The 115,343-nt window shown below is 72.0% G+C and carries 85 protein-coding genes and 7 pseudogenes (1 of these 92 running past the window's edge); 30 read left to right on the plus strand and 62 right to left on the minus strand.

The genetic code is table 11. The features are described 5' to 3' along the window. Positions 1–447: 447 nt before the first annotated feature. Positions 448–570, minus strand: a complete 123-nt coding sequence (locus amrb99_RS52460) for a hypothetical protein (RefSeq protein WP_277819948.1) — start codon at positions 568–570, stop codon at positions 448–450. Between the two features lie 677 nt (positions 571–1,247). Between amrb99_RS52460 and amrb99_RS51160 the strand changes: the two are divergent. Beyond that, positions 1,248–1,471, plus strand: a pseudogene (locus amrb99_RS51160) (IS5/IS1182 family transposase); the annotation flags it as partial. Between the two features lie 192 nt (positions 1,472–1,663). Here amrb99_RS51160 and amrb99_RS17620 read toward each other — a convergent pair. After that, a complete protein-coding gene (locus amrb99_RS17620; protein WP_190857077.1) occupies positions 1,664–2,551 on the minus strand; it encodes a helix-turn-helix transcriptional regulator in 888 nt (295 codons plus the stop codon). Positions 2,552–2,675: 124 nt separating this feature from the next. Here amrb99_RS17620 and amrb99_RS17625 point away from each other — a divergent pair, with 124 nt between their 5' ends. Both amrb99_RS17625 and amrb99_RS17630 read left to right on the plus strand, forming a co-directional pair. After that, the gene (locus amrb99_RS17625; protein ID WP_190857078.1) at positions 2,676–4,061 is read left to right on the plus strand and encodes an MFS transporter; all 1,386 of its coding nucleotides are present in this window, start codon (positions 2,676–2,678) and stop codon (positions 4,059–4,061) included. Positions 4,062–4,289: 228 nt separating this feature from the next. Beyond that, positions 4,290–4,889, plus strand: a pseudogene (locus amrb99_RS17630) (IS5 family transposase); the annotation flags it as partial. A 125-nt stretch (positions 4,890–5,014) separates the two neighbouring features. On the opposite strand, the pseudogene amrb99_RS17635 reads toward amrb99_RS17630, so the two are convergent. Next, positions 5,015–6,003: pseudogene (locus tag amrb99_RS17635) on the minus strand (IS256 family transposase). Positions 6,004–6,137: 134 nt separating this feature from the next. Beyond that, positions 6,138–6,860 (minus strand): annotated as a pseudogene (locus tag amrb99_RS17640) (SDR family oxidoreductase); the annotation flags it as partial. A gap of 316 nt (positions 6,861–7,176) precedes the next feature. Between amrb99_RS17640 and amrb99_RS17650 the strand changes: the two are divergent. After that, positions 7,177–7,932: pseudogene (locus amrb99_RS17650) on the plus strand (transposase); the annotation flags it as partial. Positions 7,933–7,984: 52 nt separating this feature from the next. Here the strand turns inward: amrb99_RS17650 and amrb99_RS17655 are convergent. The 5 genes and pseudogenes from amrb99_RS17655 to amrb99_RS17675 form a co-directional block, all read right to left on the minus strand. Beyond that, the gene (locus amrb99_RS17655) at positions 7,985–9,307 is read right to left on the minus strand and encodes a S8 family serine peptidase (RefSeq protein ID WP_190857081.1); all 1,323 of its coding nucleotides are present in this window, start codon (positions 9,305–9,307) and stop codon (positions 7,985–7,987) included. 9 nt (positions 9,308–9,316) lie between these two features. Then, positions 9,317–12,292 carry a hypothetical protein gene (locus tag amrb99_RS17660; protein WP_190857082.1) on the minus strand — a complete coding sequence of 992 codons (2,976 nt, stop codon included), beginning with the start codon at positions 12,290–12,292 and terminating at the stop codon, positions 9,317–9,319. Continuing rightward, positions 12,283–16,713, minus strand: coding sequence for a hypothetical protein (locus tag amrb99_RS17665; protein ID WP_190857083.1), 4,431 nt, complete (start codon positions 16,711–16,713; stop codon positions 12,283–12,285). The genes amrb99_RS17660 and amrb99_RS17665 overlap by 10 nt, the downstream gene beginning before the upstream one ends. Before the next feature lie 938 nt (positions 16,714–17,651). Continuing rightward, positions 17,652–17,951 (minus strand): hypothetical protein, encoded by a 300-nt coding sequence (locus amrb99_RS17670; protein WP_206699995.1) that lies wholly within the window; start codon positions 17,949–17,951, stop codon positions 17,652–17,654. Positions 17,952–17,989: 38 nt separating this feature from the next. Further along, a pseudogene (locus tag amrb99_RS17675) lies at positions 17,990–18,082 on the minus strand (IS5/IS1182 family transposase); the annotation flags it as partial. 80 nt (positions 18,083–18,162) lie between these two features. Between amrb99_RS17675 and amrb99_RS17680 the strand changes: the two are divergent. Further along, complete coding sequence (locus tag amrb99_RS17680) at positions 18,163–18,423, plus strand: hypothetical protein (RefSeq protein WP_190857084.1); 261 nt, start codon at positions 18,163–18,165, stop codon at positions 18,421–18,423. 90 nt (positions 18,424–18,513) lie between these two features. Here amrb99_RS17680 and amrb99_RS17685 read toward each other — a convergent pair whose 3' ends face one another. Further along, positions 18,514–19,638, minus strand: coding sequence for a glycoside hydrolase family 76 protein (locus amrb99_RS17685; RefSeq protein WP_190857085.1), 1,125 nt, complete (start codon positions 19,636–19,638; stop codon positions 18,514–18,516). A 283-nt stretch (positions 19,639–19,921) separates the two neighbouring features. On the opposite strand from amrb99_RS17685, the gene amrb99_RS17690 reads away from it, so the two are divergent. Continuing rightward, positions 19,922–20,674 carry a DeoR/GlpR family DNA-binding transcription regulator gene (locus amrb99_RS17690; protein WP_190857086.1) on the plus strand — a complete coding sequence of 251 codons (753 nt, stop codon included), beginning with the start codon at positions 19,922–19,924 and terminating at the stop codon, positions 20,672–20,674. A 543-nt stretch (positions 20,675–21,217) separates the two neighbouring features. Here the strand turns inward: amrb99_RS17690 and amrb99_RS17695 are convergent. The 7 genes from amrb99_RS17695 to amrb99_RS17725 form a co-directional block, all read right to left on the minus strand. Continuing rightward, entirely contained in the window at positions 21,218–22,000 is a 783-nt protein-coding gene (locus amrb99_RS17695; RefSeq protein ID WP_190857087.1) for a TIGR03943 family protein, read from the minus strand. Next, positions 21,997–23,034, minus strand: coding sequence for a permease (locus amrb99_RS17700; protein ID WP_190857088.1), 1,038 nt, complete (start codon positions 23,032–23,034; stop codon positions 21,997–21,999). Before amrb99_RS17700 ends, amrb99_RS17695 begins: the two co-directional genes overlap by 4 nt. 236 nt (positions 23,035–23,270) lie before the next feature. Continuing rightward, positions 23,271–24,197 (minus strand): hypothetical protein, encoded by a 927-nt coding sequence (locus amrb99_RS17705; protein WP_206699982.1) that lies wholly within the window; start codon positions 24,195–24,197, stop codon positions 23,271–23,273. Then, positions 24,197–24,889, minus strand: a complete 693-nt coding sequence (locus tag amrb99_RS17710) for a GntR family transcriptional regulator (protein ID WP_190857089.1) — start codon at positions 24,887–24,889, stop codon at positions 24,197–24,199. Before amrb99_RS17710 ends, amrb99_RS17705 begins: the two co-directional genes overlap by 1 nt. A 236-nt stretch (positions 24,890–25,125) precedes the next feature. Further along, positions 25,126–25,635 carry a RidA family protein gene (locus amrb99_RS17715; RefSeq protein WP_190857090.1) on the minus strand — a complete coding sequence of 170 codons (510 nt, stop codon included), beginning with the start codon at positions 25,633–25,635 and terminating at the stop codon, positions 25,126–25,128. 267 nt (positions 25,636–25,902) lie between these two features. Further along, positions 25,903–27,225, minus strand: coding sequence for a hypothetical protein (locus amrb99_RS17720; RefSeq protein WP_190857091.1), 1,323 nt, complete (start codon positions 27,223–27,225; stop codon positions 25,903–25,905). Beyond that, complete coding sequence (locus amrb99_RS17725) at positions 27,215–27,733, minus strand: SigE family RNA polymerase sigma factor (RefSeq protein ID WP_190857092.1); 519 nt, start codon at positions 27,731–27,733, stop codon at positions 27,215–27,217. The genes amrb99_RS17720 and amrb99_RS17725 overlap by 11 nt, the downstream gene beginning before the upstream one ends. A 143-nt stretch (positions 27,734–27,876) precedes the next feature. Here amrb99_RS17725 and amrb99_RS17730 point away from each other — a divergent pair, with 143 nt between their 5' ends. From amrb99_RS17730 to amrb99_RS17765, 8 genes are all read left to right on the plus strand, one after another. Next, the gene (locus amrb99_RS17730) at positions 27,877–28,035 is read left to right on the plus strand and encodes a hypothetical protein (protein WP_190857262.1); all 159 of its coding nucleotides are present in this window, start codon (positions 27,877–27,879) and stop codon (positions 28,033–28,035) included. A 379-nt stretch (positions 28,036–28,414) separates the two neighbouring features. Then, positions 28,415–29,866 carry an aminobutyraldehyde dehydrogenase gene (locus amrb99_RS17735; RefSeq protein WP_190857093.1) on the plus strand — a complete coding sequence of 484 codons (1,452 nt, stop codon included), beginning with the start codon at positions 28,415–28,417 and terminating at the stop codon, positions 29,864–29,866. A gap of 37 nt (positions 29,867–29,903) precedes the next feature. Next, positions 29,904–30,866, plus strand: a complete 963-nt coding sequence (gene speB, locus amrb99_RS17740; protein WP_190857094.1) for an agmatinase — start codon at positions 29,904–29,906, stop codon at positions 30,864–30,866. Positions 30,867–30,882: 16 nt separating this feature from the next. Next, positions 30,883–32,496: a N,N-dimethylformamidase beta subunit family domain-containing protein gene (locus tag amrb99_RS17745; protein WP_206699983.1), complete on the plus strand. Its 1,614-nt coding sequence runs from the start codon at positions 30,883–30,885 to the stop codon at positions 32,494–32,496. Between the two features lie 13 nt (positions 32,497–32,509). Then, positions 32,510–32,869, plus strand: a complete 360-nt coding sequence (locus amrb99_RS17750) for a cupin domain-containing protein (RefSeq protein ID WP_190857096.1) — start codon at positions 32,510–32,512, stop codon at positions 32,867–32,869. Positions 32,870–32,916: 47 nt separating this feature from the next. Continuing rightward, complete coding sequence (locus amrb99_RS17755) at positions 32,917–34,386, plus strand: PucR family transcriptional regulator (RefSeq protein WP_190857097.1); 1,470 nt, start codon at positions 32,917–32,919, stop codon at positions 34,384–34,386. Between the two features lie 124 nt (positions 34,387–34,510). Beyond that, positions 34,511–35,989 (plus strand): APC family permease, encoded by a 1,479-nt coding sequence (locus amrb99_RS17760; protein WP_190857098.1) that lies wholly within the window; start codon positions 34,511–34,513, stop codon positions 35,987–35,989. Beyond that, the gene (locus tag amrb99_RS17765; protein WP_190857099.1) at positions 35,986–38,550 is read left to right on the plus strand and encodes a CehA/McbA family metallohydrolase; all 2,565 of its coding nucleotides are present in this window, start codon (positions 35,986–35,988) and stop codon (positions 38,548–38,550) included. The genes amrb99_RS17760 and amrb99_RS17765 overlap by 4 nt, the downstream gene beginning before the upstream one ends. Before the next feature lie 221 nt (positions 38,551–38,771). Here amrb99_RS17765 and amrb99_RS17770 read toward each other — a convergent pair whose 3' ends face one another. Together amrb99_RS17770 and amrb99_RS17775 are read right to left on the minus strand one after the other, a co-directional pair. Next, positions 38,772–40,019, minus strand: a complete 1,248-nt coding sequence (locus amrb99_RS17770) for an FAD-dependent oxidoreductase (protein WP_190857100.1) — start codon at positions 40,017–40,019, stop codon at positions 38,772–38,774. A gap of 531 nt (positions 40,020–40,550) precedes the next feature. After that, entirely contained in the window at positions 40,551–41,504 is a 954-nt protein-coding gene (locus amrb99_RS17775; RefSeq protein ID WP_241755655.1) for a formyltransferase family protein, read from the minus strand. Positions 41,505–41,538: 34 nt separating this feature from the next. Between amrb99_RS17775 and amrb99_RS17780 the strand changes: the two genes are divergently transcribed. Then, entirely contained in the window at positions 41,539–42,186 is a 648-nt protein-coding gene (locus amrb99_RS17780) for a hypothetical protein (protein WP_190857102.1), read from the plus strand. Here the strand turns inward: amrb99_RS17780 and amrb99_RS17785 are convergent. Then, positions 42,183–42,965: a hypothetical protein gene (locus amrb99_RS17785; protein ID WP_206699984.1), complete on the minus strand. Its 783-nt coding sequence runs from the start codon at positions 42,963–42,965 to the stop codon at positions 42,183–42,185. The genes amrb99_RS17780 and amrb99_RS17785 overlap by 4 nt on opposite strands. Before the next feature lie 67 nt (positions 42,966–43,032). Here amrb99_RS17785 and amrb99_RS17790 point away from each other — a divergent pair, with 67 nt between their 5' ends. From amrb99_RS17790 to amrb99_RS17820, 7 genes are all read left to right on the plus strand, one after another. Then, on the plus strand, positions 43,033–44,817 hold the full coding sequence (locus amrb99_RS17790) for a non-ribosomal peptide synthetase (RefSeq protein WP_190857103.1): 1,785 nt from the start codon (positions 43,033–43,035) through the stop codon (positions 44,815–44,817). After that, positions 44,814–48,599 carry a non-ribosomal peptide synthetase gene (locus amrb99_RS17795; RefSeq protein ID WP_190857104.1) on the plus strand — a complete coding sequence of 1,262 codons (3,786 nt, stop codon included), beginning with the start codon at positions 44,814–44,816 and terminating at the stop codon, positions 48,597–48,599. Before amrb99_RS17790 ends, amrb99_RS17795 begins: the two co-directional genes overlap by 4 nt. Before the next feature lie 4 nt (positions 48,600–48,603). After that, the gene (locus tag amrb99_RS17800) at positions 48,604–48,957 is read left to right on the plus strand and encodes a CU044_2847 family protein (protein ID WP_190857105.1); all 354 of its coding nucleotides are present in this window, start codon (positions 48,604–48,606) and stop codon (positions 48,955–48,957) included. Beyond that, complete coding sequence (locus tag amrb99_RS17805; protein ID WP_190857106.1) at positions 48,954–52,976, plus strand: trypsin-like peptidase domain-containing protein; 4,023 nt, start codon at positions 48,954–48,956, stop codon at positions 52,974–52,976. Before amrb99_RS17800 ends, amrb99_RS17805 begins: the two co-directional genes overlap by 4 nt. A gap of 111 nt (positions 52,977–53,087) precedes the next feature. Then, positions 53,088–53,576 carry a thiamine pyrophosphate-binding protein gene (locus amrb99_RS17810; protein WP_190857107.1) on the plus strand — a complete coding sequence of 163 codons (489 nt, stop codon included), beginning with the start codon at positions 53,088–53,090 and terminating at the stop codon, positions 53,574–53,576. Positions 53,577–53,578: 2 nt separating this feature from the next. Then, positions 53,579–54,130 carry a thiamine pyrophosphate-dependent enzyme gene (locus amrb99_RS17815; protein ID WP_206699985.1) on the plus strand — a complete coding sequence of 184 codons (552 nt, stop codon included), beginning with the start codon at positions 53,579–53,581 and terminating at the stop codon, positions 54,128–54,130. Continuing rightward, on the plus strand, positions 54,127–55,116 hold the full coding sequence (locus amrb99_RS17820; protein WP_190857265.1) for an isocitrate lyase/phosphoenolpyruvate mutase family protein: 990 nt from the start codon (positions 54,127–54,129) through the stop codon (positions 55,114–55,116). The genes amrb99_RS17815 and amrb99_RS17820 overlap by 4 nt, the downstream gene beginning before the upstream one ends. Here amrb99_RS17820 and amrb99_RS17825 read toward each other — a convergent pair. From amrb99_RS17825 to amrb99_RS53190, 12 genes are all read right to left on the minus strand, one after another. Further along, entirely contained in the window at positions 55,031–56,386 is a 1,356-nt protein-coding gene (locus amrb99_RS17825; protein WP_194736937.1) for an XRE family transcriptional regulator, read from the minus strand. The two genes, amrb99_RS17820 and amrb99_RS17825, sit on opposite strands and share 86 nt — an antisense overlap. Continuing rightward, positions 56,383–57,486, minus strand: coding sequence for a phosphonoacetaldehyde reductase (locus tag amrb99_RS17830; RefSeq protein WP_190857108.1), 1,104 nt, complete (start codon positions 57,484–57,486; stop codon positions 56,383–56,385). Before amrb99_RS17830 ends, amrb99_RS17825 begins: the two co-directional genes overlap by 4 nt. Beyond that, positions 57,483–58,598 (minus strand): glycerate kinase, encoded by a 1,116-nt coding sequence (locus amrb99_RS17835; RefSeq protein ID WP_347256724.1) that lies wholly within the window; start codon positions 58,596–58,598, stop codon positions 57,483–57,485. The genes amrb99_RS17830 and amrb99_RS17835 overlap by 4 nt, the downstream gene beginning before the upstream one ends. Then, complete coding sequence (locus tag amrb99_RS17840; protein ID WP_190857110.1) at positions 58,520–59,059, minus strand: NUDIX domain-containing protein; 540 nt, start codon at positions 59,057–59,059, stop codon at positions 58,520–58,522. The genes amrb99_RS17835 and amrb99_RS17840 overlap by 79 nt, the downstream gene beginning before the upstream one ends. Continuing rightward, positions 59,052–60,026 (minus strand): acetylxylan esterase, encoded by a 975-nt coding sequence (locus amrb99_RS17845; protein WP_190857111.1) that lies wholly within the window; start codon positions 60,024–60,026, stop codon positions 59,052–59,054. Before amrb99_RS17845 ends, amrb99_RS17840 begins: the two co-directional genes overlap by 8 nt. 12 nt (positions 60,027–60,038) lie before the next feature. Beyond that, entirely contained in the window at positions 60,039–61,337 is a 1,299-nt protein-coding gene (locus amrb99_RS17850) for an FAD-dependent oxidoreductase (protein WP_190857112.1), read from the minus strand. A gap of 177 nt (positions 61,338–61,514) precedes the next feature. Next, complete coding sequence (locus amrb99_RS17855; protein ID WP_190857113.1) at positions 61,515–63,332, minus strand: hypothetical protein; 1,818 nt, start codon at positions 63,330–63,332, stop codon at positions 61,515–61,517. Continuing rightward, on the minus strand, positions 63,329–68,566 hold the full coding sequence (locus amrb99_RS17860; RefSeq protein WP_190857114.1) for a hypothetical protein: 5,238 nt from the start codon (positions 68,564–68,566) through the stop codon (positions 63,329–63,331). The genes amrb99_RS17855 and amrb99_RS17860 overlap by 4 nt, the downstream gene beginning before the upstream one ends. Continuing rightward, entirely contained in the window at positions 68,563–71,700 is a 3,138-nt protein-coding gene (locus tag amrb99_RS17865; RefSeq protein WP_190857115.1) for a hypothetical protein, read from the minus strand. Before amrb99_RS17865 ends, amrb99_RS17860 begins: the two co-directional genes overlap by 4 nt. Continuing rightward, the gene (locus amrb99_RS17870; RefSeq protein ID WP_190857116.1) at positions 71,697–72,878 is read right to left on the minus strand and encodes a kelch repeat-containing protein; all 1,182 of its coding nucleotides are present in this window, start codon (positions 72,876–72,878) and stop codon (positions 71,697–71,699) included. Before amrb99_RS17870 ends, amrb99_RS17865 begins: the two co-directional genes overlap by 4 nt. 15 nt (positions 72,879–72,893) lie before the next feature. Then, on the minus strand, positions 72,894–77,603 hold the full coding sequence (locus tag amrb99_RS17875) for a DUF6603 domain-containing protein (protein ID WP_190857117.1): 4,710 nt from the start codon (positions 77,601–77,603) through the stop codon (positions 72,894–72,896). After that, positions 77,596–80,142, minus strand: coding sequence for a M64 family metallopeptidase (locus tag amrb99_RS53190; RefSeq protein ID WP_190857118.1), 2,547 nt, complete (start codon positions 80,140–80,142; stop codon positions 77,596–77,598). The genes amrb99_RS17875 and amrb99_RS53190 overlap by 8 nt, the downstream gene beginning before the upstream one ends. A 793-nt stretch (positions 80,143–80,935) precedes the next feature. Between amrb99_RS53190 and amrb99_RS17885 the strand changes: the two genes are divergently transcribed. Continuing rightward, positions 80,936–81,721, plus strand: a complete 786-nt coding sequence (locus amrb99_RS17885; RefSeq protein ID WP_190857120.1) for an IclR family transcriptional regulator — start codon at positions 80,936–80,938, stop codon at positions 81,719–81,721. A gap of 7 nt (positions 81,722–81,728) precedes the next feature. On the opposite strand, the gene amrb99_RS17890 is transcribed toward amrb99_RS17885, so the two are convergent. The 10 genes and pseudogenes from amrb99_RS17890 to amrb99_RS17930 all read right to left on the minus strand — a co-directional run bounded on the left by amrb99_RS17890 (position 81,729) and on the right by amrb99_RS17930 (position 88,719). Next, entirely contained in the window at positions 81,729–82,487 is a 759-nt protein-coding gene (locus amrb99_RS17890) for an SDR family oxidoreductase (RefSeq protein WP_347256725.1), read from the minus strand. Further along, entirely contained in the window at positions 82,474–82,959 is a 486-nt protein-coding gene (locus amrb99_RS51170) for a dihydroxy-acid dehydratase (protein WP_241755649.1), read from the minus strand. The genes amrb99_RS17890 and amrb99_RS51170 overlap by 14 nt, the downstream gene beginning before the upstream one ends. Before the next feature lie 74 nt (positions 82,960–83,033). Beyond that, positions 83,034–84,206: pseudogene (locus tag amrb99_RS17895) on the minus strand (dihydroxy-acid dehydratase); the annotation flags it as partial. Continuing rightward, a complete protein-coding gene (locus tag amrb99_RS17900) occupies positions 84,196–85,125 on the minus strand; it encodes a 3-keto-5-aminohexanoate cleavage protein (RefSeq protein WP_190857126.1) in 930 nt (309 codons plus the stop codon). The gene amrb99_RS17900 and the pseudogene amrb99_RS17895, both read right to left, overlap by 11 nt. Beyond that, positions 85,122–85,763 carry a dihydroxyacetone kinase subunit DhaL gene (gene dhaL, locus amrb99_RS17905; RefSeq protein ID WP_190857128.1) on the minus strand — a complete coding sequence of 214 codons (642 nt, stop codon included), beginning with the start codon at positions 85,761–85,763 and terminating at the stop codon, positions 85,122–85,124. The genes amrb99_RS17900 and dhaL overlap by 4 nt, the downstream gene beginning before the upstream one ends. A gap of 16 nt (positions 85,764–85,779) precedes the next feature. Then, positions 85,780–86,775: a dihydroxyacetone kinase subunit DhaK gene (locus amrb99_RS17910; protein ID WP_190857130.1), complete on the minus strand. Its 996-nt coding sequence runs from the start codon at positions 86,773–86,775 to the stop codon at positions 85,780–85,782. Further along, positions 86,772–87,188: a hypothetical protein gene (locus amrb99_RS17915; protein ID WP_190857132.1), complete on the minus strand. Its 417-nt coding sequence runs from the start codon at positions 87,186–87,188 to the stop codon at positions 86,772–86,774. The genes amrb99_RS17910 and amrb99_RS17915 overlap by 4 nt, the downstream gene beginning before the upstream one ends. A 2-nt stretch (positions 87,189–87,190) precedes the next feature. Then, a complete protein-coding gene (locus amrb99_RS17920; RefSeq protein WP_206699987.1) occupies positions 87,191–87,619 on the minus strand; it encodes a hypothetical protein in 429 nt (142 codons plus the stop codon). Beyond that, complete coding sequence (locus tag amrb99_RS17925; RefSeq protein ID WP_347256732.1) at positions 87,606–88,220, minus strand: 3-keto-5-aminohexanoate cleavage protein; 615 nt, start codon at positions 88,218–88,220, stop codon at positions 87,606–87,608. Before amrb99_RS17925 ends, amrb99_RS17920 begins: the two co-directional genes overlap by 14 nt. Before the next feature lie 265 nt (positions 88,221–88,485). Continuing rightward, positions 88,486–88,719: a hypothetical protein gene (locus tag amrb99_RS17930; RefSeq protein WP_190857141.1), complete on the minus strand. Its 234-nt coding sequence runs from the start codon at positions 88,717–88,719 to the stop codon at positions 88,486–88,488. A 173-nt stretch (positions 88,720–88,892) separates the two neighbouring features. Between amrb99_RS17930 and amrb99_RS17935 the strand changes: the two genes are divergently transcribed. The 3 genes from amrb99_RS17935 to amrb99_RS17945 all read left to right on the plus strand — a co-directional run bounded on the left by amrb99_RS17935 (position 88,893) and on the right by amrb99_RS17945 (position 91,690). Next, positions 88,893–89,207, plus strand: coding sequence for a hypothetical protein (locus tag amrb99_RS17935; RefSeq protein ID WP_190857143.1), 315 nt, complete (start codon positions 88,893–88,895; stop codon positions 89,205–89,207). After that, positions 89,204–90,769 carry an amidase gene (locus tag amrb99_RS17940; protein ID WP_190857145.1) on the plus strand — a complete coding sequence of 522 codons (1,566 nt, stop codon included), beginning with the start codon at positions 89,204–89,206 and terminating at the stop codon, positions 90,767–90,769. Before amrb99_RS17935 ends, amrb99_RS17940 begins: the two co-directional genes overlap by 4 nt. 207 nt (positions 90,770–90,976) lie before the next feature. After that, positions 90,977–91,690: a class I SAM-dependent methyltransferase gene (locus tag amrb99_RS17945; RefSeq protein WP_206699988.1), complete on the plus strand. Its 714-nt coding sequence runs from the start codon at positions 90,977–90,979 to the stop codon at positions 91,688–91,690. A 247-nt stretch (positions 91,691–91,937) separates the two neighbouring features. Here the strand turns inward: amrb99_RS17945 and amrb99_RS50105 are convergent, their stop codons facing one another. The 4 genes from amrb99_RS50105 to amrb99_RS17965 form a co-directional block, all read right to left on the minus strand. Continuing rightward, the gene (locus amrb99_RS50105) at positions 91,938–92,183 is read right to left on the minus strand and encodes a hypothetical protein (RefSeq protein ID WP_206699989.1); all 246 of its coding nucleotides are present in this window, start codon (positions 92,181–92,183) and stop codon (positions 91,938–91,940) included. Positions 92,184–92,226: 43 nt separating this feature from the next. Then, entirely contained in the window at positions 92,227–92,640 is a 414-nt protein-coding gene (locus amrb99_RS17955; RefSeq protein ID WP_190857149.1) for a hypothetical protein, read from the minus strand. Between the two features lie 681 nt (positions 92,641–93,321). Next, complete coding sequence (locus amrb99_RS17960; protein ID WP_190857151.1) at positions 93,322–94,164, minus strand: ABC transporter permease; 843 nt, start codon at positions 94,162–94,164, stop codon at positions 93,322–93,324. Then, entirely contained in the window at positions 94,161–95,165 is a 1,005-nt protein-coding gene (locus amrb99_RS17965) for an ATP-binding cassette domain-containing protein (protein ID WP_190857154.1), read from the minus strand. Before amrb99_RS17965 ends, amrb99_RS17960 begins: the two co-directional genes overlap by 4 nt. A 223-nt stretch (positions 95,166–95,388) precedes the next feature. On the opposite strand from amrb99_RS17965, the gene amrb99_RS17970 reads away from it, so the two are divergent. Beyond that, a complete protein-coding gene (locus tag amrb99_RS17970; RefSeq protein ID WP_190857156.1) occupies positions 95,389–96,405 on the plus strand; it encodes an alpha/beta hydrolase in 1,017 nt (338 codons plus the stop codon). A 147-nt stretch (positions 96,406–96,552) separates the two neighbouring features. Here amrb99_RS17970 and amrb99_RS17975 read toward each other — a convergent pair whose 3' ends face one another. Beyond that, positions 96,553–96,912 carry a hypothetical protein gene (locus tag amrb99_RS17975; protein WP_190857158.1) on the minus strand — a complete coding sequence of 120 codons (360 nt, stop codon included), beginning with the start codon at positions 96,910–96,912 and terminating at the stop codon, positions 96,553–96,555. A 317-nt stretch (positions 96,913–97,229) separates the two neighbouring features. Here amrb99_RS17975 and amrb99_RS17980 point away from each other — a divergent pair, with 317 nt between their 5' ends. Beyond that, positions 97,230–98,105 (plus strand): oxygenase MpaB family protein, encoded by an 876-nt coding sequence (locus tag amrb99_RS17980; RefSeq protein ID WP_347256727.1) that lies wholly within the window; start codon positions 97,230–97,232, stop codon positions 98,103–98,105. A gap of 17 nt (positions 98,106–98,122) precedes the next feature. Beyond that, complete coding sequence (locus amrb99_RS17985; RefSeq protein WP_190857160.1) at positions 98,123–99,031, plus strand: hypothetical protein; 909 nt, start codon at positions 98,123–98,125, stop codon at positions 99,029–99,031. 44 nt (positions 99,032–99,075) lie between these two features. On the opposite strand, the gene amrb99_RS17990 is transcribed toward amrb99_RS17985, so the two are convergent. The 6 genes from amrb99_RS17990 to amrb99_RS18015 all read right to left on the minus strand — a co-directional run bounded on the left by amrb99_RS17990 (position 99,076) and on the right by amrb99_RS18015 (position 105,570). Then, entirely contained in the window at positions 99,076–101,841 is a 2,766-nt protein-coding gene (locus amrb99_RS17990; protein ID WP_190857162.1) for a DEAD/DEAH box helicase, read from the minus strand. A gap of 108 nt (positions 101,842–101,949) precedes the next feature. Then, a complete protein-coding gene (tatC, locus tag amrb99_RS17995) occupies positions 101,950–102,762 on the minus strand; it encodes a twin-arginine translocase subunit TatC (RefSeq protein ID WP_347256728.1) in 813 nt (270 codons plus the stop codon). Positions 102,763–102,859: 97 nt separating this feature from the next. Beyond that, positions 102,860–103,216, minus strand: coding sequence for a Sec-independent protein translocase subunit TatA (tatA, locus tag amrb99_RS18000; protein ID WP_190857166.1), 357 nt, complete (start codon positions 103,214–103,216; stop codon positions 102,860–102,862). Positions 103,217–103,240: 24 nt separating this feature from the next. Further along, on the minus strand, positions 103,241–103,462 hold the full coding sequence (locus amrb99_RS18005) for a hypothetical protein (protein ID WP_347256729.1): 222 nt from the start codon (positions 103,460–103,462) through the stop codon (positions 103,241–103,243). A gap of 105 nt (positions 103,463–103,567) precedes the next feature. Beyond that, a complete protein-coding gene (locus amrb99_RS18010) occupies positions 103,568–104,602 on the minus strand; it encodes a WYL domain-containing protein (RefSeq protein ID WP_190857170.1) in 1,035 nt (344 codons plus the stop codon). 8 nt (positions 104,603–104,610) lie between these two features. Next, complete coding sequence (locus tag amrb99_RS18015) at positions 104,611–105,570, minus strand: WYL domain-containing protein (protein WP_190857172.1); 960 nt, start codon at positions 105,568–105,570, stop codon at positions 104,611–104,613. A gap of 128 nt (positions 105,571–105,698) precedes the next feature. Here amrb99_RS18015 and amrb99_RS18020 point away from each other — a divergent pair, with 128 nt between their 5' ends. Continuing rightward, on the plus strand, positions 105,699–106,781 hold the full coding sequence (locus tag amrb99_RS18020; RefSeq protein ID WP_190857174.1) for a DUF3866 family protein: 1,083 nt from the start codon (positions 105,699–105,701) through the stop codon (positions 106,779–106,781). 24 nt (positions 106,782–106,805) lie between these two features. On the opposite strand, the gene amrb99_RS18025 is transcribed toward amrb99_RS18020, so the two are convergent. The 9 genes from amrb99_RS18025 to dop form a co-directional block, all read right to left on the minus strand. After that, positions 106,806–107,354 carry a DUF3291 domain-containing protein gene (locus tag amrb99_RS18025; protein WP_190857176.1) on the minus strand — a complete coding sequence of 183 codons (549 nt, stop codon included), beginning with the start codon at positions 107,352–107,354 and terminating at the stop codon, positions 106,806–106,808. A 32-nt stretch (positions 107,355–107,386) separates the two neighbouring features. Further along, the gene (locus amrb99_RS18030) at positions 107,387–108,091 is read right to left on the minus strand and encodes a transcriptional regulator (protein ID WP_190857178.1); all 705 of its coding nucleotides are present in this window, start codon (positions 108,089–108,091) and stop codon (positions 107,387–107,389) included. 98 nt (positions 108,092–108,189) lie between these two features. Then, positions 108,190–109,080 (minus strand): FKBP-type peptidyl-prolyl cis-trans isomerase, encoded by an 891-nt coding sequence (locus tag amrb99_RS18035; RefSeq protein WP_347256730.1) that lies wholly within the window; start codon positions 109,078–109,080, stop codon positions 108,190–108,192. Between the two features lie 194 nt (positions 109,081–109,274). Continuing rightward, positions 109,275–110,633: a Pup--protein ligase gene (gene pafA / locus amrb99_RS18040; RefSeq protein ID WP_151592999.1), complete on the minus strand. Its 1,359-nt coding sequence runs from the start codon at positions 110,631–110,633 to the stop codon at positions 109,275–109,277. Between the two features lie 160 nt (positions 110,634–110,793). Then, positions 110,794–111,579 (minus strand): proteasome subunit alpha, encoded by a 786-nt coding sequence (gene prcA, locus amrb99_RS18045; protein WP_241755663.1) that lies wholly within the window; start codon positions 111,577–111,579, stop codon positions 110,794–110,796. Between the two features lie 20 nt (positions 111,580–111,599). Continuing rightward, a complete protein-coding gene (gene prcB, locus amrb99_RS18050; protein ID WP_190857182.1) occupies positions 111,600–112,445 on the minus strand; it encodes a proteasome subunit beta in 846 nt (281 codons plus the stop codon). Positions 112,446–112,672: 227 nt separating this feature from the next. Beyond that, positions 112,673–113,818, minus strand: a complete 1,146-nt coding sequence (locus tag amrb99_RS18055) for an endonuclease domain-containing protein (protein WP_190857184.1) — start codon at positions 113,816–113,818, stop codon at positions 112,673–112,675. 105 nt (positions 113,819–113,923) lie between these two features. Beyond that, positions 113,924–114,133 (minus strand): ubiquitin-like protein Pup, encoded by a 210-nt coding sequence (locus tag amrb99_RS18060; protein WP_067638008.1) that lies wholly within the window; start codon positions 114,131–114,133, stop codon positions 113,924–113,926. 280 nt (positions 114,134–114,413) lie between these two features. Beyond that, positions 114,414–115,343 carry the 3' portion of a depupylase/deamidase Dop gene (gene dop, locus amrb99_RS18065; RefSeq protein ID WP_190857186.1) on the minus strand. The gene runs 588 nt beyond the window's last position, so only the last 930 of its 1,518 coding nucleotides appear in the window; its start codon lies beyond the right edge, outside the window — the gene reads right to left on this strand; its stop codon occupies positions 114,414–114,416.

Here is a 115,343-nt window from a genome sequence, read left to right on the forward strand (position 1 = left end):
GCTGCGCGCCGACTCCAGCCGACGCAGCTCGGCCACATCTCCATCACGTAATGCCAGAGGGGCAGCGGTTCGCATACTCCAGTCTCTCAAACAGAAAGAAACTTTTCGAGCGAAACACTAGTGGCTTCCGCGTCACCCGGACCGCATCCTCCCGCGTTTCAAGGACTGACCCGTCATCACGGGCTTCGAGCAGCCCCTCTGGAGCCGAATGCGCCGGGCGTGCTCGATCAGGCCCTGCGAATCGCTTGCGCGAGGAGCCGCTGACCTTTGGTCGTGGGGTGGATGGTGCAGTCGCTGCTGGAGAGGGGGATGGTGAGCCCGGCGGCACATGTGCCGCCGCCGGCGCTCATCGCCGTCCGCCGGAACGCCTCGAACCCGTCCGCGATCGAGCCCGGTATTTCTGGGCCACTGCTACGACAGCCGCGCTCAGTTGCCGTGTCGCCGTCACTACCCCTCGTCGCCGTAATCGGTCGTGTAGTTCGTCAGCAGGACGATCTTGTACGCATACCGCCCTTCGCCGCGGAGTCTCCCGATAATCTCCGCGACGTTCACGGCGGCGCGTTCGGTCATGCGTTCCAGTTCCGTACGGCCGCGCTACCCGTCACCAGCCGCATGTGCGGATGCGCCCTCAGATAGTGCACCGCGAATGCCAACTGACTGCCCCCGTACTTCACATGGGCCGGTAAGAACGTGCGATATCCCACGGGCACGCCCGCGATGTTCTGGCATCCGTTGCTCTCCGCGCGAGCTGGATGAGGCTTCCGGCCGTCTCTCCGGGGCGTGTTGACCGGATGCCCGAGCAGTTCGGGATATCCCGCGGGCCGCGACGGATCCAGGTAATCCTGGACGGGCGTGATCTGAGGAGGCCGATATCCGGACGCCACGGAATCTCCCAGGGCCAGGTAACCCGTCGCGCTCTGACCCGCGTCCGATCCTGACGCCCATCCCGCGCGCAACAGGCCGCGATGGCGAGAGCGACGGCCGCGTACGGACGCCATGACTTCTTCGACGTGACGCTCATCGCGTGAGTGAACCGTTCAGGTGTCTCTGACGGCTTGTGCGCCCGGCCGGGTCCGTGGCGGATGGTTGGGCCCGGGCTCGACCTGCGGCGGCTGCCCGCCCCTTCCGAGCCATGATGCAGGTCGCACCCGAACACGCTGACCAGAAGGCCCGACGCATCCGTCGCGGCTCGCACGACGGGCGAGGGGCTCGCGCGGGGGGCGGTGGGCGCAGGATAGGCGGAGCCCGCGAACGCGGTCGGCATTCTGGCGCTGGTCGCCGGACACGACGTCGAACCGGCCGACGGTTCCGACGGCCGCGACGGACGCCGGCGCATCACCGACGGCACCGCCCCGGACCGGATGATCTCAGTCGTCGCCCCCAGGCCAGACACGTCCACAAGACCCGAAGCCACCGCCAGGACGGCTTCAAGGCCCACCTGGCCGTCGAGCCCGAGACCGGCCTTCTCACCGTCGTGACCCCGCGGCCGGGCGCCGGGGCCGCCCATCACGAGCCCGTCGTCGGCCTGGACCTGCTCGCCGCCGAGCAGGAATCGGTACAGGTCTTCGGCGACACCGCCTAACGTCCGCCACGCCTTCACCACCGCCGGGCACACCGCCCTTTATCAGACTCTGGCCGGTGGTTCTCCGGCTGCCCAGTCCTGCTAGCTGTTCTGTCTCCGAGAGGGTGAGACGGGCACCGTCTCGCCGGATCCGACGGACGGGCCGGAGGCGAGGTCGAGGAGCGTCATCTTGTCGTGGTCCGGGCTGCCCGGCGGCGCCATGTAGATGACGAGGCGCTGCCCTTGTGCGCGGTTGAGGGACAGCCCTTCGTGCGAGAGCGTCATCGTGCCGACCTCCGGGTGTCGGAGCGTCTTCTCGCCGTCGCCGATCGTGTGCACCTCGTACCGCTCCCAGAGCCGGTTGAAGTCGGGACTCTTGACGATGAGCTCACCTACGAGTGCGGCGAGATCCGGGGCATCCGGATCGCTGCCAGCGATCGCCCGCAACTGGGCGACGCACCCCTTGGCCTTCTGTTCCCAGTCCGCCCACAGCTCGCGGGCAGCTGGGTGCAGGAAGATGTACCGCACGGTGTTCCGCTGCCGCTCCGGCCAGTCGGCGATGCCATGGAGCAGCCGCAGCCCACCGGGATTGGCCGCCAGCAGGTCGTTGGTGCGGCTCACGACGTACGCCGGATTGGGCCGGAGCGTCTCCAGAAGCTGCGTGACGGTCGGACGGACCCGCCGTGACGGCAGGGGACGGGGCTCAGGCGCGCGCCGCGCCGCGCGCGCCGCCAACTCGTGCAGGAAGCCGCTCTCCTCCTGGTTGAGGCGGAGCGCTTCGGCCAGCGCCTCGACCACGGAGGGGCTCGGATGGGTCTCCTTGCCGCGTTCCAAACGTATGTAGTAGTCGATACTCACACCGGCCAGCGCCGCCACCTCCTCCCGACGCAGACCTGGCGTACGGCGCGTGCCGGTTCCGGCGGGCAGCCCGACGTCAGCCGGGCGTACGTCGCCACGGCGAGCCCGCAGGAACTTCCCGAACTCGGTCATGTCGTCATTCTGCCAGCGTGTGGTCAGTGTCCAGCCCGGAGCCTGGCCCTGCTGCACCCACCTCTGGCGCACCCCGGCAGATCACGGTCTGCCTCGCCCTCGCGAACTTCACCAGCCTGGACGGATGACCACTCTTGAACCAGCCCGCGCCTCACAGGATGCCCGGCAACGCACGGCCGCACCGAAGCTGATCCTGGCGACCACGTTCATGGGCATCTTCATGCTCAACCTCAACACCATGGCCATGAACGTGGCGCTGCCTGGGATCGGGCGGGACTTCGGCGGCAGCACGGCGGGACTGCAATGGATCGTGGACGCCTACACGCTGATGTTCGCCGCACTGCTGCTTTCCGCGGGCGCGCTCTCCGACCGCATAGGGGCGAGCCGCACGTTCGGCGCCGGCGTCGCGGTCTTCACGGTCGCCTCGGCGGCTTGCGGACTGGCGCCGGGGCTGGGCGAGCTGATCACCGCCCGCTTGATCCAGGGGAGCGCGGCGGCGATCATGCTGCCCTCCTCGCTGGCCCTCGTCCGACAGGCCTTCCCGGACGCGGCCGAACGGGCACGGGCCATCGCGCTGTGGACCGTTGGCGGAGCCGTCGCGGTTGCCGCCGGCCCGGTGGCCGGCGGGATGCTGTCCAGCATTCTGAGCTGGCGGGCGATCTTCATCGTCAACCTGCCCGTCGGCATCGCCACCCTCGCGGTACTGACCCGCACGGAGCGCTCGCCGCGCCGTACCACGCCGCTCGATCCGTACGGCCAGCTCACGGTGATCGTCGCGCTCGCGGCGCTCACCTTCGCGGTGATCGACGGAGGGGAGAACGGCTTCGGCGAGCCCGCGGTGCTGGGCTGCCTGGGGCTCGCCGCAGCGGCTACGGCCGCGTTCATCATGATCGAGGCACGTACCGCCGCGCCGTTGGTCCCGCTCGACCTCTTCCGCTCGCGCACGGTGACGGTTTCGGTCGCGATCGGCTTCGTCGTCAATGCCGCGTTCTACGGGCTGGTGTTCGTGCTGAGCCTGTTCTTTCAGGACGTTCTGAACCTGTCCGCCATGGCCGCAGGGTTGATGTTCCTACCGATGATGGCCGTGATCGCCGGAGCCAACCTGGCCTCGGCCAGGGCTGCGGGACGCTTTGGGCCGCGGATGCCGATCGCCATGGGACAAGCCATCCTCGCGCTGGCGATGTTCGGCCTGCTCTGGATCGACGAGGACACCAGCAGACCAGTGATCGCGGCGATGCTCATCCCGGTCGGCCTCGGTCTAGGCTTCTTCGTACCTTCCCTGACCGCCATCCTGCTGAACGACATCGCCGCAGATCGGGCCGGAATGGCCGCCGGGATCCTGAACTCCTTCCGCCAGACGGGCGGCGCGCTCTCCGTGGCCGTCTTCGGAGCCTTGGCCGCGGACCGGGGTGAGTTCATTGTGGGTCTGCGGGTCGCCTTGTGCGTCGCGGCTGTGATGCTGATAGCCACCACGGCCGCTGCACTCATGCTGCCGCGCGGCCGTAGTTGACGGGACGTGACGAGGATGTCTGGCGCGAGGCCTGGTGATGAACTCAACCCGAGGGAGCCGGGCGGCCCGAGGCTGGGCGGTCAGTTGCGGGCGACGGGGCGTGTGAGCAGCTTCAGGTAGCGATCTACGGCGGGAGTGTTAGAGCCTGTTAGCGGACGGTTTGGGTGGGTCGCGTTGCGGGTCTGGAGACCGAATAGGGCTTCTGGTAGTCGAGGGCGTGTCTAGCCCACCCAAGCGCGGGTGTGGGCCAAGCTGCGCCGCATCATCCTGGACGAACTGGGCGCGGCCGGCGAGTTGGGCTGGTCGCGGTGCGTCATCGACTCGGTCAGTGTCCGGGCTGCCAAAAGGGGGGAGCTGACGGGCCCGAATCCTGTCGACCGCGGCAAGGACGGGTCGAAGATCCACGTGCTGGTCGACCGTGCCGGTCTGCCGGTCTGTGTCGGGATCTCAGCGGCCAACACTCACGACGAACTCGGGCTCGAGCCGTTGGTGCGCAGCATTCCGTTGGTGCGCAGCATTCCGCCGGTCCGCACCCGGCGCGGGCGACGGCCTCGCTGTCCCACAAAGCTGCACGCCGACAACGGCTACGACTATGGCGACCTGCGCAGATTCCTGCGCGACCGCGGCATCGTCGGGCGGATCGCCCGGCGCGGTGTCGAACGCTCGGACCGACTCGGCCGACACCGCTGGTGGTCGAGGGCACGATGTCGTGGCTGAACGGCTTCCGCCGCCTGCACCGCCGCTACGAACGCAAACCCGAACACTTCCTGGCCTTCGCCAGCATCGCCGCCGCCGCCCCCCACCTGCCACCGCCGCCTCACCAAATGAGACGACGTCTTAGAGGACTGGAGCCGGGGATCGGAGTTGGAGAACAGGCCGAGGGAGCGGAAGCGATGGTCACGTCCAGCGGAGTGGTGTAAGAGTTGATCTCCGCGTGATCCTGTTTCTGCAGGTTAAGCGGTGGGTTCCTGCTGGTCGGTCGCGGGGTCGGGTGTGGTGCCGTCGATGACGCGCAGGCGGGCTTTGGCGAGGAATTCAAGGCCCATGTAGCGGCGGGCCTCGGTCCACTCATCAGTCTGTTCCATCAGGACGGCGCCGACGAGGCGGACGATCGCGGCCCGGTCGGGGAAGATCCCGACCACATCGGTCCGCCGCCGGATCTCCTTGTTCAGTCGCTCTTGTGGATTGTTCGACCAGATCTGCCGCAACAGTTGGCGCGGGAACGCGGCGAAGGCCAGCAGATCCGGCTTAGCCTCGTCCAGATGCAGTGCCGCATCCGGGTGCTTGGCCTGCAGGCTGTCGACAACGCGGGCGTGCTGGGCGTGGACCTCCTCGGCGGCGGGCTGGTCGAAGATGGTACGCACCAGCGTCGTCACCCACGGCTGCGCCGACTTGGGCACGCGGGTCAGCAGGTTGCGCAGGTAGTGGGTGCGGCACCGCTGCCACGCGGCCCCGGGCAGTGTCGATCCGATCGCCTCGACCAGCCCACGATGGGCGTCGGAGATGACCAGCTGGACGCCGGACAGACCGCAGGCGACCAGCCCGCGCAGGAATGCCATCCAGCCGGCGCCGTCCTCGGCCGAACTCACCTCGATCCCGAGGATCTCGCGGTGCCCGTCGGCGTACACACACGCTGACCAGGGCCCGCTCGGCCCGCGCCGCTCCAGCAGCCACTCGGGGAAGTAGGACCCGCTGCGCAGTTCGGTATCGCCAGCTCGACGGTGCCGGCACGGGTGTCCCAGTCCCTGGACCGGTAGCCGTTGCGGCGATTGACCCGCTCGTCCGAACGGGTCCCGTAGTCGGCCCCGCAGACCGCGTCGGCCTCGGCCGACATGAGCGCCTCGGCCATCGTCTTGACCATCGACCGCAACACATCGGACTCACACGCCCGGATCTGCTCGGCCAGCCAGCCCGCAGGGTCCACACTGTTGTCCACGGCCATCGCGTTTCTTCTCCTTCGGTTCTTGGTCGATTTCGAAGGATCACGCGATGGCCGTCTCACGTCACGATGCCACGCCCTCTGACGAGGTCAAACTCATACACCACCTCCGCGGACGCAACCGAGGCGATCGATGGCTAATCGATGGTGTGGCCGCCGTTGACGGTGATGCGTTCTCCGGTAATGAAGGCGGCGGCGTCGGAGGCGAGGAAACAGACCGTGGCAGCGACGTCGTCGGGCGTGCCCATTCGGCCGAGGGGAACACCGGCCCGGTAGGCCGTCAAGTCTTCGGCGCGGGCGTCGGCATGCCGCTCGACCGGGATCCAGCCGGGGGCGACGAGGTTCACCGTGATGCCCAAAGGACCTAGCTCCCGCGCCCACGAGCGGGTCAGGCCGATCTGGGCGCCCTTGGCCGCAACATAGGCGGACATGCCAGGCAGGGCGCGTTCGAAGATATCAGAGCCGATCTGGATGACGCGACCGCCTCCACCGGCCTTCATCCCAGGTAGGACGGCCTGCAACAGCAACGTTGGGCTCTTGACGAAGAATCGTAGCTGGTCCAGATGAGCCTCCCAGGTCAGATCCTCCACCGCGACAGTCGGCTGCGGACCGGTCGCATTGACCACAAGGACGGTGACCGCGCCGAGCCGGTCCGTCACCTGTGCGACCAGATCGGTCACGGCGGCCTCCTCGGTGACATCGGCGGCGAACGCCTCGGCACGGCCGCCCGCGGCGCGGATATCCTCGGCCACCCGGCGGGCTTGATCGGCCCCAGAGCGGAACCCGATGGCCACAGCCCAGCCATCGGCGGCCAAACGCCGCGCAATGACAGCACCCAACCCTCGGGATGCCCCGGTGACAAGCGCAACTCCCTCTTCCGTGGCTACGAACCCCCGCCGCTAGTTGTACTGATCACGAACGTCGATGACGCCGGTGGATGTCTGGTGAGCGAGGAAGGCCTCCGATGTGGTGGAGGTGTCTAGGGCCCCCACCGCGGCGGAGGTCTTCGTGCCCCACCGTAATGCCCGGCTGACCATGCATGGCAGGCTCCTGCTGATCCAACGGGTGCAGGCCGGACATACCATCACCCGCGTCAACAACCCTACTGGATACAACACCTAAAGGCTGTCCCGTAACGTCAGGCGATCAAGATCGTTGATCTTGGCGTGGGAGCGGGTGATCAGGGCCGATCGGGACGAGTGGGTACCGGTGTTCACCGGCCTGTCGGTGCGGCAGTTCCGGCGTCTGGTGCGGATCGTTGCAGGTCGGGGCGGTGAGCAGACCGGGACCGGGCGGCGGTGGAGCCTGCCGCTGGCCGACCGGGTGCTGTTGATCGCGGTGTACTACCGCACCAACCTCACGCTGCGGCAGGTTGCAATGCTGTTCGGGGTGTCCAAGTCCGCCGCGCACCGCGTCGTGGACCACCTGGCGCCGCTGCTCGCACTGGCCCCGGTCACCCGCCGGCACAGCCCGGACACGGTACTGATCGTGGACGGCACACTCGTCCCCGTCCACGACCGGACGGTCACCGCCTCGTCCAAGAACTACCAGTACTCGGTGAACATGCAGGTCGTCATCGACGCCAACACCCGGCTTGTGGTCGCGGTCGGACGTCCGGTCCCGGGCAATCACAACGACTGCACCGCCTTCCGCGACTCCGGCGCGGACCGGGCATGCAGGGGTGCGCACGTGATGGCCGACGGTGGCTACCAGGGAAACCGGCAGGTCATCATGCCCTACCGGCGGCCCCGCGACGGCGGCGAACTGCCCGCCTGGCAGCACGCACTCAACACCGTCCACAAACGGGTGCGCGCCCGCGTCGAGCACGCCTTCGCGCACATGAAGTGGTGGAACATCCTGCGCAACTGCCGCCGCAAACGCGACGGCGTCCACCACGCCACCCACGGCATCGCCCTCATGCGCAACCTGGCGCGGAGCTTCCGGGCTGTGGTTCCTGGACGATGTGGGCGTGTCTGCGGAGAGTCTAAGGTGGGGGCAAGGGGCCGTCGAGCACGCGGTCGACGGCGCGTCTGGCGTCGACGACGCCGTGGCCATAGACGGGATTCGGCCATTGCCAGCCGGGGTCCGGCACATTGTGGCTTGCCGTTTCCTCGATGATCTGCTTTACCTGGCGGGGCGTCAGGTTGATGTTGCAGGAGTAGAGCAGGGCGGCGACGCCGCTGACGAAGGCGGCGGCAGGTGAGGTTCCGTCGACTTCGGCATACTGCGGTGAGCCGAAAGTCGCGTACAGGTTCAGCGTCTTTATGTGCGATCCCGGCGCACTGACGCTCATGTGATTTCCCGTGTTCTGCTTGAACCATTGATAGCCCGGCTGGGTCATCGCGCCGACGGCGATGACGCCGTCATAGGCGGCGGGATAACGCGGCGCGTTGGTCGCGTCATTTCCCATTGCGGCCACGACGGTGGTTTTTGCCTGCAGGGCGTAGTTCACCGCGTCCCTGAGATGCTTCAGGTCACCGATAAGGCTGTTCAGGCTCACATTCGCCACATGGGACCACTCGCCGGCCCACTGGATCGCCTTCGCCATCTCGTCGGTGTTGCATCCGGCTCCGGGCTGGCCGCCGGGAGTGTTCGTTCGGCACACGCACCGGGCCGTGAGGATCTTCCCGGCCCAGGTCACCCCAGCGATGCCGACACCGTTGTCGGTCACCGCGCCGATGATCCCCGCCATCATCGTCCCGTGCCCGTTCTCGTCCTGAGGGTCGTCGTCGGGTGAGGTGAAATCCCCGGTGCGCACCTCACCGGGCTTCACGGTCGGGTTCTCGCAGAAGTCCCATCCCTTGCCCAGCCGGGGCGCGAGATCGGGGTGGTTCTTGTCGGTGCCGCTGTCGACGACCGTGATCTTCACGGTGTCGGAGCCCTTCTGACGGTCCCAGGCGAGTGGAGCGTTGATGCGATCCAGTCCCCACTGGTCGCCGAACTGGGGATCGTTCGGGTTGACTTCCGGTTGGCCAAGGCCGACCGGCTCCACATTGGAGACGCCCGGGATCGCACCGAGCGCGGTCATCACCGCGTCCAGGTCGGTGTCTTCGGTGAGCCGGATCACGTAGGTCGCGTGCATGGCGTCCAGGAGCTCGGGGTCCACGTCATACGGCTCGATCTCTCCGTAGAGCCTGGTGATCGCCTGCACTGGCAGGAAGGCCAGGACGGCATCGATGATCTCGACGCCGAAACCGGTGAACGTTCCTCCCGCGACGGTGTCCGAAATCAGGGGCGAGACATAGGCATTCAGGTCTTGTGTCAACTCCACCACGATTTTGCCGGGGGCGTAGCCTTCAGCGGGCATGGTCCTCTCCTAAGGATCGGATGGGTGCGCGGGGTTCGACAGAGGAATGGCACCATCTCCGGTGATCATGGGCAGGATGGTGCCGTCGGGTGGCACGACGGCGAGCAGCCAGTGCGCGGCGGGCACCCGCGCGTCGAGGCCGTCCAGCCGCAGTTCCGGTCCCGGGCCGGTCACGGTCGCGAGGGGCCGGCCGGGCGCGGTCGCGGTCAGCGTCCAAGGCCTGGCGCGCGGGTGCACGGTGGGAACCGGCACGATGAGGGCGGCCGTGCCGTCGCCGTTGTCGGTGAAGCCGGGCCTGATCACCACGGTGGGCCGTGGCGCGATCACGGTGAGCGTCGCCGACGGCGCGCTCCATGCGCTCGGTTGCGCGACCGCCGCCGGGGACCAGGTGGGACGCACGACGCCGAAGTCCGGTGTCGCGGACGGGTTCCACGCCGGCTCGTCGGGCCAGGCCACCTCGCACACGTACGACAACGGGGTCCATGCCGGTGTCGCCTCGGACAACGCGTCGTCGAAGACGGCGGTCCACCGCCAGCCCGCGGCGCGATCGGCCGGGTGGTCAGGGCGAAGGCCGATGGTCGTGAGGACCGGCCATGCCGACGGGTCGGCCCCCGCGGCGGATCTGCGGATGCGGGCGCGTACCTCGGTGTCCTTGGTGCCGCTCCGGCGGATGATCGGCGCGGGTGGTGCGTCGCCGACCGGGCGGGTTCCGGGGTAGCTGACGGATACGGTCAGCGACACGGTGGCGTCGTCGTCGGAATGGCGCGTGAGCGTCGGTGCGGGGGGCGTGTCACCGAGCGGGACGGCGACCACGAAAGCCCCACACGCCTTCGACGGCGCTTCGAGGCCGGTGGCGGTCGTCGCCACCAGCTGCATCGCTTGCACAGACTCAAGGCGACCGGGCAGCCGGCATCGCACCCGGAGGTCACCTCCCTGGGCTGTCACGGACGCGCCCGCCAGCTGTGCCATATGCGCCCGCGTCGCCGCGGCGTCGACGATGGTGCGCAGCCAGGCCGCCCGCGACCAGCGAGGCTCGTCGCGGGCGGGCGGCGGGGAGAGCAGTTGCTCGTCGGTGACGTAGAGCCGCCAGGTCACACCGGCCGGCGCGCCAGGTGGCAGCGGTGTCGTCAGGTCGAGTTCGGCGAAGCCATCGGGGCGGCGCTCTCCGCTGAACAGGACCACACCGGCGTGCGCCCGTGAGACGAACGGGCGCGGGTCGTGGGCCACGAACGACGCCGTCCCCGTCGTCGTACGGCCGATCGCGTCGGCTGCGGTGACGGTGCACGTCACGGTGACCGAGCCCCCCGGCGTCGTCGGTGCGGCCGCCGTCTCGCCCGTCCACAGACCTGCGGCGTGAGGGGTGAGGACGACCGGCGACGCCGCACCGGTGAGCTCCGCCTCGACAGCGGTGATCGGCGGTACCGCGGCGGGCGGCTCGGGGAGAGCGACCCGGATCGACAGGGTGCCCGGGACGGCCGGTGCGTCGCCGCCGGGCAAGGGATCGGCGGCGATGAGCTCAAGCGCGACCGCGGGTGCCCGCATGTCCGGCGGGTCGGGCGCATCGCTGGACGTGACGCCGAATTCCGACCATTGCCCCCACATGTCGGCGGCGGCGATCCGCCAGGTGGCGGGTTCTGGCGGGCAGCCGCCGTCGGTGACCGCGACCGCGTCGCGGGCGGTGCGCGGCGCGATGATCGGCTGGCGCCATGCTTCATCCGTGTTGACGAGTTCGTTCAGCGGTACGTCAGGATCGCGTCGCGCGGCGAGGGGTCCCGCTCCGGCGCCGAACACGTTCAGTGTCGCCGTCCACGTCGTGTCGTCGTTGGACGTCCTGCGGTCGCCGGGCACGTCGGCCCAGGGGGCGTCGGGCGGGTCGGGCGGCGGTGCGGCGACGGCGATCGTCCACAGACAGACCACTTCGCGGCCGGCCCGCATCAGCTCGGCGGCTCTCGACTTGAGGTCCTGACGTTCGTGGACGCGATAGAGCGACTCGGTCAGCGCCGGGGCCATCGGGTCGCTCTGCGCGTTGGCGGCGATCTTGAGGTGGCGTTCGTTCCGATCGCCGGGGTGGAGCGCGAACAGCGCCGCGACGGCGAAGCACTCGACGTACTCCGCGCCGGCCGAGGCTTCGACGGGCAGAGTCGTCGCGAAGCCCCACCAGCGTGCGCACGCCGGGTCGGCCGAGGCCGCCCAGAGCCCGACCGTCAGGTCGGCCTCGGCGGTCGCGCCCTGGTTGCCGGGCAGGGGACGGGTGAACCTCGCGGCCACCGGCGGTGTGCCCGTCGCAGGCGCGCTCCACGCGCGCGCGACGTCGGGCTCGAGAGCGGCTGCAGCCGCCTTCGCTCGTCCATAGGCATCGGCCGGCTGCAGCGCGTCGTAGGGCATCGGGGTGTCGGGCACGCCCGCGCCCACACGGTAGGCGGGGTCGGCCGAGGCGAACCGGCCGTCGATCCCGGACCACCATGCACCCTCTGGCAGTTGCGCCCCGATCGCGTCGAGCGGCTCGCTGTCGAGCCATCCGGGATAGAAGACCTCACCGGTGTGGTCGTCGACGCGCAACCCGCTCACGTAGGCCGCGGGTACGAGGTCGGCCGATCCGCCGTAGCGGAGCCCTGGAAGCGGTACCCGGGCGACGAACGCCCTGGGCCTGGTGCAGCGCTCGCTGGTCCGGCCGTCCGCGTCCAGGACGCTCAGTGGCCCGCCGGGTCCCCAGCCGCCGACGAACAGTGCGCGGTCGCCGGTACCCGTCGACCAGAAGTCACCGGCGCCGTTCAGTACCGGCCGCGTCCAGTTCGCCGTACCGGCACGCCATACCGTGAACGGACACACCGGGTATCCGATGAGCGGGGATGGGAATACCCGCAGATGCGTGCCGCGCCGCAGCCACGGGCTCGCGGCCTCGTCGGCCTCGTCGGCGACCAGGCACGACGCCCTGAGCAGCCCCGGGTTGACCCACGTCGGACGCGGTCCGGCGGTCACGGCCACACCTCCCAGGCAAGCGCGGGCACCGCGGTGGACGAGGGCACCGCGAGTGTCGCGGTGCGGCTCGCCGACCAGGTCTTCTTGGACGCGTTGTAGTGCTCGCGCCAGGTAAGGGTGAGCGGCCCGCCTCTTGTCGTCGAGGCCGCGACGAACAGCAGCGATGTCGCGGCGCTCTCCGCTCGGGTCTTGAAGCCCGTGAGCGTGATCTCACCAAGGCGGTCGCCGCGCACAAGGGGCTCCATGGCCTCCAGGAGAACCGCGGCGACAACGTGGCCTCCCGCACCGTCCGGCGCCCACAGCACCGTCGTGCGGGCGGGCACGTCGAGCGGACCGAGTTCGGCGCCGGCCTCGCGCAGTGCCTGCCGTATGGCGCCGTCGCTGTCCTCGCCGGGGTCGGCCACCAACGTGCGCACGCCGACATGGCGGACGTCCGGCGCGGCTTGGTCGAAGCCGAGCACGCGGAACATCTCCTTGGGATCTCTCCAGCGACTCGTACGGAACGAGACCGGCGGCAGCATGCACTCGACGCGGTGCGGCAGCTTCGGCCGGCCGAGGGCGTCCTTGTCGCGGGGATCGATGAGCACCCCTACCTCATAGGCGGCTTCGGGCAGCAGAACCGCGTGGACCTGCGCGTCGGCGGCGTCGCGGGGCCAGGTGCAGCCGGGCTCCAGGCGTGCGACGCCGAGCCGGTCGACGGCCTCGAGGTGATCGAACTGCACCGACGGCACAAGATCGGGCGCGAAGGGCTGCCTGAGAAGCGCGTTGCCGTCCTCCGCCCAGCCTGGAGGAGGGTCGGTCCGGTCGACGACGATCTTCACTTCGTAACCGTAGACACCGGCCACCGACGTGATCGTGCGCGAGGAGAACGTGGCGATGATCGGGTCGTCGAGGAACCACGGGACATCGCCGTGCACCGTGTAGCCGGCAAGGTAGCGCCCGAGCATCGCCGGATGGAACGTCGTGATCGACTGGTACAGCACGTCGTCGGGCGGCCTGTCCGGCGCGTGCTCGGCGATCTTGAAGTGCCGCGCCGTGGTCCCGCCGACCGCCGGTCGCGGGTCGCCGTCCAGTGAGCCGCTCCAGCCGACGTCCAGGCGGTACGTCGTGCCTTCGGTGAACGGGCTCGGTGGCGGCTGCGTCGTGGCGCTCGCATGGGCGTCGGCATCGGCCGCCGCACCGGCGGAGTTGGCGTCCGCCGCGGCCCCGGCGGCGACGCTCGTCACGCCGCCGATGGCGACGATGCCGAGCGCAGGCTGCGTGATCTCCTTGCGGGGGGTCAAGTGGGCGTGCCGGATCCTCACGACGTCGACTGCCTCGTCCTCCCGCCACTCCAGGACGGCCACCGATCCGCCGACGCTCGCCCGCTGCTCGTGGGCGAGCGACCACGGCACCGGGCCGCTCGGCGTATCACTCCAGACTTCGACGCCGGTGAACCCGCGCTCCGACCAGAGCACCAGCCTCGGGGGCGGCCCGACGCGGACGGCCGGCTCCAGCGGCGGTTCGATGACTACCGTCGTGACCGCTCGCCAGCCGAGTTCTCCGGTGAGGACGGCGACGATGTCGGCGAGCGGCAGCACCCCGGGGAAGTCGGGCAGCCCGTCGACGCGGACCGGGTCGACGGACGGTGGCCCGCCGATGACGAGCGCCGACGCGGGTGGCAGCAGCCCCGCGAAGGCACGCACGGCGGGTACCTCGTCCAGCGGTTCGATCGCGGGAACGGACGTCGTCACCCTCGCGTGGACCGTGGAGGCGGTGGCCGGTGCGGGCCGGGCGTCCAATGGCGGCAGACTCCAGCTCTGGCCGCTCGCCGTGGCGCGGCCGCCGACCGCCCAGCCGCCTGCCGGTGCCCAGGCGCGACGGCACCCTCGCTCGTGCGCGTCGACAGGGTTCGCCGGGTCTCCCGCCCCGCCGTCGAGGAGGCTGAGCGACCACAGCGCGGCGTTCTTGGTGAACAGGGCGAGCACGCGGCTGCTCGCCGGTGTCGTCGGCGCCAGCGTGGGGGGCAGCTGCCAGCGAGCGGGCAGTGGACCTGCGAGCGGCGTCGGGCCGCCGCCGCTGACGCGGTGGAGCCCGAGCCCGGTAAGTGACCAGCGTGCAGGGTAGCTCGGGGAGCCGATCGTCCCGTCCGCGGCGGCCACGGTGCCGGGGCCCTTGGTCGCCGAACTCTGGTCGAGGGCGGCATGGAACGGGTCGGACGCGGGACCGAGATACTTCGGGCCCGGCGCGAAGCCGAGCAGCACGGTGCCGTCCGGCCACATCACGGGCGCGCTCGCGGCGTCGGCGGTGAGCGCGCCCGATCCGGCGCCCGCGACGCCGCTTCGGTCGGCCACCGTCGCCGACACGAGCGGGTCCGCGGGCATGTCGAGCTCGCGCCGCTGCTCGGCACCGAAGCCGATGTGCACACAGCCGCTGATCTCGAAGAACCACAGGTCGATGGAGCCGCACGCCTCAAGCTCGGCGTATCTGGTGCCGCCCGGGCCCAACTGCAGTTTCAGGACGGCGTCCAGGCCGAGGCTGAACGGCCCAAGGTGCAGCGCCCCGCGCGCGGTCGCCCGGCCGGCGACGAACAGCGGCCGGGTGCCGACGGCGACGACCGCGCCGACGGAGATACCGGCCCACACAGGCGGGAAACCGTACTTGGCGGAGAACGAGAAGCCGGCCGCGGCGGCGAAGCCGCTCGCCGGCGACTGCGGCACGTCGAGTGGCGGGTCGAACCCGTCGCCGTGGAGCATGAGGAACGCTTCGGCGCCGACTCCGAACACCTCGGGCAGGACCGTGGCCCGGATGGGCCCGCCCCCGCCCCGCCTGCCGTCGGTTCCGATATGGACGAACCAGCCGGCCGGATTCGGAACCGGGTAGCGAGCCTCAGCGGGGACCTGTATCTCCAGCAGCGACCAGTCCGCTCCCGGCGGGAACCGGTACTCGCCCGTAACGCCCGCGTACAGCTCACGAGCCGGGTCGACGACGAGCAGTCCGAGCAGGCTCACCCCCGCCTCGGTGTCCGGTGTCTCCATCACGCCGGCACGCCCGCCCAGCAGCCGCGCGGCGAGCGCCACGTTGATCGCGACGTCGGGAACCCGTACGACGACCCGGCCGAGTGCCGAGAACGCGAACCCGAGATCGGGCAACGTCCCGATCGCCACCGCCGCCCCGAACATCTGGGAGCCGGGAGCCGCCGACGTGTTCGCCCGGTCCGGACGCCACGCGAGCCGCTTCCTGAGGTCGCCTTCGACCCGGGCGTTCCGGTTGAGACCGAGGATCGCCTGGATTCCGAACAGCCCGAGACCGCTGTTGGCCAGCGGCAACGGGGCCGGGAGATCGACCGCGAGGTCGGCGAGCATCGACCGGAACTCGTGCCTGCCGTCGTTCGCCTTCTCGACGGTCAGTCCCGCACTCGCCGCGAGGTTGAGCGGCGTGATGCCGACGCGCAACGCGGCGGCGAACCCGCCGGACGCGTCGAAAGCGAGCCGGCCCTCGCCCGATACCAGGCCCGGCACGTCGACGCGGAGGGAGAACCCCTGCAGCGACACCCTGACACCGTGATCGAGGGTGACGCGCAGCACCGCGCCCGCGGCCTTGACCGGGCCGGCTTCGAACGCGACTCGCAGGTCCAGCTCGAAGAACGACGAGCCGTGGCCCGAGCGCACACCCGCGACCTGCAGCACCCCGGCCGGCCGCGTCACCTCCCACCGCCCGGTGTCCGACACGTCGATGGACGAGCCCGCGAAGCTCAGTGTCGGCATCGCCGAGCCGTACTCCAGCGTGGCGTTGCGGACGGCGACACGCATCGGTGACGCCGTGGCGGCCTTCAGGATCCCGGCGTCGATCGCGCATGACAGGTCCGCCTCATAATCGACCTGGGCCCGATGTGGAGTGGCGAGGTCGAAGCGGACGGCGGTGACCCGGGCACTGCCGGTGCCACCGAGCGCCGTTCCGAGCAGTGCCGCGGTCGCCATGAGCGGCGCAAGCTCGGCCGCGTCCGGCGGATAGGGCGCCGCCGCCGTGTCGCCCGCTGTCGCGGTGGCGAGCACCGCGAGCGCGGCGATCCGCTCGTCGTGACTCGACAGGACGCCATCGTCACCCGACTCGATCGCGATCGTCGCGCCGTACCCGCCCGGGCCGCGCACCAGCCTTGTCCGGACCATCGAGGCGCCGGCGTCGACAACGGCACCCGAGATCCCGCTCGCATCCGGCGGCGAGAACGGGACCGCGATGTCGATCGACGTGGGGAACGGGTCGTGTGCCTGGGACCAGCCGAGCGCGAAGGCGGCCGGCCCGGCCTGCCCGCGCGCGCTGCCGCCGAAGCCCTCGTGATCGGCGTACGCGGTGAACGGGATGTCCAAAGTGCCCGACGAAGGGATGCCGTCCACCTGCAGTGTCCCCCTCACCTCGAGCGAGAGGGCGTCGTCACTGACGTTGATCATCACTGCGGCGATCGTCAGAGCGACCGATACCGGCCCTGGAAGCGCCAGATGTGCCGGGCTCGCCTGGAATTCGATAGGCCCGGGCGCCGACCAGCGGATGCCGGCGGTACTGATGTCAAGGGTGAGGGTGGGACCGTTCACTGCGGTGAGCGTGACCGCGTTACCGGCGAGCGCCGCCGATGACTCGGCACCCTGAAGCGGTATGGCAAGGCGTGCGTTCATCGCGCCGCCCGTGACGGTCACCCCGTGGACCCGGCCCGACACCGGCCCCACCGCCACGTCAACGTCGAACGGCGCGGGCGGCGCGATGCCGGCCGCAGTCGACAACGCCCCGAGGATCCCGGCATCGCCGACCGGCAGGCCCACCAGCAGACCAGCCGCCCGCAGCGCGTCGACCAGCGGCCTCATCGCTCGGCCGCGATCTGACGTGATTCCCCGCCACACTCTGGCCGCCGACGGAACTCAACGGCCATTTCCCGGACGTCCAGTACGGATACGAGCGACTCGAGCGATACAACACCCATGGCTCCGGCCCTTCCGGCGTCCCCAACGCCGCGGTCAAAGCCTACGGACGACATGTACCCTCAGCTCAGATCCGACCACCTTCGGTCACTGCCGACCTCAGGCTTGCAGAAATCGCATCCGTGTGGACTCTGCCGGCAGATACGGGAAGCGCGATCTTCGAATATTCGGCAACCGCCCTGGGCGCGATTCCCTCTCGATCTTGGACCTTTGACAGGGAAATGCCCCCGGCATGAGCCAGGGGCGCCGCATCCTCTCGGGCCAGTTCGCGCCTTTGAGGTAGGTCGCCAGAAGAAGGACCCAGGCACCTCATGGTCGAAGTGCCGCCTCCGAGCCGATAATCGCCGATGATCGGAATATGGGTGGCTGGCGCTCGGGTCGGGTAACGGTCTGATCTTTGGGGCGGGCGCGTGAATCTATGGCTGGAATGTCGAGGCGCGGCGCTGGAGCGCAAGTACGGCCGGCCAGGCGTCGAAGACGGCCTCGGAGCGGGCACGGTTTTCGTGCAGGTCCCAGTACACGGGGGCGATCTGCTCGGGCGTGGCGGTCGGGCTGCCTTCCGGGGCGGCCACGACGCCCTCGCCGATCCAGACGTTGATCGCCACGTGCCCGGCGTACACACCGGTGCCGGCCAGTTCCTTGTTCAGGTTGATCACCCAGTTGCGCAGAGCTGCTTGGGCCGCGTTGGCGTTGCCGAGCATCGGCAGCGGGTCCACCGACCCACCGCCGGTGGTCGCTCCAGAGCGAGCTTCCGCCGATGCAGCCGCTCCCACACGCCCGCCCGGTGCCACTCGGCCAGCCGCCGCCAGCACGTCATCCCCGAACCGCACCCCAACTCCTGGGGCAGGAACTCCCGCACCCTGACGTGCGCGTCATGCTGCCGGACGGCGTCCCGGATGTGCCCGAGCATCCGCAAGCACGGCGCCCGTGGCGCCCGTCGTGGGCGCCGCCTGCCCGGTCGCCATGACCGGCGACGTGTTCCCGACAGGGGCAGGTATCCCCGAACCGCGCGGGTGGACTTCGGCGACGACGACGCAAACCGGACGATCGCGCAGTTACTGGTTGTGGAACTGGACGATGTCCAGGTGCGTCCCCGCCGCAGGCAAATCCCTGGCGATGACCCCGCTGTCGCTCGCGCGCGGGTTCGTCGCAATCATCGACGGGCTGCTGGCCAGCGCGGGCGCCTGAACGCCATCGCCACATCCGCCGGCCGGGGTTCACCTGGCGTGGCGGATGTGGCGACGTCGTCGGCGGCGGGCGAGTCCGTTCGCTGAGTGGTTACAGGACGGCGGTGAGCAGGCTTACGGCGGACTCCTGGCGGGCGATGTCGGCCTGGTCGAACGGGCCCGTCCAGCGCAGGCCGTACTGGTCTGCATTGTTCCGGTCGTAGGTGAAGGCGGAGCGGGCCTGGGTCGTCAGGTAGTTCCGGTACGGGTGGCCGGGGAGCGCGCGGTCGAGTTCGGCGAGGTTCCGCGCGAAGATGCCCTTGAACGCCGCCTGGTCGGAGTTGCACGTGGCGGCGGCCTCGCAGGGTTCGGTGAGGATGCCGCGCGGTGACAGGCCCGGGTCGGTGGTCACGGCGTCGGCGATCCGCCGGGCGGTGGCGAGCAGGGACGGGTCGCCGGTGGCGCGGTGCAGCTCCGTCAGGCCGCCCAGGATCACGCCCTGGTTGTACGTCCAGGTGGTGCCGCCGTTGTTGCCGCAGTTTCCGCTCTGCGTCGCCAGGCCGTCGTTGACCAGGTGGGATCCGTTGATCATCCCGCTGCGGGCGAACCAGCGCCAGGTCTGGCGCGCGTGGGCGAGGTACTTGGTGTCGCCCGGGATCCGGTTGTGCAGGGAGGCGGCCAGTTTGAGGTAGAGCTCGTTGCTGATGGCGTTCTTGTAGGTCTTCCCGGGCAGGTCCCACCAGATGCCGCCGCCGCAGGTGTCGTCCCAGTACTGGCGCATGTACGCCTCGTCGGTCTCGGCGATCTTCAGGTACTTGGTGTCGCGGGTGAGGTCGTACATGCGGACCATCGCCAGCGCCCACCAGCCGGTGTCGTCGGTGGAGTCCGCGCGGAACTCGCCGCCGCCTTGGGGCCACCAGGGCAGCGGCTTGCGCTGGAGCTCGATGGTGTTCTTCACCTGGGGCAGGTAGCGGGTCGAGCGGGTCCGCGCCATGTAGTCGAGGAGCGCCTGGAGCGCGTTGCCCGACTGCCACCAGGGGCTCTCGGGCTGCCAGCGTCCGCTCGCCTGGTCGTAGAGCCCCATCATCGCGTCGACGGCCGATGTGGCACGGGCCCGCGCGGTCCTGTCCTCGCCCGCGTCCGCGCTTGCGGCGGACGTGCCCACGGCGATCGCCAGCACGGCGCCCGCTACGAGGGAGACCAGACCCTTTCCCGTACGTCGCTTCAGTCCGGTCATCGCGCACCCTCCATGGCAACGAGGCGTCCCAGCCCATGGCCTCCGCCTGGGCTGGCAGTGCGCTGAATTGTGCCCCGAGTGGGACGAGACGCGCAAGAGTCGGCAGAATCGTTCACATGTGTGAGCGGTCTTGCTTGAAATTGTCGGCGACGTCGGTTGGATTCGCCGCGACGGCGGGCAGGTGGGGAGCGCGCATCGGCTCGTGCGCCCGCGAGAGCCGACGCGCAGGAGCGTGATGGAGAATGTCTGGTGGTGATCGGTCTTGCGCGAGTACGGTCGACGCATGCTCCGGGACCGACGCCACGAGCTGATCCTCCGCGTCCTGCGCTCCGAAGGACCGGTGACGGTGGAGACGCTGGCCGAGCGCTTGGCGGCGAGCCTCGCCACCATACGCCGCGATCTGCAAAAGCTCGACGAGGAGGGCCTGCTCAAACGGGTGCACGGCGGTGCGATGCCGGTCGAGGGCCATGACGACCCCTTCACGGACGTCGCCGAGGTCCGGCCCGCCGAGAAGGACGCCGTCGCGCTGCGCTGCGCCGAGCTGATCCAGGACGGCGAGACCGTGCTGCTCGACATCGGCACGACCGCGCACATGGTGGCCCGGCACCTGCGGGGCCGGGCGCTGACGGTCGTCACCAGCAGCCTCCCAGTGGTCGAGACGCTGGCCGACGACCAGCACGTCCAACTCGTCGTTCTCGGCGGCATGCTGCGCCGTGACTACCGGTCGCTGGTGGGCTACCTGACGGAGGACAACCTGCGGCAGATCCACGCGGACCGGCTCGTCCTCGGCACCAGCGGGATACGGCCGACCGGAACCGTCATGGACACGACGGTGGTCGAGGTGCCGGTCAAACGAGCCATGATCGCGGCCAGCGGGCAGGTGGTCCTCGTCGCCGACGCCGGCAAGTTCCCGGGCACCGGCATGGCGAAGGTCTGCGATGCCGCCGACCTGGACGTGGTCATCACGAACGCTCCGGTCGACCCGGACACGGGGGCGGCCCTCGCGGACGCCGGAGTGCAGGTGCTGGAGGTGTGAGGTGCTCGGCGTCCGCTGAACCGCTGCGGCTGTTCGACGGTGAGGGACTGTTGTGCCGCGGTCGCCGCGATGAGGGCGTGGAGCGCGTCTTGGCCCGAGCAGGGGCTGGGGCCGTTGCACTGTACGGCGCGCAGGAAGCCGTGGATCTCCGCTCGGTAGGCAGGGGCGAAGCGTTCCACGAACGTCGGCCAGGGGGCCAGGAGGGAGGTGCCCCCGGTTCGGCCGAGGTGAGCGGGACGCGGTCGTCCAGCCCGACGGCCAGGATCGCTCGGGTGCCGGCCAGTTCCAGTCGAAGGCCGACGCCGCCGCAGTGGCCGATCCCAAGGGGTACCTGATCAAGGTCACGCCCCGGGCGGCCATCGATCGGCTCCCGCGCGTGCGGGCGCGGCGCGAGGCGGGTGTGCGTGCGGGCGTGGCGCGCCGATCCCCTATCTCGCCGTCACCCGCGCCGTCCCCCGTCCCCTTCCCGGAAGACCCTTACGAGAACTGACGGCAGCGAGCCGTAGCCGGCGGTGGTCGCGGCGTCCCCGCCCGGTCACTCGATCACTCGTAGGGGTTGTGGGGTTTCTTGATCTTCCGCAGCGACCGGCCGCGCAGTTCCTGGACGACCGTGGTGGCGCGTCCGGCCGCCGGCGGCTTCCACACGCCCTCGACCTGGACCCAGGTGTCGGCCGGTGGCCGGGGCAGACCGCGGACGGTCACGGGGAACGGGATGGCGTCGCCCGCGCAGCAGGCGATCTTGAGGCGGACGATCCGCCAGCCGCCCTCTCCCTTGAGGGCGGGGGCGACGAACCCGGTCAGCCGCACGGGGACGCCCTGGAAGGTCGCGGGGTCGCCGGTCTGCGCCTGGAATCCGCGGCCGATGAACTCGCCCATGCTCATCGGGACCGGCGCGCCGGTCCGGGGCAAGGGGCGGAATCCCCCGGACGGCTCGGCCGGTGGCGGGACCGCGCGTCCGGCGTCCCGCGAGGCGGTGAACGAGCCGAGTGCCGGAGGCGCGATCAGGAAGAGCGCCAGGACCGGCAGGCACAGCAGCCACGCCACCCGCGGCCCGCGCGAATGGTCGTGGCCGTGGCCGGCACCGTGGTCCGCGCCGGCGTCCGCGCCGTGCGGGTGCACGGTGTCGGCGTGCCGGTCCGCGGGGGCGTCGTGCCACTCGCGACGGAGACCGGCGGCGCCCAAAGCCAGCAATGCGACGGCGGCGGGCGCCAGCAGGTACCGGAAGCCGGGCCGGACATAGTTGACGTACTCGCCGCTGCCCAGCGTCATCCACAGCACCGCGGCGCCGATGAGCACCAGCAACAGGTTCTGCGCGGCCCTGCTCACAGCATGCCTCCCAGCAGAGCGCTGACCGCGACCGCGAGCACGAACGTCAGCGGGATGAACCGGGCGGCGAACCGGCGGCCGAAGAATCCGGACTGCAGGGCGATCAGTTTCAGGTCGACCATCGGACCCACGACCAGGAACGCCAGCCGCGCCGTGGTGGAGAACTGCGGCAGGCTGGCGGCGACGAAGGCGTCGGCCTCGGAACAGATGGACATCAGCACCGCCAGCAGCGCCAGCAGCAGCACCGATGCCACGGGGATCCCGGCGACCGCGGTGACCCGGTCGGCGGGCACCACCACGTTGATGGTGGCGGCGGCAGCGGCACCGATCACCAGGAAGCCGCCGGCGTGCATGATGTCGTGCCGCATGGCCTGGCGGAACTGCTCCACCCGCCCGGCCGCCCCCGCGGCCTGGGGGCGGGACGGGATCCTGAGCCACTCCCCTTTGCCCACCAGCAGCCACGTCCATCCGGCCAGCACCGCCACCAGCAGCGACGCGGCGAACCGTCCGACGACCATCTCCGGGTTCGCCGGGAACGCGACGGCGGTGGCGACCAGCACGACCGGGTTGATCGCCGGCGCCGCGAGGAGGAAGGTCAGCGCGGCGGCGGGCGCCACACCGCGAGACATCAGCCCGCCTGCGACCGGCACCGACGCGCATTCGCATCCCGGCAGCACCGCGCCCATCGCGCCCGCGACCGGCACCGCGGCCCCGGCGTTGCGCGGCAGCACGCGCCGCCACACCGCCGGCGGGACGAACGCCGTGATCGCCGCCGAGAGAGCGACTCCGAACACCAGGAACGGGAACGCCTGGACGCACACCGCGACGAAGATGGTCGTCCACGCGTCCACAGCGGCCGCGCCGACGCGCGGTGCCACCCAGATCCGGCCGGCGACCAGGGCGACCGCCAGCAGGCCGAAGGCCCAGGCGGCCCGGGTCCCCGATGAGGCCGGCCCGCGGCGCCCCCACTCGGCGGGCGGCAGCAGGTCGTCCTCGGCCTCCCGGAGGCCGACACCCTCGATCATGCCGGACATCGTGCCAGAGGCCGCACGCCGCGGACCGCGGTACACGAGGCCATCCGGTGACCACCGCTTCGGGCAGCGGTCACCGCACCGCAGGATCAGGTTCCGAGCCGCCTGGGTCACCCATCGCCGAGGCCGCCGGAGTGAACAAGGAACGGATGCCGGTGACCAGAGCGCGCCGGGCGGTCGCCCGGCCCCGCCGTGGCACGGTGCGGCACCGGCCCGGCGGGGCGTCGGGCCAGGGACGATCAGCCCTTACCGAAGACCGCGGCGGGGAAGGCGCCCGCCGCCCGGAGGGAAGCGGTGAAGGCGCCGGCCAGCTCGGTGAGGCGGGCGGTGGCGGCCGGGCCGAGGTGGTCGTACGGGGCGGCGTCGAGGCGGTCGGTGAGCGCCTCGACCTCGCCGCGCAGGGCCGCGCCCGACCCGGTGAGGTCTCCCGCCTCGTCCAGGAGGCCGCGCTCGCGCAACCGGCCGCCGGCGGCGGCCCACTGCTCCGCGGACCAGCCGCGGGTCTGCATGAACACCGCCGAGGTCGGCGCCCTGCCGGTGGCGTTGTGCAGGACCAGCGCCTCGAGTCCGGGCAGGTCGGCGACCATCAGGGCGGCGAGGTGGCCGTCGCCGCGGTGCTCGCGCAGCAGCGTCGCTGCGTGCCACAGGGCCAGGTGCGGTTCGTCGGGCACGGGGAGGTCGGCGTTCGCCGAGTACAGCGGCCGCGCCTCCCGGCGGCCGGCCTTGGCGGCGCGCAGCGCCAGCTCGGCCGCCTCGGCCATCTCCTTCGAGGCCAGCACCTCGGCCCCGAGAAGGCGCCGCAGCGTTCGATCCGCGACGCGCAGCCGGGCCTCCAGCACCGCCTCGGGCGTGGCGATGCGCCACACGGCCGGGATGTACCGCCGCACATGCTCGTGGTCGAAGTTGTAGAACGTGGCCGTGACGGTTCCCGCGTCGACCATCCCGAGGGGGGCCGCGCGGCCCGCGTAGTAGACCATGGGGCCGCGCTCCAGCCCGAGCGCCGCGAGCTCGTCCTGCTGCTCCAGAGCGAAGTAGACGCAGGAGTGCAGGGGGGCGACAGCGTCATGGCAGCGGCGTCCTGCGGTCGGCTCGAGCGAGTGCGCGCGGCCGGACCCTCCAGTGCCCGTGGACATGGGCACTGGACGGGCCGAATCGGTGAAGAGCATCAGGCTTCCTTCTCTGAGCAGCCGGTCAGCCCGGCCGCGGTGAGGGTGAGGTGCCGGGTCAGGACCTCGGCGGCGGTGTCGGCGTCGCGGGCCAGCGCCGTCTCCTCCAGGCGGCGGTGCTCGGCGACGGCGTCACGGTCGGGGGCGCGGAGCGCCGAGAGGCGGCGGGCCAGCTCGCTCGCGGTCCACAGCCGGTCGAACGTCTCCAGCAGGACGGGGTTGCCGCACCCCTCCAGCAGGGCGCGGTGGAAGACCCGATGGGCCTCGGCCCAAGCGTCGCTGTAGTACTCACCCTCCTGCGGGACGTGCGTGGGGGTGCGGGTGAGACGGTGGTGGGCGGCTCGCACGCGGGCCTCCCAGTCGACGTCCCCGCGCTCGATGGACATGCGCAGCATGACCGGCTCGATCGTCCGGCGGGCCTCCGCGATCTCCTGCCAGCGGCGGTCGGAGACCGCCGGGACGGCGAAGCCCCGGTTGGGCAGCCGCTCGGCGAGGCCCTCACCGACCAGCCGCACCAGCGCCTCGCGCACGACGGCCAGGCTCACACCCTGCCGTTTGGCCAGGTCCTGCGGTTTGAGGGCGGTGCCGGCGGCGTGCTCCCCGTGCATGATCGCGTCCCGCAGCCGGGCGTGGACCTGCTCGGAGAGCATCTGTTTCCCCGACGAGGCCGAGGAGTGGATCGTCTGACTCATGACGCCATCATAGATGATCCGCGAGATAATCGATTATTGCGACGCCGCCTCGACCAGCGCCGTTCCCGGGGTTGCCCTGGGGGTCGCACAGGCGAGGTGACAGGCGATCCGATGATCCAGGGGCGCCCGCCCCTCAGGTCCGATCGCCGTGGCGGATGCCCCCGGCGCGGTTGGGATGGCCGTCCGCGCCAGTTGCCCGCACGCGATCACGAGGGCGGCATGAGCCGAAGCCCTCCTCAGTCACCGAGATAGAGGGTCAGCTCGCAGGCAACGGGCGCCTCGCGCGGCAGGTCGTTCTGGTAGAGCGAGATCCGGGCGTGGCCTCCGCGGTCGGGCCCGAACACCTCGACCAGCAGGTCGGAGGCTCCGTTCACCACGGCGGGGGCTTCGGCGAATCCGGGGACGCAGTTGACGTAGCCGGCCAGCCGGACGACCTGGGTGACACGGTCCAGAGTGCCGAGTTCGGCGCGCGCCATGGCGAGCAGGTTCACCGCGACCAGCCGAGCAGAGCGGTACCCGTCGGCGACGCTCAGGTCGCGGCCGAGCTTTCCGCTGATGGGAAGGAAGTCCTCGCCGTCCTCGTTCTTGGCGGTGCCGTAGGTCCCGGACACGTAGAACAGGTCACCGGCCCGGACCCCGTAGCGGAAGTTGCCGATGGGGGTCGGCGGCCGGACACCGGCGAGACCGAGCCGTGCGAACTCCTGCTCCGGTGAGCCGTCCGATTTCTGTTTCTGGCCTTCGTCCATCTGTCCCGCCCTGATCGCGCCGGTCGGCCCTGCCCCTGCGGCGGCCTCCGTCGAGGATGACATGGCCGCCGCCGCGCCGGCCCACGCGCCCACCGACGCCTGTGCCTGTCGAAAACCACGTCCGTGCAGGTGAGCGTGCAGGAGGTGGGCTCCGACACGGTCCTTGATCAGTCACAAGGACAGGCCACCGTGAGGCGGTTGCCGCGGGACGATGGGTGGCCGTGCTGTTGCGATTGGCCCGCCGTGTTGGAGCGCCGGCGGGCCGGTTCACTCGACGGCCGCGAGGTCGATGATCTGGATCGCCCCCTTGACCGGCCTGACGAGGTACCGGTCGAGAGCCACGGTGGAGCCGTCACGCCGGGCGCTCGGTATGCTCACCGGCCAGTTGTCCTCGTAGGTGGGCCCGAGATCCATCATCCTGCCCGTCGCCAGGTCGTAGAGGGTGTCGTGCTTGTCGCCGTTGGCCAGGGAGAGGAACCGGTCGTACATCAACGATCCCTCCGGCGGTTCGCTGACAGGCAGCTCGTCCGCGGGCACGGCGCGCCCGGTGCCCGCGGCCAGTGGCAGGACGCGGGTGTCGGGGACCCGGTCAAGGGTGACGCCGAGTGGAGGACCGCCCACGCACCAGCTGATCCAGCAGGTCCAGGTATTGGGTGACTTGGGGAGACGCACGGTGCGGGTCTGGCCCGTCGCCAGGTTCCAGAGCCGCTTGAAGTCCGCGTCCCCGGCGCGGCCGCTGCTGGTGCCCGGGGTGCCGATCCACGGCCAGGACAAGATGCGGTAGCCGTCGGTTCCGGGGACCATCCGCACGGGCCCTCCGGCGAGCGGTACCTCGTACACGGCGGTCGCGCCCGACGCGCTCCCGTGCGCGTCGTCGGCGGTGCCGGTGGCTCCGCCGTTCGCTGCGCGGCTCCAGCTGATCGTGCCGCCTCCCACGACCAGTCGCCCGATCCCCGCCTCCTTCGAGCCGGCGTCCAGCGAGACGACCCGGCGGGCGTTTCCGCCGGTCAGCGGGGCTGCCCAGATCTCGGTCACGGCCCGTCCCGCGACCGTGCCCTCCTGCGACCATACGGCCTGGCCGTCGCCGGCGGCGAGGTTCCCCGCGTACCGCGTCGACGTGCCCGGCTCAACGACGTCGGTGACCTTGGTGGCCTGGTGGTCCTGGAGGTCGTACACCCATAGCTGGTCGGTCACGTCAGGACGCGACTCCGTCGAGACCAGCAGAGACGTGCCGTCCAGCGCCACTTCCGGGTTGTACCGCCGCCCGTTCGGCAGCGTGTCCGGCTCGGTCCGGACCGCCGCCTTCGGGACCGGCACCGGCGAGGGGACGGTCTCGGTCGGCAGGCCGCCGGCCTTCTTGCCGGAGAGGGCGCCGGACCCGGGCGCGTTTCCGGCGCGCAGGGCGGCCGACGTCCCGGCGGTCACCAGCAGCGCCGTCGTGACCGCGGCCACCGCCATCGTCGCCCGGTTGCGCCGCCGCGCCCGGGCCCGGCCCGCCAGCTGGTCGAGCAGGTCCGGCGCCGCTTGCGGCGCGTCCAGCGACGCGGCCTTGAGCGTGGTCTTCAGTGCCCGCTGAAGGTCATCGGTCATGGTGGGCCCCCACTGCCTGGGTCATGGACGGACGCCAGTCCGCCCGGAGCTTGTCGAGAGCGCGGGCGGCCTGGCTACGGACCGTCCCTCGGGAGATGTCGAGCAGCTTGGCGATCTCCTCGTCCGGCAGGTCCTCGTAGTAGCGGAGGACCAGCACGGCCCGCTGGCGCCGCGGCAACGCCGCCAGCGCCCGCCACAACCGGGGATCGCGCTCGGTCTGCTCGAGGCCTCGGTCCACGTAGCCGCCCTCGGGCACCTCGCGGACGAGTCGCTCACGTCTGCGCCGCCGCCATGCGCTGATGTGCAACCGCGCCATGATCGCCCGCGTGTACCCCTCCGGATCGTCCTTCCTGACCACGCGAGGCCACGCGGTGCGCAATCGGAGCAGCCCTTCCTGCACGAGATCGGCGGCATCGTGCGCATTGCCGGTCAGTACATAGCCGTAGCGCAGGAGTGTCTCGGCTCGGTCGGTAACGAATCGCTCGTACGTCAAGCCGTCATCGTCCACAGGCCATCCCTTCTCAGTCACATCCCAGGACGCCGCGGCACCTTGATCTGTTGCATCCGAGGCCGTCGTCGTCCCCCGGCTGCCCGGCTGGCCATGCCGCTGCTGTGCGGGCCTTGCGCGGGACCAGGCAACTGAGGGACCAGATGGCGGCCAGCGGGACGGCCGCCCCACATGGCGGCGAAAGCCTGCAACCCGCCCACGTCCAGCACATCGCCATGGCACGCAACCTCCTGCAGGAGGACCGTGTCGCAGTCTCGTCGGCGTTCCAGCAGCACTACGACGAACTCACCCACTACCGCTGACGCCACCCGCCCCGGAAACTGCGTCGTTCGAGCTCATGACAGTCGGTGGGCGCGATGCTGCGCCGGCCGGTGGAGGGGAGTGCCTAATTTTCGGCACCTCTCTGTGTCACGCGGGGGCGAGCAGAGAGGTATCCGTTCTCTGGTCATGGTCCGGTAGACGACGTCGCAGAGCCGTCGTTTCAGGGCTTCTTCGTGGCTCTTGCCCTCGACGCGCTTGCACGGACGGCGACGTGGGGGTGTTGTTCGACCTGCACTCACGCACCCGGCTTGTGGGTCGATCTGCACGGGGCGGACGGTGGAGCCCAGTTCCTAGCATGACCGCGGAGCGGGCCTGGTGGGCGGCGCTCCGGTCAGTGTTCCGCCGATTGCAGGAGGTGCGATGAGCGGCATCGAGCTGCGGAACTTCATCGACGGTGAGTTCGCTGCGGCGGCGGGCCACGGCACGATGGAGATCGTCGACCCGTCGGACGGCGCGGTGTACGCGACGGCGCCGAGGTCAGAGGCCGCAGACGTCGACCGGGCCTGCCGGGCGGCCGAGAGGGCCTTCGCCGGTTGGCGGCGGGCGACTCCCGGCGAGCGGATGGCCGTCCTGCTGCGCATGGCGGACGCCGTCGAGCGCCACGCGGACGAACTCGTCGAGATCGAGTGCCGGGACACCGGCAAGCCACCGGAGCCGACGATGCGGGAGGAGGTCGTCCCGATCATCGACCAGCTCCGATTCTTCGCGGGCGCGGCGCGGATGCTCGAAGGGAAGGCGACGGCGGAGTACGTGCGCGGCCACTCCTCCTCCGTGCGCCGGGAACCGGTCGGCGTCGTCGGGGCGATCGCGCCGTGGAACTACCCGGCGATGATGGCGGTCTGGAAGTTCGGCCCCGCCCTGGCGGCGGGGAACACGATCGTGCTCAAGCCGTCCGACACGACGCCCGCGAGCGCCGTGTTCCTGGCCGGGCTCTTCGCCGACCTGCTCCCGCCCGGCGTCTTCAACGTGGTGTGCGGCGACCGGCGAACGGGTGCGGCGCTGGCCGGACACCCGGTTCCGGCGACGGTGTCGATCACCGGGAGCACCGCGGCGGGCCGCGCCGTCGCGCGGTCGGCGGCGGACACGGTCAAGCGCGCCCATCTGGAGCTCGGCGGCAACGCGCCCGTGCTGGTCTTCGGCGACGCCGACCTGGAGGCCGCGGCCGACGGGATCGCGTTCGCCGGCTACTTCAACGCCGGGCAGGACTGCACCGCGGCCACCCGGGTGATCGTCGCAGAGGAGGCGCACGACGCGTTCGTCGGCGCGCTGGTCGAGCGGGTCCGAGGGATCGGGCTGTCGCGGGACGAGCCCGCCGCGGACCGCGTCCTGGACATTCCGCCGCTGAACAACCCGGACCAGTTCGCGCACGTCGCGGGCCTCGTCGCGCGGGTCCCCTCGCACGCGAAGGTGCTCGTCGGCGGCCGGGAGGCCGGCGGCCCCGGCTACTTCTACCTGCCGACGGTGGTCGGCGGGGTGACCGCGGCGGACGAACTCAGCCGCACCGAGATCTTCGGTCCGGTGGTCACCGTGCAGACGTTCCGCGGCGAGGCCGATGCGGTCCGGCAGGCCAACGACTCGCCGTACGGCCTGGCCTCCAGCGTGTGGACACGCGACCATGCCCGGGCGCTGCGCGTCTCCGCCGCCGTCGACGCCGGCCACGTCGGTGTGAACTGCCACCTCCCGCCGGTGCACGAGATGCCGCACGGCGGCGTGAAGCAGTCCGGCTACGGCAAGGACCTCTCGCTGTACTCCGTCGAGGAGTACACGCGGGTCAAGCATGTCCTGTCGGCACTCGGCGAGGACGCCGAGTGACCCGCCCCCCGACCCCGCGCTTGGAGGCTGCGAGACCATGACCGACGCACCGAGGACCGGCCCGGTGGACGCGAAGAGGATCCCCCGGTACGCCGATCCGGGCACCTTCGCCCGGCTGCCGCGGGCCGACCAGGTCGACCGGGTCGACGTGGCGATCGTGGGGGTGCCGTTCGACACCGGCGTGTCCTACCGTCCGGGGGCACGTTTCGGGCCGGGCCACGTCCGGGCGTCGTCGAAGCTGCTCAGGCCGTACCATCCGCCCCTCGACGTCGAGCCTTTCCACGCCCAGCAGGTCGCCGACGCCGGCGACATGGGGGTGAACCCGTTCGACATCGAGGAGGCGATCGCCACCATCGAGCGCCGGTCGGACGAGCTGCGCGCGGACGGGGCGAAGCTGCTGACGATCGGCGGCGACCACACCATCGCGCTGCCGCTGCTGCGGTCGCTGCACCGCGACCACGGCCCGATCGCGGTGCTGCACTTCGACGCGCACCTCGACACCTGGGACACCTACTTCGGCGCCCCCTACACCCACGGCACCCCGTTCCGCCGGGCCGGCGAGGAGGGCCTGCTGGACCCCGAGCACTGCATGCACATCGGGATCCGCGGCCCGCTGTACTCGCGGGAGGACCTGGCGGACGACGACGCGCTCGGGTTCCAGATCGTCCGCGCCGACGACTACGAGACCGGCGGGACGGCCGCCGCGGTGGAGCGGATGCGGGCCCGGCTGGGCGACCGGCCGGTGTACGTGTCGGTCGACATCGACGTGCTGGACCCGGCCCACGCCCCCGGCACCGGCACCCCGGAGGCGGGCGGGCTGACCAGCAGGGAGCTGCTGGCCACGCTGCGGGGGCTGGCCGGGCTGAACCTCGTCGGCGCCGACATCGTGGAGGTCGCGCCGGCCTACGACCACGCCGAGATCACCGGGATCGCCGCGGCGCACGTGGGGTACGAGCTGCTCGGCGTGCTCGCGTTGGACCGTTCCGGCGAATCCCGATGAACAAGGAGTGATGCACGTGCACACCACGAAGCCGGCCTTCGCGTGGTCGCCGAGGTCCTGGCCGTCGGAGCGGGCGTACGCCGTCCCGGACGCCGAGGAGGTCTGGTGCTACACCGATCGGTTCTCCTACTTCCCCGGCGAGACCGTCGCGTTCCACCTGAGCGCGAGCGTCCCGTCGTTCACCGTCGAGATCGTCCGCGACGGCGCCCGCCCAGAGACGGTCTGGCGGCGCGACGGCGTCACCGCCGGGCGGCACGAGGCGCCCGCCGACGCCCACGCGCAGGGCTGCGGCTGGCCGGCCGGGCTGACGCTGGAGATCCCGGACGATTGGCGGCCCGGCTTCTACATCGTCACCGTGCGGGCGGTGCTGAGCGACGGCGAGCTCTGGGAGCGCGAGCACTTCTTCGCGGTGAAGGCCCCGGCGGGGCGGCGCCCGAAGGCGGCGATCGTCCTCACCACGGGGACCATGCTGGCCTACAACGACTGGGGCGGCGCCAACCACTACCGCGGCCTCGGCGACGACCCGCGCGACGACGCGGGTTGCCCGCTCGCCTCGACGCAGCGCCCGATCGCGCGCGGCATGATCCGCAAGCCGGAGGGCGCGCCGCGGGAGGCGAACCACCTCACGCTGCCGATGAACGGCGCGCCCCGGTACGCCTCCTATGAGTGGGCCCGCCTGAACGGCTACAGCCGCCATCACGGCGACGCGTTCTGGGCGTCCTACGAGCGGCTGTTCGTGCGGTGGGCCGAGGAGCGCGGCTACGAGCTGGACTACCTCACCCAGCACGACCTGCACGTCGACGAGACCGTACTCGACGGATACCGCTGCGTGATCGTGGTGGGCCACGACGAGTACTGGAGCTGGGAGATGCGCGACGCCGTCGACCGGTTCGTGGACGGCGGCGGGGGCCTGGCCCGGTTCGGCGGGAACTACCAGTGGCAGGTCAGGCTTAGCGACGACCTGACCACGCAGTACTGCTACCGCCTCCCCTCGCTCGACCCCGACACCGAGCGGTCGCCGCGGACCGCCACGACGATGTGGGAGGCCAAGTCGGTCGGACGGCCCGGGGCGACCACGGTGGGCCTCAACGGGCTCGGCGGTGTCTACACGCGCTACGGGGTCGCGACCCCGCGGTCGTCGGGCGGGTTCATCGTCTACCGGCCCCATCACTGGGCCTTCGAGGGCACCGACCTCTACTACGGCGACCAGCTGGGCGCGGCCCCGACCTTCCTGGCCGCGTTCGAGGTGGATTCGGTCGAGTACACCTTCCGCCGGGGCCTGCCGTACCCGACGTTCGAGGACGGCGCGCCGGAGACGCTGGAGATCCTCGCGCTGACCCCGGCGGTCCGCGGCGAGGAGGACCGCTTCGGCGGCCTGCTGCCCATGGGCGGGCCCGAGGAGGAGGTCTACGCCTACAACCGCGAGCTCGGCGACGACCTGCCCGACTACGTGAACGAGGGCGGGATGCGCGGCGCCGGGATGATCGCGGCGTTCACCCGCGGGCGCGGCGAGGTCTTCAACGGCGGCTCGACGGAGTGGCCCTACGCGCTCCACGTCGGCGACCCCTACGTCGACCGCATCGTCCGCAACGTGCTCGACCGGTTCCTGACCCGCGACCTGGAAGGCTGAGGCGAGGCTGATCATGGACATCACCGACGTCGTCCGGCTCTCCCCGCAGACCGGAACGCCCAACGTCCCGCCCATCGAGGGTTACGAGGTGCTCTCCGCGCGATGGCGCGAGACCGAGTACCTCGCCTACGGCGGCCCCGCGAAGGAGTACACGGGCGGGTTCTGGACCGGGGAGCCCGGCGCGGTGCGGATCGCCCCGTGGCCCTACGACGAGATCTGCGTGATCCTCAGCGGCCGGGTCGCCGTCGCGGACCTCGACGGCGGCCGGGCCGAGTTCGGCGCCGGCGAGGCCTTCTTCATCCCGCAGGGCTTCGCGGGCGACTGGGTGACGATCGAGCCCACGAGCAAGGTTTTCGTCGCCGTCACACGCTGAATGCTCCGTTTGCGTAGTCATGGCCGTACTGCGGCTAGCTTGGCGTCGTGCTTCCTCTCCGGCTCTTCCTGACCCGGCTCGCGCTGCGGCCGCTCGGCACCGCCGACCCGTCCGAGCGGTGGGTCCGGTGGGTCCACGTCAGCGAACTGCCCGACCCCTCCCCGTTCCTGCGGGGAGGGGAGCTGCTGCTGCTCGCCGGGACCGGGTTCCGCCCCGCCGACAGCCGCGACTACGTGCGGCGGCTGGCCGAGACCGGCGTCGTCGCGATCGGGTTCGGGGTCACGCCCGTCTTCGACGCCGTGCCGCCCGAACTCGTCGCCGCGTGCGACGAGTTCGGCATGGTGGTCCTGGAGGTCCCGGCCCGGGTGCCGTTCGCCTCGGTGGTCGAGCTCCACCACGCCGAACTGGTCCGCGCCGAGACCCGCGGCCTGAAGCGCCTCTCGGAGGGGCAGGCGGTGCTGATCAAGGCCGCGGCGGGCCCGGGCCCGCTGCGGGCCGTGGTGGAGCGGACCGCCGACCTGCTCGACGGGTGGGTCCGGGTCGTGGACCGCAACCGGGACAGGACCTGGACGGCCGGGCCGGTCCGGGACGCCCCCGAGGTGAGCGCGGCGCTCGACCAGGCCTGCCGGAGCCGGTCGCCGATGAGCGCGGCGCTCACCACCGCCGAGGAGAACGTCGAGGTCCAGCGGCTTCTCGGCCCCGCCCCCACGGGCTACGCGATGGCCGTCGCGCGGCGCGCCCCGTTCACCGTCGCCGACCGGGGCCTCGTCGGCGTCACCGCCTCGGCCCTCTCCCTGCTCTTCACCGCCCCCTCGGAGGCGAGCTCGCCGGAGGCGCTCGGCACCGCCGTCGTGGCCGGGCTGCTGCGGCTGCCCGCCCTCGCCCGCGACCTCGCCGCACCCCTCGACCGGGCGGAGGACGTCCGGTGGCGGATCGTCCGCGGGCCCCTCGACGCACCGCCCGGCTCCCGGGAGACGATCGTCCAGCGGCTGTCGGCGCTGCTCGGAACCCCCTTCGTCGCGCAGGACGGCTCCTCCTTCGTCGCGCTCGTCCCCGAGGACACCGTGGACGGGCTGCCGCACGCGCTGGACGAGGCGGGCCTGCCCGCGGGGATCAGCCGCCCTCACCCCGCCGCGGACCTCGACCCCGCGTGGGGCGAGGCGGGCGCCGCGCTCGACGCGGCCCGCGTCGGCGGCGCGACCGTGGTCGCGGGGGCCGGCCTCCACGGCGTCATGGCGCTGCTGGACTCCCCCCAGGCGTCCCGGTACGCCGACCGGCTCCTCGCGGGCCTCGACGCGGCCCCGTCCCCGGACCCCGCCCTGCTGGCCGGCACGCTGCGCAGCTGGCTGGCGCACCACGGCAACTGGGACCGCACCGCCTCCGACCTCGGCGTGCACCGCAACACCGTGCGGCACCGCATCCGCCGGATCGGCGGGCTGCTGGACCTGGACCTCAACGACCCGGACGTGCGCATGGAACTGTGGTTCGCGCTGCGATGGCGGAGCCAGATCCATTGAACCGGCCGGGACGATACGCACAACCCGCACCTCCGGATGGGGCTGAACGTCCACTTCTGCCGCGCGAGAGGGCTTCCTAGCGTTGGCGCAGCGAGCTCCCGCGGACTCCCGGAGGCGGATGACCATGTCGACACACCCAGGTACCGAACACCCGGGCAGCAACGGCCTTGCGGCGAACGCGATGGGGACGAAGGACCTCGTCTTCACGGTCCTGGCGGCGCTGGCGCCGCTGACCCTGATCGTCGCGGTGGCGCCCCTGCACTTCCTGAAGGGCGGCGCGGCCGTCCCGGGCGCCTACCTGGTGGCGGGCCTCGTGATGGCGCTGTTCGCGGTCGGTTTCATGACCATGAGCCGGTACGTCCGCAACGCCGGGGCGTTCTACGCCGTGATCACCCGGGGACTCGGCCGGCCGGCCGGGTCGGGTGCGGCGACGCTGGCCCTGCTCGCCTACAACACGCTGCAGATCAGCACCTACGGGGCCCTCGGGCTCTACGCCGCGGACACCTTCGACAAGTACACCGGCGTGTCGCTGCCCTGGTGGGTCTTCGCGCTGGTCGCGGTCGTGCTGGTGGCATGGCTCGGCTACCGCGGCATCCACACCAGCGCCCGGATCCTCGGGATCCTGCTCGTCCTCGAGATCGCGGTGCTCGTGGTGATGGCGGTATGCGTGCTCGCCAAGGGCGGCGCCGGCGAGACGTCCTTCACGTCCTTCTCCCCCGCGACGGTGTTCACGCCGTCCAACGCGGCGATGTTCGCGCTGGTGTTCGGCGCGTTCATGGGGTTCGAGTCCACCGCGATCTTCAGTGAGGAGGCGCGCGGCGGGATCCGGACGGTGCGCCGCGCGACCTACATCGCGGTCGGCTTCATCGCCGTCTTCTACGCGCTGATCACCTGGACGATCGTGCAGGCCGTCGGCGCGGACGGGATCGCGGCGGCCGCCGGCCAGGACACCGCCGGGCTGGTCATCGGGGTATTCGACCGGTACACCCCGGACGGGGTCTCGGCCGTCATGCAGGTCCTGCTGCTCACCAGCGCCTTCGCCGCGCTGCTGGCACTGCACAACGCGGCGAACCGGTACCTGTTCGCGCTGGGCCGCGAGGGGCTCATGCCGAAGGCGTTCGGACGCACGCACCCGCGCACGCGGGCCCCGCTGGCGGCCGGCGCGGCGCAGACGGCGGCGGCGGGCGTCGTCGTGGTGCTGTGGGCCGCGTTCGACCTCGACCCCTACCTCCAACTGCTGCTGTGGGGCAGCGCGATCGGCTTCCTCGGGATCATCGTCCTGTGGGCCCTGTGCTGCCTCGCCGTGGTCTCCTACCTGCGGCGCAACGCCCCCGAGGCGGGCCTCTGGCGCACCCTGATCGCCCCCGGCCTCAGCTTCCTCGCCCTCTGCGTGATCCTCGTCCTCGCGCTCGCCAACATCTCACTGCTGACCGGTGCGGGCACGGGGACCAACGCGGTGCTGCTCGGCCTCGGCGTGCTCGCCTTCGCGGGCGGGATCGCCTCGGCGCTGTCGCTGCGCTCGCGGGCCCCGGAACGGTACGCCGTCCTCGCCGAGACCAGCGTCGACGAGCCCGCCGAGACGGTCGCCGCGGAGCCCGCGTGACCTGGCAGCGCGGTTACCGGGCCCTCGACCTGGCGGCGTCCTGGAACGCCCCCCTGACCCTGCTCGACGACGTGGACGCCTCCTTCGCCGGGGAGCGGACGCTCTACGGCCTGCCCTTCCGCTTCGGCACCGACCTCGACGGGGCGTCCCTCCTCCGGGTGACGCGGGACGCCCCCGCCGTGATCCCCGTGGACGAGGACTGCCACTGGATCCTCTTCGCCCACGCCATCGAGGAGCCCAGCCTCTTCGAGGGCGCCCCGGTCGGCGAGACCGTCGCCCGCTACACCCTCCGGTACGCCGACGGCGGCGCGGAGAGCGTCCCCGTTCGGCAGCGGTTCGAGGTCGGCCCCACCCCGCGGCTGTGGAAGGGCCGCCCCCTCCCGCTGGACTGGGGCCAGACCCCCTTCCTCGCGCTGCCCGACGCGCAGCACCGGCTCATGCACCGCACCTGCGGGCGCTACGACGCCGCCGGGGCCAGGTACGTCGACATCGACGACCCGCAGGCGCGCACCCCTTACGTCCTGCCCTACCGCTTCTACTTGTGGCCGTGGCGCAACCCTCACCCGGAGCGCCGGGCGGCCGCCATCGAGATCGAGTCCGCCGGCCCGGCCGTCCTGATCGGCGCGATCACGCTGAGCCGGCTCGCCGAGGAGCCGTTCGGCCGGACGGTCTCCCGCGAGCTGATCTTCTCGCTCGCCGGCGGATCGGTGGACGAGGACGTCACGGTGACCGTCGACCGCGGCACCGCCACCTACGCCTACCGGACGGTCGACGACGCCGGCCTGTCGACCCCGCCGGCATGGGGAGGCGCGACCAGCGAGCGCACCGGGTACGTCCGGGTCGCCGCGACGCCGTCCGCGACCGTCGCCCTCGACGTCGCCGGAACCGTCGAAGCCCGCTTCACCTGGGGCGACCTCCTCGAACAGGGCCAGATCACCACCGGCGACGGCACCGAATGGCGGCTGACCGAGCCGGGCCGCGCCTGGATCAGGGGGACGGTCGTCGACGCCGCCACCGGCGAGCCGCTGACCTGCCGCCTGCACTTCCACACCCCCGACGGCGTCCCGCTCGCGCCCTACGGGCACCACGCGCACATCAACTCCGACGGCAACACCTGGAACCTGGACATCGGCGGCGACGTCCGCCTCGGCCAGCGGACGTACGCCTACGTCGACGGCGAGTTCGAGGGGTGGCTCCCCCACGGGCGGGTCGTCGTCGAGGCCGCGCACGGCTTCGACTACGTCCCGCTGCGCGAGGAGCTGACGATCCGGCCGGGGCAGCGGACGCTCGAACTGCGCCTCGAACGCTTCCACGACCCGGAGGCGGACGGCTACGTCGCCGGGGACACCCACGTCCACTTCGTCTCGACGCACGGCGCCGAGCTCGAGGCGCGCGGCGAGGGGGTGCGGGTCACCAACCTCCTGCTGAGCCAGTGGGGCCACCTGCACACCAACGTCGAGGACTTCACCGGGCACCCGCATACCTCCGCGGACGGCGCGACCCACGTCCACACCGGCCAGGAGAACCGGACCGCGATGCTGGGCCACATCAACCTGCTCGGCCTGCGCGCGCCGATCCGCCCCTGGTGCACCGGCGGCGCCGAGGAGTCCGACCTCGGCGGCGGCCTGGAGACCACCCTCGCCCACTGGGCCGACGAGTGCCACGCCCAGGGCGGGACCGTCCTGCTCGCGCACTTCCCCGTCCCCAACGGCGAGGCCGCCGCCCTGATCGCCACCGGACGGCTCGACGGCGTCGAGATGATCGCCTACGACGACTACAACATCACCCAGTACTACCGCTATCTCAACGCCGGATACCGCCTCACCCTCGTCGGCGGCACCGACAAGATGAGCAGCGAGGTGCCGATCGGCCTCGTCCGCACCTACGCTCGCGTCCCGGACCCGGCGACGATGGACTACTGGGACTGGTGCGAGGCCGTCCGCTCGGGCGACACCGTCGTCACCAGCGGTCCCCACCTGCGGCTGTCGGTCGACGAGGCCCCGCCCGGTTCGGTGCTCACCGGCACCGGCGGCAGGACCGTGCACGGCGCGGCGGAGTTCCACTCGATCTTCCCCATCGGCCGCCTGGAGATCGTGGTCAACGGCACGGTCGTCGAATCGCGGCGCTGGGACGAGCCCGTCCTGACCGGCGCGCTCGACTTCGACCTGCGGGTCGAGGAGTCCTCGTGGGTCGCGGCCCGGTGCTACGGGCCGGGCGAGGGCATCGCCCGCCACCGGGACGTCTGGGAGCGGCCCATCATGGCCCACACCTCCCCCGTCTACCTCGCCGCCGCCGACGCGTACCGGCGCACCGACGAGGGCGTCCTCGCCGAGATGCTGCACCTCATCGACGGCGTGGAGGAGCACATCCGCCACCGCGCCAGGACCGCGTGGCCGGGCCCCGTCGACCACCGCCACGGGACGTCCGACCACACCCGGTACCTGCTCGCACCGCTGGCCGAGGCGAGACGGGCGATCCGAGCATCCTCGGCGACCGGCCCTGCCGAACCCGCCTCCGTCCGCCGAACCAACCGCGCCGGTGACGAAGCAGACGCGATCTAGGAGCTCCTAACAGAATGACCGGGTCGGGATGGGTGCTGTCATGGCGCGGCAGGCCCGTACCGACCCGGTCGACCGGTCAGAGCCGACCACGGGCGGGTGCCGAGCTAGAAGTGCCACCACTCCTCCCCAAGCACCACAAAGCTGGGCACTGATGGCGCTTGCCGTAGGGGCGCGGTCGGCGCTCGGACTTCGGTCCAGGTCGCTGTCAGGAAGTGCCGCGGTCAGTGGCCGCTGCGGAGGGGGTCGAGCCAGGCCAGCAGGGCGGGTGTGGCGCCGGTCGCGATGTGCTCGGCCAGCAGCCGTCCGGTCAGCGGCCCCAGCGTCACTCCCCACATGCCGTGCCCACCCGCGATGTAGACACCTTCAGTGGCCGACGGCCCGACCAAGGGGATCCCGTCAGCGGTCAGAGGCCGGGCACCGACCCAAGGATCGGTGACGGAGCGCCACTCGGCCCCTTCCAGCAGCGGACGCACCGCACGAAGGGTCGCCGCGAGCGCACGCCGGTCAGGTGGGGCGTCCGGACGCTGGAACTCCATGATGCTGGTCACCCGTGCCGCGCTCGTGCCCCGCGGCGCAAGCGCGGCACGGGCGGCCGGGAAGTACAACGGCCCCTGCAACGGACGATGCAGCGGCACGGTGAAGCTGTAACCGCGTCCGCCATACTGCGGGACCCGCACGCCGTGGTCGCCGGCCAACTCCGGCAGCCACGCGCCGGAGGCGAGGACCACCGCGTCCGCGTCCCGATGCCCGTCTGCGCACCGGATACGAACCCGGCCCGCATGCCGGTCGACGCCCGTCACCGTCACGTGTTCGATGATCTTCCCGTCCCGGGCCCGGACCTGGTCGGCCAGCGCCGCGGTGTAGGCGCCCGGATCGAGATACCGCTGCCCGTCGATCCGGACGGCCAGCGCGATCTCCCGGGATAGGTTCGGCTCGACGGCGCGTGCCTGCGCTCCGGTCAGCAGCCCGACCTCGACCTGCTGCCCGGCCGACGCGACGCCCTCGAGTTCGTGCAGCAGTCCCGTCGCCTGCCCGGCCTCGATGAAGGCGGCCAGCACAGCGGCCTCGTGCACGGGAGCATCGACGCCGGCTCGGCGCTGCGCGTCGAACGCGTCGAAGATCTGGGCGTTGAGCATGCGGTACCCGTCCATCGCCCGGCTCCAGCGGCGGCCCGTGCAATGCCGCACCAGGCGCACCAGAAAACGGACGAGCTCGATGTCGGCCCGAACCGGGAGTCGCACCGGCGACGCCGGATCGAGCACCGCGCGCAGACCGTACCGCAGCATCGAGGGCTCGGGCAGCGGCACCGTCAGCGAAGGCGCCACATAACCGGCATTCCCCCACGAGGCTCCTCGCCCGACCCGTCCCCTATCGAGCACCTCGACCTCGACGCCGTAATCCTGCAGCGACCAGGCGCACGACAGGCCGACCATTCCCGCGCCGACGACCACGACCCGCCGCAGCGTCATACGGCCGCCCTCACCCGCACCGGCCAGCCGCAACCGGGTCGGTCGACGACTCGCATAGTCGAGGCACTCTTCATGGTCTCCCTCTTACCCCTTGGGCTGCGTGGTGTGCGGTGATGCGGAATCGTTGTCATGACGCCTTTCTACTTCCGGCAGCTGCCCAGAGGAATCGGTGAGCTCGGCGGTGGGAGGTCGCAAGCACTCACCACGATCGCCTTGAATTGGGAGGCCTCCCGGCGGCCTTGATCAGCCTGCGGACGGCGAACTTCGCGGCCGTGTACGCGGGGTTCGGCACACCGATCTGGTGCACGAGCCCGGCGACGGACTAGATGTAGACGACGGAACCGCCTCCGGACCTCTTCGGCGGGACTTGGATGCACGAAGAGGCATGCTCTCGGTGAGAGCATGCCTCCGAGCCCACTCTCGAATGATGCCCGAAAAGCAGGAGCATCCAGCAAACTGAAAAATGTAGCCCTTCCCGGTAAACCCGGAACATCACGGAGTCCAGCAAGGCGTGAGCCCTTATGGCGCCCGTCAGGTGGACCTATCTCGGCGGCGTCGGCGAGATCCGGGGGATGGGTCGTCGGGCTCTGATGGTGCCGAGTGAAATCCGTTCTCCGGACGCTCGATCCGCCACTCGGCATACGGCGTCAGCCGGTGCCGGCGAAGCCGGCGCCAGGCGCAGACGAGGTCGGTACGCAGACCCCGGTCCCGGTTTCGGATGGCGTGTCCGCCCGGCGGCTGCGCTTGGTAGGGGACGGTGCCGCCGCGTTCCAGCGTCCCGAGCAGATCGACGAGTTCGTCGATGGCGCCTTTGAGCGCGCGGCACCAGACCATCTCCTCGGTGTCGTCTGGAGCGACCGGCGCGTGCAGGACGGCGAGGAGGGGGCCCGCGTCCACCCGCCGCCTGACCAGGTGCAGGCTGGCCCCCGCATTCCCCTCGTCCCCCCGGTAGAGCGCCATGAAGATCCCTTGGTTGCCGCGGTAGCGCGGCAGGCACCCGGCGTGCACGTTGATCGCCGTTCCGGCCGCCTTCAGGGTCGCGTCACCCAGGATCGAGACGGCGAACACGATGGTGATGTCCGGATCCCAGTCGAGGAGCGCCCTCGCTGCCTCAGGAGCGTTCACCGAGGGGACGCGGACGACCGTCTCCGGAGGCGTGTGCGGTCCCAGCTCAGCGAAGAAGGCCTCACGGTACCGTCGGTAGCCGTGCAGCTTCTGCCGGTACTCGTGGACGAGCCGGTAGAACCAGTCCCTGTAACGTCGCCGCCGCAGCAACCGCTTATGCCAGCGATCGCCTTGTTCCACGATGACGCCCGTGAGATCGAACCTGCCCGCTAGGACGGAGTAGAGGTACAGATGGTGCGGACCTTCCGATCCGATCGCCGCGACGCGCAGCGGCCGCTCTCCCGAGCGTTCGACAGACAGAACTCCTGAGCCGGATTCCATTCCTCGACCTCCCGGGACACCCGTGGCCTTCATCGACATCTTCACTCCGCGAACCTCTTCTGTCAGGCCCGCCATGTTCGCCGGCGAGTACGCCTTCGCCCACGACGGCTGGCCTGGCGTCCTGACCCTGCGGGTCTCCAGCGGGCGCAACCTGCGGGGGTCCTACCGCGATCACCGGCTCGACCAGACCTTCGCCGTGACGGGTCAGGTCGACGTGGCCGTCCGGCACCGGGTCGAGCTGCTGATCCACGACTTCAACTGGCTGCCCGAGCAGCGCTTCACCGGATATCTGTCGACTCGTGACGGAATGTTGCTCGCCGGAACCACGCTTTGGGAGAACGACCCGTTCGGCTTCGTCGCGCTGCGCGCCCGCGAACTGCCCCCGCCGGTGCCCGGCCAGGCCACCAACGATGTGGCGCCCGCCGACTTCGCGGGCAGGTACACCCTCCTGCACGAGGGCGCGGAGGCCTCGGTCGATCTGGAGCACGTCGATGGCGGCGTCCTCGCCGGAACCTGCCGCGGCGACGGATGGGAGCTCGGTGTCCACGGCGAGATCGACGCGACGACCGCGCACGGCCTCACCCTCCGTTTCACCGGAGACGAGTCGGTCGCGGATGTCCGGGCGCATGGTCATCTGTTCACGCGACAGAAGAACGCGATCAGCGGCGAGATCCGCAACGGCGACACGGTCACCGGGTTCGGGCTGTTCCGAGAGGGCTAGGGCGCGGTGATCGTCAGGGTCCATCCGACGGTCCCGGACTCCGGGACCGTCACCGCGTCGCCCGGACCGCACGCGCCGAGGTCGCCCGTCCGGCCGAGCAGCGGCTCGACACCGATGGACCGGTACGGCGCGTGCTCCGGCCAGCCGCACAGATTCCGCCAGTAGGCCACGCCGGTGGGGAGGCCGGCGGAGGTAACGGTCATCGTCAGCCGGTCGGTGCCGTCGATGACCGTGACCGTGGCGACGTCCGGGACGACCACCATCAGTGTGGTGCCGTCGTCGGGACCCAGCGCGCCCAGGTCGACCCCGTCCAGCTCCGGCCAGGAGAACGACTTCAGCCCGCCTTCGACCCCGACCGTCGCGGGCAGGCCGTGGGGAAGTTCCAGGCGGGCGTTGGGCGAGACGTCCAGCAGCGCGTGGGCCGCCCAGATGAAACGGCGGCCCGGATCGGCGGAGACCTCGTAGGTGACGGTGAGGGTGTCGCCCTCGATCTCCATCCGGCGGCGCAGCCGGAATCCGCCGCCCTCGGCCTCGTGACCGTTTCCGGTCTCCCGCCATGGCCTGGACCACAGGTCCCCGTGGTCGGGCGGGCCGCCCAGCGTCGGCAGGCACTCCTCCAGGCCGCCGGCGTCGACGAAAGCGTCACCAGGAGCAACCCGCGCACGCAGCGGCTCCTGTCTGGACCAGAGCCATTCGCGGCCCGACGCCGATCGGAGCGAAGTCCACCTCCCCCCGAGCTCAGGATCCACGGTCACGGTCATCGTGCGGGCTCCGCCCACGTCGGGCTCCTCTGGTCGGGAGAAGGCCGTCATCGTACTCTGAGCGGAGCCCGCTGAAGGGGGGCCGATGGCTCTGCTGCACAGGCTCATCGAAGACCAGGTGGACCGGGATCCCGACGGCGTCGCGGTCCTGACCGACACCGAGGCGCTCACCTACCGCGAACTCGACGACCGGGCCAATCGCGTGGCCCGGTTCCTCCTCGACAGAGGCGTCCGCCCCGACGGGGTCGTGGGGGTCGGCATGGACCGGTCCGCCGCACTGGTCGCGGTCCTGCTCGGAGTGCTCAAGGCGGGCGCCGCCTACCTGCCGCTCGACCTCGACGCTCCCACCGCCCGCAACGCGGACCTGCTGCAACGCGCGGGAAGTGCGGTGTGCCTGTGCGACGGGCCGTCGGACCTGCCGGGCGCCCTGCCCCTCCCCGACCTGTCCGGCCTGGCCCCGGCCCGGCCGGATGTGCGGATCCGGGAGGACGGGCTGGTCTCGGTCTACCACACCTCGGGTTCGACCGGCCCGCCCAAGGCGGTGGCCAGCGTCCACCGGGGCTGGGTCGGCCGGATGCGCTGGATGCAGGACGCACACGACCTGCGGCCGGGTGAGCGGGTGCTACAGAAGACCACGCTGACCTTTGACGACGCGGCCGTCGAGGTGTTCTGGCCGCTGATCGCGGGCGGCACCGTCGTGATGCTCCCGCCGGGTCTGCACCGCGATCCGGCGGCGATCCGCGCGGCGACCGCCCGGCACCGCGTCGCCGTGCTCCAGTTCGTCCCGAGCTGGCTCGCCGAGTTCCTCGACCTGCCGCATGGTCCCGGCTTGGAATCGGTCCGCCTGGTCGTGTCCGCGGGCGAACCGCTCCAGCCGGAGCTGGTGCGGCGGTTCCGGCGGGCGTTCGGGCCGGACTGCGTGCTGCGGAACCTGTGGGGGCTGACCGAGACCTCGATCGATTCGACCGCGCACACCTGTGGCCCCGAGGACGAGGAGGGGCCGGTTCCGATCGGCACGGTCATCGACGGTGCCGAGGTGCACGTCCTGGACGATCTGCTCCGCCCGTGCCCTCCGGGCCGGCCCGGCGAGCTGTACATCGGCGGTTCGGGCCTGGCCCGCTGCTACCTCGGCGACCCCGTCCGGACGGCCGAGCGTTTCGTGGCGAGCCCCTTCGGCACGGGCGAGCGTCTCTACCGGACGGGCGACCGCGGCCTGCGGCGCGACGACGGGGCGCTGATGTTCCTCGGCCGCCATGACCGCCAGGTCAAACTACGGGGCATCCGCGTCGAGCTGAGCGAGATCGAGAACGCCCTGGTCCGCCACCCTTCCGTGGTCAACGCGGCGGTCGTCCTGGCCAGGGACCCGCTCGGTGAGCCCTGCCTCGTCGCCTACGTCGCGGGGCCGGCGCCCGCGCCGCGCGAGGAGTTCGTCGCCTTCCTGTCGCGCGAGCTGCCGCCCTACACGATCCCCTCGCTGTTCGTCCCGGTCGCGGAGATGCCCAAGACCTCCAGCGGCAAGACCGACCGGAAGTCGCTGCCCCCGCCCGACTGGTCGGCGCGCTCCGCGGCGGCCGCCTACCGACCGCCCTCCACTCCCCTGGAGCAGGCACTGGCCGAGCTGTGGGCCGAATCGCTCGGAGTCTCCCGCGTCGGCGTCGACGACGACTTCTTCCTCATCGGCGGCGCCTCGGTTCACGCGACCCGGCTGATGGCGCATGTCCGGTCGGCGTTCACCGTGGACATCCCCTTGCAGGAGCTGTTCGACCATCCGACGATCGCCCGGTTCGCACCGGTCGTCGAGGCCGCGGTCCATGCCGCGGTGGCCGCGATGAGCGACGCCGACGTCGCCTCTCGCATCGCGGAACCATGACGTCCGGCGAGTTCTCGTCGGCCGCCCGGCGGGAGCTGGTGGAACGGCTGTTACGCGGAGCCGGAGACCCGGCGATCGGGCCCCGCGCCCCCGGCGCGCCCGTTCCGCTGCTGCCCGCCCAGAGGAGGGTGTGGCTGGCCGACCGGTTGCTCGGCCGCGGCCCCGGCTACCACGTGTACATCGCGGCCGAACTGGTCGGCGACCTCGACGTCGAGGCGCTGCGCAGGGCCCTGGCCGACCTCGCAGGCCGCCATCAGGCGCTGCGCACGTCGTTCGCGGTCGAGGACGGCGAGGTCCGGCAGATCGTCGCCGCACGCGGTGCCGTGCCGCTGGAGGTCTCCGCGGCCTCCGACCTCGGCGCGCAACTCCGGGAGGCCGCACGCCGGACATTCCCCGACGAGGTCCCGCCCATCCGCGCGGAACTGTTCACGGGTGGCCGGACGCACCTGATCCTGGTCGCCCACCACCTCCTCGCGGACGGATGGTCGCTGCGGCTGCTCGTCGCCGACCTCTCCGCCCTCTACCGGGCCCATCGGCTCGGCCTGGCTCCCCCGCCCGTCCGGGCCGCCATCGGGGCGGCGGACGCGGCGTGCGCGCTCGCCCGGCCGCCCGGCCCGTCGCCGGAGGGGCTGCGGTTCTGGACGGAACGGCTCGCCCTTCCGCTGCCGGTCCTCGACCTGCCCGCCGACCGGTCGCGGCCGCCCGTCGCGACGGGGAACGGTGCGCTGCTGCGCCTGACCCTCGACCGGGGGCTCTGCGCGGCACTGCGGCGGCTCGGGGAAGGGACCGCCTTCTCGGCCCTGCTAGCGGGGTTCGCCGCAGCGCTCCAGCGCTGGACCGAACAGGACGACCTGGTGATCGGGGTCCCGGTCAGCGGCCGCGACAGGGCAGAACTCCAGTCCGTCGTCGGGCTCTTCGCCCAGACGCTGCCACTGCGGATCGGCCTTGCCGGCCACGAGGGACTTCGCGCCCTCGCCGCGCGGGTCCGCCGGCAGTTCCTGACCGCGCACCGGTATTCCGACGTGCCGTTCGATGCCATCGTGCGGGCGCTCGCCCTTCCCCGCGACGCCGCGCGCAACCCCGTCTACCAGGCGTCGTTCGTGATGGAGGACGAGCCGGTGGAGCTGGACCGGCTCGACGGCCTCCGGACGGTCCCGGCTCCGCTTCACAACGGCACCGCCAAGTTCGACGTCACCCTCTACGCGACCGAGCGCGGCGGCCCGATCGAGCTGTCCCTGGAGTACGCGACCGACGTCTTCGGCGAGGAGACCGCCCGGCGTCTCCTGGGGACCTGCCGGGACCTGCTGACCGCCGCGGCCGCCGCCCCGGACGTGCCGCTGCCCAGAGTGCCGCTGCCCCCGGGACCGCCCCTCGCGGGTCCCGTCCGAGCCCGCCCCGACCATGGAGCCCACCGCCTCGTCGCCGCCACCGGCGGCACCGCCCTGCTCGGTACGGGCCGGCCGATCGGCTACGGCGAACTGGACCAGCGCTCGTCGCGGCTCGCGATGCGGTTGCGCCACCGCGGAGTCGGCCGCGGCACGGTCGTCGCGATCCGTCTCGACCGCGGACCCGAGCTGGTGGTCGCCGCGCTCGCGGTGTGGCGGGCGGGCGGGGCGTTCCTCGGCGTCGATCCGGACCACCCGCCCGAGCGGACCCGCCGAATGCTCGAGCATGCGGGCGTCCGGCTCGTCATCACGCCCGGCGTCCTCGCCGATCTGGAGCGGGAGGGCCCGGCCACGGGCGGCCCGGACGCCGATGTCCGCGGCGCGGATCTGGCGTACGTCGTGCGGACGTCGGGTTCGAGCGGGCCCCCGAAAGGCGTCATGGCCACGCACGCCGGAGTGGTGAACTACCTGTCCTACGTCGTGGAGCAGTACGGCCTCGGCGCGGACGACGTCGTTCTGCAACTGCCGTCGTTCGCGTTCGACTCCGCGATCCGCGACACCTTCGCGCCGCTCGCCGCCGGCGCCACCCTCGTGCTCACCGATTCCCGGACGTCCGCCGACCCCGCGTCGATCCTCGACGCCCTGGCCCGGCACCGCGTCACCTGCCTGCTGAGCGTGGTGCCGACTCTGCTCACCGAGCTCGCGCGCGCGGCCGGGGGGCACTGGGCACGCGACCACTCCGCGCTGCGGCTGGTCCTCGTCAGCGGTGAACCTCTACGCTGGGCCGACCTGCGCCGCGCCCGGAGCGCGCTCGGCCCCGGCGCGGTCTTCGTCAACCAGTACGGGCCGACCGAGACGACGATGACCGCGACCTTCCGTCCCGTCGCCCCAGGCGAGGACGGGACCGGCGACGTGCCCGCAGGACGCCTCATCCCGAACCTCGACGGCGTCATCCTGGACCGGTTCCTGCGGCCGGTCGCCCCGGGAGTGCCCGGCGAACTGTACCTCGGGGGCACCGGCGTGGCCCGCGGCTATCTGGGCGACTCCGCCACGTCGGCGTCGCGGTTCGTGGCCGGGCCGGACGGCGCGCTCCGCTACCGCACCGGCGACCGCGTTCGCGTCCTGCCGGACGGCGAGATCGCCTTCCTCCGCCGCACCGACGCCTTGCTGAAGCGCCACGGCGTCCGGGTGGATCCCGGCGAGGTCGAGGAGGCGCTGCGGTCGGTCCCCGGCGTCCACGACGCGGCGGTGACAGCCGACGGCGCCGAACTGGCCGCCTACCTCACCGGTGCGGGCGCCCTGGACGCCGCCGCGCTCCGGGCCCACCTGCGGGCCCTGCTGCCCGGCCCCATGATTCCCAGCTCGTACCACCAGCTCCCGGCCCTGCCTCGGACCCCCAACGGCAAGGTCGACCGGGCGGCGCTCACCCCCTCCCCGGACTCCGCGCTGAGCCGGCCGCCGGGACGCCCGCCCGCGACCGCGCTCGAACGGAGCATCGCCGGGCTGTGGGCCGAAGCGCTCGGCTCCGCCGCTCCCGTCCCCGCCGACGTCGACTTCTTCGCCCTCGGCGGCGATTCCCTGGCGGCGATCGTGCTGGCGGAACGGCTCACGGAACATCTCGGCGCGCGGGTGGCCCCGGCCGACCTCCTGGCCTCGGCGACCGTCGCCGCGCTCGCCGAAGGCCGCGGCCTCGCGGACGGTGCCCGGCACGCCGTCCCTCTCCGGGACGGCGAGGGGGCGCCACTGGTACTCATCCATCCCCTGTCGGGCGATCTGCTCTGCTACCGGCACCTGCTGGCCGGGCTGCCACCGAGCCGTACGGTCCTCGGATTCCAGTCGCACGGGGCACCGCCCGGCACGGTGGCCGAGCTCGCCGGCCGGTACGCGCGGGAGGCCCGGCGGCGTCATCCGCGGGGCCCGCTCGACCTGGCAGGCTGGTCGTTCGGCGGGCTGATCGCCGTCGAGATGGCCCGGCTGCTCGGCGGCGCGCGTGGCGGCGTCCGGACCCTCGCCCTGCTCGACACCTCGCCGCGCGACGAGACCGAGGACCTGACCGAGGCCGAAGCACGCGCGATCCTCGCCGCGACCTCGCCGGGCCCCGTCCCCGAGTCGCTGGTCGAGTCGCTGCTCGCCAATGCCCGCGCCCGCCGCGGATACCGGTTCCGCGGCCCCCGCCTGGACATCGACCTCGTGCTGGTGCAGGCCACCCAGGACTATCCCGTCCTGCCTGCGCGCCGGATGGACGAACCCGAGCTGTGGCGTGCGCGCACCACGGGCTCGGTCCGTGTCCTGTCCCTGCCCACCAGTCACTACGGCCTTCTCGACACCGACCATGTGTCCGCGATCGCCAGGATCCTGGAACCTGTTGCGGACCGCGGCGCCCGAAAGGCAGGCTGACCCCGTGACCGACTACGTCGAGGTTCCCTTGCAGGACGGGGTCTCGCTCATCGTCCAGCGCGCCCCCGAGGACGAGGGCGACATCGTCCGCGCGGGCCGTATCCGTGACGTGGCCGCGCTCGCCGGGGAGTCGTTCGAATCGGCGCTCCAGCGGCTGAAGACCGCCGCCGAGCAGGTCGGGGCCACGATGCGGAACTCCGTGTCGCCGCCCTCGGAGATCACCGTCGAGTTCGCGATCAAGGTCGGGACGTCGGCGGGTGTCGTCATCGCCAACACCAACGCCGAGGCCAACCTCAAGGTCGCGCTGCGCTGGACGGACGCCCCCGCGGCCGGGCCTCCGGCGGACTCCTCGGAGTGAGCGGGACCCTCCACGGGAGCGTCGCACGGATCTGGTCCCCGGCGGGAACGATCGTCGGCGCGGGACTCCTCGTCCGCGAGCGGCACGTGCTCACCTGCGCGCATGTCGTCGCGGGCGCGCTCGGCATCGAGGACACCGGAGCGCCCCTCCCCGAGGGCGTCGTCGAACTCGATTTCCCCCTGGCGAGCCACGGGCCCCGGCTGACCGCGCGCATCGTCCACTGGGTGCCGGTCGGGCCGGACGGCGAAGGGGACATCGCGGGCCTGCTCCTCGACGCCGACCCGCCCGCGGGCACCGAGCCCGCCCTGCTGGTCTCCACCGCGCAGCCCTATGGACTGGCGTTCCGGACCTTCGGGTTCCCCGGCGGGCGTCCGGGCGGCGACTGGGCCGACGGGGTCTTCGCCGGCGTCCAGGCCACCTCCTGGCTGCAACTGGAGCACGAGCGCCAGACCGGACGCAGGGTGCAGCGCGGTTACAGCGGAGCTCCCGTCTGGGTGGACGAACTCCAGGGTGTGGCAGGCATGGTCGTCGCGGCGGACCGACAGGACACCGACCGCGTCGCCTACGCGCTGACCACCGAGACCCTCGTGGCGTCCTGGCCCGAGGTCCTGGAAGAAAGGACCATCGCCCCCACCCCCTACAAGGGCCTCGCGGCGTTCCGGCGGAGCGACGCCGAAGTGTTCTTCGGCCGGAACGAGGACGTCGCGCGGTTGAAGAGCGCGGTCGCGGCGAAACCGCTGACAGCGGTCATCGGGCCGTCCGGGGGAGGCAAGTCGTCGGTCGTCCAGGCCGGGCTCATCCCCGCTCTCGAGGAGGAGGGATCCTGGTCGTTCGCGGTGTTCCGGCCGCGTAAGCAGCCCTATGAGGAATTGGCCAGAGAACTGCTGCGGCTGCTGCAGCCCGACTCGTCGGAGTTCGACCTGTTGCTGGAGACCCCGCGGATGACCGAGCTGCTGGAGCGCGGCGGGCTCGGCATGGTCGCCAGGCGCGTCACCGGCGAGGGCGGCCGGCTGCTGATCGTCGGGGACCAGTTCGAGGAGCTGTACACCCACCACCGCGACCCCGACAAGCCCCGCCGGTTCGTCACCGACCTCCTCGGCCTCGCCGACGAACCGGACGTGCGGCTGGTGCTGACGATGCGTGCCGACTTCCTCAACCAGGCCCTGGGCGACCGGGCGTTCGCCGAGGCGCTCACCGGCGCGATCGAGCCGGTCGGCCCGCTGTCGGCCGCCGGGCTGCGCGAGGCGGTCGAGCGGCCCGCGGCGCTGCGCCGGGCCGTGTTCGAACCGGGTCTCGTCCACCGGATCCTCGAGGACGTCGGCGGGCGGCCGGGACGGCTGCCGCTGCTGGAGTTCACGCTGTCCCTGCTGTGGGAGCGGCAGCACCGCCTGACCATCGGCCACGACGCCTACGAGGCGATCGGCGGGGTCGAGGGTGCGCTGACCCACCACGCCGAGCAGGTCCTGGGCCACTACCCCGAGGCCGAGCGGCTCCAGGTGAGGCAGGTGCTGCTCCAGCTGGTCACTCCCGGAGAAGGCACACCCGACACCCGCCGGCTCGCGAGCAGGACCGAGCTGAGGCCCGGCGACTGGCCGATCGCCCGCCGGCTCGCCGACGACCGGCTGGTGGTGACCGGCGCCGACCCGTCCGGCGAGCAGACCGTCGAACTGGTTCACGAGGCCCTCATCACCGGCTGGCCCCGGCTCCGCGAGTGGGTCGCCCTGGACCGCACCTTCCGGATCTGGCAGGAACGGGTCCGCGAGCAGATCCGCGTGTGGCGGGCGTTCGGCGAGGACCAAAGCGTCCTGCTGCGCGGTCCGCTGCTCGCGGAGGCCGAGACCTGGCTGGCGGAGCGCGACGCCGAGATCACCGTCGAGGAGCACGAGTTCGTCCGGCTCAGCAGGGAGCGTCAGGAACAGGAGGACGCACGCTACCGCAGGCTCTACGCCGAGGCCCTCTCGCGGCAGCTCGTCGCCCACTCCGAACTGGTCCGCGGCGAACGGCCCAACGCGCTGCCGCTCAGCGTGTTGCTGGCCGCCGAGGCGCTACGGCGGTCGCCGTCGTTCGAGGCCGATCTCGCACTGCGGCGCGGGCTGGCGCTGCTGCCCACGAAAGCGGTCCGGCTCCCGCATGAGGCCGACGTCCAGGTCGCCCGGTTCTCCCCCGACGGCTCCCTGCTCGTGACGGCGGGCGATGACGCGGCGGCCCGCGTCTGGGACGTGCGGACCGGCGAGGAGCTCCACCGCCTGCGGCACCGCAGCGGCGGCTGGCTGCGCGCCGTCGCGTTCAGCCCCGACGGAACCCGCCTGGTCACCGGAAGCGAGAACGGCGGGGCGCGGCTGTGGTCCCTCGACGACGGGAGCCTGCTCGGCGAGCTCGTGCACGGCGGCTGGGTCGCCGCGCTCGCCTACCACCCCGGCGGCGCGCTGCTGGCGAGCGGCAGCGACGACGGTCTGGTGCGCGTCTGGGACGGCCGTGACACCCCGCTCGTCAGCATTCCGCTGGACGGATGGGTGCGCAGCGTCGCGTTCAACGGCGACGGCTCCCTCATGGTGACCGGCGGAGCCGACCGCATCGCCCGGATCTGGAACACGGCCGACTGGACCGAACTCGCCCGCCACGCGCACGGAGAGCCCGTCCGCGACGCGGTGTTCGGGCCCGGCGGGCTGGCCGCGAGCGCGAGCGACGACGGCACGGCGGTGCTCTGGAACGTCGACGGGATCCGTCATGTCCTGCGGCACGACGGCCCGGTGACGGCCGTCGCGTTCTCCGCCGACGTACGGCTCGCGGCCACCGCCTGCGACGACGGCCACGCCCGGATTTGGGACACGGCGACCGGCGCGGAACTCGTCCGGCTGCGGCACGGCGGCGCGGTGCGCGCCGTGGTCTTCGATCCGGTGTCCCCCCGGCTGTTCACCGGTTCCGACGACGGCACCGCACGGGTGTGGAGCACCGGAGGCGCCGAACTCCTGCGGATGTGCCACCAGAAGGCCGTCCGGGCCGTGGCGGTCAGCCCCGGCGGCGAATGGGGCGCGTCGGCCAGCCAGGACGACGAGGGCGCCCTCTGGTCGACGACCGCGCATGCCGAGCAGCGCCACCAGAGCGCGGGCGGACCGGTCGCGGCGCTGGCGATGGGGGGCGAACGGCTCGCGGCCTCCACCGAGGGGGCGATCCGACTGTGGAGCGCGGACGGGCGCACCGGTACCGCGGCGCTCGCCACCGGGACGTCTCCCCGCGTCCTGGCCGTCTCCCCCGACGGCCTGACTCTCGCGGGCGCCGGCGAAGGCGGCGAGGTCCGGCGCTGGGCCCTGCCTGCCGGAGATCCCGCACCGGTCCTGCCGACCGGTGCGGAAGAGGTACGCGCGCTGGCGTTCGCTCCGGACGGCCGGACCCTCGCCGCCGTCGGCGACATCCCGGCCGTCCTCCTGCTGCCCTCGGCCGGCGGCGCCCCTGCGCGGGCGGAACTGGGCGACGGCGCGGGCGCCGTGGCCTTCTCCGCCGACGGTGCGCGCGTCGCCGCCCTCGACGACTCCGGCGTCCTCACTCTCGCCGCCCGCGACGGCACCGTACTGGAGCACCGTTCCTTCGCCCGGGACGACTGGTGGGGCGGGGGCGCGCTGCACGGGTTCACGTCGCTGGCCGCGATCGGCCGCGCGGGGCGCACCCGCGTCTTCGACGCCGAGACCGGCGAGGTCCGCGCCGAGGTCGATCCCGAGAGCTGGGTGAGCCGCGCCGTCTTCAGTCCGGACGGTCGGCTGTTCGCCACCGTCGGGGATGACGCGGTCGTCCGCGTCTGGGATGCGGACACCGGGAACGAGCGATGCCGTCTCCCCCACCCCGCCGAGGTCACCGGTGTCGTCTTCGCCCCCGACGGGACCGTGGTCACCGGGGCGTCCGACGGTTGGGTCCGCTGGTGGCCTCTCCGTCCCGAAGACCTCCTCGCCCAAGCCGCCGAGCGGGTGTCCAGGGAACTGACGCCAGAAGAGCGTTCGCGTTACCTCGGTGTCGAAGCGACATGACCTGAACGCCGGTTCCGCTGACCGGTAGCGGACACCAGAGCGACGAAATGCCGGTCCAATGGTGTCTAGCATGGTGAGGCAGCGCTGTTCCGGCGCCGGGAAGGAGAACGAATGCCGGCGGCGGAGGAATTGATACGGGAACTCACAGATCGCGGGTACGCCGATTTCACGGGGGTTCCCCGTTCGATGCTCAAAGGGATATTCAAGATCGTTGAAAACCCTGGGCCGAGCGGACGAATTCGGCATTTTCCGGCGCCGCGTGAGGACACCGCGCTGGGGGTCGCATCGGGATTGGCGGTCGCCGGCCGCAAAGCCGTGGTGCTGATGCAGAATTCCGGACTGGCGAATGGGCTGAACGTGCTCACCTCGTTCAATCTCGTCTACGAGGTGCGGCTTCCGCTGGTGGTCAGCTGGCGCGGGTCCGACCCGGACGACGCCGTCGAGCACCGGGTGATCGGCCGGGAGCTCCCCCGGCTTCTGGACCTCTTCGGCCTCGCCTGGAACGTCCTCGACGTGTCCGATGTCCGCCGGTCGGTCGACACGTGGCTCGCACGCCTGGTGGAGACGACCTCGGTGCTCGTCGTGCGCGAGGGGATCTGACCGTGCTCGGGACGCGCGAGGCGATCGGCCTGGTCCTCGACCGGTTCCCGGCCGCGCTGTACGTCTCCACCTGCGGCTTCATCTCGCGCGACCTGTTCGGCCTCGGAGACCGTCCGGCCAACTTCTACATGGTGGGCTCCATGGGCATCGCCGCCCCCTTCGCCCTGGGTGTGGCGCTGGCCGAACCTGGGCGGACGGTCGTGGTCCTCGACGGCGACGGCTCGCTGGCCATGAACCTCGGCTGCCTGCCGATGACGGGCGGGCTGGCCCCGGACCTCGTGCACGTCGTCCTCGACAACTCCTGCCACGAGAGCACCGGCGGCCAGCGGACGGTCCTGCCGGACGACCTCGCGGCCGTCGCCCTCGGATGCGGCTACGCGGGCGCGGCCGCAGCCGACTCTCCCGAGTCCTTCGGCGAGGTGAAAGTGCACGCCACACCTTTCCTTCTCCATCTCCGGTGCCGGCCCCGGAGCGGTGGGCCCGGCGGCCGGGTGTCCCGGTCACCGCAGGAGATCGTGGCCGCTTTCAGGTCGGAGATCGGGGTCCTGCCGTGACGGTGGGTCTGCGGGCGGCCCTGGAGAGCGGCCGGCTCCTGCGGGCCACCGGGGCGCACAGCGCGCTCAGTGCCCGTCTCGTGGAGGAGGCCGGGTTCGACGTCGTCTGGTCGAGCGGACTGGAGATCTCGGCCGTCGCGGGAGTGCCCGACGCCGACATCCTCACCATGCCGCGGTTCCTGGAGGCCGCCGCGGAGATGGCGGAGGCGGTCGCGATCCCGGTTCTCGCGGACTGCAACTCGGGATACGGCAACCCGAGCAACGTCGCCTACATGGTGCGAGCGTTCGAGGCGCGCGGCGTGGCGGGCGTCTGCATCGAGGACAAGCTGTTCCCCAAACTGAACAGTTTCGTGGCGGGCGACCACGCGCTTGCCTCGGCCGCGGACTTCGCCGCCAAGATCCGGGCGGCGGTCGAGTCGCGCCGGAGCCGCGACCTCATGGTCGTGGCCAGGATCGAGGCGCTGATCTCGGGCCGCGGCTTGGACGAGGCCCTCCGCCGAGCCGGAGTCTATGAGCGGGCGGGGGCCGACGCCCTGCTCATCCACTCCAAGGAGCCGGAGCCCGACGAGGTGTTCGCGTTCCGGGAGCGGTACCGCGGGGACCTCCCCGTCATCGTGATACCTACCACCTACCACCAGGTCATCGCCGCCGAGCTGGCCGAGCGCGGCTTCGGCATGGTCATCTACGCCAACCACGGACTGCGCTGCTCCATCTCGGCGATGCGGCGCACCTTCGCACGGATCATCGAGGACGGCACCACCGGCAATGTCGAGCAGACCATGGCCTCGCTCCAGGACGTCTTCGACCTCCAGCACGTCCGGGAGATGACGGAGCGTCAGCGCAGGTTCGAGACACAGGGCCGCGAGCTGGCCGCGCCCGGCGACACACCGCCGGCGGCCCCTAGTACCAACGGCCGGTCTCCCGGAGGAAGCGGGGCAGGCCCCCCGGCGCCATCGATCCCAACGCGGTCCGGCTCTCCGGAGTGACCCGGCCGCCGATGCGCAGGCTGAGCAGGCGGCATCCGGCGGAGGAGGCGGCGGCGAAGGCGACACTCGCGAAGGGCTTGAAGTAGGCCGAGTCGCCCGGTTCCAGACGATCTTCGAAGGACCTGCCGTCGAAGCTCCAGCGAAGGTCCGCGGGAGCGGCTCCCACGTTGTAGACGTACTGGTGCTGGTAGGTGCGGAGCGCCACGTCGGCGGAACCGGTCACCGGGAGGATCTCCAGTGCCCGGGTGTGGGGGTGGAGGCTGCTTCCGGCGAGCTCTCTGATCCGGTAGGCGGCGGGTCCCGGCGAAGGGTAGGACCACTGCCTCGCCTCACCCGCCCGGCAGTGACGGATCGAACCGGCCATGTCGCTGACGACCGGCAGCAGGTCGCGGGGACTGACGCGCAGCGCCTTCGCCATTCGCGCCAGCTCCTCCGCCGTGGGCGGCACGTCTCCGGTGAGCAGGTCGGCGACCCGGTCCTCCGGAATCCCCGCGAGACCTGCGAACCGGTCGGCGGGCAGGGCGCAGCCGTCCAGGAAGTCCCGGAGGATCGCCGCGGAGGCGGGCTCCTCGGGCCGGCGCACGAAGCTCGCGGCGGTCCCGGAGCCGAGTGCCGCCAGCTCCCGCTGGGCGTCGCCGACCAGTTCGGCGCCGTAGGTGAGCGCCAGGATATGCGCGTCGGCGCCCTCCTCCCGGCAGGTGAACGTGTGCGGCGAGAACGGGACTCCCCAGACCGAGTCGCCGGTGTTCATGCGCAGCACCCGGTCGCCTTCCGGCTCGCGCACGTAGTAGTTGACCGGCCCGACGAAATAGGTGAACTGGTAGAGGAGGTGCCCTCTGTTCCACCGGACTCCCGGGTGCGCGGGATCGTCGTCGTCGACGACCGAGAGCATCCTGATCCACTCCGGCCGGAACGAGGCCACCCGTGACATCGCGGTGTCCCGGTACTCGTAGTAGGCGATGCCGCCGCGCCGCAGCACCCTCGCCGAGGCGATGGCGTCCGTCAGCCGGTGGACGACCGCGCCGTCCGGGCAGTCGTCGCGCCAGGGCATCAGGTCGCTTTCGTTGACCGGCCAGACGGCTGCGGCACGGCGCAGCACCTCCGCCGGGATCTCCGCTCCGCCCCCGGCATAGGAGGCGAACTCGGCCGCTGTGATGCCGAGGTCGGCGGCCGCTGCTTCGTCGTCTCGCTTCAGGTCATTGGCCGCGCTCCGCAGGAGCGCCGCCGCCCGGAGCCGGTAGCCCCGCTCGTCCACCGAGCTGTCGTTCACAGGACGGCCTCCAATGCCTCCTGGACGGAGCCGGCTTCGAGGTCGACGGGGTTGTTCCCGGCGCGGTCCCCCACCTCCATCCCGGCCCGCACCAGACCGGCCAGGTCCTTCGCGGCGACCCCGTAGCCGCCGAGCTCCGCGGGCCAGGCATGTCGCCGCAACCGCTCGGCGATCAGGTCGCCCGTCCTCCCCGTGACGGATCCGAGCAGGAGCACGGAGTCCTCGACGGTGACACGAGCGGGGCCCTTCGAGCGCGCCAGGTTGTAGTCGGCGAGCCAGCGCAGGTTGAGCATGCAGGCCACTCCATGAGGGATTCCGTAACGGATGGTCAGGGCGTAGGCGAACGCGTGGGCGGCGGTGGTCCGCGTCATCGCGATGGCCCGCCCGGCGGCCAGGGCCCCGGCAGCGAGGCGTTCGCGGACTTCCAGCGGCGGGTCCTGCACGCGAGCGCCGAGATGCGGGACCAGGAGCGTCAGGGCCTCCCTCGCCAGGCGACGGGACGCGTCGGTGGCCCGCCTGCTCCAGTGGGACTCCACGCCGTGGCACACCGCGTCGAACAGTCCGCTGCTGACCACTTCGGGTGGGCACGACGCCGTCAGGCACGGGTCGACGATCGCGACGTCCGCGCGGACCCGGGAGTGATCCAGGGAATACTTGCGTCCCGCGTGGAAGATCGTGGCGAATCCGGTCACCTCACTGCCACTGCCCGCAGTGGTGGCGACCAGGAACAAGGGCAGCCCGTCGGCGGCGAACCGGTCGTCCGCCCCCGTCAGCGCGGCCAAGGCGAGCGAGGGGTCCGCGGGAAGCAGCCGGACGGCCTTGGCGACGTCCATCGCACTCCCGCCGCCGACCCCGACGATCGCGTCGGGCCGCCAGGCGTCCCGGACCCGGCATCCCTCGACGACATGGTCGAGCAGCGGGTTCGGGGTGAAGGCCGAGAATGCGCGCCACTCCAGGCCCTCCAGGGCGCGGTCGGCATGGATCGACCGCAGGGCGCGGTCCGTCGCGATCAGCAGCGGCCGTCGCACCCGGTGGCGGGCAAGGATCGCACCGACGGCGTCCGACTCGCCCGGCCCGACGAAGAGTTCCGGTTCGGTCATCGCCGGCCACCGGGCTTGAGGAGGGCGTTCGCGAGGTCCGCGGCGGCCGTTTCCAGAATCGCCTCCGCATCGCGGATCGCTTCGGAGGCGGTCGCCCGGTAATCGGTGAACGGGACGACGACCGTGCCGGGGCCCAGGACTCCGCCTATCGCCGGATCCACGGAACCCGCGATCAGGCCGCTCCGGGCCGTCCCCCCGACGGCGGTCAGCAGCCGGTAGGTCCCCTTGCCGAGCAGGCTGGTCCGGTCGAAACGGCCCTCGCCCGTGATGACGAGGTCGGCGCGGGCCAGCGGGCCCGCCAGGTCCAGGAGCTCGTTCATGACCGTGAAGCCAGGCGCGCACCGCGCCCCGAGGGCGGCGAGTGCCCCGGCCAGACCGCCTCCGGAACCACCGCACCGCACCGTCTGAACGTCCCGGCCGGTCCGCTCCCTGTAGCGTTCGCGGAGCCGTCGCATCCGTGCCTCCAGCCGGGGGACGTCCGCTTCGGTCGCCCCCTTCTGCCGGGCGAAGTACCGCGTGGCATCGGCGAAGCCGATCTCCACGTCGCCCGCGACCCGCAGGTCCGCTCGGACAGCCGTCCAGGACAGCGCCTCCACCGCACCGAGCCCGCCGTCCAGGGTCACCGTGTCGCCGATCGTCACGATGATCCGCTCATGGCCCGCGGCCACTGCCAGGGCGACGAGTTCGCCCACCCCCCGTGTGGTCGACCTCATCGGGTCCGGCCGGGCGCCCGCACGTGCCCACCCGCACGCCTCGGCGGCCTCGACGACCGCGGTGCCGTCGGGCAGTTCCGCCCAGGCCGCCTCCACCGTGCCGCCGTAGGGGCCGGTGACCCGCGCCCGACGGAGGCGCGCGTTCCGGTGCGCGGCCAGGACGTCCAGCGTCCCCTGGCCGCCATCGCTCAGCGGCATCGCCAGGATGTCGAGGGACGGATCAAGCCGGACCAGTGCGCGGGTCACCGCGGACGCCACGGTTCCAGCGGTCAACGTGCCGCGGAACTTGTCGGGGAGGACGACCACCCGCCGGCAGCCCGTCACGACGGCTGGGCCGAACGGACGGCCAGGAGGAGCGCGGCGACGGTCCGCGCCTCGCGGATCACTCCGTCGCCGCACAGGCGGACGGCGTCGTCAAGGAGCAGCGTCGCGGGTTTCAGGCTGTGCTCCTCATCGCCGTCCAACGGATCGGGCGTCAGCCCGGTCGCCAGGAAGACATGGGTCCGCTGCGACAGGTAGCCGGGGCTCAGGCTGAGCGTGCAGAGCGGGGTGAGGTCGCCGCGCAGCCCGAGTTCCTCGCGCAACTCCCGGCCGGCGGCCTCCAGTGGGCTCTCACCTGGATCGATCCGTCCCTTGGGCAGGCAGAGCTCGCGCCCGTCGATCGCCCCGAAGTACTCCTCGACGAGATGGACCCGGCCCTCCTCGTCGAGGGCGACGACCGCGACGCTGTCGTCCTTCTTCAGGACCTCCCAGGTGACGACACGGTCCGGGGCCACCCTGATGTCCCGCTCGACCACCGTCAGCCTGCGGCCGCGGAAGACCTCCCGCTCCGCGAGGACCTCCTCCTCTTGATCAGCCAATGCCCGCCTCCCGCGTCAGCCAGCGGTGCTGGTTCTCCAGGTGGTGGGCCTCGCCGCTCTCGTGGCCGTTCCAGGCGTACACCGTGATCTCCTTCGGCCCTCCGTAGACGTTGAAACAGCCGTACACCCCCTGCGGCGGGCACGTCTCGTCCATGAGCGCCACACCGAAGTGAGCGGGGCACTGCGCGGCGGGCACGAGGCAGGCCACGTCGAAGTAGGCCAGCGTGGCGAACGCCCGGTCGGCGAGGCTCCGGTGAGTCCTGCACCACTTGACGAGCTCCGGGTACGGGCCCGTCACCGCGGCCCGGCAGGAGGCGCGGATGTCGCAGAGGAACGGGACGTTAGGCATCGCCGCCGCGACCCCGGGATGAAGGGAAGCCGCGACCAGCGACAGTGCTCCCCCTTGGCTGGTGCCGGTGGTGACCAGCCGCGCGGGATCTGCGGACGGCAGCTCCCTGGCAGCGTCGACGGCCCGTACGGCGTCGGTGAACAGCCGCCGGTAGTAGTAGTCCTCCCGGGCGGTGAGCCCGTCGGTGAGGAAGCCCGGCACCTGGGGCCCTCCGGACGACCCCGGATCAGGGGTGTCGCCGACCCGCCAGGAGCTGCCCTGCCCGCGGGTGTCCATGATCAGGTGCGGGTATCCGGCGGCGGACCAGAAGAGCAGCTCGTGGTGGAGCCCCCGCCCGCCCCCGTAGCCGATGAACTCGATGATCGTCGCGGCGTCCCTGCGGGGCTCGCGCGGCAGCAGGTACCACGCCCTGATCGGATGGCCGCCGAAGCCCGCGAAACCGACGTCGTACACTTCGGCGCCTCGAAGAGGCGTCTCGGTGACGCGCTCCACCGTGACGTCCAAGGGGAAACGGGCGGTCTCGTCGAGGGTCTCGCGCCAGAAGTCGCTCAGGTCCGCCGGCACGGGCGTCGCCGGACGGTAGGAGAGGAGTTCGTGCGCCGTGGTGTCGTAGAACATCCGTTCCCCGTCTCAGCTGCTCTCGGCTACCAGGTCGGCGACGGAGAATCCGTCGAGAATGGCGTCTCCCATCGACCCGTAGGTCCATCTCCCATACCGTCCGCACGAGTGGATTCCCGCTTCGGCGAGCCAAGGGAGGATCGTCTCGACCGCTCGCTCCCTGGCCTTGTCGAAGACCACATAGGCATGGTCGACCTTGTGATGCTCCATGAACAGCAGGTCGGCGGCCGACCTGACAGCGCCGATCCTCACCAGGGCATCGAGGATGTCCGAGTCGTCGACCGGTCCCGCCTGATCCGCGATCTCCACCCAGAGGCTCGCGCCGCCGGGCGGGGCCATCGCCGCGGCCGCGTTGGTGTAGACGCCCATCCGGTAGAACGGGATTCCCGGTTCCGGCGTGTAGACCCAGTGCTCGACCATCGGCGAGGGAGCTCGCAGCGCGATGTTCGCATAGCGCATCGCGCTGGACCGCAGTGCCCCGCGCGCCTCGGCGATGTGCGGCGGGAGGCCGGGGATCCGGTCGAGCAGTTCGGGTAGCGCGATCGTGGAGACGATCACCCGCCAGTCGAACCATTCCGGCGACCCGCTCAACCGCAGGCGCTTCCCGGCGAGGTCGACCTCCTGCAGCGAGGTCCCGAGCCGAAGGGAGAAGCCGTCACGGTTCCGGCAGGCCGCGAGCATCGCCGCGGGCAGGACACCGATGCCCCCCTCGGCCGGGTAGAGGAAACGGGCGTTGTAGCCGACGCGGTCCTGGCGGACGCCGAGGGCGCCGCCCAGCACCTGCGCGGTCGTCGGCATCGGGAAGTAGTCCTTCAACCATTCGGTGCGCAGGTCGTCCAGGGAGATTCCCCGGAACTTCTTGGAGTAGTAGGGCAGGAAGAAATGCCGGGCCATACCCCGCCCGAACCGTCCGACGACGAAGTCCTCGAAGCGCATCTCCGAGGGGCTCTCCCTCCGCTTCCGAAGGCGCGCCAGAGCGAAGTCGGCCAGGCAGCGCAACCGGGCCGGCCAGGGCAGTCCGTGGATGTTCGCCTGGAACGGGTAGTTGATGGTCCTTCCATAGAGCCGCACCGTCGAACGACGTTCCAACCAGACCAGGTTCTCCCCGCCGAGAAGCCCGAACACCAGCTCCCTGAGCCGTTCGTCCCGCAGGTGAAGCCAGTGCCCGGTGACGTCGAAGGTGTACCCGTCCCGGTTTCTGCTCCGCGCCTTCCCGCCGACCGCCTCGTCCCGCTCCACCAGCACGACCGGCTCCCGCTCCAGCCGCATCGCCGCGGACAGACCAGCCAGCCCGGCTCCCACAACGACCACAGGCGCCAAGGTCACCGTCCTCATCGCGCACCGCCGATTCCAGCAACCTATGACGGTGCCCCGCTCTGGCCAAGGCCCGCATCCGGTCACCGGCCAACGCACGGCACACTCCGCAAGACACGGGCGGGAAGAGCGGACGATTCGGAGCCGGGGTTGCGGCGGTGGGCGTAGGTGGCCTCAGGTGAGGGGTTTGGTGTCGGCGGGGAGGTCGAAGGTGAGGCCGCTGGAGCCTTCGCCGCGGCCGGTGCCGCGGCGGGCGCTGAGCCAGACGGCGACGCGGCCGTTGCCCCAGCGGGTGCGGTTGTAGGCGACGGTGACCTTGGTGCCGGTCTGCGGGACCTCTTCTTCGTTGAGGAAGTACGACCGTTGCGGGGCGGCGTCCAAGCCCTCGCGGAGGATCGTGGTGCGGGGGCGGACGGGCTTGGTGTCGATCTCGCTGGGCATGGCGGCGCGCTGGAGCCGGATCTTGCGGCTGTCGCCGGGGACGTGCACGGGGATGAACGGAATCCAGTGGCCGGGGACCGAGGTCATGGCCAGGTAGGCGATGGAGGCCAGCGGGGCGGTGGGGGGCGTGCGCGGGAACAGACGGCGGCGCTGGGCGAGGATCTCGGCGGCGACCTCGCCGCCGCGGCGGCCCGGGCCGGTGGGCAGCCGTACGGTCTGCTCGATGCCCCACACCATGTTGGCGTTCTCGTCGCGGATGAGGTCGACCTCTTCCAGGACGGGTCCGTCGGCGACCTTGGGGACGGTGGGGGCGAGGAACAGGCCCGTGTCGGCGGGGACGGCGTCTGAGCCGATGGTGTCCAGGGTGAACATGGACCAGCGCTGCCAGTCCTTGTCGGCCCCTGCACCGGCGGGCGTGACCCACAGGCGCTGGCCGAAGACGTCGGTGACGGCCAGGCCGCGTAGTGAGGCCAGCGTTCCGGTGGGCAGGTCGCACGGCAGGTAGAACCAGTCGTTGCTGTAGACGAGGGCGAACTCCAGGACGACCAGCCGGGCCATGTCGGTGCGGTCCGGGCGGACGGCGGCGAAGTTGGTCTTGCCGTCCTCCACCGCCCACCAGCGCGGCAGCGGCATGCCGGAGTAGCGCACCGGAGCCGGGAAGACCGTGCGGTTGATCGGGGCGGGCGGTGCGGCGGCCCCGCCCACCCGGGTGTCGGGGTCGATGGAGAAGGCATGCCAGTCGAGCTCGCCGCCCGGATACTCCTGTGCGGTCAGCACCTTCTCCGCGCCCCCCGGCAGCCCCGCGGCGACCGAGAACCGATGCTCCAGGCGGCGCGGATCCCAGGTGGCGTCGCCGGCGGGCTGATCGATCAGGCCGTCGAACCAGCCGGCCAGCCGGACGCCCAGCTCGTTGATCAGCGTGCGGTGCGGTGGCGCGACATGGTCGATGCCGTCGGCGGCCTCATGTCCCGCCTTGATGCGAAGGTACAGCTCGTACCCGTCCATCCGCCGGCCGGCGACGGCCTGCAGCGTGGACCAGACCTCGGGATGGGCCACCCGCGGGGTGTCGGCGTCGCTGGCCGGGGACGGCAGTGCGATGGGATACAGCTCGACGAAGTCCTGCCGATGATGGTGGATGGGCGGGTGCAGGCTCATCAGCTTGAGCCAGCGGCGGCCGATGGCAAGGCGCAGATCATACGAGATCCGCTCCGGCCCGAAGGCGAACGGCAGCGCCCGGCGTTCGGCGACGTCCTCCAACGGACGGTCAGCGGGCAGATTCTCAGCCGAGCCGCCCGACGCGGACCGGAACCGGCTCGGAACCGCCATCCCCACCGAGTACATGGCGGTGACCGGCGTCCCGGCGTCGGAGCCGCGGAACTCGCCGAGCTGCCATTGCCGGGTGAGCAGCCACAGCGCGTCCCGCACCTCCACGCGCAAGGCCCGCTCGAAGTCCGCCGTGCGGGGACGTCCCTCCAGCCGGTTCCACAGGCCGACGGTCGGGTACTCCCGCTCCGCCAAGGCCTTCGGCAGGTTCTCGATGCGCTCCGTCATGGGTTCTTCCCGCGCAGATTGTTGGTCGCGAAGTCGGTGCTGATGCTGATCGGCTTGCCGGCGGCCGACACCAGCGTGGCGGGCAGCAGGTGGGCGTAGGCGGTCTCGTCCAGGTGCGCGGGCTCGACGGCGCGGGCCTTCACCAGGTCGTACGTCTCGTGCAGCGCCGCCACCAGGTCGTCGGCGCTCCACGTCCCGGTACGGGTGGGCGGGGTGACCAGCAGCATGGCCTGCGGCGGCTCGGAGTCGGGCTTGTCATAGTGCAGCGCGATCCCGGTCGTCTCCTTCTGCGCCGGGATGACCTCGGTCCACTCGTCCAGCAGCAGGCCGCAGAAGTCGTCGGTCGGCGGTGCGGGCTTGGCGGCGTAGTGCGCGGTGAACAGCAGCCGGTCCTCATCCAGCGTCGGTCCCGGCGCGAACTCCATGGCCAGCCAGTGGTCGCCGGTCCGGTACGGCAGCTGGATCGGCACCAGCTGCGGCTCCTCGAAGCCGGGCAGATGGCCGAGCAGTCCCCCGTCACCGCGCAGCGCGTCGCTGAGGATCGCCACCTGCTCCCACAGCCGCGGCTTCTCCCTGACCCGGGCGATGCCGTGCAGCCAGTCGTCCACCGGGAAGTCGCGCCCCGCGTCCTCCAGGTGCTCGATCAGGTCGCCGCTGTCGTCGCGGGCCTTCTTCCAGTCCGAAGCGAGCGCGGCCGACGGGGTGTACTGCGGTACGGCCAGAACATCCTCGCCGAGCAGTGCCTTGAGGGTGTCGAGCGCGGCCTCCACCCGGTCGGGCCCGGTCAGCGCGGCGTCGTGCTCGGTCAGCGCCGCGTCGGCGGCCGTCAGCCGCTCGGCGATCTCGGCTTGCAGGGCCCGTGCCCGGTCCAGCAGTTCCTTCCCGTACGCGACGACCAGGTCCTCGTACGGGGTCAGCGTCAGCCCGGCCGGGTCCAAGCCGGTCAGCGGCAGCAGCGCGGCGACCTCGGCCAGCAGCCCGCTCAGCGTCTTCTGGCCCGTGCCGGCGACCTCGCGCAGATCCCGCAGCTTGTTCTGGAACGCCTGCCGGCGGTTGTTGATGATCGAGCGCAGCTGCTGCGGCGTGTTCGGGCGCGGCGTGGTCGGCGTGGTGGTCAGCAGCCGCTCGATCCGCTCCAGCAGCCGGAACCGCTCCGGGGCGACGGTGGCGGCAGGGAGCGCGTCGAAAGCGGCGATGAGCGCGTTGGCGTCGGCCAGCACCTTGGCCATCCGGTCGGCGACCTCGTCGACGGCCGCGAGCACCTCGGTGTAGCGGTCCCGCCGCCACCCGGCGGCCTCGCCCCAGCCGCTGCGCACCATGCCGAACCCGCCCGCCGTCGCGATCAGGTCCCCGTACCGGCGCAGGAACGTGTCGATGCCGCTGATCACTTCGCTGCGCCGGACCTGCGCGGGCGGCTCGGGGAACAGCGGCCCGAGGTCGTTCAGGTAGCCGTTGACGGCCGTGCGCAGCGCCACCAGCGCGTCCCGCACCGCCACCGGCCGTTCGCGGGGCAGCGTCACGGCCGCGTCGGCGGAGCGGTCGATCGGGGCGTCTCCGGCGGCCGGGACCAGGTCGGTGGGCCGCACCGGCCGGGACGTGGTCAGCAGCGACCGCAGAGCGGCGATCAGCGGCGACAGCTCGAAGAACGTGACCTTGCCGGTGATGCGCGTGGTGTGCTCGATGACCAGCCGCGCGTCCGGACGTGGCTGGTCGCGGGTGGCGACCACGCCGATGATCCGGTCGTCCAGATCGGTCATCGACGCCTCGCTCGCGGGCCGTACCGCCCACAGCAGGTCGATCGGCCGCAGCCGCAGGTCCCGCTGGGTGACCACGCTGCTGCGGGCCACCCCGTTCACCGGGTCGGTCCAGGTGACCAGCGCGGCCACGTCCCGCTGGTCGGGCAGCAGCGTGGGCAGCCAGTCGTCCACGGCGGGCTCGGCCTTGGCGCGCGGGCCTTCGCCTTGCACGGACGGTGCACTGTGGCCCGGCCGGATGCCCGGCGTCAGCTGCAGAGCCATCCGGTGGGTCAAGGTGGTGCCGCTGCGCGGTGTCCTGACCACCTCGGGTTCGGGTGCGACGCCTTCCTTCGCGTAGGCGTCGAGGGTGGTCGTCGCCCGCTCGGGATTGCCCGCGAGCACCTGGTGCGTGCTCTCGGCGACCGCGAGGTCGGCCAGCGCGTCGTGGATGTCGAGGAGCCGGTGCACCTCCTCGTTGATGGCCTTGCGCTGGTCGGCGTCGGGGTCCGGGAGCCCTTGGGCGCCGAACGGGTAGACGTCCGCGCCGGGCACCTGGGTCACCCGCCGCACGAGTTCGAGGCCGTCGATGACGTTGCGGGCCTCGACCAGCTCGACGGCGGTGCCCGGGGCCGGCCTGGTCTCCTCGATCCGCCCGGCCCGCAGCGGGAAGGCCCCGCGCAGCGCGGTGATGAACGAGTCCAGCTCGGCATCCGGATACCGGTCGTGCAGGGCCCGTTCGAGCCGGTAACCGAGCAGGGCGCCCTGCGACTGCCCCTGCCGCAGCCCGTCCAGCAGGGTCAGCGCCACCCGGACCCGTTCGGAACTCAGGTTGACGGCGAACGTGTGCCGGTCGGAGGGACTGGCGTTGGCGATGTATCCGGCGCGGAGGACCGCGGCGGTGGTGGCCTGCGCGGGCGAGGGAGCGTGGATGTAACCGCCGTTGGCCTTGTCGTGCATCAACGGCTGCGTGCCCGGCGGGTTGAACAGCTGCCCGAGGTCGCCGGTCAGCTCGACCTGCGTCATGCCGGGGCGCGGCTTGGGCCGTACCTCGTCCAGCCAGCCGTACGCACCGAGGTGGATGCCGCGCCGGGCCGGTCCCGTGCCGGACGACCCGTACCGCAGCTCCGCGAGCCGCTCGTTGACCAGCCCCAAGCGCCAGGCGTCGAGCCGGTACGTCGCGCAGTCCAGGTGCTCGGTCAGCACCCGTTCCAGCCGGGCGGTCGGCAGCCCGGCCAGGTGCTTCAGCGCGTCGATCTGTTCGGCGAGCTGCACGGTGGCCGGGCTCCGCCTGATGACCTCGGGGATGAAGTTCGCCACCAGCCGGTCCGGGCTGCCGGTGATGGCCCGGTCCGGCGAGTACAGCTGGCGGAACCGGCTCTCGCTCTCCACCGGGGGCGCGCCGGGCCGGTTGGGCCGTACGTGGACGAACAGCGGATCGCGCGCGGGTGGCACCGTGCTCCCGGCCGCGGCGGCCAGGCGGCGGGCGGCGTCCTCCCAGCCGAGAAGGACCGCGTGCCGCGCCAGCAGATACAGCAGCGCCGCTGGCGGCTTGTCGCCGTTGAAGCCCAGTTCGAGCCGGATGGTCTCCAGGTCCTGCTCGGCGTGCTGGGCGAGCCAGTGGAGGTAGTTGCCGCCGTCGGGTAGGTACGCGCGGATGTGGTCGGTCTCCGACAGCGGGCGGTCATCGACCAGCGGTCCGAGCAGCGGATACTGGTCGCCCACGAACAGCCGCCGGATCACGTCCGGGTCGGCTCCGGGCGGGATGGCGTAGCCCAGGCGGTCGAGCAGGGCACGGATCGGCTGCGGCATGTCGAGCTGGTCAAGCGCGGGGATGACGCGCGGGCCGCCGCTGTTGAGGTTCTCCCGGTTGAAGACGTCCTCGACGCTCTGCGCGTACCGCTGGTAGAACTCCGCCGACGTCGGATGCAGCGCCAGGATGTCCAGCAGCAGCTGGTGCGGGTCACCGCCCTTGCCCAGGTAGCCGACCTTCGCGAGGGCCTTCTGCCAGTCCCCCGCCGCCACGCCGAGCAGCTTGTGCAGCACGCGGCGGTGCGTCGCGCCTTCCGGGAAGGTCATCTTGGAGAAGGCGGTGGTGGGCAGGATGCCGTACGGCTGCCGCCCGATCTTGACCGCCGGGACCGGGCCGCGCCCCGACACGTACCGCACGAAGAACTCGCGCGTCTGGTCGACCGCCTGCTCGGACAGGATCGGATGCATCATGCCGCGCAGGTACGCGCCCCAGGTCGCCGGCCACAGGGCGACGTTGGCCGCGCGGGCGTCACGCTGGTCGGTGCCGTCGGCGTTGGGCATGCCGGTCAGCACGGCCGGATCGATGCCGAGCAGGTCGGCCAGCCACTGCCCGTCGGTCCGGGTCCGCCAGTCGTCAGGCGCGTCCGCCGCCGCGAACCCGAACGCGGTGCGCAGCGCGGCCTCGGCTTCGGCGCGGCGGTCCTGCCCGGCGGGGGCGGCCTCGCTGTTGTTGGTCGGGGTGCCCTGCGGCAGCAGCCCGTACCCGGACGGGCTGCGCAGCTGCCGGGTGATGAGGTCGGCCAGTTGGACGGCCGTCTGCTCGGGGCCGGACCGCTCCCGCAGCCCGAACACCAGTAGCCGGTCCAGGCCGTTGCGGATCTGCGGGGTGAGCGGGATGCGCAGGCCCATGCCGAGCGTCACCGCCCGGCCGAAGTCGGTCAGCCACCGGAGCTCGTCGGGCACCCGCAGCGCGCCGGTCCGCTCATCCACCTTGAGCTGTTCGTCGGTGTCGGCCTCGGGGTCGGGGCTGACCGCGAGCGCGTCGGGCACCGCCTCGCCGGTCGCTGTCAGTACCCGCTCGCCGCCCACGTATCCGAGCACGGTGAAGCGGTCCGGCAGGAGCCTGGCCTTCGCCGCCTGGGTCCACGACTGCTCGGCCAGGCTTCCCGCGGCCGGTGGCGGCAGCACGAGGAACGTGACCATCACCGCGTCGTCGACAGCGGTGGGCGCGGCGTCGATGCCCGCCGGGCGCCGGGACCGGATCGTGTCCGCACGGCCGGCGCCGACGTCGGCGCGCAGCGCGATGTCGGCGGCGCGCAGCTTGGCCCGGTCGCCGTGCGCGCGCCACACCGCCGTCCAGTATGTGACGGTCGGTTGCCGGTCGGCGGCCGGTACGGCCTGGCCGGTCACGACCACCAGCACGGTCGCGCCCTCCGGCACCGTCGCGGGCCGATCGGCGGGGTTGACGGGGGTACGGGTCTGCAGCAGCCAGCCGGCCCGGCCGGCGGGCATCCGGGCGACCAGCTCCTGCCAGGCCGCCTGCTCGGCCACCGCGTTCCCGCCGGTCCGCCAGTGCGCCGTCCAGTACGCGTCCACCGCGGTGATCTCGGCGCCGGTCGGCTTGGGCTCGAACTTGTCGGTGCACCACTCATCCGGGAAGATCCGTACCAGCAGCTCGGTGGCGGTGAACCGGGTCTCCACCCGGACTGGGCCGAGCAGTACCGGGAAGTCGTCGCTGAGCGCGGTCACAGCAGCATCTCCTGAGCGTGGACGGCCATCAGCACCGGCGCCTGGAACAGCATGTAGGCCACGTCGGCGGAGCTCAGCCCGCCGTGCCAGACGGGCAGGAACGCGTCCTCCAGGTGCTGGTCGTTCTTCTCGGCGTCGGCGGCCGGGTCATCGAAGTCCTTGAGCGGGACCTGCACGGTGCTCGCGTCGAGCCGGATGAACCCGGTCCCACCCGGATCCACGTCGGCCCACGTCAGGTCGTTCCACACCTCGACCGGGGTGGGCGGGCCCTCGTCCGCGCCGAACCGGGGGTCGCCGGGGCGCTCCTGGATCACGAAGAACCAGCCCGCCGCGCCGGCGGCGAAGTCGCCTTTGGCCTCGGCCGCCGTCAGATCGAAGCCGAGCAGGGTCAGGTCGGGGTCCACCTTGGCCTCGTACAGCGGGAGCCGGATCTCCTCCAGCGTCGGGTGCGCCGGGTCGATGAGTTCAACCGGGACCCGTTCCTGGGCCGGGTCCGGCGGCCCCGACTCGGGCTGCCAGCGGGCGCGGTGCGCGTATATGGCGGCGTTCGGGTACTTCTTCAGCAGGTCGCCACGGATGACCAGCACGAGATCGTCGGCCTGCCGGCCGGTCTCCCGCGCGTCGTTCTCACCGAGCTCGGCGGCCTTGGGCCAGGTGTGCAGGGGCTGGATGTCGTACTGCTTCACGCCCCCGCGCGTGTCCCAGAACTGCCGGAACGGCGAGCCGCGCTGGTCGGTGGGGTACTCGCGCCAGAGCAGCTCGCGGGCCATCTCGTGGTTGAGTCCGACGAGGTAGGACTCGATGAACTCCTGGTTGGTCTCCAGCAGCGTCACCGTGTTCCGCGGGACCAGCCCGAGGTTGGGGGCGAAGTAGTCCACCGACAGGTCCAGCAGCGCCTTGTACATCGGCAGGTCGATGACGGGATAGGCCATCGCCTCATTGAACCGCTCGGCGAACGGCCGCAGCCGTTCGGGCAGGCTGACCGACGTCAGCAGGCTGGTGGGCACGGTCTTCTCGGCGCGCAGGCCGGTCATCATCGCGTCGGTGGTGGCGCGGACGTTCAGCGGGTCGTCTCCGCCCTCGGTCCGGCCACCGACGCCCGCCGCGTGCCGGCCCCGGTAGATGTCGCGTAGCCCGTCCTTGAACCGCTTGGCCTCCTCGCTGTCGTCGCCGCCTTCGGAGGGGACGAACGTGTCGCCCGGCAAGGTGATCCGGAAGTCGGCGCTGTGCGGAAGCCGGTCGACCGGATCGGCCGGGTCGGCCTCGGTGGCGGCCGTGAGCCCGATCGGCGGTGGTGCCGGGTGCAGGACATCGTTCAGCCGCTCGGTCGTCACCACCGCGTCGGGAGTCTCCTTGGCGGCGGCCGCCGTCACGGGGTCGTCCGGGTCGTCCATCCGCGGGATCAGCGCGTCGGGCGGCTTGGTCTCGCTGAACGGCAGGTCGCGGATCAGCCGCCCCGGCCGCAGCATCCGCCGCATCGGCGGGGACAGCGGCGCGGCCGTCACGCGGCTGCGCGCCACGTGGAACCCGACCGCGACCCGCTCGCCCTCGACCGCCACCGCCCCGCGCAGAGCCCGATCACGCGTGGTCACCCGTGAGTTGGCGGGAGCGGTGAGCACCAGGGCCTTGCCGGACGGCACCGGCGCGTCGGCCGCCATGATCGGTGCCGCGGCGGGCTCCACATGCTTGGCCTGCAGTACGGTCCCGACCTCGCGGGCGAGCTGGGCGGCGCGGACCTTGGCGTTGACCGCCAGCACGTCGCCGACCTGCGCCCAGGCGGCGACCATGAACTCCTCCTGCCGCTCCTGGACGACGCGGGTGCCCAGGTGCGCGGCGACGCGGAAGCGCGGGTCGAGGTTGAGCCGGTGCACCCAGTTGCGGTCGGGCGTGATCGGGCTGCCGTCGCGCTCGGTCAGCAGCCGGTTCGCGGGGGCGTGCCAGCGCCCGTACAGCGGCGGGGTGATGATCGGATCGACCTCGCCCGCCACGTCCTGCGCCCCGTGGGCGGCGTGCGCGGCGGCCGGGGTCTGGTCGAGGTAGGCGTCGGCCAGGTTGATCAGTCCGGCGAGGGCCTTCTGGAACAGGTGGGGGTACGGCTCGTCCCACTTGTCGTAGACGTCACCCTTGGGACGGTTGGGCGACTGGAGTGCGCCGCCCAGCTTGAGCACGCCGTGCAGCTCCGCCGGGCTGGTGATGGGCAGCAGCCCGGGCCCGGCCGGGTCGTGCACGTCGAGGTCGCGGCGCCCGATCGCCGGGTCGGCGGGCCGGGGCTCCAGCAGCCGGACCAGGCACTCGAAGTCGCCCGCGCTGCCGGTGCCGAAGAACCAGCGGTGGTAGTACGGCAACGTCGCGGGCTCGGGGCGGCCCGGGTAGTCGGGGCCCCAGCTGGAGTGCAGCGCGCCGGGCGCGGTGGCCGGGTCCAGGCCGAGCCCGGCCAGGCGGCCCGTCTCGAACGCGGGGACCAGGAACGCGTGGTAGCCGGTGTCGGGCTTGAGCCGCCGCGGGCACATCAGCCGCGAGCACGCCAGGTCGGCGTTGGTGCTCAGCACCCGGCGCAGGGCGGTGAGCGCACCGGCGGGATCGTCGTTGGCGACCAGGCCGTCCAGCTCGCCGTTGACGTGCACGTGCGCCCAGGCGCCGAGCTGGCCCGGCGGCGGCAGCGTCCCGGCCGGGTCCTTGACCTGGATCGACGGCAGCGGCCGCCCGGCGACCGCGCCCTCGGTGAACTCCGCACCCGGGTCGCCCGCGGGCTCGGCCGCTCCGGCGAGGACGACGAGCGCCAGCCAGGGCAGCAGCCGCTTGTTGGCCCCGTCGGGCGGGGCCGGGCTATAACTCCACGGCAGGCCCTCGTCGTAGAACTCGATGTGCGCCAGGTAGTTGGGCTCCACGTTGGTGATCCAGGGACGCGGCTCTACCCGCGAGATCACCCGCGGATCGACCCCCACCACGTCGCCCGGCCCGTACAGTTGCACGGCCTTCTCGACGTCGCGGGTGATCGTGCCGCCGGACACGCCGTCCCCGGTCAGCCGCAGCTTGACCGGGATGACCGCCCGGTCGGCGGTGCCCGGATCGGTCGTGATCCGGGTGCTGAGGCCGGTCCGCAGCCACGGCAGGAAGGAGTACGCGTTGCTCACGGTGTCACCGGGCCGGTGCCGAAGATCTCGCTGGTGGCGGTGACCTCGGTGGCGCCGGAGTCGGCGGCCGCAAGGCCCGCGCGGGCGATGCCGCCGGTGACCAGTACCGTGCCGCCGGTCAGCGGGACGGCGGCGAACCCCCACCGGCCCGTCGCCAGACCGCCCGCCGGGGTCCAGTTCCGGGTGGCCGCGTCGAAGATCAGCGCACTGGCGTAGCCGACGCCGTTGTCCGGGGTGTCGGTGCCGCCGGCCACCAGCACCTTGCCTCCGCCCAGTGAGACCGACCGATGCAGGCCGCGGCCGGCGGGCATATCCTGCACCGCGCTCCACGCGCCCGCGACGGGGTTGAACGTCTCGGCGGTGGCCCTGCTAAACGGGTCGAGGGTGCCGTTGCCCGGTGCGCCCGGAGGGCTGCCGCCGCTGGCCAGGACGGTGCCGTCCGGGAGCAGCGTGGCCTGGTGCCCGCTGCGCGCCACCAGCAGGCTCCCGGTCGGCGTCCAGGTGCCGCCGGTGCCCGAGGCCGGATCGTACAGCTCGCAGAAGGCCAGTGCCGCGTCGGTCTCGCGGGACACGGGTGCGCTGCCGCCGGCCACCAGCACCTTGCCGGTGTTGAGCACGAGCGCCGGGTGGCCGCAGCGCGCGTCGGTCATCGCGGTGACCTCCGTCCATGCGCCGGTGTCCGGGTCGTAGACCTCGGCCGAGCGCAGCGCCTTGACCGACTGCCCGGACCGGATGGTGCAGCCGCCCGCGACGAGCACCTTGCTGTCGGGCAGCAGCACCGCGCTGTGCCCCCACCGGCCGGTCTTCAGGCTGCCGGTCGCGGTCCAGGTGCCCTGCGCGGGGTCGAACACCTCAGCGGAGGCCAGTCCGGCGGACGGGAACGTCGCCGCCCCGGTGATGCCACCGGTGACCAGCACCTTGCCGCTGCCCAGCAGGGTGACGGTGTGCAGCCGCCTGGCGGTGTGCAGCGCGGCGGCGGCCGTCCACGTCCTGGCGGTCGGGTCGTACAGCGACACCTGCCCCAGCGCGGCTCCGGCGGCGTCGGCTCCTCCGGCGACCAGGACCTTCCCGCCGGCGAGTACGACCGGGCCGTCGTGCTGGCCGGACCACACGCGCGCGGAGGGAAGGGCCCCGGTGCTCGTCCACTGTCCGGTAGCCGCCACGGTGGGACTGGTCATGGGGTGCCTCCGTCGTCAGGGCGTGAAGATCTCGGCGGTCGGGGTGAGGATGTCGGTGCCGGGGTGCGGGGCGGCGGCGACCGAGCGGGTCCGGCCACCGGCCACGAGCACCCGGCCGTCGGGCAGGTCGATCACGGCGAACGCCCACCGGCCGGTGGCCAGGCCGCTCGCGGGGGTCCAGGTGCCGGCGGCCGGGTCGTACAGCAGCGCGCTGCGGAAGCCGCCGTCGAAGGCGGGGGCGCGGGTGCCGCCCGCCACGAGCACCAGGCCGGAGCGCAATGGCAGGGAGCGGTGCCGGGTGCGCCCCCCGGGCATGTCGCGGACCGCCGTCCATGTGCCGGATTCGACGGTGAAGCGTTCGGCACTGGCGAGGGCGGCGGAGTCGTACGGACCGCGCACCGGACCGATCGTCGCATCGCCGCCGGTCACCAGGACGGTGCCGTCGGCGAGCAGCGTCGCCTGGTGACCCGCGCGAGGTGTGGCGAGCGAGCCGGTCGGGGTCCAAATGCCGGTCGCCGGGTCGTAGATCTCGCAATAGCCGAGCGCGGCGTCGGTCCGGCCGGTCTTGAGGACGCCGCCGGCCACCAGGACCCGGCCGTCCGCGAGCAGTACGGCCTGGTGGTCGGAGCGAGGGTCGGTCATCGCCGTCTCGGTCCACTGCCGTTTGGCCGGGTCGTACACCTCGGCGGACGCGAGCGAGTCGCCGCGGGCGCCGGTGCCGCCGGTGACCAGGATCTTGCCGTCGCGCAGCACGGTGGCACCATGGCCGAACCTGGCGGTGCGCATCGGCGGAACGTCGCTGCTCCAGGTCGCGGTGAGCGGGTCGAAGATCTCGGTGGTCGCCAGGGGCGCGGTCTGGGTCACGCCGCCGGCGGCGAGGACCCGGCCGTCCGGCAGGAGGCAGAGGGTGTGCCCGTCGCGGGCGACCGGAAGCGGCGCGGTGGCGGCCCAGTTCCCGGCGATGGGATCGAAGAGCGCGGCGTCGGCGAGCGGCTTGCCCGCGGCGTCCCGACCGCCGGCGACGAGGATCTTGCCGCTGCTCAGCCGTACCGCCGCCGGGGCGATGGCCGGGGTGGGCAGGGAGCCGGTGGAGGTCCACGACTGCGGGGCGACCGGCAGGGCCGCCGCCTCGGATTCGGGGATGACGTGCAGCAGGCCGATGAGCGCGGGGTCCGCGGTGACCCACTCGGCGAGGGCCTCCTCGGCCGCCGCCTGGCTGCGGAAACTCGCCGTGGCCGAGCCGAGCGAGGCCGGCGGGAAGGCCTGGGCGTTGTTGCGCAAGTAGGCGACCACGAAGCGTTGGCCCGTGACCTGCACGGTCTCGTCAGGGGCGTACGGCTGGCGCTGGTCGGCTTCGCGCTGTGACAGGGGTGAACGGCTGGTGCTGCTGCCCTCCAGAAGCCGGGTGAACACGGCCGGGCTGACGCTGGCCAGCGTCCTGGTGGGCGCGGCGGTGGGGGCGACCTGGCGGACGAGTCCGTCGGCCTGCACGATCGTGCGGGTCGCCGGTCGTACGGTGCCCGGCGGGCGGCGCAGCCTGCTGTCGATGACGATCTGCTCGTAGCGGGCGCTGCGCTTGACGACCCGGGCGGAGGCGATCGCGCCCTGCGCCGCCACCAGCTCCAGCCCCGCGTCCTGGTCCTGGTACGCCGGTCGCGACAGTTTGGTCGCGTCGTCCATGTCCTGGAACTGGGCCATCGCGAACTTGTCGGCGGTGATGGAGGCGCGCACGAGGCCGCTGCCGGGCAGGGGCTCGACGGTGAACCGTTTGCCGTCGCGCGGCCGCTGCGCGCCGATGCGATCCAGCCGCACGGCGAGCGGGATCGCGCGCTGGCGGACGAACAGCGAGCCGAGGGGGTGCAGCACCAGGTCCTCGGTCGGCGGCAACGTGCGCAGCGTGACCAGCGGGTTGCCGCCGCCGGTCGGCAGCCGGGTCTGCCAGCCCTCGGGCTTGGCGACCTCGCCCGCCAGGAGCGGGAGCACGTCGATCGGGGGCAGCGTGGTGTCGCGGTCCTCGCCCCAGGTGATGTCGAAGTCGGCGGAGATCTCGAAGAACAGCAGCGAGACCGAGCCCCGGCCGTGCGCCCGGAACGGGGCCGGCCCTTCGAGCTGGAAGTCCAGGTCGATGCCGAACAGGCCGACGCCGAACGCCTTGAGCGAGACCCCCGCGGAGATGGCGATGGCGAACCGGAACGGCGAGAACTGGAAGAGCGCGTCGAAGCTGAGATGGCCGGAGACGCCGAAGTCGTCGAAGCCCAGCACCATCTCGGCGCGCGCACCGAACTGCACCGTGTTGCTCGTGATCGCGAAGTAGCCGGAGACGGTGATCCGGGCGCCCGGCCGGTTGAGGATGTCCACCCGGATGCGGGGCGGCACCGGGAACGGCAGCGGCGGCGGCCTGTACGAGGGGTGGAAGCCGCCGACGGAGATGACCAGGTCGGGGTCGTCGCCCCAGCCGACCAGCAGGCCCATTCCGCCCTCGAGGGTCATGAACAGCACGCGCGACTCGAAGAGCTGGGCGAAGAACCACAGGCGCTGCTTGTCGAACTCGATCGCGCCGACGAACTGCACCTGCAGGACCAGCAGCGGCAGGTCGGTGGTGGGCAGCACGCAGCGCAGCACACCGAGGATGGCGATGTCGCCGGGGATCTCGATGATCACCGCGAGCGAGACCGAGACCAGCGTGGGGGTGCCCCAGCCGATCTCGGCCATCGGCCCGACCAGGAACGTGCCCTGCTCAGGCGGGAAGAACGCGCGCAGGTCCGACAGGATGCGCGGCGCGTTGGCCACCACGTCGCGCGGGAACATCACCGACTCGATCGAGCCGCTCCGTACCCCCTCCACCAGAGCCTGCAGGTTCATCCGGCGGTTCAGCCCGACGATCCCGCCCACCGCCAGCAGGGTGAAGCCGAAGCCGAGCTGGATGCCGGTGCCGAACTCGGCGGTGATGATCAGCAGCAGCGAGAAGCCCGCGGAGCCGTCCGGCATCCGGGTGGTGATCAGCCCGATCGCCTTGACGTCGAACAGCCCGGCGAACTCCAGCTCCAGCGCCCCGCCGTACTCCCCCTTGGCCGGGTCGAAGAACAGGTAGCCGCCGCCGCTGACCACCCCGGCGTCCACCGAGAGGCCCGCGCCCTTGGGCGGCTTGAACCCGAGCGAGACGTCCAGTGGGCCGAGGTTCCCGTCGTTGCCGGACGTGAAGCCGAAGGTCGCCGCCAGACCGAGCTCCTCGACGACCGCCTTGATCGGGCCGAGCTCGGCCTTGAACGTCGCGCCGAGGTTGATCGGCAGGCCGTCCGCGCCGGGGGCGGCCGAGACGGTCAGCGACTGGATGTCGATGGGGCCCAGGTTGAGGTGGACGGGCAGCTGGATCTCCAGGCTGGAGGTGCCGCGGAAGTAGAAGCCGGTGCGCTGGGAGACGCCGAGCGTCAGGTCGGCCCCGAAGGAGAAGCCGCCGTCCGGCACGATCTTGGCGATGAAGCCGTCGGCTTCGCCGGGGTCGAAGACGAACTCCAGACCGGCCAGCTCGAACTCGGCGAACACGTCCGCCGCGCCGTCGGACAGCCGGATGCCGCCGGTGCCGCCCACCTTGCGGAACTGCAGCCGGGTCGCTCCGGGTGAGCCGAGCAACACGATCGGGGTGGCGTCGGCGTTGCCGCGCTCCGCCTTGACCACCAGCGAGCCGCCGGCGTGGGACGGCGAGCCGCCGCCGGCGAAGCCGACGATGATCTCGATCGGGCGGTCCGGCCGCACCTGCAGCCCGATCCCGCCTTGCAGATCCAGGTCGGTACGGATGGTGAGGGCGATGTCGTCGCCCAACTGGAACTTGAAGTCCAGCGCGCCGTTGAAGGCGGGGATCAGCGCCAGGCCGGGCGGGCTCCCGGCCGCCGCCGGAACCGGCAACAGCCTCATCTCGGCGGCCATGCGCCCCGAGGCCTGCGCCCGTTCGAAGAAGACCGCCCGAATGCCGCGCACCGGCGGGTCGGTCAGCTTGGGAGCGGTGCCCTGCAGGGCGGCCGCACTCGCCGTCGGGATCTCGGCGGTGGCGATGTCCACGCCGAGGGCCATCATCAGGTTGTCGACCTGCACGGCCAGCGCCTCGAAGTCGAAGTCCGCCTCGCCCCAGCCGAAGGCGTTCTTGAGCACCAGCGAGGGTTCGCTCAGCGTCCTGGGCAGGTCCGTCAGGTCGAGCCGGACGTTCATGTACGGCGGCCGATTGCCCTCAGCCGGCGCGTAGCCCGTCTTGACCACGCCCAGCGCGCGCAGCCCGAACCCGATCGACGGGTGGTACCGCTGCAGGTAGGTGATGACCAGGTAGTCGATGAGCTGGCCGGGGAACTTCTCCTTGAAGCCGTCCGCGCGCAGCGGCGCGGGGATGGCCGAGTCGGGCGCGTTCGCGATCGCCTTGATCGCGTTGACCACATCCTGGAAGGCCCGCAGCACCCGGCCCACGTCGTCGGGCGAGATCTGCACCGATGCCTCGCCGTCGCCCACGGAGCCGCCGACGTTGAGGCCGCCCGCGCCGAGCAGCCTGGTGAGACCGTCGTAGAGGGTCTCCACCCCGCTGCCGAGATCGCGCAGCGGCTGCGGGATGTCCTCGGCGCGCCAGCCCAGCTTCTGCAGGAACGCGGTGAAGGCCTCCGGGGAGGCGAGCGCCTCGCGCAGCGGCAGCAGCGCCTGCCCCAGCTCGGCCACCAGCTTGTCGAACGTGCCGGGCTCAGCCATTCTTCTTCGCCTTCGGGTAGAACATCGCGTCGAGGATGCCGTGGTAACCCGGATCGACCCGGTTGACGATCAGCCACTTGCAGACGAAGCAGAACTCGCCGTCGTTGTCCTCGTCGTCGGAGCGGCGCATCTTGCACGCGCCGGTCGGCCGGTAGTAGCCGCCCGCGAAGTCGAGCGCGCCCTCGTAGACGCCGATCAGCTTCGAGGACTTGCAGGGCGCTTTGAAGTCCGGGATGGACCTGGGGTTATCGACCTCGTGCTTGGGACGCAGGATGTCGGTGTCGACGTTCAGCGGCGTCCTGTTGGCGGGTGTGGGAGTGGTCAGGTGTTTGCGCACCGCCGGCTCGACCACGGTGCGGACCTGACCGGCGGCGTCCTTCAGCGGCACGTACACGGCCGAGCCCGCGGCGAACGTCGGGAACGGCGCGGGCGGCAGGCCCGGGCCGTCGAGCGTCATGGTGCCCAGCTCGGGCTCGATGTGGGCGATCTTCAGGTTGGTCAGGATCTGGGCGGGGCCGGTGGCCAGCGGCAGCTGGATGCCCTGCGGGCTGACGTGGAAGTTGCGCAGGTGCACCTCGGCCGGCGGGTTCTGCGCCGCGATCTTCTGCCACGGCGCGATGTACCGCTTGTCGATCATGATCTCGATGCCGCCGAGACCCGGCGCGGAGTCGATGACCAGCCGTGCGGACTGCCGCATCCGGGGCAGCGCGAACCACTTGACCTTGGTGGCGTCGATCTGCCGGTCGGGCGCGGGGTTGATCCGCAGGAACCCCAGCATGCTCACGTTGTCGCCCAGGATGTCGTCCGGTGAGGTCGCGGGTGCGGTCGGGTCGTCTCCCCCGGAGTTCTCGTACTCGTCCTTCAGGCCGAAGCTGTGGCCGAACTCGTGCGCGACCGTGTCGACGGTGTCGGTGAAGTCGACGTCGGGCTCCGACGACGGTTTGCGCCGCATCACCCGCTTGTCGCCCGCGGCGTACTCGAACTCCACCCCGTCGCCCTTGTTGGTCGTCAGGGCCGTCAGGGTGTTGTTGTTGACGTTGCTGCCGCCGTTCACCTCGTCATAGGTGATGAGGGCGACCAGTCCGCGACTGGGCTTGAAGTGGGCGTCGTCGGGCTCCCAGACCGGTCCGATGTGAGGGAACGGGGCGAACACGTACTCCAGGCCCGCGAGGTACTGCAGGATCAGGTTGCCCGGATTGGTGCTGCCGCGACCGGCGAACCGCTCGGGAGGATGCCTGCGGGGGTCGGGCGTCAACGCCCTGGTCGCTTGCGCGGGCTTGTAGAACTCATAGAGCCGGGCGATGAACTCGCGCAGCCCGGGCGTGCCCGGCTGGTCGCTTCCGGGCGGGGTCACCGCCGCCTTGCGCCCGGAGAAGCGGTCGCCCCACCGGCAGCCCAGATGCATTCCGAACAGGGTGTCGCGTGCGTGCAGGATCCCGGTCCCCTGGTGCTTCTTCCACGCCCCCAGCACCGTGTCGTCCACCTTGTTGGGATCGAAGCCGGTCAGCTCCTGCCCTGCCCAGATGGTCTTGAGGTTCGCCCTGCTCTCGTTGCGCATCGGCAGCCCGACCTTGGCGACCAGGTCCCGCAGCGTGTAGACGTTCTCGTCGTCGCTGATTCTGCGGATGAACGGGATGGGCACGCCGGTCCCCGTCGTCTGGCCCGCGTCGGCGACCCGGTAGGCGACGGTGGCGCAATGCTCCTGCGAGGCGCCGAAGGCCTTGAAGATGTTGAAGCTGCCCTCCAGCATCGGGTAGGGCTGATGCCGGGGCTGGTCGAACATCTGGTCCACGACGCGGGTGACGATCTTGTCGAAGGTCTCTTCGTCGGACTTACGGAACCCTTCCGCGAGGAAGACGATGTTGTGCTGCTCGGCCGCGTGCGCCACGTTGGGCGTCTGGACCGGCTTCAGGTCGCGGCGGTGCTTGGCGTAGTTCACCACCCGCACGGGCAGCCGCTGGGTCTGGTTGAGGAACGTGCCCGTCAGGTCCACGGTCCCGGGGGTGCCGGTCGTCTCGCGCAGCCCGCGCAGCCGCCCCTGCGGGTTGACCACGAAGGTGTTGGTGTCGGCCGACGTCAGCGTCACGTACCCGTGCCCGGTGATGTCGCCGATCAGGTCCGTACCGGTCGGATCGTCGCTGAACTTGGCGTAGATCGACGGCTGGGCGTGCGCCACGTCGTCCACGGCGGTGGTGATGGAGTCGTTGCCGAACCACCACGCCACGATCGAGGTGTGCACCTGTAGCCGGCCGACGATGTAGTCGCTGCCGCGCCGGACCTGGAACAGGTACACCCCCGGCTGGGTGGCGGTGACCTGCCCGTTGGCGCTGTTGTACGCCGGCAGCGGCGGGAGCAGCCGCTGTCCGACCGGGCGATGCGGCGCGAAGAAGTCCACGGCGATCGCCCCCGGGGCGATCGGCGTCAGCGTGTACCCACCGGCCGTCACCGCCCGGTCCAACACCTGCAGCGTCAACGGCGGCGTACCGGACAGGACCAGGTGGAGATCGCAGTGCGGGAACAGAACGATGTCCGGTGCCACGAGCGCCCCCATCCACGTGGGACTTCGGACGGCTCAACGGAACGCAACCGATCATCGCCGTCAGTGATGTCTGGAATACTCACCGTGCCATCAGGGATGTCCGGACGTCTCGTCACTGGCCAACTCCGGCCGCAACTATCACTACCGCGACCTCAACTCAGGGTCAAAATCCGCATTAACTCCGAACCGAAAGTGGGGCCTCGCAAGTCAGACGGTGCGGCAGAACTGCGCCACACTTGCACAGAGCACCTCGACGGGACCGTGACCTGCGGTAACGCCTCTGCGGGGACTTGTGACCTCTTCGGCGGGGGCTGGATGTGCGAAAAGGCATGCTCTCGGTGAGAGCATGCCGCACGCCCACATGGAGAGATATTGGCCTCTAATCCCATAAGAGCAACAATTGAGCCGTCGCGCTCTTGTTCGCAGGATGAAGAGCCGCTTTCTTTACATTGTAGATTTCGAACGGCGGCCCTTGATCGGATCTCCATTCCACCCGACCTTCGGGATGATGATCCCGCTCGCGCTCAACCGTCCGGGCCGCCGCAATGCCTACGGACGCCCGGGTAGAGCCGCTCCAGGTCGTGATCAGCGACTCCAGCGTGGAGCCGGTGGTGCTGTGGCCACTGCGGCACTAGGCAGCACAGGGAGGATTCCCGTTCAATGGGACTCTGGGCTCCCTGCGAACACGGTGGAGCGCGCAAGCTCGGTCTGAGCCGAGGCGACGAGGGAGTGGCGTGCACGCGAAGCGGATCTGGGCTTTGACCTTGGCGATCGCGCCTAGGAGGAGGCGGCCATGAGTCCCGCTCATCGGAGCACCGGCGAGATCACCGCAGTCGGCCGCGCCGCTGAGATTCTCAGGCAGTTCGCGCACAGCAGCGGCGTGCTGAGCGCCTCGGCGCTCACGCAGCGGACGGGCCTGCCCAAGACCACGGTGTACCGGATGGTGGCCGAACTCGTCCGGGTCGGGCTTCTTGAGCGGGACGGCCAGGACTACCGTCCGGGGCTGCTGCTGTTCGAGATCGGCGAGCCGCTGCCGCAGCAGCGGGACCTGCGCGAGGCGTCGAAAAGGCATCTGCTGACCTTGCACGAGGCGACCCGGCAGAACGTCGGGCTCGCCCTGCTGGACGGGTTCGACGTCGTGCACCTGGAGGTCTTCCGCAGCGCGGAGGGCCCGCGGCTGCCGCAGCATTCCGGGGGACGGTGGCCGGCGCATGCCAGCGCGTCCGGGAAGGCGATCCTGGCGTTCATGCCCGCGGAACAGGTAGTGATCCCGCATGTCCTGCAGCGCTTCACGTCGCACACGATCGTGGAGATCGGGGCACTGCGGGCCGAGCTGCGGCGGGTCCGGAGGCGCGGTGTGGCGTTCGACCGGCAGGAGGCGCTGAACGGCATCGTCGGGATCGCCGCCCCGGTCATCGGCCCGGACGAGGAGGTGCTGGCGGCGGTGTCGATGTCCGGGGTCGTCGGCCGGATCGACACCGCCCGGATGGACGCCGCCGTCCGGACGACGGCCATGACGATCTCGCGCGACCTGGAGCGGGCGTGCTCGATCGTCCGGCCGGTCCTGCAGCGGCGCTGACGGTGCGTCAGCCGCGCCCCGCGTAGGGCATCGCCCGCGCCATCACGGTGAGGGACGGGACGTTCACCTCCAGCGGCAGCGACACGACGTGCGCGACCGAGCGTGCGACGTGCAGCGGGTCGATCGTCGGTTCGGATTGGCGGGTGCCGTCCGGCTGGAGCGCCCGCACCCCGATGCCGGAGGTCATCGCCGTCGCGGCGTTGCCGACGTCGAGCTGGGTGCAGGCGATGCCGTGGTCGCGCAGGTCGAGGTTCATGGACGCCGTGAGCCCGCTGATCGCGTGCTTGCTCACGGTGTAGGCGACGCTGCGCGGCCGCGGCACGTGCGCGGACAGCGACCCGTTGTTGATGATCCGGCCGCCCTGGGGCCGCTGGTCCTTCATGATGCGCGCCGCCTCGCGGGCGCACAGGAACGAGCCGGTCACGTTGGCGGCGAGCACGTCGTGCCAGGGCCCGTCCTCGACCTCGTCGACGGCTCCCTGCGGTCCGAGGATCCCGGCGTTGTTGATCAGGACGTCGATGCGGCCATGCAGGGCTCGCGCCGACGCGAACAGGTTCCGGACCGACGGGGCGGAGGTCACGTCGGTCACGACCACGTGGGCGCGAGGATGGCCTGCGGCCGTGTCCTCCAGGGATGCCCGCGTCCGGCCCGCCAGGACGACCACGTGGCCGTCGTCGAGCAGCGCGCGGGCGATGGCCCTGCCGAGGCCGCTCCCCGCGCCGGTCACGACGGCCACCGAGGGCCGCGGCGGGTCAGTGATTGTCACCGTGCACCGCCGCTCCTCGCCGCCCGACCAGGAAGTCGAAGTCGGCGCCCCGGTCGGCCTGCAGGACGTGCTCGACGTAGAGGCTCGCGTAGCCGGTCGACGGCGGGGACGGCGGTGCCGCCGCGGCCAGCCGCCGCTGGATCTCCCCCGCGTCGACCAGCAGGTCCAGCGTGCCGGCCGGGACATCGAGGGCGACCAGGTCCCCGTCGCGCACGGCCGCCAGCGGACCGCCCGCGGCGGCCTCGGGCGCGACGTGCAGCACGACCGTGCCGAACGCCGTCCCGCTCATGCGGGCGTCGGAGATCCGGACCATGTCCGTGACGCCCCGCTCCAGCAGCTTCTTCGGGAGCGGCAGGTTGCCGACCTCGGGCATGCCCGGGAACACGCGCGGGCCGGCGTGGCGCAGCACCAGGACGGTGTTCTCGTCCACCGGCAGATCCGGGTCGTCGATGCGGGCCCGGAAGTCGTCCATGCCGTCAAACACCAGCGCGGGCCCGTGTGGCGCAGCAGGTGCGGCGAGGCGGCCGCCGGCTTGACGACGGCTCCCGACGGCGCCAGGTTCCCGCGCAGCACGGTGATCCGGGCATCGGGCAGCAGCGGGTCGTCGGCGGCGCGGATGACCTCGCGGTCCCAGGCGACGGCGCCGTCCGCGTTCTCGCCGAGCGTCCGGCCGTTCACCGTCGGCGCTCTGGTGTTCAGGAGGTCGCCCAGTTCCTTCAGCACGACGGGCAGGCCGCCCGCCGCGTGGAAGTCCTCCATCAGGAAACGTCCGGCGGGCATCAGGTCGACCAGCAGCGGCACGCCCTCGGCCACGCGGTCGAAGTCGTCCAGTTCCAGCTCGATCTCCAGCCGCCCGGCCAGCGCCAGCAGGTGCACCACGGCGTTCGTCGACCCGCCGATCGCCGCGTTGACCCTGATGGCGTTCTCGAAGGACGCGCGGGTGACGATCCACGACATCCGCAGGTCCTCGCGGACCATCTCGACCGCCCGGAAGCCCGACTCCCGGGCCAGAAGGCGCCGCCGCGCGTCGACGGCGGGGACCGCGGCGTTGCCGGGGAGCGCGAGGCCGAGCGCCTCCACCATGCAGGCCATGGTCGAGGCCGTGCCCATGGTGTTGCAGTGGCCGGCCGACCGCGCCATCGCGCCCTCGGCGGCGCGGAACTCGCACTCGGTGACGCGGCCTGCCCGCACCTCCTCGCTCATCTCGAACAGGGAAGTGCCGCTCCCCACCGTCCTGCCCTTCCACCGGCCGTTCAGCATCGGCCCGCCGGACACCACGATGGTCGGCAGGTCGCAGCTCGCGGCGCCCATGAGAAGGGACGGCGTCGTCTTGTCGCAGCCGCACAGCAGTACGACCCCGTCGACCGGGTTGGCGCGGATCGACTCCTCGACCTCCATCGAGACCAGGTTGCGGTAGAGCATGGTGGTCGGCCGCACGATGGTCTCGCCGAGCGACATCACCGGGAACTCGACCGGGAACCCGCCGGCTTCGAGCACGCCGTGCCTGACGTGTTCGGCGAGCTCGCGAAAGTGCGCGTTGCACGGGGTCAGGTCGGAGAAGGTGTTGCAGATCCCGATGACCGGGCGGCCGTCGAACATCCGGTCGGGGACGCCTTTGTTCTTCATCCACGAGCGGTGGATGAACCCGTTGATGCCGGAGCCGCCGAACCACTCCTGCGAGCGCAGCGGCGCGCGGTCCCGGTCCTGTTCAGACGGCATGGGGGAGGTCCTCTCGTGCGGGGAGTCCGAGGATCCGGCGGGCCTCGTCGGGGGTGGCGGGTTCGAGGCCGACGCTCTGGACGAGGGCGACGGCGCGCTCGACGAAGCGGACGTTCTCGGCCGGTTCCCCGGGGACGAGGCAGGGGTTGTCCTCGATCCCGACCCGGATGTGCCCGCCGAGCGCCAGCGCGTGCGCGAGGCCCCGGAACTGCTGCGGACCGTTGACGGTCACCGTGAACACCGAGCCGTCCGGCAGCGCGTCCGCCATGTTCTGCAGGTTGGCCGGCGTATAGGGGACGGCGTTCTGGAACGTGCCGTCCAGGCCGAGTACCAAGTTCACGCAGTACGGCTCGGCGTCGAAGCCCAGGGCCGTGAGCCGGACGAGCTCGCGGGCCAGGTGGGACGGGCCGAACGCCTCCCATTCCGGTTTGATCCCCCGCTCGAACATCGCCGCCGCGAGCTCGATGGCCCGTTCCATCGGGGTGTCCATGAGCACCTCGTGCCCATCGGGCCCGCTGATGTAGGCGGTGACGGCGTCCAGCGTGCAGGTGTCCGCGCCGCCGTCGACGCCCGCCATGCGGGCGGCCCAGTCGATCACCCGGGAGCCGTCCGGGCGCACCCGCAGCAGGTCGCCGTTGATCCCGCCGCCGGTCGAGTTGTTGATCACCACGTCGCAGGCCGCGCGGACCCGCGCGTTGATGTCGCGGTAGACCGCCGCGTCGCAGGTGGCCTGGCCGTCCGGGCGCCGTGCGTGCAGCGCCGCGACGCTCGCGCCCGCGTCCGCGCAGCGCGCCACGTCGGCGGCGATCTCGTCCGGCCGGGTCGGGACGTGGGGGTGGTCGGCGCGGGTGAGGAACCCGCCGGTGGGCGCGACCGTGATGATCACCTTGCCGGTGTGGCCGGCGTCCGCGGCCCTCATGCCGCCGCCCGCGCGTGCGCCGCGGCCTCGAAGAACCAGGCGACGGCGAGCGCCCCGGGGTCGACCACTCCGCGCGCGTGCTCTCCGACGTAGCTCGCCCGCCCGCGGCGCGCCAGCATGTCCCGAGTCGACTCGGCGCCCTCGGCGGCGGCGCGGGCCGCGCGGGCGACCGCGCCGTGCCAGGTCGGGTCCTCCGCGGCGGCCTCCAGCGCCTGGGCGGCGGGGATCATGGCGTCCACCATCGTCTTCTGGCCGGGGTCGGCGCCGCCGAGCCGGCGGACGGCGTCCACGGCGTCCCGGAACGCCCGCGCGAGCTCCCGCCCGGACCACGGGGCGTCGGGCCCCTGCGCGAGCCGCCCGAACCAGAGCCCGAACAGCGGCCCGCTCGTGCCGCCGGCCCCGAGGTGGGCGTCCGAGGCGGCCTTGAAGACGGCCGGCGGGTTCGCCGTGCCGTGCGGGTCGAGCAGCGCCGTCCGCGCGCGGCCGAGCGCGGCGGCGATGTTCCAGCCGAAGTCGCCGTCGCCGGCCCTGCGGTCCAGGTCGGTCAGCTCGTCGGAGTCGCGCAGGACGCGGTCCGCGTACGCCAGGAGCCAGGCGCGTGTGTCCGCGCCGGTCAATCGCGCGTCGTCGCCGGTCATCTCGTTTCTTCCTTTCTCACCAGGTCAGGGCCGGTGTGCGGACCGGCGCGTCCCACAGGTCGGTCAGGTCCGGGGTCAGCGCCGTGAGGGTGACCGAGAACCCGCGCATGTCCAGCGAGGTCACGTACGAGCCGGTGAGGGAGCGCGCCAGGGCGATGCCGTCCCCGGCCAGCACCCGGCGCACCTCGCGCAGCGCGACCCCGAGCTCCATCGCGTGGGTGGCGCCGAGCCCGTTCACGATCGCCGAGACCGCGTCGCCGCGCCGCAGGCCGAGGTGCTCGACCAGCGGGCGGACGAGCGACTCGACCAGTTCGGCGGCGGTCCCGGCGGCGCGGGTGCCGATGCCCCGCTCGCCGTGGATGCCCACGCCGAACTCGATCTCGTCCGGGGCGAGGTCGAAGGAGCGCATCCCGGTCATCGGGTTGGTGCAGGCCTCCAGGGCGAGTCCCAGCGTCGCCGACCGGGCCACCACCTCGCGGCCGAGGTCGCGCACCCGGTCCGCCGGGGCGCCCGCCTCGGCCGCGGCGCCGCAGATCTTCTCGACCGCCAGGACGGCGGCGGTCCCACGCCGGCCCGGGCCGCCGTCGTCCGCCGACGCCGTCGCGAGGTCGTCGTCGACGACCACCACCTCCACCCGGTGCCGGTCGCCGAGCAGGTCCGCCGCGATCCTGAAGTTCAGGACGTCGCCGGTGTAGTTCTTGACGATCAGGACGACGCCCTCGCCGGTGTCGACGGCCCGCGCCGCGTCGCGCACCTGCAGTGCCGTGGGGCTGGTGAAGACCGCGCCGGGCACGGCGGCGTCGAGCATCCCGGTGCCGACCAGGCCGGTATGCAGCGGCTCGTGTCCCGAACCGCCGCCCGACACCAGCGCCACCTTGCCGCGCGCGGGCGTCCGCCGGGTCACGAACAGCGGGTCGTCGTGGACCCGGACGAGTCCGGGGTGGGCCGCCTCCAGCCCCTCCACCGCCTGCCGGACGAAGGTGTCGCGCTCGTTCAGCACGTATCCGCTCATGTGCCCGCCTCCACGATCCGGGCCTGCGCGAAGGCGATCAGGGCCGGCCTCGCCTGGGCTCCGGGCGCGACGCCGGCCGCCTGTGCGGCGGCGTTGACGTGCGAGATGACGCCGTGCTCCCACATGTCGGCGCCGTTGGAGATCTCGGCGGTGTCGTGGCCCACGGTCGCCGCGGGGATGCCGGCCGCGTCGAGGACGGCGAGCCCGGCGATGCCGGCCTCGTCCTTGCCGACTCCGGCGTCGTTGAGCAGGACGAACCCGCAGCGCGCCGCGGCGCCGAAGCGCCCGGACTCCTGGCCGCCGTTGGACGCGGCGACGACGATCGCGCCCGCGTCGCCGTCCTCGACCTGGGACATGCTGTCCATGACGACGACGCGCATCCCGTCCCGCGACCAGACAGTCGCTTGGTACACGGTCAGATCCCTCCTCGGTCGACGAGTGCCACGATCTGGCTCTTGAGCGGGCGGCCGGGGCGGATGCCGAGCAAGCGGGCGCGCTCGTTCACGAAGCTGACGACACCGTTGTCCCAGGTGTCGTGGCCGTCGCCGATCCGCGCGGAGTCGTGCGCGATGCCGACGGCGGCGACGCCCGCCCTGTCCAGGGCCCGCAGCCCGGCGATGCCCGCGGCGTTCTTGCCTTGGCCGGCGTCGTTGCAGGCGACCATGGCGATGCCGTACGACGCGGCGTACTCCCCCGCGCTGATCCCGCCGTGGGAGCCGGTGACGATGACGTCGCCCCGCAATGCGGGCGACCCGAAGGCGATGGAGTCCATCACCCAGACCGTGCGTCCCGCGGACCGGTGGACGGCCGCGGGCGCCGTCGCGTGGCCGTCAACGATGCGCATGCTCGGGCACCCCCAGGATCCGTCGTGCCTCGCCGGCGGTGGCGGGGCGGCGGCCGTGTCGGCGGCCGAGATCGGCGACGCGCGCGACCAGGTCGGCGGTCGTCGGATGGCCGAGGGCGGTGTGCGGGTGGTCGCCGATCCCGACGACCAGGTGCCCGCCCGCGGCGATGACCTCGTCGGCGACGTCCAGGACGTCGCCGCGGTGGCTGGAGACCAGCCATTCGAGCTCCAGGCCGGCGGGCAGGGCGTCCAGGTGGGCGCGCACCCCCGCCGCGGTGGTGGGGTGGGCGGCGACGAACTCCTCGCCGCCCAGCACGAAGGCGACGATGAGCGGCCGGCCGAGCCGTCCGGCGCGCTCGTGCGCGACGATCGCGCGGGTCCAGCTGAGGTTGAACGACGCCAGGTAGGGGCGCAGGCCCAGCCTCGGTGCCCGCTCCAGGAACGCCCGCTGGGTGCGGACGTCGTTGACGAAGACCCGGTCGTCGGAGGCGTAGTCGCCCGCCTCCGGATCGAACAGGTCCATGTTGGCGCAGCCCATGTCCACCGGAAGCAGGTCCGCCGCGGTCTCGGGGTCGGCCTGGTTGGGGGCGATGTTGGACAGGGCCGATCAACGGCATGAACCGCGCCGTCACCTTGCGGACGGCGCGGTGCCCCACGTCCGTCCGCTCCGGGACATCACGCATCCCTTCCACCTCGATTCGCCACCGGGGCACCGACGGGTCGGCGAGCGCCCGGCCCTGCCTGCGTCCCCGTCGGAACGCAGGTCACGCGGAGACGGCGCCACCCGGGGCACCTCTTGGACGGGCACGCGAGGCGGCTGCTCGGCCGCGCGTACGCGACGGTGCGTAACGGCCGGGGTCAGGGCCTTACAGCCGCGGGTCGTCCACCAGCCGGTAGCCGCGGAACCCCTCGCCGTCCGGGACGGCGGTGAACCTCCGGCCGGGCAGCTCGTTGGCGGGCAGCCCGGCGTCACGCGCTATGTCGGCGGCCGGCACCCGCACCGGGTCCCGGTAGTCGTGGTCCGGGGTGACCAGCTCGGCGATGTCGCCGATGTTCAGCAGGACCCGGACGGTGACTCGCTCGGGGGTGGTATCGGCCATGGTGCGTCCTTCTGGTCGCGGTCGTAGGTCTGCGCGGGCGCCCTGGGCTGCCGAGGCCGCCCGCTAAGCCTGGCGTCGTCCCAGGCGTTACGTGGTTACGACACGGGCGAAATATGCCGGAAACGGTCATCCGATTTCCTCACCGCTCATGATCTACAAGCGGAGGAGGGCCGATGGGCCTACCGTCGGATGACGATCTCGATGCCTTCATCACGGCGCGGCTGGCGCTGGCGGGGGTCGATCTGAACCAGCTTCCCGAGTCGCCCGATGCCACGACCGGCGCGCCGTCGCGCGCGCAGGCCATGGAGTACCTGCGGACATTCCTCGCCGGCGCGAAGAGCGGCGGCGCGCGGCCCGGCGGACGGCCCGCCGCGATCGGCGGCTGGCGGCCGCCGGCGGAGGGCCCGGACTCCGCCGCGCTTTCGCAGCAGGCCGATCCGCCGTTGGAGTACCCCTCGATCACCACGGCCTGGACGGCGACCCGATGAGCCGCTCGGTCTCCCGCCGGCTGTTCCTGGCGCGCTCGGGCGCGGTGACCGCCGCCGCGGCTCTGGCGACCGCGCCCGGCGCGGCACCGGCCCTGGCCACCACCCGCCGGCTGACGATCCCCGACGTCCCGGTACGTCCGGAGGCGGCGGCCGATCCCACCGAGGCGACGCTGGCGGAGGCGGCCACGCTGCTCCGCCACCGCAAGATCAGCGCGGTGCGGCTCGTCCAAGCGCACCTGGACCGCATCGCCGCCCACGACGGCACCTACCAGGCGTTCGTCACCGTGACCGGGGAGCAGGCGCTCGCCGCTGCGAAGAGAGCCGATCGGCAGCGCGGCGGCCCGCTTTCCGGCATCCCCCTGTGCATCAAGGACAACTACTTCACCGCCGGGGTCCGGACGACCGCGAACTCGTTCATCTTCGACCAGTTCGTTCCCGGCTATGACGCGACGGGCGTCGCCCGGCTGAAGAACGCCGGCGGGATCGTCATCGGCAAGGGGCAGATGGGGCCGTTGGCCACCACCCGGGCGACGACCCCCGACGGCCGGATCACGACCGTCAACGCCTGGACGCCCACCGACCCGACGGTCGATCCCGGCGGCTCCTCGACCGGCCCCGCCTGCGCCGTGGCCGCGCGGATGGCCACCTCGTCGATCGGCACGCAGACCGGCGGCAGCATCGTGCTGCCATCGAACCAGCAGAACCTGACCGGGCTCAAGCCGACCATGGGCCGCACCTCGATCTACGGCGTCATCCCCCTGTCGTTCACCCGCGACCACAGCGGACCACTCGCCCGCGACGCCCTGGACGCCGCGATCATGATGACGGTGCTCGCCGGGCCCGACCCCCATGACGTGCGAACCCTCGGCCTGCCCGCGGTGCCCGACCTCGTCCGCGCGGCCACGCCCGTGCGCGCCAACGGCAAGGTCCGACTGCGACGCACCACGCGCATCGGCGTCCCCCCGGACTACCTGACCGGAGTGAGCGCACCGGTGCTCGCGCTGCGCAAGAAGTTCCTCGCCACCCTGGAGGCGATCCCGGGCGCCCGGACCGTCCAGGTCTCCTACCCCGACGACTGGTCCCTGCTGACGGGGGCGTTCAACGACGTGCGCCTGTCCGAGCGGACCGAACCGTTCCGGCCCTGGCTGCAGAAGGACCTCAAACTGTTCGGAGTCTCGGTCCTGAGCTGGCTCGGCGGACTGATGCTGTCCGGCGACGAATGGATCACCGGGCAGCGCGCCAAGACCCACCTGCTCCACCAGGTCCTCGACGGGCTGCTGAACGACTGCGATGTCCTCCTGCAGACCGGTCCGGTCCCCTTCGACATCCTCGGGCTTCCCGAGATCGGCTTCCCGATCGGATTCGATTCCGGGGTGCCCGTCGGCACGATCCTCGGTGGCGGCCCGTACGAGGAGGACCGGCTGCTGGAAGTGGTGGCGGCCTACCAGGCCGTCACGGACTGGCACTGGCGCCGGCCCGCCGACCCGCCCCAGTCCAAGCTGAGGACCCTGGCCGCACGACCGCGGATCGACGCCGTCAGCGCCGCCCGGCAGAGCGCCTGAAACAAGCGCCTCCGTAGGACGAGGCCCGGGACCGGCCACGGTTCCGGGCCTGCGCGCAGCGGACCGCCACCACGGTTCCGGACGCCGCTGTCACCGGCCCCACCCACTCACCCACCTCACACCGGCGAGCTGGTCGGCGGCGGATTAGCCGGCCCCCGAGCGGCCGGTTCGTGGCAGAGTTACGGGATGCCTGCCGCGCGGTATGGGATGGATGCGCCCTATGGGTTCGGCTTCGTGGGCCTGGTCGTGCTGGGGTTCTGGGTCACCGGGCTGGTGATGGCGGTCACCGCCGATCTGGCCGCCGCGCTGCCCGCGCTGGTCTCCGGCACCCTGCTGGCGGGATGCCTGACCCTGAGCCTGCACGCCACCCTGCGGGGCAAGTTCCTGGTCTGGCGGGACGTGCTGGACGAGTTGGACCTGCGTGGCGACGAACGGCTGCTCGACCTCGGCTGCGGACGCGGCGCCGTCCTGTTGGCCGCCGCCCGGCGCCTCCCGCAGGGCCGGGCGGTCGGCGTGGACCTGTGGCGCGGACGGGACCAGTCCGGCAACACCCCGGCGGCGACACTGCGCAACGCCCGCGCCGAAGGCGTCGCCGACCGCGTCCGCGTGCAAGGGGGTGACCTGCGCAGACTGCCGTACGCGGAGTCGAGCTTCGACCTGGTCGTGTCCAGCCTGACGGTGCACACCATCTTCGGCGCGGACGCGCGCGCCCGAGCGATCGCCGAGGCGTACCGGGTGCTGCGGCCGGGCGGCCGCCTGCTGATCGCCGACCTGGCGCGGACGCCCCGCGAGTACGCCGCGGTGCTGGGCCGGCTGAACGCCCAGGACATCCGCGTGCGCGGCCTCGGTTGGCGCGCGTGGTGGGGCAGTCCGTGGGTCCCGACCCGCTTGCTCACCGCCCGCAAACCGGCCACCCCCTGAACACACCTACCGGCACGATCCAGGCCCCATGGTCGCCTGGCACCCACGGCTTCGGGGAGGTCGTCCTCCGTCGCGGGCACTCCGAGGTCGTCGTGCGGCCACCTGGGGGCCGACCGCGCGGGGGCGTTCAGGGGATGTAGTAGGCGAACTGCTTGAGCAGCGGCTCGTCGACGCGGTACTCACCGCGCCAGCGGGCGGCGATGGTGAACGCGTCGCCGGGCCCGAAGGTCCAGGTGGTGCCGTCGTCCTAGGTCAGGGTGACGCGGCCTTCGATGATGCGGGTGTACTCGTCGCCGGGGTAGGCCTCGATGTACTCGGCGTACGGCTCGGCGCGCCAGGTGCCGACGGAGAACTTCTCGTCGGCGGAGGCCAGGTGGGTCGGGGCGGTCTCGGCCGGTGCCGCGGTGCGGAGGTTCGCGGGGTTGATGTGGTCGGACGGCTTGAGCAGCGAGTCAACGTCCGGGGTGGTCGGGATCAGGGGAACAGAGGTCACGGCGGTTTCTGTCGTGGGGCGTGTTGGCGCCGAGGGCAGGCTGTCAGCGGGAGGCGAGAATTTCGCGGGCGACGCTGCGGCCAGTGCGCACGGCGCCTTCCATGTGACCGGACAGCCACTGGTCGGACCCGCACACGTAGAACGGCGGCTCGCTCTTGCCGTGCAGAGGTCCTACTCCCATGACGTCGCCGGGGCGCCCACGCGGTGACGTATCCCTGGGTCCACGGGTCGGTGCCCCAACTGCGGGTGTAGGTCTTCGCGGGTGCGGCGGCGTCACCGAACGCGTCGACGACTTCGTCGACGAGTGTCCGGCCAAGGTGCCGGTGCTCTGCGCCCAGACGCCGCCGAGGATGCTGTGCTCCATGTGGGCGACGCCGTTGAGGCCCGCGTCCTCCCAGAAGGAGTGGTCGTAGACGGCGACGAACTTCGCGGCCAGCGCGGACCTCTGGCGTTGCAAAGAGGCGAGCTTGGTGAGCCACCCGGCGCATACGCGACCGCTCGGCAGTCTGAGGAGAACTCAATGATCTTGAGGTCAGGTCCGTTGGCGAGAGATGAGGAGCCGCTCGTAGGAGACGGTGCGACCCCGAGCATCATCCGCGCGGCGGGCGGGGCGAGAGGTGCTGTCGTTCGTGCCGGGCGCTGTTCCGCGCGAACCGCTCCCACCCGCGGCGGCGGGCGAGGATGCCCTCGCCGCTTCGGCTCGTCCGAGCCGGCGGCTCCTGGACGCCGCGCAGGGCTCAGCACCATCTGCCAACGCCATCTGAGCGACGCTGCCGAGCACACAGGGCATCCCGTTCATCGATACCGATGCCGAACCGGTCGGCCACCGCGACTACTGCCCGGGCAGCGTGGTCTTCCGCGACGGGCTCCCGGCGGCCATCCTCGCCGACGCCTTCGGGATGTCCGCCCCGCAGCGCCGTGGCCCTGTGCCTGTGGCCGGGCGAATAATCCATCGAGTCCATCTGACAAGGCGCGCCCGCTACCGGCCGGGATGACGCCGATCGCTGCGTTGACCGCCGTCGCGGGAGCGGCCGGATCTGACCCGGCGATGGCGGGCGGTTGGGTGGGAGAAGGCGGCGTGGTGCCGCGCGGCTCTGGACCCGGGCGGTCGGCCGCCCGGGTCCAGAGCCGCGCGGAGTCAGGCGTCGCGGCGCCTGAGCAGGAACGCCGCGACGGCCATCAGCGCGGCGGTCCAGGCGGCGAACACCCCGTAGCCCTGCCACGGGGTCAGCAGGTCGTCCTTGCCCTGGTGCGCCTGGGCGATCAGGTGGCCCGCCTCGGAGGGCAGGTAGGCGTGCACGTGGTCGCCGATACTGCCGGGCAGCAGTTGGGCCAGCGGCGCGAGCACCAGCACGAACGCGATCACGCCGGTGATTCCGCCGGCGGGGTGCCGGACGATCGCGCCGACCGCGAGCGCGAACAGCCCGAGCATCGCCAGGTAGAGGCCGCCGCCGATGACGGCGCGCAGGACGCCGGGGTCGCCGATCGCCACCGGCGCCTTGCCGTGCAGGATCGCCGCGCCGATGAAGAACGACACGAACGACACCACGAGACCGAAGACCAGCACGATCAGCGCGAACACGGTGGCCTTGGCCCAGAGCATCGGCAGCCGCCGGGGCACCGCGAGCAGGCTGGCGCGGATCATGCCGGTGGAGTACTCGGAGGCGATCACCAGCACGCCGAGGACGCAGACGGTCAGCTGGCTCAGCGAGAAGCCGCTGCCGAGGATGGTGCCGACCGGGTCGGCGACGACCCGCGCGCGGTCGCCGGCGTCGGCCTTGTCCCACTGCCCGACCGTGAGGCCCACGAACAGCGCGGTGAAGCCGAGGTCGAGCACCACCAGCAGGACGAGCGACCACAGCGTGGAGCGCACCGAGCGGATCTTGGTCCATTCGGCGAGCATCAGGCGGCCGAACCCGGGGCGGGCGAACGAGCCGGGGTCGCTCGCGGGCTTGCGGGCGGGCGCGTCGGCGGCGGTCATCGCTTCTCCCCCTGCTCTGCGGGCGCGGTGCCCTCCGCGGGCGCGGCGCCGGCGCCGCCCGGCGGCGACGGCGGCGGGACGGCCGGCGCGTCCGGTCCGGCGGCGGTGCCGTACTCGACGCTGTCGCGGGTCAGTTCCATGAACGCCGCCTCGAGGGAGCCGCGGCGCGGCGTCAGCTCGTGCAGGACGGCGCCCTCGGCGGCGGCCAGCTCCCCGACGCGGGGCGCCTCCATGTGGGTGACGGTGAGGACGGTGTCGCCGTCCGGGGCGACCTTGGCGCCCTCGGCGGCGAGCACGCCGGCGAGCCGGGCCGCGTCCGGGCTGCGGACGATCACCATCTTCTCGGTGCTGCGCTCGATGAACTCCTCGGTGGAGCAGTCGGCGATGAGCCGGCCGCGGCCGATGACGATGAGGTGGTCGGCGGTGACGGCCATCTCGTTCATCAGGTGGCTGGAGACGAACACGGTGCGGCCCTGCGCGGCGAGCCGCTGCATGAGGGTGCGGATCCAGACGATGCCCTCGGGGTCCAGGCCGTTGACGGGCTCGTCCAGGATCAGCACGGACGGGTCGCCGAGGAGCGCGGCCGCGATCCCGAGCCGCTGCCCCATGCCGAGGGAGAACCCGCCGGCGCGCTTGCGGGCGACGTCGGTGAGGCCGACGAGGTCGGCGACCTCGTCGACGCGGCGGCGCCCGATGCCCTGCGTCTGCGCCAGGCACAGCAGGTGGTTGTAGGCGCTTCGGCCGGTGTGCACGGCGCGGGCCTCCAGCAGCGCGCCGACCACCCGCATCGGGGCGGGGAGGTCGCGGTAGTGGCGGCCGGCGATGCGGGCGTCGCCGCGGGTGGGCCGGTCCAGGCCGAGCAGCAGCCGCATGGTCGTCGACTTCCCGGCGCCGTTGGGGCCGAGGAATCCCGTCACCCGTCCGGGGACGACGGTGAAGGACAGGTCGTCCACGGCGGTCTTGTCGCCGTAGCGCTTGGTGAGGTGCTCCGCCTCGATCATGCGCGCGTCCCGGGGGTCGGTTCCAGTGATCGGGATCACACTAGCGCGGGCGACGGCCCGCGCGGATCCTCCCGTGAGCCGATGCGCCTCCACCCCTGGTAGGGCATCGGAGGCGGCGGGCGGGGCCCGCGTACCGCGCGGGGAGCAGCCGTGGTCACTCCCGGCGCCGGACGCCTGAGCGGGCCCGTTCCGGGGAGGATGATCAGGACCCCCTGGAGGAGTGATGACCGCTGTGACCGATCCGCCCGCGCCGCCGCCCGGCGCGTCCGCCGCGCCGGCGCCGGAGCCCGCCGGGCGCCGCCGTCCGCGGCTGCGCAGGTGGGGACGGCGGCTGCTGATCGCCGCGGTGGTGCTGCTGGCGGCGGTCACCCTGCTCTCCTTCGCCTACAACGCGGCGACGGCGGGCCGGGCGAAGCCCCCGGCCGGAGCGCTGTTCACCGAGGCGGACGGGGTCCGGACCCGCTACCGGGCATGGGGGACGAGCGGGACGCCGGTGGTGCTGGTGCACGGCGCGTTCGAGTCCGCCGACACGTGGGCGTCGGCCGCGCCGCTGCTGGCCGCCCGGCACCGCGTGTACGCGCTGGACCTGACCGGCTGGGGGTACAGCGAGCGGCGCGGCCCGTTCGACGCCGCGCGCCAGGCCGCCCAGCTGCTCGGCTTCCTGGACGCGATGCACCTGGACCGGGCGACGCTGGTGGGGCACTCCAGCGGCGCCGGGGTGATCGCGGCGGCGGCGCTGCGGGAGCCGGGGCGGGTGGCCGGGCTGGTGTTCCTGGACGGCGACGCCCTCGACACCGGCGCCGGCTCCGGCTCCGACAAGCTGCGGTTCGTGCTGCGCGACCCGTACCGGACGACGGTGACCCGGCTGGTCGTCCGGTCGGACTGGGCGATCCGGACGCTCTACCGGGCGCAGTGCGGGCCGTCCTGTCCGCGCCTGGACGAGGCGGGCGTGGAGCAGTGGCGGCGCCCGTTCCAGATGCCGGGCGCGGAGGACGCGCTGTGGAACATGCAGGCGGTGGTGGGGCTTCCCGCGGGGCGGGTGGCGGAACTGAGCCGGGTGCGGGTGCCGAAGGCGGTGGTGTTCGGGGCGGACGACGACGTGTTCTCGCGCCGGTCGCCGTTCGAGACGGCGCGGCGGATCGGCGCCCCCTCCCCCGTGATCATCCCGGGCGCACACCATCTGTCGCTGGTGTCGCATCCCCGGCAGGTGGCGGACGCGATCCTGGCGACGGCGCCCTGACCCCGGGAACGCCCGAGACGGCATCCGGCACGGCGGGTGTTCGACACGGCGGCGTCCGGCACGTCCCGGCACGGTGGCGTCCCGACACGGCGGCGCCCTCCCCGCGGGGCGTGCGGGGAGGGCGCCGGGCCGTGGCGGTCTCGGGGGTCAGGCGGCGACGCCGTCGGCGGCGTTGATGTCCTTGTGGAACCGCTTGTGCACGTAGAGGCGCTCGCCGAGCGAGTCGCAGCGCCACCACAGGCCGGAGGGCGGGCCGATCCGGGTGTGGCGGGGAAGCTCGCGCAGCACCTCGTTGACCGGCGTCATGCGCAGCCGCCCGGACCGGCACACCAGGATGCGCCGGTCGGTGACCACCACGACCCGGTAGGCGTTGGTGAACAGGATGATCCAGTACGACAGCAGGGCGAAGTACTGGCTGGTCGTCTGCGCTCCGAAGACGGCCTGGACGTTCTCGCCCGGCTGCAGGACGTGGGCCGCGTTGGCGCGCATCTTGTCGCGGATGGCCACGGGTGGGGACCTTTCTCGCGGAGCGCGTGGGCGGCCCGGCGGCCGCCGTCACGGCGCCGCACCGGCGGTCCCACTGCCCTCGGGGGTTGTCAGAGGCCTTGATTGTGCCACCACCGCCCCGACGTAGTGCGTCTTTTCGTGTCTTGACGCAATTTGCAACGACGAATCCATACAGGTCGGCCGGGCAGACGCGCCGGACCGGCGGCGGCGACCCGCGGCGGCCGCCGCCACCTGCGCCGCGACCGGTTTTATTGACGCCCTGCCAATAATTGCGGGAGGATGACGGGAGGAACAGGCCGCCGACCCCGGGAGGCCCCGTGACCACCCCCCGCGCCTCGTCCGCGCCGGTGCCCTCCGGCGGCCTGCTCGCCGAGCGGCTCGCCGACCGGGACGTGCTGCGCACCCTCGCCGCCGAGCCGCTGGTCGGCCTCGGCGCCGGCCGCGCCCTGCTCATGCAGCTGGCGCACCCGGCGGTCGCGCGGGGCGTCGCCGAGCACAGCGACTTCGCCGAGCGGCCCCTCGCCCGCCTGTTCGGCACCCTGGACTTCCTGCTCGTCACCACGTTCGGGACGCCCGAGCAGGTCGGGCGGATCGCCGCGAAGGTCCGCGGCGTCCACACCGCCGTCCGCGGCGAGGGCTACTCCGGCAACGACCCGGACCTGCAGCTGTGGGTGAACGCCACCCTCATCGACTCCGCCCTGTACATCTACGAGCACGTCATGCGGCCCGGCGACGGCGAGCCCGACCTCGCCGAGGAGTACTACCGGCAGGCGCGGATCGTCGCGGAGGTCCTCGGCTGCCCCCTGGACGCCCAGCCGCCCGACCTGGCGGCGTTCCGCGCCTACATGGCCGAGACGGTGGCGTCGCTGGAGGTCACCGACACCGCCCGCGAAGTCGCCGCCGCCGTGCTGTACCCGCGCAAACTGCGCGCCCTCGCGCCCGCGCTCGCGGTGTTCCGCCTCGTCACGACCGCGCTGCTGCCGGAGGCGCTGCGCGACCAGTACGGGCTGCCCTGGACCCACAACCGGCGCCGCGCCGCCGACCTGGTGCTGCGCACCGCCACCGACCTGCACCACCTCACCCCGGCGTTCCTGCGGCGCCCGCCGCGGCCGCTGCTGGTCCGGCTGGCCCGGCACCGCGTCGACCGCACCCTCGCCAGCCGCCGCGACCGCCGCCGGCGCGGCCGCCGCTGACCCTCCGGAGACCGCCGATGCTGGGCATCTACGCCGACCTGCCCTGGTCCTACGCGGCGGGCGCCGGCATCGCGCTGGCCGCCGCGCACCAGCTCCGCGGCGCCCGCCGCGCGACCGCGGCCGCCTCACCGTACGCCCCGGACGCACCGGCCGGGGACGCCGCCGAGCCGGTGCCGGGCCGGGCGCCGCGCGTCGAGGGCGCCACCGGAGGCCGCCACTTCGCCCTCGCGATGGCCTACAGCCTGCTGATCTTCGTCCCGACGAGCCTGTTCGTCACGGCGACGCACCCGCAGTGGGCGACGCTGCAGCAGGCCTCGCACCTCTCGCACGGCGCCCTGACGGCCCTGGCCGCCGGCGAGGCCGCGCTGACCGCCGCCGGCTTCCTGATCACCCGCGGCCTCCTGGTCGCCGGGCGGATCCGGTGGGCGGCCTGCCAGGTGATCCTGGCGAACCTGCTGATGTTCCTGGCGGTCGTGCACGGCCCGGACGGCGACGGCTGGAAGCGGTTCCTGTCCACCGACCGGGCCGACTACCGGGCGTTCCCGCCGTTCCTGAACACCCGGGACCTCGGCGCGATCAGCGGCCACGTCGCGGACTTCCTCACCTCCGGCCTCGCCGCCGCCCTCTACGTCACCGGCGCCCTCGCGCTCGGCGCGCTCGGCCTGATCATGGGCGTGCTGCACCAGTTCGGGCTGACCGACGCCGGCGCCGACGGCCCCGGCCCGCTGCGCGCCGCGCTCGTCGCCGGGTTCGTCGGCGGCGGCGCGGCGATCGTCGCGGTGCTGACGTCGGCGCTGGTCGACGGGCTCGGCTGGGTCGCGCTCGCCGCGATCGTCCCCGTCCTCTGGGTCGCGATCATCGCGCGGGGCGCGTTCGCCACCGTCGTGGCCGCCGACCTCGCGCTCCCCGCCGAGCAGGACGCCTGACCCGCCGCCTCCCGATCAGCCGCCCCTGATCAGCCGCGCCCCGATCAGCCGACGGAGGTGTACGCGACGACGCCGCGGCGCATCGCGTCCATCGCGCGGCGCGCCGTCTTGCGCAGGTGCGAGTTCTCCGGCGCGGCGTCGACGACCTGCCCGAGCAGGTCCAGCAGCTGCTTGACCGCGCGGACGAAGTCGCCGGCGGTCAGGTCGCTCTCCAGCAGCACCTCGTCGAGCTCGTCGCCCTTCGCCCACCGGTACGCCGTCCACGCGAACCCCAGGTCCGGCTCGCGCAGGAACGACACCCGGTTGTCGCGCTCGACGGCCTCCAGCTCGCCCCACAGCCGCACCATCGCCGCCAGTGCGTCCTGCGACGGGCCCGTCGGGGTGCGCGGCGGCGCCGCGTCGTCGGGCTGCCGCGACTCGTACACCAGCGCCGACACGCACGCGGCCAGCTCGGCGTGGTCGAGCTTGTCCCACAGCCCGGCGCGCAGGCTCTCCGCGGTCAGCAGGTCCAGCTCGTTGTAGATCCGACCGAGGCGGCGGCCCTCGGCGGTGACGTCGTCGCCGTCGAGGTAGCCGAGCTGCTGCAGGACGGCGCAGACCCGGTCGAACGTCCGGGCGATCACCTGGGAGCGGCCCTCGACGCGGCGCCGCAGCTGCTCGGTCTCCCGGTCGAGGCGGTGGTACCGCTCGGCCCAGCGGGCGTGGTCCTCGCGCTTGTCGCAGCCGTGCACGGGATGGGCGCGCAGGTCGGCGCGCAGCCGGGCGATCTCGGCGTCGTCGGCGGCGGCGTCGCCGCGGGTGCGGCGCCGCTCCCGCACGTCGTCGGGCACCTTGTTGCGCAGCGTGGACGCCAGGTCGCGGCGGTCCTGCGGGTTGCGGGGGCTGAACGACTTCGGGATGCGGATCCGGTCGACGGGCTCCACCGCCCGCGGGAAGTCCTGGATGGACAGCCGCTGCACCGACCGGTTCACCGTCAGCACCAGCGGCGCGGGCCCGTCGGAGCGGCGCCCCACGCCCGGGTCCAGGACGACGGCGAGGCCCGACCGCCGCCCCGACGGCACCAGGATCACGTCGCCGGGCCGCAGGTGCTCCAGCGACTTCGCGGCCTCCGCGCGCCGCGCCGACGACCGCTCCCGGGACAGCTCCGCCTCCCGGTCCGACAGCCGCCGCCGCATCGCCGCGTACTCCATGAAGTCGCCGAGATGGCATTCGGCGGCCTTGGCGTACCCCTCCAGCGCCTCCTCGTTCTTGCGGACCTGCCGCGCCAGGCCCACCACGGCCCGGTCGGCCTGGAACTGCGCGAACGACTCCTCCAGCAGCGTCCGGGCCCGCTCGATCCCGACCGCGCCGACCAGGTTCACCGCCATGTTGTACGACGGCCGGAAGCTGGAGTTCAGCGGGTAGGTGCGGGTGCCGGCGAGGCCCGCGACCGACGCCGGCTCCACGCTCGGGCCCCACACCACCACGGCGTGGCCCTCCACGTCGATGCCGCGGCGCCCGGCCCGGCCCGTCAGCTGCGTGTACTCCCCCGGCGTCAGGTCGACGTGGGCCTCGCCGTTCCACTTGTCGAGCTTCTCGATCACCACGGTGCGGGCCGGCATGTTGATGCCGAGCGCGAGCGTCTCCGTCGCGAACACCGCCTTGATCAGCCCGCGGGTGAACAGCTCCTCGACGATCTCCTTGAACGTCGGCAGCATCCCCGCGTGGTGCGCGGCGACGCCCCGCTGCAGCGCCTCCAGGAAGTCGCCGTAGCCGAGGATCCGCAGGTCCTCCGGCGAGATGTCGGAGGTGCGCAGCTCCACGTGCGCGCGGATCTCCTCGGCCTCCTCCTTGGAGGTCAGCCGGATCCCCGCGTGCAGGCACTGCAGCACCGCCGCGTCGCAGCCGGCGCGGCTGAAGATGAACGTGATCGCCGGCAGCAGCCCCGCCCGGTCCAGCCGCTCGATCACGTCGGGGCGGGCCGGCGGCCGGAACCGCTGCGGGCGCGGCGCCCGGCGGCGGCCGGTGCGGCGCCCCTGGTTGACCTTGGCGCGCCGGACCTCCTCCACCGCCATCCGCGTCAGCTGCGGGTTCAGCCGGGCCTGCCGGTCCTTGCCCTTGCCGGTGTCGACGAACAGGTCGTACAGCCGCGTCCCCACCAGCATGTGCTGGAACAGCGGGACGGGCCGGTGCTCGTCCACGATCACCGCGGTGTCGCCGCGGACCTCGTGCAGCCACTCGCCGAACTCCTCGGCGTTGGACACCGTCGCCGACAGCGCCACGATCCGCACCGAGTCCGGAACGTGGATGATCACCTCTTCCCAGACGGCGCCGCGGAACCGGTCGGCGAGGTAGTGCACCTCATCCATCACCACGAACGCCAGCCCCGCCAGGGTCGGCGACTGCGCGTACAGCATGTTCCGCAGCACCTCCGTGGTCATCACCACGATCGGCGCCTCGCCGTTGACGCTGTTGTCGCCGGTGAGCAGCCCCACCTTCTCCGGGCCGTAGCGGCGGACGAGGTCGGCGTACTTCTGGTTCGACAGCGCCTTGATCGGCGTGGTGTAGAAGCACTTGGTGCCGCCGGTGAGCGCCAGGTGGACCGCGAACTCCCCGACGACGGTCTTGCCGGAACCGGTGGGCGCCGCGACCAGCACGCCGCTGCCGCCCTCCAGCGCCCGGCACGCCTCGATCTGGAACGCGTCCAGCTCGAAGTCGTACAGGGTGCGGAAGTCCAGCAGGGCAGGGCCGTTCCCTGCGGTGCGCGCGCGGTAGGCCGCGTACCGCCCGGCCGGGCTGTCCGCGGCCTGCGCGGTGTCGGGGGAGGTCATGACATCGAGCCTACGGTTTCGACCGGCCCGTTTCCCAATTCGGGACGCCTTTTCCCACGCGTCCCTCGAAGACGCACGCGCAACGGGCCGCGCAGGGCCGGGAGACGGTCAGCGGGCGCGGCCGCCGCCCTCCAACTCCGCGTCGATCGCCTCCAGGTCCAGCGGCGACGCCTCGTCGTCGGACAGCTCCGCGTCGGGATCGGGCCTGCGGACCTTGCGGCGGTCGTGGAAGAACGCCAGCACCTCGGCGATCTCGAACAGCACCACCGTCGGCACCGCCAGCGCCAGCATCGTGAACGGGTCCTGGCTGGGCGTGGCGACCGCCGCGAACACGAACACCCCGAACACGATCAGCCGCCGCGACTTGCGGATCCGCTCGTGGGTGAGGACCCCGGCCAGGTTCAGCATCACCACGAACAGCGGCAGCTCGAACGTCAGACCGAAGATCAGCAGCATCGCCTGGGCGTACCCCAGGTAGTCCTGGATGCCGACCAGCACCTTGGTGTCGCCCGGTGCGAGCCCGATGAAGATCTTCAGGCCCTTGTCCATCGTCAGGTACGCCAGCGCGGCGCCCGCGAGGAACAGCGGGACCGCAGCGCCCATGAACGTGTACGTCCAGCGGCGCTCCCGCTTGTACAGCCCCGGCGCCACGAACGCCCAGATCTGGTACAGCCAGATCGGCGACGACAGCACCGCGCCGACGATCAGCGCGACCTTCAGGTGCACGAAGAACCCGTCGAAGATCCCGTGGACCACCAGGTCGCACTCGCCGCCCAGGCAGTGCTCCTGCGGGATCCGCGTGTAGGGCTTCTGCAGGAACTTCCAGATCGGGTCGAACAGCAGCCACGCGACGATCCCCCCGGCGACGAGCCCGAGAATCGCCTTGATCAACCGGTTGCGCAGCTCACGCAGGTGTTCCATGAGCGGCATGCGGCCGTCGGGCGCGGTGTTCTGCCTGGGCTTCATGACGGGCTTTCGGGCTCGGTTCGGCTGGGGGTGTGCGACCTGGTCGGGCTGGTCAGCCCTGGCGCATCCGGCCCGGGTCCGACACCGGCACGCCCTCGATCGGCTCACCGGACGCCAGCGCGCCCCGGCTGCGCTGCCCGCCCTCGGCGGCGGCCGCCTCGCGCTCCAGCCGCGCCGCCTCCTCGCGCAGCCGCGCCGCCTTGTCCCGCGCCTCCGACGACGGCTCGGCGGCGGCCGGGGCGTCCTTGGCGTCCTCGGAACCGTCGTCGTGCAGGCCCTTGGTCTCGGCCTTCAGGATCCGCGCCGACTTGCCCAGCGACCGGGCGAGCTGGGGGAGCTTCGCCGATCCGAACAGCAGCAGTACGACCACCAGAATGATCAGAATCTCGGGCGTACCCAGTCCAGCCATGACAATCCTCTTCAGCAGGGGTCCTCAGGACGATCGTACGCCGTCCTGGGGCGCTTGTGGCACTCGTGCGTCCTGGAGTTCGGACAGTTCATCGCGCAACGCCGACTGTTTGGGCGCCAGCCGCCGCCTGGTGCGCTCCAGTTCACGCCCGAACCGCCGAACGCCCAGGTACACGCGGAACGCGCACCAGGCGAGCACGGCCAGGCCGACGAAGCCCAGCGACACCGACACTCCAACCCACGACACGCCCGCCACGGTAGCCGATCTCCCGGCGCGGCGCCCCACCGGCACGGCCCGAGCGCGCCATCGCCCGCACCCGCCGAGGCCCGGGGCTCGCGGAAGCGCGGACGGTCACGCCATCCCGTACAGCGCCAGCGCGCGGGACGCGTCGTCGCGGACGTCCTCGGCCAGCGCCTCCGGCGACACCACCCGGCCCTGGTCGCCCAGCCGCAGCGCAAGACCCCGCACCCACCGCGTGTCCGGCGTGCGCAGCACCACCCGCAGCCGCCCCTCCCCGAGCTCCTCCACGCTCTCGCACGGGTAGTAGTCGGCCACCCACCGGCCGCGCGCCGTCAGCTCCAGCGTCACCGCCACGTCCTGCGGCGACGGCCGGAACAGCCCGGCGTCCACGTCGATCGGCTCCGCCTCCTCGGGCACCTCCGCCGGCACGTCCAGCACCGTCAGATCGAAGATCCGGTCCAGCTTGAACAGCCGCACCGCCTCCGCGCGGCGGCACCACCCCTCCAGGTAGGTGTTGCCCTCCACCACCAGCAGCCGCATCGGGTCCACGTCCCGCTCGGTGTTCTCGTCCCGCGCCGGCACGTAGTACCGCAGATGGACGCGGCGGCCCTGCGCGATCGCGTCCCGCAGCGTCCCGAGGCCCGTGCGCGCCGAGTCCGCCGACCCGCCCCGCGCGTCGACCTCCACGGCCACCTTGCTCGACACCGCCGCCGCGGCGCCCGCCGCCGACTCCAGCTTCGCGATCACCCGCGACAGCGCGTCCCGGTCGTGCAGGTCCGGAATGCCCGCCAGCATCCGCAGCGCCACCAGCAGCGCCGACGCCTCGTCCACCTTCAGCCGCAGCGGCCGCGCGATCGACTCCGCCTCCGCCACCGTGATCTCCCCGCCCTCGTAGGACAGGTCGATCGGGCAGTACGGGTCCGGCGCGCGCAGCTCCACGCACCACAGCAGGTTCAGGTCGTCGATCAGCTGCTTCTCGGTCACCCCGAACGCCGCCGCCGCCTCGCCGAGCAGCACCGAGTCCCGGTTCACCACGTACGGCACCAGCGCCAGCAGCCGCGCCAGCCGGTCCGTCGACGTCGTCGCCGGCGCCTTCGCGGCCTTCACCGCCGCCTTCACCGGCGCCTTGCCCGTCCTCGCGTTCATCGCCCCGCTCACCCCAGCACCGACTTCAGCTGCTGGATGACCGCCTCCCGCAGGTCCGGCGGATCCAGCACCACCACGTCATCGGCGAACCGCGCCAGGTACGGCGCGAACCGCTCCACGTCACGGAAGGTCAGGACGGCCTCGTCCCACTCCCCGTCCCCCACCGGGCGCACGTCCCGCGCCCACCGCCGCGGCCCCTGCGCCGCGCCGGCCCGCAGCCGCACCGTCGCCGGCCGCGGCTCGGTCACCGGGTCGCCCCAGTCGAACGCGATCTTCCGCACGTCCACCCCGTCCGGGACGGTCACCGACCCGTCCGGCCCGTCCGGCGCCACCTCGCCGACGATGCGGCTCAGCCGGAACACCCGCTCCTCGTCGCGGTCCCGGTCGAACCCCACCACGTACCAGCGGCCCCGCCGCGACACCACGCCCCACGGCTCCAGGTGCCGCCGCGCCACCGACGTCCGGCCGATCCCCTGGTAGTCGAACGCCACCGGACGGCCGTCGCGGACCGCCTCCCACAGCGCCGGGAACGCCGGATCGCCGGTGTTCACCCGCGGCTCCACCCCCACCGCCGTGGCCACGTCCGTCTCCACCCCGGCCGCCCGCAGCTTCAGCAGGGCACCGGAGGCGGCCTCCGCCATGCTCGCGCGCTGCCACACCCGCGCCGCCAGCCCCAGCACCGCCGCCTCGTCCGGCGTCAGATGGATGTCGGGCAGCTCGTAGGCCTGCGGCGGGATCCGGTACCCGATCTCCTCGCCGCCGCCGCCCTGCTGGTCGCTGCCCACCTCCAGCGGCACGCCCAGCTCGCGCAACTCCTCCTTGTCGCGCTCGAACATCCGCTTGAACGCCTCGTCGGAGTCCGGGTAGCCCGGCACCGCCCGCCGGATCTGCTCGGCGGTCAGATAGCGCCGGGTGGCGAGCAGGCAGACCACCAGATTCAGCAGGCGCTCGGTCTTGCGCCGCGACACTTCGCCACCAACCCCTTCCGCGGAGCCTCGCGCTCCGCCCCTCCGCTCCGCGACCTCCGGCGGCCCCGGCCGGGCCGACGGCCCGATCACGCCCCCGCCCGTCGCCCAGGACGCTACCGTTTCCCGGTGTGATCCGATGGCGCAAAGGCACAGTAGAGGGCATCCGCCGCGAATGGCCGGGGGCGGTCGAACTCGACGTCGTGATCGGGGACGACGGCGCGCACCGCGCACTGGCCTACCCCGACCTGGTCGGACGCCCCGAACCCGGCGACACCGTCCTGCTCAACACTACGGCCTTGGCGCTGGGCCTCGGCACCGGCGGCTACGCCATGGTCGTCGCCGTCCCCGACCGGCTCCCGCCCGACCCGACCGGCCCCGGCCACCTCGTCAAGGCCCGCTACACGCCCCTGCAGGCCACCGTCCTCGGCGCCGACGAGCAGGACTCCCCGCACCACGAGACGCTCCGCGACGCCGACTCCCTCGGCGGCATGCCCGTCGTCGTCGCCGACCTGCACTCAGCGCTCGCGCCGATCCTCGCCGGCCTGCTCGCCGCGCGCCCCGGCGCCCGGATCGTCTACCTCATGCCGGACGGCGGCGCGCTGCCGTCCTGGTTCTCCATGTCGATCGCCCGCCTCAAGGACGCCGGCGCCCTCGCCGCCACCGTCACCGCGGGGCAGGCGTTCGGCGGCGACCTGGAGGCCGTCACCGTCCACACCGGCCTCCTCGCGGCCCGGCTGGTCCTGGACGCCGACGCCGTCGTCCTCGCCCAGGGCCCCGGCAACCTCGGCACCGGCACGAAATGGGGCTTCTCCGGCGTCTCGGCGGGCGAGGCCGTCAACGCCGCCTCCATTCTGGACGGACGGCCCGTCGCGTCCCTGCGGGTCAGCGAGGGCGACAAGCGGGAACGCCACATCGGCGTCTCCCACCACTCCCTCACCGCCTACGGCCGCGTCGCCCTCGCCCGCGCCGACGTCCCCGTCCCCGAACTCGGCGGTGCGTTCGGCGCCCGCGTCGCGGCCGAGGCCGCCCCGCTCGGCGACCGCCACGCCCTCGTCCCCGTCCCCGTCGACGGCCTCCACGACACGCTGCGGGCCGCGGAGAAGGACTGGGGCGTCCGCCTGTCCACCATGGGCCGCCGCCTCGACGAGGACCTCGCCTACTTCCTCACGGCCGCCGCCGCCGGCCGCCACACCGCCGCCCTCCTCGGCTGACCGCCGCGGGGCCGGCGGACGCCCTCACAGCACCGCCGGCTCCGCGCCCGCGGCCCCCTTCTCCTCAGCGCCCGCCGTCACCTCAGCGGCCTCGTGCGCCGCGGCCTCCTCGGCCGTGTACGACGACGAGAACGTGAACGCGCGGGGCGACGGCCCCTGCGCGCGCAGCAGGTCCAGCCGCTCCAGGGCCTCCTCCACCGTCGGGACGTACCCCGCCGGGATCCACCACAGCACCATGTGCGCCTCGACGTGGCGCCGGAACCACTCGCGGCGCCGCCGCAGCGTCTCCAGGTGCGCGGTGCGGTAGACGAAGTCCCACAGGGCCTCCTGCGACTCCCACACCGAGTAGTTGATGATCACGTCCTCGCCGGCGGGGCGCATCCCCGTGGCGTCCGCCCGCCCCTCCTCGACCAGCCGCCACACGAACCCCGGCGCGCCGTCGGCGAGCGCGTTCACCGGGTCGAGCATCGCCACGAAGTCCGCGGTCCGCGGGTCGTCGAGCGGGTACCGGAGCGTGCCCACGTTGAACTGGGCGAGGTGGAAGCCGGCGCGAAGATCCTCATGAGCGGTCATGGCGTCACTCCACCACGCCCGCCGCTTCTATGTCAATCCTCATTGTTTTTAGAGGGTTCGGCCACCACGCAGCACCACCCCGGCCGCGCGTCCATCCGCACCCGCACCCCCTCCGAGCCCTCCACCAGCCCCTCCAGCAGCGCCAGGTTCATCCCGCACACCAACGGCGGGAACCGCTCCGCCACCGCGTGGAACGGGCAATTGCGCATCCGCAGCACCGCCCCACCGCCCTCGCCGCGGCCCTCGGCGGCCCCGGCGTCCTCGGCGTCCTCGGCGTCCTCGCGGACCGGCTCGTACCCGCGCTCCTCCAGCACCTTCGCCAACGCGTCCAGATCACCGCACGGCGCCCCGGCCGCCAGCGCCGCACCCTCACGCCGCGCCGCCTCCCGCACCTCCCGATCCAGCCCCGCCCGCTCCGCCGCCTCCGCCAGCAGACCCGCCGCCGTCCCGTAATCACGCGCGGGCAACGACACCCCGCGCTCCACCGCCGACCGCCGGTACACCTTCGCCGGACGCCCCGCCCCCGGCCCCGAACGCCCCGACAACCGCCGGCTCCCCGCCTCCAGCAGCCCCCCGTCCACCAGCTTGTCCAGATGGAACGCCGCCAGCGTCCGCCCCACCCCCGCGGCCTCCGCCGCCTCGTTCCGCCCCACCTCGCGGCCCCGGCCCACCACGAACTCGTACAACCGCCGCCGCACCGGATCCTGCAGCAGCGCCACCGCCTCGATGTCCTCCACCCCGCCATTCTAAGAACAGCGCGGATAGACCATAGAAACGCCGACGGCCGCCGCCGGAGACGACAAGCCCCCGGCGACGGCCGACCAACGAACTCAGATCAATGCGCGCCCAGCAGATCCACCACGAACACCAGTGTGTCCGACCCCCGGATCCCGTACTGCGCCAACCCCTTCGACCCGTACCCCAGCGACGGCGGCACCACCAGCAGCAACCGGCTCCCCACCCGCTGCCCCAGCAAAGCCTGATCCCAGCCCTTCATCACCTGACCCGTCCCCACCACCACACCGAACGGATGCCCCGCCGACCACGACGAATTGAACACCCGCCCATCACGCCAGAAATACCCCGCGTACTGCGTCGCCAGCAGCTGCCCCTTCCGCAGCACCGGCCCATCCCCCCGCACCAGCGTCCGCACCTGCAACCTCTTCGGCGCCGCCGCCTTCGGCACCGTCACCACCGGCGCCTGCCCCGCCGGCGCGTCCGACACCCTCGGCAACGACGGATCGTCCAACGGCGCCTGCTTCACCCCGTGCGGCCCCGCCTTCCCCGAATACACCCCCAGCACGTCCAGCACGTACACCAGCGTGTCCCCCGACCCCACCTGATGCCGCGCGTCACCCGCCGCCCCGAACCCGTCCTTCGGCGGAATCCGCGCCACCACCCGCGACCCCGCCCGCGCCCCCTCCAACGCCTTCACCAGACCCGGCACCAGCTGCCACGTCGAGAAGAACCCCGGACGCCCCTCCGCATAACTGCTCGCCAGCAGCTTCTTCCCCGACTTGTTCCAGCGGTACCCCACATAGTCCGCCATCACCAGATCACCCTTGCGGGCCGCCGTCCCCTTCCCCTCCTTCAGCGTCTTCACCGCCAGCGACCCGTCCGGACCGCCCTTCGGGAACGACACCTCCGGCAGACGCCCGAACGCGCCCTTCACCGACACCTTCACGTCCGAACCGGACGAACACCCCGCCACCAGCGGCACGGCCACCACGGCGACAGCGGGCAAAGCGACGACACGACGGAGAACACGACGGCGCATACGGGTCCTTCGAGGGGTGATGAGCGCTGCTGCGCGCTCACCCTACCCCCCAAGTGACCAGCCGGTAGCCCACACCACGCGAGTCGCACCGGCACCACCCGCCCCGGGCGCCGCCGCCCCCGCGACGGCCCCCGGAACCGGCATCACATCCCCGCGATCAGCTTGTCCACCCGCTCGTCCACCGACCGGAACGGATCCTTGCACAGCACCGTCCGCTGCGCCTGATCGTTCAACTTCAGATGCACCCAGTCCACCGTGAAATCACGCCGCTTCTCCTGCGCCTTCCGGATGAACTCCCCCCGCAGCCGCGCCCGCGTCGTCTGCGGCGGCACCGACTTCGCCTCGAAGATGTCCAGATCCCGCGACACCCGCTCCACCGACCCCCGCTTCTCCAGCAGGTAGTACAACCCCCGATCACGATGCACATCGTGATACGTCAGATCCAGCTGAGCCACCCGCGGCGACGACAACGGCAGATCGTACTTCCGCCGGTACCGCTCGATCAGCTTGTACTTCATCACCCAGTCGATCTCCCGCGACACCAGATCCAGATCGCCCGTCTCCACCGCCCGCAGCGTCCGCTCCCACAGATCCAGCACCCGCTTCGCCGTCGCGTCCCCGCCCCGCGAGTCCACGAAGTCCCGCGCCTTCCCGAAGTACTCCTTCTGGATCTCCAGCGAACTCGCCTCGCGCCCGTTCGCCAACCGCACCTTCCTCCGCCCCGTCATGTCGTGACTGACCTCCCGGATCGCCCGGATCGGGTTCTCCAGCGTCAGATCACGCATCACCACCCCCGCCTCCACCATCCGCAGCACCAGGTCGGTCGCCCCGACCTTCAGCAGCATCGTCGCCTCGCTCATGTTCGAGTCACCGACGATCACATGCAGCCGCCGGAACCGCTCCGCGTCCGCATGCGGCTCATCCCGCGTATTGATGATCGGACGCGACCGCGTCGTCGCCGACGACACGCCCTCCCAGATGTGCTCCGCCCGCTGCGACACGCAGTACACCGCACCCCGCGGCGTCTGCAGCACCTTCCCCGCACCACAGATGATCTGCCGCGTCACCAGGTACGGGATCAGCACGTCCGCGAGCCGCCCGAACTCGCCATGCCGCCCCACCAGGTAGTTCTCGTGGCAGCCGTAGGAGTTCCCCGCCGAATCCGTGTTGTTCTTGAACAGGTAGATGTCGCCGGCGATGCCCTCCTCGCGCAACCGCCGCTCCGCATCCACCAGCAGACCCTCCAGGATCCGCTCCCCCGCCTTGTCATGCGTCACCAGATCCACGACGCTGTCGCACTCCGGCGTCGCGTACTCCGGATGGCTCCCCACATCCAGATAGAGCCGCGCACCATTGCGCAGGAACACGTTGCTGCTCCGGCCCCAGGACACCACCCTGCGGAACAGATAGCGCGCCACCTCGTCCGGTGACAACCGCCGCTGACCGCGGAAGGTGCAAGTGACGCCGTACTCGTTCTCAAGCCCGAAGATGCGCCTGTCCACACCAAGACCCTATGCGGCCCGGCCCCGACTTGGCAGTCTCAAAAGCCCACCGTTTCCCCCACGAAACAAACCCGCCGCGGCCGGACGGCACCACACCACCCGGCCACGACGGGCCAAACTCACCCCGGCGCCACAATCCCCCGGCGCCGCCGACAGCGCGTCAGTCCTCCCCGCCGTCCTCCACCACATCGTCCACATCGTCCACCGACGGCCCCGCCTTGCCCGCCGACGACACCCCCGGCGACCCCGAACCCGAACCGCCGTCACCCGCCGCCAGCAACTCCTCGATCCGCCGCGCCGGCAACCGCCGGAACAACCGGTGCTCCCGGTTCCGGTCCAGCACCGCCACCTCCAGCGACTTCGCCTCCAGCCGCCGATCCGAGTCCTGCGCCTCCAGAGCCCGCACCGCCGTCCGCAGCGCCACCTCCAGCGACGCCCCCTCCTCGTAGCCGTCCTTCAGCGCCTGCGCGACCGACTCCGTCTGACCCCCCATCGCCACATAACCGTGCTCGTCCGCCACCGACCCGTCGAACGTCAGCCGGTAGATCTGGTCCGTGTCCGCGTCCTCGCCCACCTCCGCGACGACCAACTCCACCTCGTACGGCTTGTTCGTCTCCGTGAAGATCGTCCCCAGCGACTGCGCGTACACGTTCGCCAGACCCCGCGCCGTCACATCACGACGGTCGTACTGGTACCCGTTGATGTCCGCGTACCGGACCCCGCCCAGCCGCAGATTCTCGAACTCGTTGTACTTCCCCACCGCCGCGAACGCGATCCGGTCATAGATCTCACTGATCTTGTGCAGCGCACGCGACGGATTGTCCGCCACGAACAGGATGCCGTCGTCGTACTGCAGCACCACGACACTGCGGCCACGCGCGATCCCCTTGCGCGCATAGTCCGCCTTGTCCTTCATCTGCTGTTCGGGCGACACATAGAACGGCATGGACACCGGTCGGATCCCTTCTATCGCAGCGGGGCGGTCGGACCGCCCGGCGAGTCGTAACGTCCATCCACGACGGCCTGCGCCAACGCGCCCACCTCGTCCTCACCCAGCCGGCGGTACCCCTCCGACGTCACCGACGCCACCACCGGGAAGATCCGACGCGTCAGATCGGGGCCGCCCGTCGCCGAATCGTCGTCGGCCGCGTCGTACAGCGCCTGCACGCACGCCAGCGCCGCGTCCTCCGCCGACAGATCCGCCCGGTACAGCTTCTTCAGCGCACCCCGCGCGAACACCGACCCCGAACCGATCGAGTGGAAGTCCCGCTCCTCGTACCGGCCGCCCGCCGGATCGTAAGAGAAGATCCGCCCCCCGTCCCGCTCCTCGTCATAGCCCGCGAACAGCGGCACCACCGCCAGCCCCTGCATCGCCATCGCCAGGTTCTGCCGCACCATCGTCGCCAGCCGGTTCGCCTTGCCCTCCACCGACAGCGTCCGGCCCTCGCGCTTCTCGTAATGCTCCAGCTCCACCTGGAACAGCCGGACCATCTCGATCCCGATCCCGGCCGTCCCCGCGATCGCGATCGCCGAGAACTCGTCCGCCCGGAACACCTTCTCGATGTCCCGCTGCGCGATCACGTTCCCCGCCGTCGCCCGCCGGTCCCCCGCCATCACCACCCCGCCGGGGAAGCTCACCGCGACGATCGTCGTCCCATGCGGGATCTCATCCCCCACCGGCGACGCCGGCACCGTGCGCCGACCCGGCAGCAACTCCGGCGAGTACACCCCCAGGAACTCCGTGAACGAAGACGTATCCGGGCTCGTGAACAGCCCCGGCAGACGTCCGGTGTGCGAATCGTGGGACGCCACGCGACTCCCTTCCCTCCACCAGGCGCCGGTGACCCTCGCATACCCCACCGGCGCAGACTCCTACGACCCTACTGTTCAACCCTCACCCGGCGCATGCCGCGTGATCCACCACCACGTAAGCCCACGGCGAACCTTCCCCGCGAAAGCCCGTCCACCCGCACATAACGCGCGCGCACGGCAACCCGGCCGGGCGCGCGTGTCGCCCCCGCTCCCTACTCCTGAGGCGGTCAGGAGTAGACGAACGCGCCGTCCTCGTCCGACCCGACCCACGTCGGCATGTCGAGTTCCTCGTCGAACGGCAGCGTCTCCTTGCGGAACCTGCCGTCCTCCTCCCAGAGCTCCTTCCAGCCGCCGTTCGGCACCGTCGTGGGATCGACGTCCGGCACCGTCAACGACAGCCGCGTCCCGCCGTCCGCCGTGGGAACCGTCCGCACGAGCCGCCCCTCCACATAGTCCGCAGCCCGACGAAGGGCGATGGGGTCGTCGCGCAGTTGCCCCATGCCCGTGTTGCAGCCCGAACACGCGAGCCCACGCACCATCCCCGTGCCGTGGTCATGGTCGACGTGCTTCGCCGGTTGGTCGGCGCAGATGGCGCAGAGGCCGACCTGCAGCTTCAGGAGCCACTTGGCGTCCTCGTCGTTGATCCCGTACTTCTGCCGCAGGTGGTAGTGCCGCGCCGACTGCGAGCTGTCCCCGCGCGTCCGCCAGAAGGGGTCCCACCGGACACGATCAGGCCCTCCGAAGACCGGAGCGCCGATCTCGATCCGCATCCGCCGCGCATGTGAGCCGCGCAGCTCGAGGTAGTCCGCCGCCAGGCGGAGCACGGCCGGGTCGTCGTGGAACTGGCCGAGGCCCCCGTTGCACTTGAAGCAGAGGATCCGCCGGACCAGGCCGGTGAGATGGCTGTGGTCGACGTGCTTCGCCGGCGCCCGGAGGCAGATGACGCAGACGCCGCCCTGCTCGGCGACCATCCGCTCCACCTCCTGCTCGGTCACCCCGTAGCGGAGCTTGAGCATGTAGTTGCGCTGGCCGCCGTGCTTCTCCCTCTTGTGCTCGGCGATCACCTGATTGTGGCAGGGCTTGCAGTAGGTGGAGAGACCGGACTTTCGAGAGCGGTTGCTCCCGAACTCGTCGACGTCCTTGACCGTTTCGCACCGAGGGCAGTATTTCGTCCCGTCGGGGTCCTTGCGGCGCCTGCGATAAGGCCGCATCGTCTTCCCGAGACGCTCCTGCTTCCTGCGCTTCGAAGCCGCATTTCGCAGGCCGAAGCACTCCCTGCAGTACAGGGCGAGGCCGTCCGCGGACGCGGCCCGCTTGAAGAAGTCCGTGGCGGGCTTTGTCCTGCCGCAGTCGCGACACTTCTTATGAGACATGGGCGAGACATTACCTGCCCGCCCATGCCTTTGAATCGAGTATTCGAATATTTGCTCGTCCGAAGAATTACCGACTTCGCACCGTGGGCGACATGTCCGTTTTATTCACTGACCGCCCTTTTGCACGAAACCCCTTACGAATTCCTCTGCGTTCTCTTCGAGAACTTCGTCAATTTCGTCCAGAATGGAATCGACGTCGTCGGTGAGCTTCTCCTGCCGCTCCTGGACGTCTTCGGTGGTCGTGGCCTCGGTCTCCTCGACCTCTTCCGTGCGCCGGGTGGTCTGCTTCTGACCGCCGGTGTCCTTCGTGGCCATTCCGTACCTCCGCTTCTTGCCGGTACCCCGACCCTATCTCCGATCTTCGTAGACGAGCGGATCTTATGGTCCGTTTCGTCCGATCGCTCTAGGCGTCGGGGGCCTGATCCGGTTATCGCCCGTCCGCAGACCCGTGAAACAGGCAAAGCGGTCACGAAACCGCGACATCGCCCGTCACCGCAGGTCAGCACGGGGACGCCGCTCGATAGTCGCACTATCCAACGGGCGCCGTCCAAGATCCGGACGGCGCCCGCGTGTCAGCCCCTGGGAGGGGCTCGGCTCAGCTCTGGCCGGTCAGCGTGGCCACCAGCTCCGCGGCGGTGCGGCAGCGGTCCAGCAGGGCCCCCACGTGCTGCTTGGTGCCGCGGAGCGGCTCCAGGGTCGGGACGCGCTGGAGCGACTCGCGGCCGGGGACGTCGAAGATGACCGAGTCCCAGGACGCGGCCGCCACGGAGTCGGCGTACTGCCGCAGGCAGCGGCCGCGGAAGTAGGCGCGGGTGTCCTCGGGCGGGTCGTCGATGGCGTTCTCGACCTCGTCCTCGGTGATGAGGTGCTCGACGCGGTCGCGGGACGCCAGGCGGTTGTAGAGGCCCTTGTCGGGCCGGATGTCGGCGTACTGGAGGTCGACGAGCTGGAGGCGGGGGTGGGACCAGTCGATGCCGTCGCGGCTGCGGTAGCCCTCGAGGAGGGCGAGCTTGGCGACCCAGTCGAGCTCGCGGGACAGCTGCATGGGGTCGTCGCCGAGGCGGTGCAGGACGGACTCCCAGCGGTCCAGGACGTCCTTGGTCATCTCGTCGACGTCGGCGCCGTAGCGGTCCTCGACGTACTTGCGGGACTGCTCGAGGTACTCCATCTGGAGCTGGACGGCGGTCATCTTGCGGCCGTCGCGGAGGGTGAGCAGGTGCTTGCAGGACGGGTCGTGGGAGACGGCGCGCAGGGCGGCGACGGGCATGTCGACGGACAGGTCGACGGTGAGGAAGCCGTCCTCGATCATGGCGAGGACGAGGGAGGTGGTGCCGAGCTTGAGGTAGGTGGACAGCTCGGCCATGTTGGCGTCGCCGATGATGACGTGCAGGCGCCGGTACTTCTCGGGGTCGGCGTGGGGTTCGTCCCGGGTGTTGATGATGGGGCGCTTGAGGGTGGTCTCGAGGCCGACCTCGACTTCGAAGAAGTCGGCGCGCTGGCTGATCTGGAAGCCGTCGCCGCGTCC

The sequence above is a fragment of the Actinomadura sp. RB99 genome, assembly GCF_014706005.1.
Lineage (GTDB): Bacteria > Actinomycetota > Actinomycetes > Streptosporangiales > Streptosporangiaceae > Spirillospora.

Coding starts and splice junctions, on each gene's coding strand:
- amrb99_RS18010 (WP_190857170.1), bottom strand. CDS start 104,602: ATGAACGCGAGGACGGGCAAGGCGCCGGTGAAGGCGGCGGTGAAGGCC.
- amrb99_RS17705 (WP_206699982.1), bottom strand. CDS start 24,197: ATGCTCTTCACCGATTCGGCCCGTCCAGTGCCCATGTCCACGGGCACT.
- amrb99_RS17790 (WP_190857103.1), top strand. CDS start 43,033: ATGGCTCTGCTGCACAGGCTCATCGAAGACCAGGTGGACCGGGATCCC.
- amrb99_RS17830 (WP_190857108.1), bottom strand. CDS start 57,486: ATGACCGAACCGGAACTCTTCGTCGGGCCGGGCGAGTCGGACGCCGTC.
- amrb99_RS17690 (WP_190857086.1), top strand. CDS start 19,922: ATGCTCCGGGACCGACGCCACGAGCTGATCCTCCGCGTCCTGCGCTCC.
- amrb99_RS17710 (WP_190857089.1), bottom strand. CDS start 24,889: ATGAGTCAGACGATCCACTCCTCGGCCTCGTCGGGGAAACAGATGCTC.
- amrb99_RS17960 (WP_190857151.1), bottom strand. CDS start 94,164: ATGACCGCCGCCGACGCGCCCGCCCGCAAGCCCGCGAGCGACCCCGGC.
- speB (WP_190857094.1), top strand. CDS start 29,904: ATGACCGACGCACCGAGGACCGGCCCGGTGGACGCGAAGAGGATCCCC.
- amrb99_RS17685 (WP_190857085.1), bottom strand. CDS start 19,638: ATGACCGGACTGAAGCGACGTACGGGAAAGGGTCTGGTCTCCCTCGTA.
- amrb99_RS17945 (WP_206699988.1), top strand. CDS start 90,977: ATGGATGCGCCCTATGGGTTCGGCTTCGTGGGCCTGGTCGTGCTGGGG.
- amrb99_RS17910 (WP_190857130.1), bottom strand. CDS start 86,775: ATGAGCGGATACGTGCTGAACGAGCGCGACACCTTCGTCCGGCAGGCG.
- amrb99_RS18055 (WP_190857184.1), bottom strand. CDS start 113,818: ATGTCTCATAAGAAGTGTCGCGACTGCGGCAGGACAAAGCCCGCCACG.
- tatC (WP_347256728.1), bottom strand. CDS start 102,762: ATGGAACACCTGCGTGAGCTGCGCAACCGGTTGATCAAGGCGATTCTC.
- amrb99_RS17720 (WP_190857091.1), bottom strand. CDS start 27,225: ATGACCGATGACCTTCAGCGGGCACTGAAGACCACGCTCAAGGCCGCG.
- amrb99_RS17855 (WP_190857113.1), bottom strand. CDS start 63,332: ATGACGGAGCGCATCGAGAACCTGCCGAAGGCCTTGGCGGAGCGGGAG.
- amrb99_RS17875 (WP_190857117.1), bottom strand. CDS start 77,603: ATGGCTGAGCCCGGCACGTTCGACAAGCTGGTGGCCGAGCTGGGGCAG.
- amrb99_RS17900 (WP_190857126.1), bottom strand. CDS start 85,125: ATGAGGGCCGCGGACGCCGGCCACACCGGCAAGGTGATCATCACGGTC.
- amrb99_RS17885 (WP_190857120.1), top strand. CDS start 80,936: ATGAGTCCCGCTCATCGGAGCACCGGCGAGATCACCGCAGTCGGCCGC.
- amrb99_RS17845 (WP_190857111.1), bottom strand. CDS start 60,026: ATGTTCTACGACACCACGGCGCACGAACTCCTCTCCTACCGTCCGGCG.
- amrb99_RS17920 (WP_206699987.1), bottom strand. CDS start 87,619: ATGCGCATCGTTGACGGCCACGCGACGGCGCCCGCGGCCGTCCACCGG.
- amrb99_RS17930 (WP_190857141.1), bottom strand. CDS start 88,719: ATGGCCGATACCACCCCCGAGCGAGTCACCGTCCGGGTCCTGCTGAAC.
- amrb99_RS17715 (WP_190857090.1), bottom strand. CDS start 25,635: ATGGACGAAGGCCAGAAACAGAAATCGGACGGCTCACCGGAGCAGGAG.
- amrb99_RS17940 (WP_190857145.1), top strand. CDS start 89,204: ATGAGCCGCTCGGTCTCCCGCCGGCTGTTCCTGGCGCGCTCGGGCGCG.
- amrb99_RS17795 (WP_190857104.1), top strand. CDS start 44,814: ATGACGTCCGGCGAGTTCTCGTCGGCCGCCCGGCGGGAGCTGGTGGAA.
- amrb99_RS17760 (WP_190857098.1), top strand. CDS start 34,511: ATGTCGACACACCCAGGTACCGAACACCCGGGCAGCAACGGCCTTGCG.
- amrb99_RS17985 (WP_190857160.1), top strand. CDS start 98,123: ATGCTGGGCATCTACGCCGACCTGCCCTGGTCCTACGCGGCGGGCGCC.
- tatA (WP_190857166.1), bottom strand. CDS start 103,216: ATGGCTGGACTGGGTACGCCCGAGATTCTGATCATTCTGGTGGTCGTA.
- amrb99_RS17775 (WP_241755655.1), bottom strand. CDS start 41,504: ATGTCGATGAAGGCCACGGGTGTCCCGGGAGGTCGAGGAATGGAATCC.
- amrb99_RS17655 (WP_190857081.1), bottom strand. CDS start 9,307: ATGCCCGCTGAAGGCTACGCCCCCGGCAAAATCGTGGTGGAGTTGACA.
- amrb99_RS17965 (WP_190857154.1), bottom strand. CDS start 95,165: ATGATCGAGGCGGAGCACCTCACCAAGCGCTACGGCGACAAGACCGCC.
- amrb99_RS18025 (WP_190857176.1), bottom strand. CDS start 107,354: ATGACCGCTCATGAGGATCTTCGCGCCGGCTTCCACCTCGCCCAGTTC.
- amrb99_RS17700 (WP_190857088.1), bottom strand. CDS start 23,034: ATGTCCGGCATGATCGAGGGTGTCGGCCTCCGGGAGGCCGAGGACGAC.
- amrb99_RS17750 (WP_190857096.1), top strand. CDS start 32,510: ATGGACATCACCGACGTCGTCCGGCTCTCCCCGCAGACCGGAACGCCC.
- amrb99_RS17970 (WP_190857156.1), top strand. CDS start 95,389: ATGACCGCTGTGACCGATCCGCCCGCGCCGCCGCCCGGCGCGTCCGCC.
- amrb99_RS17735 (WP_190857093.1), top strand. CDS start 28,415: ATGAGCGGCATCGAGCTGCGGAACTTCATCGACGGTGAGTTCGCTGCG.
- amrb99_RS17625 (WP_190857078.1), top strand. CDS start 2,676: ATGACCACTCTTGAACCAGCCCGCGCCTCACAGGATGCCCGGCAACGC.
- amrb99_RS17935 (WP_190857143.1), top strand. CDS start 88,893: ATGGGCCTACCGTCGGATGACGATCTCGATGCCTTCATCACGGCGCGG.
- amrb99_RS17990 (WP_190857162.1), bottom strand. CDS start 101,841: ATGACCTCCCCCGACACCGCGCAGGCCGCGGACAGCCCGGCCGGGCGG.
- amrb99_RS17870 (WP_190857116.1), bottom strand. CDS start 72,878: ATGACCAGTCCCACCGTGGCGGCTACCGGACAGTGGACGAGCACCGGG.
- amrb99_RS51170 (WP_241755649.1), bottom strand. CDS start 82,959: ATGGACGACTTCCGGGCCCGCATCGACGACCCGGATCTGCCGGTGGAC.
- prcA (WP_241755663.1), bottom strand. CDS start 111,579: ATGCCGTTCTATGTGTCGCCCGAACAGCAGATGAAGGACAAGGCGGAC.
- dhaL (WP_190857128.1), bottom strand. CDS start 85,763: ATGACCGGCGACGACGCGCGATTGACCGGCGCGGACACACGCGCCTGG.
- amrb99_RS17810 (WP_190857107.1), top strand. CDS start 53,088: ATGCCGGCGGCGGAGGAATTGATACGGGAACTCACAGATCGCGGGTAC.
- amrb99_RS17780 (WP_190857102.1), top strand. CDS start 41,539: ATGTTCGCCGGCGAGTACGCCTTCGCCCACGACGGCTGGCCTGGCGTC.
- amrb99_RS17770 (WP_190857100.1), bottom strand. CDS start 40,019: ATGACGCTGCGGCGGGTCGTGGTCGTCGGCGCGGGAATGGTCGGCCTG.
- amrb99_RS17665 (WP_190857083.1), bottom strand. CDS start 16,713: ATGATCAACGTCAGTGACGACGCCCTCTCGCTCGAGGTGAGGGGGACA.
- amrb99_RS17620 (WP_190857077.1), bottom strand. CDS start 2,551: ATGACCGAGTTCGGGAAGTTCCTGCGGGCTCGCCGTGGCGACGTACGC.
- amrb99_RS17730 (WP_190857262.1), top strand. CDS start 27,877: ATGGCGGCCAGCGGGACGGCCGCCCCACATGGCGGCGAAAGCCTGCAA.
- amrb99_RS18060 (WP_067638008.1), bottom strand. CDS start 114,133: ATGGCCACGAAGGACACCGGCGGTCAGAAGCAGACCACCCGGCGCACG.
- amrb99_RS52460 (WP_277819948.1), bottom strand. CDS start 570: ATGACCGAACGCGCCGCCGTGAACGTCGCGGAGATTATCGGGAGACTC.